The organism is Salinimicrobium sp. CAU 1759 (genome assembly GCF_054482715.1).
Genome location: NZ_JBTLRK010000003.1, coordinates 115,343 through 230,685, shown reverse-complemented (window position 1 = coordinate 230,685; position 115,343 = coordinate 115,343). Strand labels below are relative to the sequence as shown.

92 protein-coding genes, 1 other RNA gene and 1 pseudogene (2 of these 94 running past the window's edge) are annotated in these 115,343 nt (G+C 40.4%); 49 read left to right on the top strand and 45 right to left on the bottom strand.

Annotated elements, in window-relative coordinates; all coding sequences use genetic code 11:
* Both ftsH and rsfS read right to left on the bottom strand, forming a co-directional pair.
* On the bottom strand, positions 1-1,723 hold the 5' portion of the coding sequence (gene ftsH / locus ACXYMT_RS14275) for an ATP-dependent zinc metalloprotease FtsH (RefSeq protein ID WP_459059775.1). It extends 332 nt beyond the left edge of the window; the window shows 1,723 of its 2,055 coding nt (coding positions 1-1,723); its start codon is at positions 1,721-1,723; its stop codon lies beyond the left edge, outside the window.
* Between the two features lie 17 nt (positions 1,724-1,740).
* Positions 1,741-2,112: a ribosome silencing factor gene (rsfS, locus tag ACXYMT_RS14270; protein WP_459059774.1), complete on the bottom strand. Its 372-nt coding sequence runs from the start codon at positions 2,110-2,112 to the stop codon at positions 1,741-1,743.
* A gap of 93 nt (positions 2,113-2,205) precedes the next feature.
* Here rsfS and ACXYMT_RS14265 point away from each other — a divergent pair, with 93 nt between their 5' ends.
* Complete coding sequence (locus ACXYMT_RS14265; protein WP_459059773.1) at positions 2,206-2,937, top strand: biotin--[acetyl-CoA-carboxylase] ligase; 732 nt, start codon at positions 2,206-2,208, stop codon at positions 2,935-2,937.
* Here ACXYMT_RS14265 and ACXYMT_RS14260 read toward each other — a convergent pair.
* Together ACXYMT_RS14260 and pyrE are read right to left on the bottom strand one after the other, a co-directional pair.
* Positions 2,934-3,326, bottom strand: coding sequence for an SRPBCC family protein (locus tag ACXYMT_RS14260; RefSeq protein ID WP_459059772.1), 393 nt, complete (start codon positions 3,324-3,326; stop codon positions 2,934-2,936). The genes ACXYMT_RS14265 and ACXYMT_RS14260 overlap by 4 nt on opposite strands.
* Positions 3,327-3,329: 3 nt before the next feature.
* Complete coding sequence (gene pyrE, locus ACXYMT_RS14255) at positions 3,330-3,971, bottom strand: orotate phosphoribosyltransferase (protein ID WP_459059771.1); 642 nt, start codon at positions 3,969-3,971, stop codon at positions 3,330-3,332.
* Between the two features lie 7 nt (positions 3,972-3,978).
* On the opposite strand from pyrE, the gene ACXYMT_RS14250 reads away from it, so the two are divergent.
* Complete coding sequence (locus ACXYMT_RS14250) at positions 3,979-4,608, top strand: NUDIX hydrolase (protein ID WP_459059770.1); 630 nt, start codon at positions 3,979-3,981, stop codon at positions 4,606-4,608.
* On the opposite strand, the gene ACXYMT_RS14245 is transcribed toward ACXYMT_RS14250, so the two are convergent.
* The gene (locus ACXYMT_RS14245; protein ID WP_459059769.1) at positions 4,570-6,321 is read right to left on the bottom strand and encodes a M14 family metallopeptidase; all 1,752 of its coding nucleotides are present in this window, start codon (positions 6,319-6,321) and stop codon (positions 4,570-4,572) included. The genes ACXYMT_RS14250 and ACXYMT_RS14245 overlap by 39 nt on opposite strands.
* Positions 6,322-6,508: 187 nt before the next feature.
* Here ACXYMT_RS14245 and ACXYMT_RS14240 point away from each other — a divergent pair, with 187 nt between their 5' ends.
* Entirely contained in the window at positions 6,509-8,818 is a 2,310-nt protein-coding gene (locus ACXYMT_RS14240) for a TonB-dependent receptor domain-containing protein (RefSeq protein WP_459059768.1), read from the top strand.
* Between the two features lie 102 nt (positions 8,819-8,920).
* Here ACXYMT_RS14240 and coaD read toward each other — a convergent pair whose 3' ends face one another.
* Positions 8,921-9,373 (bottom strand): pantetheine-phosphate adenylyltransferase, encoded by a 453-nt coding sequence (gene coaD, locus ACXYMT_RS14235; RefSeq protein WP_459059767.1) that lies wholly within the window; start codon positions 9,371-9,373, stop codon positions 8,921-8,923.
* A 38-nt stretch (positions 9,374-9,411) separates the two neighbouring features.
* Positions 9,412-10,389 (bottom strand): D-alanine--D-alanine ligase, encoded by a 978-nt coding sequence (locus ACXYMT_RS14230; RefSeq protein ID WP_459059766.1) that lies wholly within the window; start codon positions 10,387-10,389, stop codon positions 9,412-9,414.
* 102 nt (positions 10,390-10,491) lie between these two features.
* Between ACXYMT_RS14230 and ACXYMT_RS14225 the strand changes: the two genes are divergently transcribed.
* The 5 genes from ACXYMT_RS14225 (at position 10,492) to ACXYMT_RS14205 (ending at position 17,408) form a co-directional block, all read left to right on the top strand.
* On the top strand, positions 10,492-11,136 hold the full coding sequence (locus ACXYMT_RS14225; protein WP_459059765.1) for a PASTA domain-containing protein: 645 nt from the start codon (positions 10,492-10,494) through the stop codon (positions 11,134-11,136).
* Positions 11,126-12,181 carry an RluA family pseudouridine synthase gene (locus tag ACXYMT_RS14220; RefSeq protein ID WP_459059764.1) on the top strand — a complete coding sequence of 352 codons (1,056 nt, stop codon included), beginning with the start codon at positions 11,126-11,128 and terminating at the stop codon, positions 12,179-12,181. The genes ACXYMT_RS14225 and ACXYMT_RS14220 overlap by 11 nt, the downstream gene beginning before the upstream one ends.
* Before the next feature lie 104 nt (positions 12,182-12,285).
* Complete coding sequence (yaaA, locus tag ACXYMT_RS14215) at positions 12,286-13,047, top strand: peroxide stress protein YaaA (RefSeq protein WP_459059763.1); 762 nt, start codon at positions 12,286-12,288, stop codon at positions 13,045-13,047.
* 150 nt (positions 13,048-13,197) lie between these two features.
* Positions 13,198-16,644, top strand: a complete 3,447-nt coding sequence (locus ACXYMT_RS14210) for a pyruvate carboxylase (RefSeq protein WP_459059761.1) — start codon at positions 13,198-13,200, stop codon at positions 16,642-16,644.
* Positions 16,645-16,736: 92 nt separating this feature from the next.
* Complete coding sequence (locus ACXYMT_RS14205) at positions 16,737-17,408, top strand: uracil-DNA glycosylase family protein (RefSeq protein ID WP_459059760.1); 672 nt, start codon at positions 16,737-16,739, stop codon at positions 17,406-17,408.
* 130 nt (positions 17,409-17,538) lie between these two features.
* Here the strand turns inward: ACXYMT_RS14205 and ACXYMT_RS14200 are convergent, their stop codons facing one another.
* The 8 genes from ACXYMT_RS14200 to ACXYMT_RS14165 form a co-directional block, all read right to left on the bottom strand.
* On the bottom strand, positions 17,539-17,685 hold the full coding sequence (locus tag ACXYMT_RS14200; protein WP_459059759.1) for a hypothetical protein: 147 nt from the start codon (positions 17,683-17,685) through the stop codon (positions 17,539-17,541).
* Between the two features lie 80 nt (positions 17,686-17,765).
* Positions 17,766-18,533, bottom strand: a complete 768-nt coding sequence (gene trpA, locus ACXYMT_RS14195) for a tryptophan synthase subunit alpha (protein ID WP_459059758.1) — start codon at positions 18,531-18,533, stop codon at positions 17,766-17,768.
* A gap of 68 nt (positions 18,534-18,601) precedes the next feature.
* The gene (trpB, locus tag ACXYMT_RS14190) at positions 18,602-19,783 is read right to left on the bottom strand and encodes a tryptophan synthase subunit beta (protein ID WP_459059757.1); all 1,182 of its coding nucleotides are present in this window, start codon (positions 19,781-19,783) and stop codon (positions 18,602-18,604) included.
* Positions 19,722-20,435: a phosphoribosylanthranilate isomerase gene (locus tag ACXYMT_RS14185; protein ID WP_459059756.1), complete on the bottom strand. Its 714-nt coding sequence runs from the start codon at positions 20,433-20,435 to the stop codon at positions 19,722-19,724. The genes trpB and ACXYMT_RS14185 overlap by 62 nt, the downstream gene beginning before the upstream one ends.
* Positions 20,435-21,226, bottom strand: coding sequence for an indole-3-glycerol phosphate synthase TrpC (gene trpC, locus ACXYMT_RS14180; protein ID WP_459059754.1), 792 nt, complete (start codon positions 21,224-21,226; stop codon positions 20,435-20,437). Before trpC ends, ACXYMT_RS14185 begins: the two co-directional genes overlap by 1 nt.
* Before the next feature lie 10 nt (positions 21,227-21,236).
* Positions 21,237-22,226: an anthranilate phosphoribosyltransferase gene (trpD, locus tag ACXYMT_RS14175; protein WP_459059753.1), complete on the bottom strand. Its 990-nt coding sequence runs from the start codon at positions 22,224-22,226 to the stop codon at positions 21,237-21,239.
* A 4-nt stretch (positions 22,227-22,230) separates the two neighbouring features.
* Positions 22,231-22,848: an anthranilate synthase component II gene (locus ACXYMT_RS14170; protein WP_459059926.1), complete on the bottom strand. Its 618-nt coding sequence runs from the start codon at positions 22,846-22,848 to the stop codon at positions 22,231-22,233.
* A 120-nt stretch (positions 22,849-22,968) separates the two neighbouring features.
* On the bottom strand, positions 22,969-24,363 hold the full coding sequence (locus ACXYMT_RS14165) for an anthranilate synthase component I family protein (RefSeq protein ID WP_459059752.1): 1,395 nt from the start codon (positions 24,361-24,363) through the stop codon (positions 22,969-22,971).
* Positions 24,364-24,648: 285 nt separating this feature from the next.
* Here ACXYMT_RS14165 and ACXYMT_RS14160 point away from each other — a divergent pair, with 285 nt between their 5' ends.
* The 3 genes from ACXYMT_RS14160 (at position 24,649) to ACXYMT_RS14150 (ending at position 27,249) form a co-directional block, all read left to right on the top strand.
* Positions 24,649-24,960 carry a rhodanese-like domain-containing protein gene (locus ACXYMT_RS14160; RefSeq protein ID WP_459059751.1) on the top strand — a complete coding sequence of 104 codons (312 nt, stop codon included), beginning with the start codon at positions 24,649-24,651 and terminating at the stop codon, positions 24,958-24,960.
* A gap of 235 nt (positions 24,961-25,195) precedes the next feature.
* Positions 25,196-26,434 (top strand): S8 family serine peptidase, encoded by a 1,239-nt coding sequence (locus tag ACXYMT_RS14155; protein WP_459059750.1) that lies wholly within the window; start codon positions 25,196-25,198, stop codon positions 26,432-26,434.
* Positions 26,435-26,550: 116 nt separating this feature from the next.
* Entirely contained in the window at positions 26,551-27,249 is a 699-nt protein-coding gene (locus ACXYMT_RS14150) for an aspartate/glutamate racemase family protein (protein WP_459059749.1), read from the top strand.
* A gap of 149 nt (positions 27,250-27,398) precedes the next feature.
* Here ACXYMT_RS14150 and ACXYMT_RS14145 read toward each other — a convergent pair whose 3' ends face one another.
* From ACXYMT_RS14145 to ACXYMT_RS14120, 6 genes are all read right to left on the bottom strand, one after another.
* Positions 27,399-28,193, bottom strand: a complete 795-nt coding sequence (locus ACXYMT_RS14145; protein WP_459059748.1) for a DUF1206 domain-containing protein — start codon at positions 28,191-28,193, stop codon at positions 27,399-27,401.
* A gap of 138 nt (positions 28,194-28,331) precedes the next feature.
* On the bottom strand, positions 28,332-28,793 hold the full coding sequence (locus tag ACXYMT_RS14140) for an ankyrin repeat domain-containing protein (protein ID WP_459059747.1): 462 nt from the start codon (positions 28,791-28,793) through the stop codon (positions 28,332-28,334).
* 101 nt (positions 28,794-28,894) lie between these two features.
* A complete protein-coding gene (locus tag ACXYMT_RS14135) occupies positions 28,895-30,721 on the bottom strand; it encodes a mechanosensitive ion channel family protein (protein WP_459059746.1) in 1,827 nt (608 codons plus the stop codon).
* Positions 30,722-30,870: 149 nt separating this feature from the next.
* The gene (locus ACXYMT_RS14130) at positions 30,871-33,996 is read right to left on the bottom strand and encodes an efflux RND transporter permease subunit (RefSeq protein ID WP_459059745.1); all 3,126 of its coding nucleotides are present in this window, start codon (positions 33,994-33,996) and stop codon (positions 30,871-30,873) included.
* Positions 33,996-35,198, bottom strand: a complete 1,203-nt coding sequence (locus ACXYMT_RS14125) for an efflux RND transporter periplasmic adaptor subunit (RefSeq protein WP_459059744.1) — start codon at positions 35,196-35,198, stop codon at positions 33,996-33,998. The genes ACXYMT_RS14130 and ACXYMT_RS14125 overlap by 1 nt, the downstream gene beginning before the upstream one ends.
* A gap of 10 nt (positions 35,199-35,208) precedes the next feature.
* Positions 35,209-36,558, bottom strand: coding sequence for an efflux transporter outer membrane subunit (locus tag ACXYMT_RS14120; protein ID WP_459059925.1), 1,350 nt, complete (start codon positions 36,556-36,558; stop codon positions 35,209-35,211).
* Positions 36,559-36,832: 274 nt separating this feature from the next.
* Between ACXYMT_RS14120 and ACXYMT_RS14115 the strand changes: the two genes are divergently transcribed.
* Positions 36,833-37,660 (top strand): patatin-like phospholipase family protein, encoded by an 828-nt coding sequence (locus ACXYMT_RS14115; RefSeq protein WP_459059743.1) that lies wholly within the window; start codon positions 36,833-36,835, stop codon positions 37,658-37,660.
* A 180-nt stretch (positions 37,661-37,840) separates the two neighbouring features.
* Here ACXYMT_RS14115 and ACXYMT_RS14110 read toward each other — a convergent pair whose 3' ends face one another.
* Positions 37,841-38,386, bottom strand: coding sequence for a lipid-binding SYLF domain-containing protein (locus ACXYMT_RS14110; RefSeq protein ID WP_459059742.1), 546 nt, complete (start codon positions 38,384-38,386; stop codon positions 37,841-37,843).
* A gap of 343 nt (positions 38,387-38,729) precedes the next feature.
* Here ACXYMT_RS14110 and ACXYMT_RS14105 point away from each other — a divergent pair, with 343 nt between their 5' ends.
* From ACXYMT_RS14105 to ACXYMT_RS14095, 3 genes are all read left to right on the top strand, one after another.
* Positions 38,730-40,949: an APC family permease gene (locus ACXYMT_RS14105; RefSeq protein ID WP_459059741.1), complete on the top strand. Its 2,220-nt coding sequence runs from the start codon at positions 38,730-38,732 to the stop codon at positions 40,947-40,949.
* 127 nt (positions 40,950-41,076) lie between these two features.
* A complete protein-coding gene (locus ACXYMT_RS14100; protein ID WP_459059740.1) occupies positions 41,077-41,676 on the top strand; it encodes a hypothetical protein in 600 nt (199 codons plus the stop codon).
* Positions 41,677-42,324: 648 nt separating this feature from the next.
* Positions 42,325-42,870: a CHRD domain-containing protein gene (locus ACXYMT_RS14095; RefSeq protein WP_459059739.1), complete on the top strand. Its 546-nt coding sequence runs from the start codon at positions 42,325-42,327 to the stop codon at positions 42,868-42,870.
* A gap of 85 nt (positions 42,871-42,955) precedes the next feature.
* Here the strand turns inward: ACXYMT_RS14095 and ACXYMT_RS14090 are convergent, their stop codons facing one another.
* The 3 genes from ACXYMT_RS14090 to ACXYMT_RS14080 are packed head-to-tail and all read right to left on the bottom strand — an operon-like array spanning position 42,956 to position 45,176.
* Positions 42,956-44,170 carry a hypothetical protein gene (locus ACXYMT_RS14090; protein WP_459059738.1) on the bottom strand — a complete coding sequence of 405 codons (1,215 nt, stop codon included), beginning with the start codon at positions 44,168-44,170 and terminating at the stop codon, positions 42,956-42,958.
* Entirely contained in the window at positions 44,167-44,709 is a 543-nt protein-coding gene (locus ACXYMT_RS14085; RefSeq protein WP_459059737.1) for an RNA polymerase sigma factor, read from the bottom strand. The genes ACXYMT_RS14090 and ACXYMT_RS14085 overlap by 4 nt, the downstream gene beginning before the upstream one ends.
* A gap of 20 nt (positions 44,710-44,729) precedes the next feature.
* Positions 44,730-45,176 (bottom strand): hypothetical protein, encoded by a 447-nt coding sequence (locus tag ACXYMT_RS14080; protein ID WP_459059736.1) that lies wholly within the window; start codon positions 45,174-45,176, stop codon positions 44,730-44,732.
* Positions 45,177-45,404: 228 nt separating this feature from the next.
* Between ACXYMT_RS14080 and ACXYMT_RS14075 the strand changes: the two genes are divergently transcribed.
* Together ACXYMT_RS14075 and katG are read left to right on the top strand one after the other, a co-directional pair.
* A complete protein-coding gene (locus tag ACXYMT_RS14075) occupies positions 45,405-45,602 on the top strand; it encodes a hypothetical protein (RefSeq protein WP_459059735.1) in 198 nt (65 codons plus the stop codon).
* 242 nt (positions 45,603-45,844) lie between these two features.
* A complete protein-coding gene (gene katG / locus ACXYMT_RS14070; protein WP_459059734.1) occupies positions 45,845-48,106 on the top strand; it encodes a catalase/peroxidase HPI in 2,262 nt (753 codons plus the stop codon).
* A gap of 145 nt (positions 48,107-48,251) precedes the next feature.
* On the opposite strand, the gene ACXYMT_RS14065 is transcribed toward katG, so the two are convergent.
* From ACXYMT_RS14065 to ACXYMT_RS14040, 6 genes are all read right to left on the bottom strand, one after another.
* Positions 48,252-52,265, bottom strand: a complete 4,014-nt coding sequence (locus tag ACXYMT_RS14065; RefSeq protein WP_459059733.1) for a sensor histidine kinase — start codon at positions 52,263-52,265, stop codon at positions 48,252-48,254.
* A gap of 308 nt (positions 52,266-52,573) precedes the next feature.
* Positions 52,574-53,314, bottom strand: coding sequence for a ThuA domain-containing protein (locus ACXYMT_RS14060; RefSeq protein ID WP_459059732.1), 741 nt, complete (start codon positions 53,312-53,314; stop codon positions 52,574-52,576).
* Positions 53,315-53,379: 65 nt separating this feature from the next.
* Positions 53,380-55,179 (bottom strand): glycoside hydrolase family 2 protein, encoded by a 1,800-nt coding sequence (locus ACXYMT_RS14055; RefSeq protein ID WP_459059731.1) that lies wholly within the window; start codon positions 55,177-55,179, stop codon positions 53,380-53,382.
* 293 nt (positions 55,180-55,472) lie between these two features.
* Positions 55,473-57,461, bottom strand: coding sequence for a S9 family peptidase (locus tag ACXYMT_RS14050; RefSeq protein WP_459059730.1), 1,989 nt, complete (start codon positions 57,459-57,461; stop codon positions 55,473-55,475).
* 252 nt (positions 57,462-57,713) lie between these two features.
* Positions 57,714-59,093: a vanadium-dependent haloperoxidase gene (locus tag ACXYMT_RS14045; RefSeq protein WP_459059729.1), complete on the bottom strand. Its 1,380-nt coding sequence runs from the start codon at positions 59,091-59,093 to the stop codon at positions 57,714-57,716.
* The gene (locus ACXYMT_RS14040; protein ID WP_459059728.1) at positions 59,083-62,340 is read right to left on the bottom strand and encodes a VCBS repeat-containing protein; all 3,258 of its coding nucleotides are present in this window, start codon (positions 62,338-62,340) and stop codon (positions 59,083-59,085) included. The genes ACXYMT_RS14045 and ACXYMT_RS14040 overlap by 11 nt, the downstream gene beginning before the upstream one ends.
* Positions 62,341-62,714: 374 nt before the next feature.
* Here ACXYMT_RS14040 and ACXYMT_RS14035 point away from each other — a divergent pair, with 374 nt between their 5' ends.
* Positions 62,715-62,936 (top strand): hypothetical protein, encoded by a 222-nt coding sequence (locus tag ACXYMT_RS14035; RefSeq protein WP_459059727.1) that lies wholly within the window; start codon positions 62,715-62,717, stop codon positions 62,934-62,936.
* 278 nt (positions 62,937-63,214) lie between these two features.
* Here ACXYMT_RS14035 and ACXYMT_RS14030 read toward each other — a convergent pair whose 3' ends face one another.
* Complete coding sequence (locus tag ACXYMT_RS14030; RefSeq protein ID WP_459059726.1) at positions 63,215-63,532, bottom strand: GIY-YIG nuclease family protein; 318 nt, start codon at positions 63,530-63,532, stop codon at positions 63,215-63,217.
* A 1,333-nt stretch (positions 63,533-64,865) separates the two neighbouring features.
* Between ACXYMT_RS14030 and ACXYMT_RS14025 the strand changes: the two genes are divergently transcribed.
* The 16 genes from ACXYMT_RS14025 (at position 64,866) to ACXYMT_RS13950 (ending at position 82,517) form a co-directional block, all read left to right on the top strand.
* On the top strand, positions 64,866-65,714 hold the full coding sequence (locus ACXYMT_RS14025) for a GLPGLI family protein (RefSeq protein WP_459059725.1): 849 nt from the start codon (positions 64,866-64,868) through the stop codon (positions 65,712-65,714).
* Position 65,715: 1 nt separating this feature from the next.
* Positions 65,716-68,343: a carboxypeptidase-like regulatory domain-containing protein gene (locus tag ACXYMT_RS14020; RefSeq protein ID WP_459059724.1), complete on the top strand. Its 2,628-nt coding sequence runs from the start codon at positions 65,716-65,718 to the stop codon at positions 68,341-68,343.
* Between the two features lie 85 nt (positions 68,344-68,428).
* Positions 68,429-69,565, top strand: a complete 1,137-nt coding sequence (locus ACXYMT_RS14015; RefSeq protein WP_459059723.1) for an N-acetylmuramoyl-L-alanine amidase family protein — start codon at positions 68,429-68,431, stop codon at positions 69,563-69,565.
* Positions 69,566-69,980: 415 nt separating this feature from the next.
* Positions 69,981-70,706, top strand: coding sequence for a LytR/AlgR family response regulator transcription factor (locus tag ACXYMT_RS14010; protein ID WP_459059722.1), 726 nt, complete (start codon positions 69,981-69,983; stop codon positions 70,704-70,706).
* 251 nt (positions 70,707-70,957) lie between these two features.
* Positions 70,958-71,125 carry a hypothetical protein gene (locus tag ACXYMT_RS14005; RefSeq protein ID WP_459059721.1) on the top strand — a complete coding sequence of 56 codons (168 nt, stop codon included), beginning with the start codon at positions 70,958-70,960 and terminating at the stop codon, positions 71,123-71,125.
* 333 nt (positions 71,126-71,458) lie between these two features.
* Positions 71,459-73,204, top strand: coding sequence for a sensor histidine kinase (locus ACXYMT_RS14000; RefSeq protein WP_459059720.1), 1,746 nt, complete (start codon positions 71,459-71,461; stop codon positions 73,202-73,204).
* Between the two features lies 1 nt (position 73,205).
* The gene (locus tag ACXYMT_RS13995) at positions 73,206-73,877 is read left to right on the top strand and encodes a response regulator (protein ID WP_459059719.1); all 672 of its coding nucleotides are present in this window, start codon (positions 73,206-73,208) and stop codon (positions 73,875-73,877) included.
* A 284-nt stretch (positions 73,878-74,161) separates the two neighbouring features.
* Positions 74,162-74,413, top strand: coding sequence for a multiubiquitin domain-containing protein (locus tag ACXYMT_RS13990; protein WP_459059718.1), 252 nt, complete (start codon positions 74,162-74,164; stop codon positions 74,411-74,413).
* A complete protein-coding gene (locus ACXYMT_RS13985) occupies positions 74,397-74,801 on the top strand; it encodes an E2/UBC family protein (RefSeq protein ID WP_459059717.1) in 405 nt (134 codons plus the stop codon). The genes ACXYMT_RS13990 and ACXYMT_RS13985 overlap by 17 nt, the downstream gene beginning before the upstream one ends.
* Before the next feature lie 2 nt (positions 74,802-74,803).
* The gene (locus tag ACXYMT_RS13980; protein WP_459059716.1) at positions 74,804-76,252 is read left to right on the top strand and encodes a HesA/MoeB/ThiF family protein; all 1,449 of its coding nucleotides are present in this window, start codon (positions 74,804-74,806) and stop codon (positions 76,250-76,252) included.
* Complete coding sequence (locus ACXYMT_RS13975; RefSeq protein WP_459059715.1) at positions 76,245-76,685, top strand: DUF6527 family protein; 441 nt, start codon at positions 76,245-76,247, stop codon at positions 76,683-76,685. The genes ACXYMT_RS13980 and ACXYMT_RS13975 overlap by 8 nt, the downstream gene beginning before the upstream one ends.
* Before the next feature lie 91 nt (positions 76,686-76,776).
* Positions 76,777-77,031 carry a hypothetical protein gene (locus tag ACXYMT_RS13970; protein ID WP_459059714.1) on the top strand — a complete coding sequence of 85 codons (255 nt, stop codon included), beginning with the start codon at positions 76,777-76,779 and terminating at the stop codon, positions 77,029-77,031.
* A gap of 60 nt (positions 77,032-77,091) precedes the next feature.
* The gene (locus ACXYMT_RS13965) at positions 77,092-77,793 is read left to right on the top strand and encodes a hypothetical protein (RefSeq protein WP_459059713.1); all 702 of its coding nucleotides are present in this window, start codon (positions 77,092-77,094) and stop codon (positions 77,791-77,793) included.
* Between the two features lie 138 nt (positions 77,794-77,931).
* On the top strand, positions 77,932-79,398 hold the full coding sequence (locus ACXYMT_RS13960; RefSeq protein ID WP_459059712.1) for a P-loop NTPase fold protein: 1,467 nt from the start codon (positions 77,932-77,934) through the stop codon (positions 79,396-79,398).
* A gap of 152 nt (positions 79,399-79,550) precedes the next feature.
* A complete protein-coding gene (locus ACXYMT_RS13955; protein ID WP_459059711.1) occupies positions 79,551-81,260 on the top strand; it encodes a hypothetical protein in 1,710 nt (569 codons plus the stop codon).
* 378 nt (positions 81,261-81,638) lie between these two features.
* Positions 81,639-82,517, top strand: a complete 879-nt coding sequence (locus ACXYMT_RS13950) for a type IV toxin-antitoxin system AbiEi family antitoxin domain-containing protein (protein WP_459059710.1) — start codon at positions 81,639-81,641, stop codon at positions 82,515-82,517.
* Here the strand turns inward: ACXYMT_RS13950 and ACXYMT_RS13945 are convergent.
* Complete coding sequence (locus tag ACXYMT_RS13945) at positions 82,504-83,343, bottom strand: nucleotidyl transferase AbiEii/AbiGii toxin family protein (protein WP_459059709.1); 840 nt, start codon at positions 83,341-83,343, stop codon at positions 82,504-82,506. The genes ACXYMT_RS13950 and ACXYMT_RS13945 overlap by 14 nt on opposite strands.
* A gap of 633 nt (positions 83,344-83,976) precedes the next feature.
* Here ACXYMT_RS13945 and ACXYMT_RS13940 point away from each other — a divergent pair.
* From ACXYMT_RS13940 to ACXYMT_RS13930, 3 genes and pseudogenes are all read left to right on the top strand, one after another.
* Entirely contained in the window at positions 83,977-84,774 is a 798-nt protein-coding gene (locus ACXYMT_RS13940) for a GLPGLI family protein (protein WP_459059708.1), read from the top strand.
* 7 nt (positions 84,775-84,781) lie between these two features.
* Positions 84,782-87,421, top strand: a complete 2,640-nt coding sequence (locus tag ACXYMT_RS13935) for a carboxypeptidase-like regulatory domain-containing protein (protein ID WP_459059707.1) — start codon at positions 84,782-84,784, stop codon at positions 87,419-87,421.
* A 177-nt stretch (positions 87,422-87,598) separates the two neighbouring features.
* Positions 87,599-88,318, top strand: a pseudogene (locus tag ACXYMT_RS13930) (IS256 family transposase); the annotation flags it as partial.
* A 223-nt stretch (positions 88,319-88,541) separates the two neighbouring features.
* On the opposite strand, the gene ACXYMT_RS13925 reads toward ACXYMT_RS13930, so the two are convergent.
* The 8 genes from ACXYMT_RS13925 to ssrA all read right to left on the bottom strand — a co-directional run bounded on the left by ACXYMT_RS13925 (position 88,542) and on the right by ssrA (position 95,875).
* Positions 88,542-88,763, bottom strand: coding sequence for a hypothetical protein (locus ACXYMT_RS13925; RefSeq protein WP_459059706.1), 222 nt, complete (start codon positions 88,761-88,763; stop codon positions 88,542-88,544).
* A 273-nt stretch (positions 88,764-89,036) separates the two neighbouring features.
* Positions 89,037-89,474 carry a DUF6730 family protein gene (locus ACXYMT_RS13920; protein ID WP_459059705.1) on the bottom strand — a complete coding sequence of 146 codons (438 nt, stop codon included), beginning with the start codon at positions 89,472-89,474 and terminating at the stop codon, positions 89,037-89,039.
* A gap of 12 nt (positions 89,475-89,486) precedes the next feature.
* A complete protein-coding gene (locus ACXYMT_RS13915; RefSeq protein ID WP_459059704.1) occupies positions 89,487-90,353 on the bottom strand; it encodes a relaxase/mobilization nuclease domain-containing protein in 867 nt (288 codons plus the stop codon).
* On the bottom strand, positions 90,350-90,646 hold the full coding sequence (gene mbpA / locus ACXYMT_RS13910) for a mobilization protein MbpA (protein ID WP_459059703.1): 297 nt from the start codon (positions 90,644-90,646) through the stop codon (positions 90,350-90,352). The genes ACXYMT_RS13915 and mbpA overlap by 4 nt, the downstream gene beginning before the upstream one ends.
* A 115-nt stretch (positions 90,647-90,761) precedes the next feature.
* Complete coding sequence (locus ACXYMT_RS13905; protein ID WP_459059702.1) at positions 90,762-91,640, bottom strand: toprim domain-containing protein; 879 nt, start codon at positions 91,638-91,640, stop codon at positions 90,762-90,764.
* Between the two features lie 309 nt (positions 91,641-91,949).
* The gene (locus ACXYMT_RS13900) at positions 91,950-93,191 is read right to left on the bottom strand and encodes a primase-helicase family protein (protein ID WP_459059701.1); all 1,242 of its coding nucleotides are present in this window, start codon (positions 93,189-93,191) and stop codon (positions 91,950-91,952) included.
* A gap of 775 nt (positions 93,192-93,966) precedes the next feature.
* A complete protein-coding gene (locus ACXYMT_RS13895) occupies positions 93,967-95,217 on the bottom strand; it encodes a site-specific integrase (protein ID WP_459059700.1) in 1,251 nt (416 codons plus the stop codon).
* A gap of 258 nt (positions 95,218-95,475) precedes the next feature.
* Positions 95,476-95,875: a transfer-messenger RNA gene (gene ssrA, locus ACXYMT_RS13890) on the bottom strand.
* Between the two features lie 219 nt (positions 95,876-96,094).
* Here ssrA and ACXYMT_RS13885 point away from each other — a divergent pair.
* Positions 96,095-97,312 (top strand): NAD(P)-dependent oxidoreductase, encoded by a 1,218-nt coding sequence (locus ACXYMT_RS13885; RefSeq protein ID WP_459059699.1) that lies wholly within the window; start codon positions 96,095-96,097, stop codon positions 97,310-97,312.
* A 35-nt stretch (positions 97,313-97,347) separates the two neighbouring features.
* Positions 97,348-98,139, top strand: coding sequence for an endonuclease/exonuclease/phosphatase family protein (locus ACXYMT_RS13880; RefSeq protein ID WP_459059698.1), 792 nt, complete (start codon positions 97,348-97,350; stop codon positions 98,137-98,139).
* Positions 98,140-98,201: 62 nt separating this feature from the next.
* Here ACXYMT_RS13880 and ACXYMT_RS13875 read toward each other — a convergent pair whose 3' ends face one another.
* Positions 98,202-99,584, bottom strand: coding sequence for a mechanosensitive ion channel (locus tag ACXYMT_RS13875; RefSeq protein WP_459059697.1), 1,383 nt, complete (start codon positions 99,582-99,584; stop codon positions 98,202-98,204).
* A 307-nt stretch (positions 99,585-99,891) separates the two neighbouring features.
* Here ACXYMT_RS13875 and ACXYMT_RS13870 point away from each other — a divergent pair, with 307 nt between their 5' ends.
* The 3 genes from ACXYMT_RS13870 (at position 99,892) to ACXYMT_RS13860 (ending at position 103,350) form a co-directional block, all read left to right on the top strand.
* Entirely contained in the window at positions 99,892-102,447 is a 2,556-nt protein-coding gene (locus tag ACXYMT_RS13870; RefSeq protein WP_459059696.1) for an adenosylcobalamin-dependent ribonucleoside-diphosphate reductase, read from the top strand.
* A 331-nt stretch (positions 102,448-102,778) separates the two neighbouring features.
* On the top strand, positions 102,779-103,021 hold the full coding sequence (locus ACXYMT_RS13865; RefSeq protein ID WP_459059695.1) for a ribbon-helix-helix domain-containing protein: 243 nt from the start codon (positions 102,779-102,781) through the stop codon (positions 103,019-103,021).
* A complete protein-coding gene (locus tag ACXYMT_RS13860; RefSeq protein ID WP_459059694.1) occupies positions 103,018-103,350 on the top strand; it encodes a type II toxin-antitoxin system PemK/MazF family toxin in 333 nt (110 codons plus the stop codon). Before ACXYMT_RS13865 ends, ACXYMT_RS13860 begins: the two co-directional genes overlap by 4 nt.
* 88 nt (positions 103,351-103,438) lie before the next feature.
* On the opposite strand, the gene kdsA is transcribed toward ACXYMT_RS13860, so the two are convergent.
* Both kdsA and ACXYMT_RS13850 read right to left on the bottom strand, forming a co-directional pair.
* Positions 103,439-104,257, bottom strand: coding sequence for a 3-deoxy-8-phosphooctulonate synthase (kdsA, locus tag ACXYMT_RS13855; protein WP_459059693.1), 819 nt, complete (start codon positions 104,255-104,257; stop codon positions 103,439-103,441).
* Between the two features lie 62 nt (positions 104,258-104,319).
* On the bottom strand, positions 104,320-104,904 hold the full coding sequence (locus ACXYMT_RS13850; RefSeq protein ID WP_459059692.1) for a nuclear transport factor 2-like protein: 585 nt from the start codon (positions 104,902-104,904) through the stop codon (positions 104,320-104,322).
* A gap of 304 nt (positions 104,905-105,208) precedes the next feature.
* Here ACXYMT_RS13850 and typA point away from each other — a divergent pair, with 304 nt between their 5' ends.
* From typA to ACXYMT_RS13830, 4 genes are all read left to right on the top strand, one after another.
* Positions 105,209-107,008 carry a translational GTPase TypA gene (gene typA / locus ACXYMT_RS13845; protein WP_459059691.1) on the top strand — a complete coding sequence of 600 codons (1,800 nt, stop codon included), beginning with the start codon at positions 105,209-105,211 and terminating at the stop codon, positions 107,006-107,008.
* Positions 107,009-107,188: 180 nt separating this feature from the next.
* Positions 107,189-107,350, top strand: coding sequence for a uroporphyrinogen decarboxylase (locus ACXYMT_RS13840; RefSeq protein ID WP_459059690.1), 162 nt, complete (start codon positions 107,189-107,191; stop codon positions 107,348-107,350).
* A 272-nt stretch (positions 107,351-107,622) separates the two neighbouring features.
* Positions 107,623-107,856 carry an addiction module protein gene (locus ACXYMT_RS13835; RefSeq protein WP_459059689.1) on the top strand — a complete coding sequence of 78 codons (234 nt, stop codon included), beginning with the start codon at positions 107,623-107,625 and terminating at the stop codon, positions 107,854-107,856.
* Positions 107,857-107,862: 6 nt separating this feature from the next.
* The gene (locus tag ACXYMT_RS13830) at positions 107,863-108,153 is read left to right on the top strand and encodes a type II toxin-antitoxin system RelE/ParE family toxin (RefSeq protein WP_459059688.1); all 291 of its coding nucleotides are present in this window, start codon (positions 107,863-107,865) and stop codon (positions 108,151-108,153) included.
* A 260-nt stretch (positions 108,154-108,413) separates the two neighbouring features.
* Here the strand turns inward: ACXYMT_RS13830 and ACXYMT_RS13825 are convergent, their stop codons facing one another.
* Complete coding sequence (locus ACXYMT_RS13825) at positions 108,414-109,100, bottom strand: cell division ATP-binding protein FtsE (RefSeq protein WP_459059687.1); 687 nt, start codon at positions 109,098-109,100, stop codon at positions 108,414-108,416.
* Between the two features lie 199 nt (positions 109,101-109,299).
* On the opposite strand from ACXYMT_RS13825, the gene ACXYMT_RS13820 reads away from it, so the two are divergent.
* The 3 genes from ACXYMT_RS13820 to ACXYMT_RS13810 all read left to right on the top strand — a co-directional run.
* Entirely contained in the window at positions 109,300-112,320 is a 3,021-nt protein-coding gene (locus tag ACXYMT_RS13820) for a tetratricopeptide repeat protein (protein ID WP_459059686.1), read from the top strand.
* Positions 112,321-112,339: 19 nt separating this feature from the next.
* Positions 112,340-114,067, top strand: coding sequence for a TonB-dependent receptor (locus ACXYMT_RS13815; RefSeq protein ID WP_459059685.1), 1,728 nt, complete (start codon positions 112,340-112,342; stop codon positions 114,065-114,067).
* Positions 114,068-114,277: 210 nt separating this feature from the next.
* Positions 114,278-115,343, top strand: the 5' portion of a protein-coding gene (locus ACXYMT_RS13810) for a hypothetical protein (protein WP_459059684.1). It continues 68 nt past the right edge of the window; 1,066 of the gene's 1,134 nt are visible here — the first part of the coding sequence; the start codon lies at positions 114,278-114,280; its stop codon lies off the right edge, out of view.

Genomic DNA, 115,343 nt, shown 5'->3' with positions numbered 1-115,343 from the left:
TGGTGAAGTTATACTCGCTTTGACCTGAAGAATCATGATAAGTTAAGTTCCCAACTTTCTCGTTAAGACCATAGACTGTCACCATTGCCCGAGCCTGCTTGGTTACTTTTTCAAGGTCACTAAGGGCGCCGGTGGAGATCTTGTTAAAGATCACCTTTTCGGCAGCTCGACCTCCCAAAGCAGCACACATCTCATCCAGCATCTGCTCCGGTCTTACAATAAGTCTTTCTTCTGGAAGATACCATGCAGCTCCAAGAGACTGTCCTCGCGGTACAATGGTTACTTTTACCAAGGGCGCAGCATGCTCCAGGATCCAACTAACGGTTGCATGTCCTGCTTCGTGAAAAGCAATGGCTTGTTTTTCTTCCGGAGTGATTATTTTATTCTTCTTTTCAAGTCCTCCCACGATACGATCTACCGCATCAAGGAAATCCTGCTTTCCAACTGCTGTTTTGCCTTTTCTTGCAGCAATAAGAGCAGCTTCGTTACATACGTTGGCAATATCGGCCCCCGAAAATCCAGGGGTTTGCTTAGCCATGAATTCAGTATCAAGTTCATCAGCCACTTTTTTAAGTGGGCGCAGGTGTACTTCAAATATTTCTTTTCTTTCTCTAACATCGGGTAGATCCACATAGATCTGTCTGTCAAATCTTCCCGCACGCATAAGAGCTTTATCTAAGACATCGGCCCTGTTCGTGGCAGCGAGTACAATAACATTGGTGTTAGTTCCAAAACCATCCATTTCTGTCAACAGCTGGTTCAGGGTATTTTCACGCTCGTCATTCGAACCTGAAAAATTACTCTTCCCGCGAGCTCTACCAATAGCGTCGATCTCATCAATGAAAATAATGGCAGGAGATTTCTCTTTTGCCTGCTTGAAAAGATCACGTACTCTCGAAGCACCAACTCCAACAAACATCTCCACAAAGTCAGAACCTGACAGAGAGAAGAAGGGAACTTTTGCTTCTCCGGCTACCGCCTTTGCAAGAAGGGTTTTACCTGTTCCAGGAGGTCCTACAAGAAGCGCTCCTTTTGGGATCTTACCACCTAAGGAGGTGTATTTATCTGGATTCTTTAGAAAATCCACGATCTCCTGTACTTCTTCCTTTGCACCTTCGAGACCCGCTACATCTTTAAAAGAAACTTTTACATCTGTATTTTGATCAAACAGCTTGGCTTTTGATTTTCCAATATTGAAGATCTGACCACCTGCACCGCCACCGGCTCCACCGCTCATGCGACGCATGATGAAGATCCAGATCCCAATGATAAGGATGAAAGGCAACAGGGTCAATAAAATATCCCCCCAAACATTTTGATGGGTTTCAAATACCACAGGGGTGTTGATATCAGTCTCTGCCTTTACTTCCCTTATATCATCCTCAAGATTTTGAAGATCCCCAAATTCAAATGTATAAGCAGGAGACTCTCCACCGGGAAATAATTCATCCTGGACAGCCTGCTGGTGTATTTCTTTTGCTTTTGCTTCTTCAGTCAGGAAAACCTTTGCCTGACTTCGATTGACAATCACCACCTTCTTCACATCTCCCTGTTCGAGATAATTCAAAAATTCAGCAGGATTGGTCTTGGCAGGCTCATTGAACCCGCTTCCGCTAAAGAAATTTATTCCGAGGAAGACCAGTATAATAGCAGCGTAGATCCAGTATGCACTGAATTTAGGCTTCTTGGGTTCTTTTTTATTTTTAGGTTGCTCTTTGGCCATGCGTTCTTTCTTAACTCTTAATAATTTGTTTCAATTGAGGTAGATTTTGCATCTCCCCAAAGACTTTCAATATCGTAAAATTCTCTAATGTGTTTCTGGAAAACGTGTACTACAACATTTACATAATCCATTAATACCCATTCGGCATTGTCAGATCCTTCTATTTGCCAGGGTTTATCTTTAAGAGATTTACTAACAGTCTTTTGAATGGAATTTACAATAGCGTTTACCTGCGTATTAGAGGTACCGTTGCAGATAACGAAGTAGTCACAAACAGTATTTTCAATTTCCCGTAGGTCAAGGATATCAATGTCATTACCTTTAACTTCTTCGATCCCCTTGATTATATGTGCAATAAGTATATCGTTGTTAGCTTCTTTTTTTGTCATTAAATTTATTTTCTTTGCGCAAAGTTATTACTTTTTAAGGTTTTTGAACCTTGGTTTTCATAACATTTAACTCCTGCATTATCTATTCTTCTTATGCACCTTATCAAAGTTGATGCCATCAACTCCACCAATTCTTTCGCCAGGGAACTTATAAAGGAGAACCCGAAATTGCCACTGACTTGTGTTGTGGCCAAAAAACAACTACAGGGCAGGGGACAGCGTGGGACCGTCTGGGAAGCCGAAGAGGGGAAAAATCTCACCTTTTCAGTCTTTTTGCCTAAACCGAAGATCGATCCTACCCATCAATTTCTGCTGAGTGCAACCGTAGCAACCTCACTTATTTCGGCTCTTGAAAAATTCGATTTACCCCGTCTCCGGGTAAAATGGCCTAACGACATCTTGTCAGCCAATCACAAAATAGCCGGAATCCTTATTGAGAACATACTGTCTGAGGGTAAAGTAATGGGATCTATAATAGGGGTGGGCCTTAACGTGAATCAGGAGGATTTTAAAGGTCTGCCACAGGCAGGCTCAATGAGAACTGCCAACAATTCTGAATTTAAAACAGATGAAGTGCTGCAAGTTGTACTGGAGCAAATGGAAGAAGGGTTCAGAGAACTTACAGAAGAAAATGCTGAAGTTATTCTAAACAATTACAAAAACCGTCTTTTTCGCAGGTTAGTACCATCCACTTTTAAAAAGCCGGACGGGAAGCTCTTTACAGGAATTATCATCGGGGTCACTCCCACGGGAAAACTTCTCGTGCAGACAGAAGAAGAAGTGACCGCCGAATTTGATCTTAAGGAGGTCAGTCTCTGCTATTAGATCCTTGAGAGATTTTCTGAAAGTGTATTGATAAATTTTTTCAACGGCCCTTTTACCATCATAGCCATCATGGTATTGAACTTGCCATGGAAAAAAAGTTGGGCCTCACTCTGGTTCTCTCCTAAAGAAGCTATTTCTACATCAAGTGAAAAATCAAATTTGTCTGATGTTGATCCAAGCTTAATATATTCAGGTTCTCTGGTTTCCTGTATTTGCAGTGCAATCTCGGGCATTCCCTTTAGCGCAAAAGCAAAAGTGTCCTCAGACTTTACTTCAAATTTCTCTTTGCTTTCAGGCATGATCTGCTCATAGTTGCCCACGTTGGTAAGAAAATCGAACAGCTCCTGCTGATTCTTTTGTACTGTTACTTTGTCACTCTGTAATTCCATAGCTTATTTTTTCCAGTTGGCCGGATCTTTACGCCAGCTTTTCAGGAGCTCGCTTTCGGCTTGATTTATATAATTTGTCTTTAGAGCCACCTCAAGGAGATATTCATAATTGCTCAAGGTGTGTAGCTCGATATTTGATTTCTTGAAATTGTCATTGGCAGTTTCAAATCCATAGGAGAAAATGGCAAGCATTCCTTTGATCTGGAGATTGGCCTCCTGTAGTGCTTTAACAGCATTCAAGCTGCTGTTCCCGGTGCTTATCAAATCTTCGATGACTACTACTGTTTGTCCTTCTTCGACTTTACCTTCAATTTGATTTTTTCGGCCGTGGGATTTTGCTTCAGGTCTCACATAAGCAAAAGGAAGACTCAGATATTCTGCTACCAACATTCCAATACCAATGGCTCCTGTCGCTACTCCGGCAATAACATCGGCTTTACCATAGAGCTGCTCAATTTGACGGGCCATATGCTCTCTTACAAAGTTGCGAATAGGAGGATAGGAAAGTATGACTCTGTTGTCACAATAAATAGGAGAGTTCCAACCGCTCGCCCACTTAAACCCTTGTTGTGCATCTAATTTTATTGCCTTAATTTGCAATAATAACTCAGCAGTTTTGCGAGCTGTTTCCTTGTCTAAAATCATACTGCAAATGTATAAAGTTTTTGTAAATGATGTTCCTATTATTCTCTCAACGAAAAAGGATTTAGGTGAAAAATATGTATCTATTCCGTTAAAAGAGGTTAAATTTAAGAGGATTATCAAAAAAATCAATAAAGGTAAACTGCTCTATGTAAACTTGTACCACGCTAAAAAAGAAAAGCTTTTAAAGCACCTTTTTAAGAAGTTACCTGTTGTTACTGCAGGCGGTGGATTAGTATTAAATCCTCACAATGAAGTCCTATTCATATATCGCAACGGCCGCTGGGACCTGCCCAAAGGAAAGGTTGAAAAGAATGAAAGTATTGAGACCGGTGCAATAAGGGAGGTCGAGGAAGAGACTGGTGTGAGGAATTTAAAGATCACAAAATTTCTTCAAACTACTTATCACGTATTTCAAAGAAAAGGCCGGTATAAGCTGAAGGTTACCTACTGGTACGAAATGACTACAGATTATAATGGTGAGCTTGTTCCTGAAGAAAGTGAAGGTATAATGAAAGTGAAATGGAAGGATATGGCTAAGGCGCAAAAGGCTCTGAAAAAATCCTATGCAAATATAAAGCTGCTGTTCCCGGAAGAGATCTTACCGGTTCACTCTAAAAATGGGATATCTCAAATGTGACCTCTCATAGTGTTCACTTTTTTTATGGATCCAATCAAGTTGAGCATACCAGTTGGCTGCAAAATCGGGTTCATTCTGCTTTTTCAAAAGAAATTCCTCTTCAATCTCGGGATGATCGTCGAGAAATTCTCTCGCGACATCTTCAAATACATAAGGTGAAAACCCCTCTTTTTGCTGAAGAATGCTGTCAAAGAAGTTCCAGCTGAAGAACGAATCTGGAGCCTGGGGCTCTAAGGTTGCCATGAGATATTTTGCCGCTTTCTGCTTTATGGGTACGAAGAAATCCCCTTTGCGAATACTCACTTTTTGCCTGCTGCTTTCTACTTCAATGTCATAATGAGGATAATGACCTTCATAGGAATTGCTTCTGGTCTTATAGTCCTTGATTCTGTACACTTCTAAGGTAAGACTGGTATCTTTTTCAAAAGGGATCATTTTCACATTGTTGAGCTCAAGCAGGTTTATTACCTGCCACCATGCCTGCGGTACAATGTAACCTTGAGGCGTCTTTACCTTCCGCGTTGGCAAAAAGTTATCATAGTAATCTACCGTTTTGATGAAGGGCCGGGTGGTATCATATGCTATTCTTTCAAAACCGGTCACCTCACTGGGAATTCTTTCGGCTTCATAACCTTTGAATTCGAGTGCAGAAATATTGCTGCTGTCAATTTTAAAATCCAAAGCATATTCATTCCTTGACTGGATTTCTTTAAAATCACGACTTCGCAGCTTCTTTATAACTTCTGCATCCTCGTCGGCAATGTCAATCATTGATCTCAAAAATTCATAGGTGCCTCTAACTCGCTTATCGTATGGCTTGAGCATGTGCGTTTCGATCATTACACCGAGTGTATTCCAGAGAGAAGTATACCCCGTAGAATAGCGGGGCGTGTCCAGGAATTGTGAAAAACCTTTTTCAGGCACATCTCCAAAAACGTTAACATAAGGAGTTATATCCCGGTCCTTTTTACGAAGAGCCTTTTCCAGGGCCGGTCGTAGATCTGTTTTGATATAGTTTCCAAGAGCACCGCCCATTTGATCATGCTGAGTAAATAAGTGAGTTAGCGTATACTGATAATCTGCACCATTACTAACATGGGTGTCTATAAAAACATCTGGATCTACAAGGTGAAAGATTTCATAGAAACTGCGGGTGTTTTTCGTGTCGGCTTTTATGAAATCCCTGTTGAGGTCATAATTTCTTGCATTTCCGCGGAAGCCATAGGATTTCGGTCCGTTTTGATTGGTGCGGGTGAAGGAATTGCGGTTCAAAGCTCCTCCAACATTATAAATGGGGATTGTGGCAATAACGGTATTTTCCGGAAGCACAATTGAATCCTGTGCAAGATCGCGAAGAAGCATCATGGTCGCATCAATTCCGTCGCTTTCCCCGGGGTGGATTCCGTTGTTGATCAAAACAATGCTGTGATCACTTCGCAGATCATCAAAGTCAAAATTTCTGTTACGGCTATATGTTACCAGGTGTAGTGGTTCTCCACTGTCAGTTTCTCCTATGCGCTTTAGGTTAATTGTAGAGTAGACTGCCGCCAAGTCTTCATAGAAGTCAATCACCTCGCGGTAAGTAGCAGTTTCCATTCCACCAGATTTTTCAAAGACAGTAGTGAAATCATATTCCTGCTCCAGTATATAATTCGAGAAATCACAGGAGCTAAGGCCAATTGTGAGTAATGCCAGAGCCAGTATCTTTTTCATGCAGGGATGTTTAGCAGCCGTAAACATAAAGAAAAACTTCAAAAGCATAAAGAAGTGCTAAGAAGAAAGCAGTTTTCCAAACCTTCAAAAAAAGCTTATTTTAGCTAAGGCTTCTGTTTCAGAAAAAAAACAGGTGCCAAAAATGTCATTTTTGAAACCTCCATTTAACCGAAAATTAAACTGCATCTTGAGAAATTACCTGTTTCTGCTATTTATATTTCTTTTCTTCGGAAATCTTTCTGCCCAAAATATTAATGGTGTCATTTTAGATGCCTTTACCAATAAACCATTGGAAGGGGTGAAGATAACTTCGGAAAACTCTAATGAAACGGCTTTTTCTGATCATTCAGGAGAATTTGCCATATTTGTAGAAGAACTTCCTGTAAAACTGGTTTTTGAATTCCCGAATTACACCCGCAAAAATTTACTGGTCGAGAACTACAACCAGGAGATAAGGCTGTTTCTTGCGCCTTCCGAAGGCTCTCTTTCCGAAGTTGTTCTTCGCAGTACGATCATTCCTCAGGAATTGCTGGAAACGCCGTCAGCTGTTTCTGTGTTGACTGGGGAGGAATTGGAAAGGTTTGATGAGACCAATATTATGCAGAACTTAAGCACAGTTGCCGGGGTGAATGTGCAACAGGGAGCACTTAATACAAATAAACTGAGCATTCGTGGGGTGGGTGCCCGTTCTCAATACAGTACTAATAGGGTAAAAGCTTATTTTATGGAAATTCCTATTAGCAGTGCTGAAGGCGAAACAACTCTCGATGATCTGGACCCGGCTGTTGTAGGGCGCGCCGAAATAATTAAAGGTCCCAGCTCGAGTGTCTATGGAGCAGGTTTGGGAGGGGTGATAACTTTATATCCGGCCAAAGCCCGGGAGCAGGGAACACGAACCGGGATAAAAGGCACCTATGGAAGCTATAACCTGATTCGTGGAACGGCCCAGGCTGGGCATGCTTCGGGAACTACTAATCTTGTAGCGACTTACAACCATGTGCAAACCGATGGTTGGCGTGATAATTCCAATTACAACCGGGATTCCTTTACTCTTTACGGGCAAATTGCCGGGGGAGAGAATCATGAAGTTTCTGTGTTAGGACATTTCGTGCGGCTTAAAGCTTTCATTCCGAGTTCCCTGGACAGGACAGATTTCTATACCAATCCTTCGGCAGCTGCTTTTACCTGGGCGGCGGCAAAAGGTTACGAATCCTATGATAAAGGATTACTGGGTTTTTCCTATAAATATATTTTTTCTGAGACACTTACTAATATTATAAGTCTTTATGGCACTTTTCGAGATGCTTATGAGCCAAGGCCTTTTGATATTCTCAATGAAGGCCAAACAGCTCTAGGAGCCAGAACGAAATTCAATCTGGAAGGAACATTTCTTGACCGTCCTTCCCAGCTTAGTTTCGGGATGGAGTATTATAATGAGTGGTACGACATTTCGACCTATGAAAATCTCTACCAACAATTTGGTAATGTAGGAAGTGTGCCCGGGTTCTACCTTAGTCATAACGAGCAGGACAGGTCTTACTATAACATATTTCTGCAATGGAACCTGCAGCTCCTCGAACGCTTAAAGTTGGAAGCCGGATTGAACCTGAATTCCACCTCGTATGAACTTACCGATCTATATGATGATGACAATATTGATCAATCGGGAAATTACCGATTTGATCAGGTCATCTCTCCCCGCATAGGGGCAGTATATTCTATAGTGCCCGGGAAGAATTTTTATGCTTCTGTTAGCCATGGATTTTCAACACCAACTGTTGCTGAAACTCTTACTCCTGAAGGCTTGATCAACACCGATCTTCAGCCGGAGACCGGCATCAACTATGAAGTTGGCTTTAAAGGAAACTTCCTGAACAACCGGCTCTACGCCGAAGTTGCTGCTTTTTCGATACAGGTCGATAATTTATTAGTAGCCGAGCGCGTAGCCGAAGATCAGTACATTGGCCGCAACGTAGGTAAAACAGATCACAATGGTTTGGAGCTTCTAGTGAACTACAATTTTCTGGTGTTTTCTGCTCTTCGTGCGCGCACTTTTATAAATGCAGCATACAACTCTTTTAAGTTTTATGAGTTCATTGATGCAGAAGAAGATTTTTCAGGAAATGATCTTCCGGCTGTTCCAAGGGAAACTGTGAATGCAGGCCTGGATCTTATAACCGACTTTGGCTTTACCTTGCGCTCTATCTACCAATTTGAAGGAGAAATGCCGCTGAATGATGCCAACACAGAATTTCGGGACTTTTATAATCTTGTTCACCTTAAAGCATCGTTGGAACCACTGGATATCTGGAGACCAAGGTTTATGAATTGCTGGGAAATTGAGCTTTTTGGAGGGGTGAATAATGTGCTCGATGAACATTACGCAGCTTCGGTCATTCCAAATGCAGTAGGTTTTGGAGGTTCAGATCCACGATATTTTTATCCGGGAATGCCACGGAATTTTTACGGAGGCTTGGGAGTGGGATATAATTTCTAAACTTTAAATTCCAAATTTCAAGCACCAAAATCCAGGCTCCGTCATATTAACTTTTGATTCCTATCTCCAATCCCAATTAACCAATCCCGAATTAACTCATCCCTATTTCCTAACAACATCCGGCACCATGAAGTAATAATCTCCACCATTGCGGATGACATCCCGAACAACAGTCGAGGAAATATGGCTTTTTCCTGAGGAAGTGATGAAGAATACCGTTTCTACTCCCGATAGTTTAAAATTTGTTTGCCCAATGGTTTTTTCAAATTCAAGATCGATTCCGTTACGAAGTCCGCGCAAGATGAATCGGGCATTTTGCTGCTTGCAAAAATCCACGGTCATACCTTTATAGGTTTCCACTTTGACCTTCGGTTCGTCTTTAAAGGTTTCTTTCAGGAAACGCACGCGATCTTCAAGGGAGAACATATATTTCTTATCAGAATTAACGCCAATAGCGAGTATGATCTCATCAAAAAGAAGGAGTCCGCGGTTGATGATGTCTACATGTCCCAAGGTAATTGGATCAAAGGAACCGGGGAAAACAGCTTTCTTCATTACAGAAAATTTATTCTAAAATAGGCATTTTTGACAACCTATTGTGCAAGGGCAGTCTCTATGGCACTTCCGAAAAGTTCTTCAAGAGAGATACCCGCAGCTTGTGCCTGTTGAGGTAATATACTTGCCTCGCTTAATCCCGGGTTTGTGTTCATCTCAATGAAATGCGGCTCGTTGTTATGAAAAATAAATTCAGAGCGAGAGAATCCTTTCATTTTCAGCTTCCGGTAGATCAGTTTTGCTATTTCCTGCACCTCTTTCGTTTGTTCTTCAGAAATTCTTGCAGGTGTGATCTCCTGAGATTTCCCCAGATATTTGGCTTCATAGTCAAAAAACTCATTTTCAGAAACTATTTCAGTAACAGGTAAAGCCAGTACCTCGCCTTTATGCATTATGACGCCGACAGAAACTTCTGTTCCGTCAAGGAAAGATTCGACGATAATTTCATCATCCTCCTTAAAAGCATGTCTTGTAGCCGGAATTATCCCTTCCCGGGTTTTTACTTTGGTGATCCCAAAGCTACTTCCTGCCTTATTAGCTTTGACAAAACAGGGTAATCCAACTTTCTTGATAATGTCATCGGGATCAATATCGTCATTTTTGTCTACAAAATAATTCACAGCAGTTTTGACGCCGTAGGGTTTGAGGACACTAATAAGGTCACGTTTGTTAAAAGTCAAAGCCGATTGGTAAAAGTCGCAGGAGGTCTGTGGGATATCCAGCAGCTCCAGGTAGGCCTGTAATAAACCATTTTCTCCGGGTGTACCGTGGATGGTATTGAATACGCAGTCAAAAGTTATAAGCTGCCCGTCTATAGTGACGGTAAAATCACTTCTGTTTATAGGATATGGCGTATCATTTTCTCCAATTACAAACCACTCTTTTTGCAGGATATGAACCCTGTAAGGGTTATATTTGCTGCGGTCAAGGTTTTTGTAAACTACGTTACCGCTGTTAATAGAAATACGGTATTCACTTGAGAAGCCGCCCATGGCTATGGCTACATTTTTCTTCATAATTAAATATGGCTCGGTTTTTTACGTTAACAAAAGTAGCGACTATTAAATGAATGTCTGCAAGACCACCTGTTTTTATATCTTTGTTTTTTAATTTAAACTATGAGTTTTTTCCGATTTCTCTTTAGCAAAACCTTTTTACTTCAATTGGTTTTGGCTGTTGTTGCGCTCGTTTTGATCGCATTTATTATTCTTACATGGCTGGATTTTTCCACCAATCAGGATCAAAGGATCACGGTGCCGAACCTTGCCCGCTTATCACTGGACAGGGTAGATGAGCAACTGAATGAGCTTGACCTGCGAAGGGAGATCCTGGATTCAGCTAATTATAATCCCGATTATCCGCCGTATTCTGTGATAGACCAGGTGCCGCTTCCGGGGAAACAGGTCAAAGAGAACAGGAAGATCTACTTAACGCTGAACCCGTCTGGGTTCACTAAAGTGGAAATTCCGGAGAACCTTATCCGCAGAACCCGCAGGCAGGTGGAGCCAACCCTGAGATCCCTGGGCTTTGAAATTGGAACTATCAGCTATAAGCCCGATGTGGCTAAGGATGTAGTACTTGAAATGCGACATAAAGGAGAGCTCTTAGAACCTGGAATGAAGCTCATGAAGACCTCTAAGATCGATCTTGTACTGGGAGATGGCTCCGGACGATATGGAATGGAAGAGGAACAGGAAGAAGGTGAAGCCACCGCCGAAGAACAAATTTTGAACGATCTGGAAGAGGAAGAATATGATTTCTGAAAATAACAGCCCCGAGCCCGAAGACAATGATGATGAGCTGTATGAACACCACCGGTTTGTAGCCGATAAAGGACAGCAGCCTTTACGGGTCGATAAATTTCTCATGAACTACATTGAGAAAGCAACCCGCAACAAGATACAGACTGCCGCCAAAGAAGGTAATATTCATGTAAATGAAGTGCCGGTAAAATCCAATTATAAGGTAAAACCCGGAGATGTGGTGCAGGTGCTGTTTGAGCATCCACCCTATGAATTTCTACTCACGCCCGAAGACATTCCGCTGGATATAGTATATGAAGATGATGCAGTGTTGATCGTTAATAAACCGGCGGGAATGGTAGTGCATCCGGGACATGGTAATTACAGTGGAACTTTGATCAATGCACTTGTTTACCACTTTGAAAATCTGCCAAAAAACAGTGACGAACGTCCGGGATTGGTCCACAGGATCGATAAAGACACGAGCGGACTCTTAGTCATCGCCAAGACTGAAAGAGCTATGACAAAACTTGCCAAGCAGTTCTTTGATAAGAGCAGCGAACGTGAGTATGTCGCTTTGGTATGGGGTAATGTGGAAGAGGATGAAGGGACCGTTGAAGGGAATATTGGTCGTCACCCAAAGAACAGGTTACAGAACACAGTGTACATGGGAGATGATGAGGACAAAGGTAAACCCGCTGTTACTCATTTTAAGGTCCTTGAACGACTTGGCTATGTGACCCTTGTCGCCTGCCGACTTGAAACAGGTCGTACTCACCAGATAAGGGTACATATGAAGCACATTGGCCATACACTTTTCAATGATGAGCGTTACGGTGGCGACAAGATCCTGAAAGGTACTACTTTCACAAAATACAAGCAGTTCGTTGAAAATTGCTTCAAGGTGCTTCCCAGACAGGCTCTGCATGCAAAAACATTAGGATTTAAGCATCCCGAAACCGGGGAATGGCTGAGTTTTGATTCCCCCATTCCACAGGATATGCAGGATTGCATTGAGAGATGGAGAAATTATGCTAAAAATCAAAAAGAATTCATAGACGAATAAGCTTTTTTGATAAGCCTATCAGTACTAATAAACGATCCCGGCAGGAAATCTTGTCGGGATTTGATATTTTTGAGGAGTAACAGAAAAATTTCTAAGCGAATTCCATGAAAATAGTAGTATCCCCCGCTAAAACTCTCGACTACAATTCCAAATTACCCACAACTAGAGGCACCCAGCCTTCTTTTTTAGAAACTACAGCTGCGGTTAACCGTAAACTTGCCCGCATGTCTAAAAAGGAGATCGCCGGGCTTATGGATATCAGCGATAAGCTGGCCGATCTTAATCACACCCGCTATCAGGAATTTTCTGAAGAACATACAAAGAAGAATTCCCGTCCTGCAGTTTATGCTTTTGCTGGGGATGTTTATACCGGTCTTGATGCTTATACTATTCCTTCTGAAAAGATCGATTTCATGCAGGATTCTTTGCGGATCCTTTCCGGCTACTACGGAATTTTACGGCCACTGGACCTAATCCAACCTTACCGTTTGGAAATGGGAACTTCATTATCTGTCGGGCGAAAAAAGAACCTATATGAACTATGGCAGGAAAAGGTGACAGAATTTTTGAATAAGGAATTAAAAGAGGGCGAGCTTTTTGTAAATCTTGCAAGTCAGGAATATTTTAAGGCTATTGATACTGCTAAACTCAATACACGTATCATTTCTCCGGTATTCAAGGATTTCAAGAACGGAAAATTGAAGATCATCAGCTTTTTTGCAAAGAAAGCGAGGGGTTCCATGGCAAGATATATTATAGAGAATGAGGCTGAGACCCTCGAAGCAGTTAAGGCTTTTGATTACGATGGTTATCGCTATTCGGCTGAAGAAACTTCTAAAGAGGACGAACCCGTTTTTACCAGGTAGCTTCAGCAGTAGTTTATTGTTAAAGTATTTCAAAAAGCGGTGCCTCACCGCTTTTTTCTTTTTAATTTCTGAAAAAAGCTAAGGTGTCAAAAATGTCATTTTTGGGATGCCTTCCGCAGCAGCATTAACCAATAAAAGCAACTTCAGAAAATGAAAATTAAAAAGGTTTTAGTAGCGAACAGAGGAGAAATTGCCATAAGGATCTTTAGAGCCTGTACCGAAATTGGATTGAGAACTGTGGGCATCTACACCTACGAAGACCGCTACTCCCTTCACCGCTATAAAGCCGATGAATCTTACCAGATTGGAGCAGACAAAGACCCTCTAAAACCTTACCTGGATATACAAGCCATTATTAAAGTGGCCAAAGAAAATGGAGTGGATGCTATTCATCCCGGTTATGGTTTCCTTTCTGAAAATGCCGAATTCGCTCAGCAATGTAAAGAAAACGAGATCATTTTCATAGGTCCTAAAGTGTCGGTGTTAAAGTCGCTGGGAGATAAAGTAAAGGCCAAGGAGGTTGCAGTAGCCAATGATATTCCTGTCATTCAAAGTAATGAGAAGGACCTCACTACAGTAGAGGTGGCTCTTGAAGAAGCCGAAAGGATAGGATATCCTGTTATGCTGAAGGCTGCTTCGGGAGGCGGGGGGCGAGGAATGCGAGTCATTAGATCCCAGGAAGACCTGAAGAATGGTTTTAATGAGTCCAGAAGGGAGGCAAAAAATGCTTTTGGGGATGACACTGTTTTTCTTGAAAAATTCGTTGAAGATCCAAAACATATAGAAGTCCAGATCGTAGGTGACCATCATGGAAACCTGGTACACCTTTTTGAACGGGATTGTTCTGTGCAGCGTCGATATCAAAAGGTGATAGAATTCGCTCCTTCCATGGGGCTGGACGAAAAGGTAAAAAAGAATCTATATGATTACGCGGTAAAGCTTTGTAAGGCTGTAGATTACAATAACATTGGTACGGTAGAGTTCCTGGTTGACAGGAGTGGGGAGATCTTCTTTATTGAAGTTAACCCGCGTATCCAGGTGGAGCATACAGTTACGGAGATCATTACAAATATTGATCTTGTCAAGGCCCAGATCTTTATTGCCGGTGGCTACAAATTAAGCGATAAGCAGATCAAGATTGAAAGTCAGGAATCCATGCAGATCAATGGGTTTGCACTACAATGCCGAATCACTACCGAGGATCCCACTAATGATTTCAAACCCGACTACGGCACGATCACCACCTATAGAAGTGCATCAGGATTCGGAATTCGGCTGGATGCCGGCAGTATTTACCAGGGAGTAAAAGTGTCTCCTTTTTTTGATTCCATGCTTGTAAAGGTTTCTGCCAGCAGCCGTACACTTGACGGGGCCTGCAGGAAAATGCGCCGGGCTTTGGCTGAATTCAGGATCAGGGGAGTAATGACCAACATCGGGTTTCTTGACAACATCCTCTCTCATCCAACATTTAGACAGGGAGACGTGACAGTTAATTTTATAAAAGAACACCCGGAGCTCTTCCAGATCAAGAAAACCAGGAACCGGGCAACTAAAATGGTGAAATTCCTTGGGGATGTGATCGTCAATGGAAATGAAGATGTCAAGAACCCGGAAAAAAAGAAATTCATTAAACCTGTTGTTCCTTCCTTTGATAAAAACGGTTATCCAAAAGGTACCAAGGACCTCCTGAATGAATATGGGCCCGAGAAATTTTCCCGTTGGCTTTTACATGAAGGAAAAGTGCATTACACCGATACTACCATGCGCGATGCGCATCAAAGTCTGCTGGCCACCCGTATGCGTACTTATGATATGGAAAAAGTAGCTGAGGGATTTGCACGAAATCTCCCCGAGGTCTTCAGCATGGAAATTTGGGGAGGCGCAACTTTTGATGTCTGTATGCGATTCCTAAAGGAAGATCCCTGGGAAAGATTGAGAAGATTTCGTGCCGCCATGCCTAATGTACTAATGCAAATGTTGTTGCGAGGTTCCAATGGTGTAGGTTATACGGCCTATCCCGATAACTTAATAGAAAAGTTTGTAGAACAGGCCTGGGAGAATGGGATAGATGTGTTCAGGATCTTTGATAGCTTGAACTGGATGGAATCTATTGCTCCATGCATAGAGCATGTGAGAAAAAGAACTAACGGACTGGCCGAAGGAACTATTTGTTATACGGGAGATCTTATGAACCCAAAAGAATCCAAGTATAATTTGGATTACTATGTGCAGTTGGGAAAAGACATTGAAAATGCCGGTGCCCACTTAATAGGGATCAAGGACATGGCAGGAATTCTAAAACCCGATGCTGCTTACGAGTTGGTATCGGCGTTGAAGTCGAGGATCAATATTCCACTTCATCTTCATACCCATGACACTTCTTCCATACAGGCGGCTACTTATCTCAAAGCAGTAGAGGCGGGAGTAGATGTGATCGACGTTGCCATTGGCGGTCTCTCTGGATTAACCTCTCAGCCTAACTTTAATTCTATTGTTGAAATGCTGAGGTTTCATGACCGCGGCAGAGCTATAAATGCAGATAAACTCAATGAATACTCCCACTATTGGGAGGCAGTGAGACATTATTATTATCCTTTTGAATCAGGTTTAAAAGCTGGATCGGGAGAAGTGTATAAACACGAGATCCCGGGAGGGCAATACTCCAATCTCAAGCCACAGGCGGAGAGCCTTGGTTTGGCTGATAGGTTCCACGAGATCACCGAAATGTACAGCAAGGTAAATGAACTTTTTGGGGATATTATTAAAGTAACCCCCAGCTCAAAGGTGGTGGGAGATATGGCGCAGTACCTGGTGAGCAATAATCTAACTATAGAAGATGTGCTTGAGAAGGGAGATGAAATTTCCTTTCCGCAATCGGTGAAGAGTTTCTTTAAAGGAGATCTGGGACAGCCTCACGGTGGTTTTCCCGAAAAGATACAGAAGATCGTACTTAAAGATGAAAAACCCTATACCGAAAGACCCAATGCACATTTAGAACCTATTGATTTTGAAAAAGAGTTTGAAGAATTCAAATCCACCTTTGGAGAAGGAATGGGCAGGGATGTCGAAATAACAGATTTTCTTTCCTACAAACTTTATCCTAAAGTATTTACAGATTTCTACAATCATCATGTGGAGTTTGGCAGCGTGATGAACGTTCCGACCAAGAATTTCTTCTATGGAATGGAGCCGGGAGAAGAAATTATAGTAGAACTGGACCGTGGAAAAACCCTGTTGATTGAATTCCTTTCTGTAGGTGAAACCAATGATGACGGAATGTCGAAAATATTCTTTAAGGTTAATGGTCAAACCCGAGCCGTAGATGTTAAAGATAACTCTGTAAAAGTAGAGAAAGTAGTACATCAAAAAGTGGATAAAAACGACAAGAAACAAGTGGGTGCACCATTGCAGGGAGCCTTATCTAATATTCAGGTGGAGCCGGGTCAAAAAGTGGAAAAGAATCAACCGCTCTTTGTCATTGAAGCCATGAAAATGGAAACTACTATTACAGCCAACGCTTCGGGAGAAGTAGATAAGATCGTACTCAAGGAAGGAGATATGGTTTACGCAGATGATCTCGTTGTTGTACTAAAATAGTATTGAGATATGAGATATAAGATGTGAGAAAATATTTTGTAGTCCTATTAAGCCCCCTTCAGGGGGTTGGGGGTAATTTTAAATCTTGAATTTTGAATCCGGAATTATTTCATCATAAACATCCTTACAAACCTTTTATTCCTGAAAATGCCACAAAACTGATTGTCGGTACGCTGCCCCCGCCGCGGTTTACTACAAGGGAACTGAAGGAAGGGGACGTGGATTTTTGCTACGGAAGCCGCGATGGAATGCTGTGGCAGATCATTGACCGGATCTTCAACCTCGACCTGAAATTCGAGAACACTCCCGAAGCTGTGAAGCAACGTCAGGAATTTTTAGCGAGTAAGGGTATCGGGATCTGTGATACTGTGGAAAGTTGCAGGAGGGACAAAGTTGATGCGTCCGATCTGGGAATGCTTCACGTTGAGCTCCGGGATCTTATAGGGATTTTGAGAAAGCACCAAAAGATAGATACGCTGCTGTTCACCGGTGGCAACAGTAAGAATGGGCCGGAATTCTTCTTCAGGAAAATGTTGAAAGAGCAGAATATAAAAATCAAGGTGATCTCCAATGATGTGCCGCGGGTACATCAATTCCTGCTGGATGGACGTTCTATTAATACGGTCTCACTTACAGCGCCATCGGGTTCTGCAAACCGGGCTATTGGCAGTATGGAACTTTATAAACACTTAAAAAAACAAGACCCTGAATTCAATACAATTGATTTCAGGGTCTTGCAATACCGTCAATTCCTTGAGGATTAGACGGACTCTTTTTCAAGCAAATCTTTTATTTGTTGAGGCTTAGTGGTAAATCTTTTTCGTGGAGGTCGCAGCTTACCAAAAGTACTAAGCGGCAATTTTCCGCTTTTAGTCCTCTTTTCTCCTTTTTCCATTACTTTTTGTTCTGTTGGTCCTTAATGGTTCTTTCCTCAATATCAAAATCATTAGTATTGATATCGCGGTTTCCAATTTCACCTTTTAAAGGATCATTATCACTCTGCCTTTTTCTCTTATCATGTTTATCTGAAATTCGTCCCATAACGTTCGTTTTTAAGTTCATTTCAAGATAAGGAAAATGAGAGGTTTTCTCTATTAAAGCATTGTTAATAAGGAGGGTAATTATCTTATGGAGATTATAAAATCACCTATTTTCGAGGTGCCGCTATCAGTGAGGTTCTTGATAAAAGCACTTCCAATTATGGCTCCGTTTGTCACTTCCGTAGCCTGTTTAAAGGTCACTTCATCTTTGATCCCGAAGCCCACAATAAGAGGGTTCTTTAATCCCATTTTTGACACCCTTGCAAAATATTCCTTTTGCTCGTCGCCAAAGCCTTTTGTGCCTCCTGTAACTGCGGCCGTGCTCACCATATAAATAAATCCTTCGGAAGCATTATCGATCTCTCTAATTCTTGCTTCGGAAGTCTGGGGAGTGATAAGGAACACCGGAAGCAGATCATACTGCTGAAAGATCTTTTTATACTGAAGTTCATACTCTTCCAGCGGAAGATCGGGAATGATAAGTCCGTCAATACCGATCTCGCTACATTTGCGGCAGAATTTCTCCACTCCGTACTGAAGGATTGGATTAAAATAGCCCATGATCAACAACGGAATCTCAATACTTTCCCTGATGTTCTCCAGCTGTGAAAAGAGTTTATTTGTGGTCATGCCACCTTTTAAAGCAGCCTCCGAACTTCTTTGAATCACCGGGCCATCTGCCAAAGGATCGCTAAAAGGCAGCCCAATCTCCACCATATCCACTCCGCTGTTTTGCAGTTCCTGTAAGATTTCCACTGTATCTTCAGGTTGAGGATATCCTGCTGTAAAATAGATGGAAAGCAGCTTTTTAGAAGAGTTTTCCTGTAGTTTTTGTTTTATTCTATTCATGTTTAGTCTGTCAAGATATTTCAATCAGATCTCACAGGTTTCAAAAACCTGTGAGGTCTCAAATTTTATTACAAATTGAAATGTTCAATGTAAGTATTGAGGTCCTTATCCCCACGGCCCGAAAGATTGATCACAACCACTTCATCTTTCTCAAATCTACGCTTCTCAAAAATGGCTAAAGCATGGGCTGTTTCTATGGCCGGAATTATTCCCTCCAGCTTGCACAACTGCAAACCGGCCGCCATAGCTTCTTCATCGGTAACAGAAATAAATTCTCCGCGTCCCGTCCTGAATAAATTTGCATGCATAGGTCCCACACCGGGATAATCGAGCCCGGCCGAAATAGAATAAGGTTCGGTGATCTGTCCGTCGTCGGTTTGCATCAGTAATGTTTTGCTTCCGTGGATGATCCCTTCCTTTCCAAGAGCAGAAGTAGCGGCACTTTTTCCGGTAAGAATTCCTTCTCCGGCAGCCTCTACAGCTATGATATTCACCTTTTCATTATCGAGATAGTGGTAGTAAATCCCTGCAGCATTACTGCCTCCGCCCACACAGGCCACAACATGATCTGGCGCTTCACGGCCTTCTTTCTCCTGAAGCTGTTTTTTCACCTCTTCAGAAATTACGCTCTGGAACCTGGCTACCATATCTGGATAAGGATGAGGTCCAACGACCGATCCAATGATGTAATGAGTATCCACCGGATTATTGATCCAGTCACGGATAGCTTCGTTTGTGGCGTCTTTTAAAGTTCGGCTTCCCGATGTTGCCGGCACCACAGTAGCTCCCAGCATCTTCATTCTGGCCACGTTTGGAGCTTGTCTTTTAAGATCGATCTCTCCCATATACACGATGCACTCAAGGCCCATAAGTGCGCAGACAGTGGCAGTAGCAACACCGTGTTGACCTGCACCGGTTTCGGCAATAATTCTGTTTTTCCCCAGGCGTTTAGCCATGAGGATCTGTCCAATGGTGTTGTTGACCTTGTGAGCGCCCGTGTGGCAAAGGTCCTCCCTTTTTAAATAGACTTTTGTGCCAAACTTCTCGCTGAATCTTTTTGCAAAATACAGCGGAGTAGGTCGCCCCACATAATCCTTCAGCAGCTGACGAAATTCCTTTTGAAAATCTTCTTCCTGCATGATCTGCAGATAGCGGGAACGCAGTTCCTCCACATTCGGGTATAACATTTCAGGAATAAAGGCGCCGCCAAAATCCCCGTAATATCCTTTTTCGTTTACTTGATAACTCATATTTTTTCTTGTAAAGCTGATCTTTAAATAACTTTAAAGCTTCAGCGTCTTTAACTGCCGGGGCAGTTTCAAATTTACTGTTCACATCTATCGCGTATAACAGGTGTTCCTTTTGCCTTTTTTGGAAAGTATTGTACAATTCTGTCACGGCAGCTGCATCGCCGGGTCCAATCCCGCCACTCAGAAAAAATGGGGTAGTGGAAGGATAGTTTTTTAATACTTCCCAATTGAACATGATCCCGTTTCCACCTTTGCTTTTTCCTTTGGTGTCGAAGAGAAAAAAATCTACCACGCCTTCGTAGGGCTTGAGATTATCGAAGTCAAACTCTTCTTTGATCCCAAACACTTTGATCAATTCAATTTCTTCTGAAAGTTTCTTCTTAAGATTTTTACAGAATTCGGGACTTTCCTCTCCATGCAGCTGAATGGCGGAAAGTTCATATTTATCGACTTTTTTCAGGATCTCTTTTTCGGAAGCATTTACAAAAACACCTGTTCGTTTGATCTTTTGATCCACCTTAAATATTTCACCTGCAACATTCCGCGGGGAACCTTCAAAAAAAATGAGTCCCAGGTAATCGGGCTGTAAAGCTTGGATGCTGCTCATATTTTCCGGCTCCCGCATGCCGCAGATCTTTAATTTCAGGTCCATCAGGCTTTAATTTTTAGTTCCTCAATAAATTCTGAAGCGTTTTTCCCCGGATCTTCTGTCTTCATAAAATTTCCTCCGATAAGAAAACCCTTAAAACCGCTTTTTTGAAGCTCTACAATTGCAGCAGTATCACTTATCCCGCTTTCAGAGATCTTGACGTAGTTGTTCGGGATCTTTTCTGCCAGATCTTTGCTGGTTTGAAGGTCAACCTCAAAATTTTTCAAATTCCTGTTGTTGACCCCTATCATATCTACAGTGTCAAAAAGGGCATTTTTGAGCTCCTCTTCATTGTGTACTTCCAATAATACTTCAAGACCTAGTTCTTTTGCCTTTTTTGAAAGCTTTTTGATCTCATCCGGCTTCAGGATGGCCGCGATCAACAAGATCACATCTGCACCCATGGCTTTTGCTTCAATGATCTGGTATTCGTCGATCATAAAATCCTTCCGAAGCAAAGGTAACTTTACAGTTTCTCTTGCTATTGCAAGATCATCCAGGCTGCCACCAAAGAATTCCTCATCTGTAAGCACAGATAAACCCGAAGCACCCGCAGTTTCGTAGCCTTTCGTCACAATGGCAACATCGGCTTCAAGATTGATCTCTGGATGAGATGGAGAGCGGCGTTTGAATTCGGCTATAATACCTGTAGAAGATTTCTGAAGATTTTCCTTCAGGGAAAGGCATTTTCGATGAAAGTGTGGCAGGAGTTGTAGAGATTCGGCAGGAACTTCTTCTTTTAAAAAGGCTACTTCTTCTCTTTTTCTTGCTGCTATTTTGTCCAGTATATTCATTTGGTTCTTCCTAATTTAATTGCTGTAGTTTCTTAAGAGCATTCAATGCGCGACCAGATCGCAGACTTTCCTTAGCTTCAAAAAAGGCATTTTCGAGTCCTGTGTTTTTTGCTGTGTTTATGGCTACCGCAGCATTTGCACAAACTACATTCTCCTGTGCTGCAGTTCCTTTATTGCTCAGCACGTTCATGAAAATTTCTGCCGCCGATCCTATAGAGTCGCCACCCGAAATTTGAGATGCTTTTATTGTGTCAAGATCAAAATCGGCCGGGCGCAGCATAGCTTCAGCGTTATTAGTGATCATTTTAGTATTCCCGGTAAGGGAAATTTCGTCATAACCGTCTAAGGCGTGTAGAATTGTAAAATTCTTATCGGTTTTCTGGTAAAGATAAGCATACATTCTCGCAAGCTCCAGGCTGTAAACTCCGACCACCTGATTCTTTGGAAAGGCCGGATTTACCATTGGTCCCAACATATTGAAAAAAGTCTTCACTCCCAGGTTTTTCCTGATTGGTGCTACATTTTTCATGGCCGGATGAAAGAGAGCGGCATGCAGGAAGCAAATTCCGGCTTCCTCCATACTTCGTTCAAGAAAATCCTGCTCATTGCTGAATTTAATTCCCAGGTGCTCCATGACATTCGAACTTCCGCAGCTGGAAGAAACACCGTAATTTCCGTGTTTGGCGACCTTTACCCCGGCCCCTGCCGTAACAAAAGAAGCGAGGGTAGAAATGTTGAAAGTGTCCTTTCCATCGCCGCCTGTTCCGCAAAGATCGATGGGGTCGAATTGCGCAAGATCTGTAGCCAGACACATTTCCAGAAGCGCATCTCTAAACCCTTCCAATTCCTGAAGCGTAATGCTGCGCATCATGTAAACGGTCAAAAAAGCGGCAATCTGACTTTCGTTGAACTTCCCGGCCGAGATATCGACCAGAACACCTCTGGCTTCTTCTTTGGAAATCGTTTCGTGGTTGATCAACCTGTTCAAAATTTCTTTCATCCTGCTATATTATTTCTGGTTGTTGATCATTTTCATCCCGTTTTGGCGCTTTCACCGGACTATTAATCCAGTTGGCGACCATCTTTTTTCCCTGCGGAGTTAAAACCGATTCCGGGTGAAATTGAACTCCCCGTACATCATAATCTCTGTGGCGCAGAGACATGATCTGCCCGTTCTCATCATAAGAAGTAGCCTCCAGGCAGTCTGGTAAAGCGGGATCTACAACCCAGGAGTGGTAGCGGCCCACCTCAATTTCACCGTCGAGTTGATCATAAAGGAATTCATCGGTGACACACAGCTTAATCTTGGAAGCGACACCATGATGCACTTCCTGCAGATTGATAAGTTTTCCACCAAAAACCTCTCCAATCGCCTGCTGTCCTAAACAGACTCCAAAAATGCTTTTTTTCGAAGCATAATTAGAGATCACTTGTTTTAGAAGTCCGGCTTCATCGGGTATCCCCGGTCCCGGAGAAAGCAGGATCTTATCGTATTTCCCGATTTCTTCAAGGTCTATTTCATCATTCCGGCGAACAGTTACTTTACAATTTAATTCTTCAAGATAGTGAACCAGGTTGTACACGAACGAATCGTAATTATCTATTACAAGGACAGATGGCATTTTTCTTTCTTTTGCCTCGCTCTCATTAATAGGATGAGCGTTTTCTTTATTTTTATTGTTTTTCATTCTCAAGTTTTTATTCCCCTTCTTTTAAAGAAAGGTGCTGGTAGTGCAGGGAGGTTATATCTCTTCCGCCAGTTCCAATGCCTTTCTTAATGCTCCAATTTTGTTGTAAACTTCCTGCAGTTCTCCTTCGGGGGTGGATCCCGAGACTATCCCGGCCCCAGCCTGGTAATATAGTCGATGGTTTTTACTCAGGAAGGATCTTATAATAATAGCATGATTGAAGTTTCCATTGAAGTCCATAAATCCAATTGCGCCACCGTAGAAATCCCGGTTTACATTTTCATACTTTTCAATAAGCTGCATAGCACTATGCTTAGGGGCGCCGCTTAAGGTGCCTGCAGGAAAAGTGTCGGCTACCATTTTCATAGTGCTAACATCTCCATTTTTGATCCCGGTGACTTTGCTCACCAGGTGGATCACGTGAGAGAAATATTGGATCTCCTTATAATTTTCAACTTTCACCTCCTTGCTGCTGCGGCTCAAGTCGTTTCTTGCAAGATCTACAAGCATAACGTGTTCAGAATTCTCCTTTTCATCGGCTGCAAGTTCTTTGGCGCTGGCGGCATCCTGTTCATCATTTCCGGTACGCTTAAAGGTTCCGGCGATAGGATGAATTTCAGCTTTACCTTCTTTTACAACCAGCTGGGCTTCAGGTGAACTTCCAAAGATCTTAAAGCTTCCGTAGTCAAAATAGAAAAGATAAGGCGAGGGGTTTACATTGCGAAGTGCACGGTAAACATTGAATTCATCACCTTTGAATCCCTGGGAAAACCTTCGGGAAAGAACCAGTTGGAACACATCTCCACGGTGACAGTGTTCTTTGCCTTTAAGAACCATTTGCCTGTAACCTTCATCTGTCTCATTTGAAGCCGGTTCTCCTTCTGCAGAAAAAGAATAGGAAGCAAAATTCTTGACCTTTAGAAGCTGTTCTATCTGCTCAAGATTATTCTTTTGAGAATAACTATGATCGAAAATATACGCTTCATTGTTGAAATGATTTATAGCGATTATATTTTGATAAACAGCATAACTGATCTCCGGGATCTCCAGGTCCTCTTTTTTCTTGGTGAGGTTAAGCTTTTCAAAATATTGAACCCCATCATAAGCGATATAACCAAAAAGGCCTTCATTGATAAAATTGAAGTCGGGACCTGTAGTGCTAAATTTTTGAGAGAATTCATGAATGGCTGAAGGAACATCAAATTCCCCGGTAATGGCTGTCTTTGTGGAAGTGCCATCGGGGAAAGATTGGTGAAATTTTCCTTTTTCAACCTTAACTTCAGCTATAGGATTACAACAAATGTAGGAGAAGCTGTTTTCGTTGCCGTGATAATCACTACTTTCCAACAGGAGACTGTTGGGAAAGATATCCCGTAACCGAAGGTATAAGCTCACCGGGGTAAAGGTATCGGCGAGGAGTTTTTTATAGGTTGTGTTCAGTTTATACATGTTCTTCTTTGGTTTTTGAAATAAGGCCATAAAAAAAGGCTTGTCGTGATTGACAAGCCTTTGTATATGATACAGGAGGTGTTGCTCACGACAATTGACGTAAGTACTTCCACCACCAGTTTTTTAAATTTTTCAGGTTCATTTGAACAGCAAATATAAAAGGGAAAATATTCAAAAAAAATATTTTTTCTAATAAATGTTGCTTTTTCTCAATCTTAAATCAAGAATGTGCTGAAAAGAAGGCCTGATTCTTATATTTGTGTATGCAACTTAAACGCTAATAACATGAAAGAATTAACACAGGAAGAATGGAGAGAAAAAATTGCTAATGATGAAGATGCTGTCATCCTTGATGTACGTACAGAACAGGAAGTAGAGGAAGGTTATATACCCGGTGCCAAATTCATCGACATCTATAAGGGACAGGAATTTCTCGACCAAATCGATAACCTCGATAAAGATAAAAATTACTACATCTACTGTAGGAGCGGAAACAGGAGCAGGCAGGCCTGCACCATCATGGACCAGAAGGGATTTGACAACACCTACAACCTGATCGATGGATTTTCAAAGTGGGATGGCGAAAAGACAGAATAATCTTATTAAAGGAACGTTAAAGTTTGGAAGGCGAAAATTTTAGATTTTCGCCTTTTTCATTTTATGTAATGGTAGGAGCAGCAAAGGATTTCAGGATTTTAACACATTGTTTTGATTTGCATTTTTCATCCTAAAGAGGTTTAAAAACTGGGATTGTGCCTGTTAAAAAGTTTCATTTAATGATTTAATAATATAGATTCGGGGAATCTTTTAACATTAACCTAAATTATTTTTTATGAATCTAAAGAAGTACTATTCCGGTTTTGCGGCTGCATTTGCCCTAACTGCAATGGTTTCATGTTCGCAGGACGAAACCACTAATGTCCCAACTGTTGAAGAGCCTCAGGCGGCTCAGTCCTATTCTGAAGTTATTCCAGATCAGTATATTGTTGTATACCGGGAATCGGGTAAAATGAGTGGTGATCATCGTCTCAACAGCTTGGAGGTACAGCAAAAAACTCAGGATGTTCTTACTATGAATGCCGTAGAAGGAGCAGAAGTTGTACAGGTTTACAGTGCTGCTCTTAGTGCTGTCACCCTAAAGATGTCAAAGAGCGATGCTCTTAAATTAAGTAAGAGTAGCGAGGTAGCTTATGTAGAGCAGGATAGAATTGTTGCACTGGCACCTCCTTGTGGTACTCCAAACGGAGGTCCCTGTGACGAACCCGGAGGTGGTGATGGCGGAGACGGTGGAGACACTGGAAGCCAGGTTACTCCATACGGAATTACACGCGTAAACGGGGGCGTTGCTTACACAGGAAGCAATGTTGCCTGGATCATCGACAGCGGTATTGATATTGATCATGAAGATCTAAATGTGGATGCTTCAAGAGGATTTAATGCTTTTACTTCGGGTAGAGATTCTGGTTCGCCAGATGACAATAATGGTCACGGAACTCACGTAGCCGGTACTGTTGCTGCTCTTGACAATAGTGTTGGAGTTGTTGGAGTTGCACCCGGTGCAACGGTTATTCCTGTAAAGGTTCTTGACTCCCGTGGTAGCGGATCTTATTCTGGTGTTATTGCCGGTGTAGATCATGTTGCCAAATATGGATCATCAGGAGATGTTGCCAATATGAGTCTGGGAGGGCCAACTTCCGATGCTCTTGATGCTGCAGTTGTGGCTGCTGCTAATAAAGGGATAAAATTTGCTCTGGCTGCAGGTAATGATTCTGCTCATGCAGGTAATTCTTCTCCCGCAAGAGTGAATGGAAGTAATATTTATACAGTGTCTGCTCACGATTCATCTGACAGGTTTGCTTCATTCTCAAACTACGGGAATCCACCTGTTGATTATGCCGCACCTGGAGTTTCCATTAATTCAACGTGGAAAAACGGAGGTTATAACACCATTAGCGGAACATCTATGGCATCACCTCACGTAGCCGGAATTCTTTTGCTGGGTAACATTTCAAATGGAGGAACGGTAACCGGAGATAAGGATAACAATCCTGATACCATTGCAGTTCACTAATAAAATGTGACAATCACACTAAAAAGCACCCATTGGGGTGCTTTTTTTGCTTTTAATGACCTTGGTCAGCCCCACTCCAGGACCTTATTTTTATCTTTAAACAAACTTTACCTCCCATGCGCACTATCGGATTAATTGGTGGAACCTCCTGGCACTCCACAATAGTATACTACCGGCTCATCAATGAGATGGCCGGGAAAAGAACTGGTACTCATGCAAACCCTCCCCTTATCCTTTACAGCCTCAATGTGGAGCTAATGCGGGAGCATAATGTAGACAAGATAAAGACCGCTTATTTGCATATCGCCCGAAAGCTTGAGATAGCCGGCGCACGTGCCATAGTCATATGTGCAAATACTCCACACCTTGTATATGACTATATACATGATAAGATCTCTATTCCTGTTTTGCACATTGCCGATGGCATAGGGATAGAAGCACAAAAAAAAGGTTTTAAAAAACTGGGTTTGCTGGGAACCCGTCCTACTATGAGAGGCGACTTTTTACATAAAAGACTCCATGAAAAATTTGGAATTAAAACGATAGTTCCCGAAGAAGATTTTCAGGATGAGATCCATCAATATATTTCTTCTGAACTGACTCAGGGAAAATTTACTGAATCTGCCAAATCCTTTTTTCTGGACCACATACAGTTACTAAAGGAAAAAGGAGCCCAGGCTGTGATCATGGGATGCACCGAGCTGCCCATTTTGATCAACAATGATGATACCGATCTACCACTTTTGCAGACCACAAATCTCCATGCAAAAATGGCTGTAGATTTCATCTTCCACAATGAACATTTTGGTCAATAAAAAAAGAAGAGAGATCCCCCAATCTCTCTTCTTCTTTTCAAAACAAAAATTTACAAATTACCTTTAATTAAATCTCACGTGATGATTAAAAGGTATACGTAAAGATAAGCCTAAAGGTTTGAGGAGCCTATAGGTGAAATCCCCTATTTTTAGGCATGGAATCTTCTATACTTTGCCATGAGGAACATGTAGACTGCATAGGCTACAAGACCGGCAGCCACAATTCCCATCAACCAGGGACCATAAGATGAATCCTGAAGGAATGCAAATGCTTCCTGGGTTGTCTTTATTTCAGAAGGATTAGAGTTTACTGCTGCTTTTACTGCAAAGAATCCTATAATGACCAAAATTACGCCACGTGCACTAAGGCCAAACTCGGCAGTTTTCTTAACGCTCTCCCTTTTTTTCTGATCATTTAAAGCTGCAAGCCCCAATTTTTTATAATAATCATTTTTGTAAGCCTTGACAAACTGAAAGATCCCTGCTATAATAATTCCTACCCCTACGATCCCAATGATCCAGAGACCAGTCTCACTTGCGAGAAATGAAGATTTTTGAGCTGAGCCCGAAGAGCCCGAACTTCCTCCTGTTGAACCAAATGCTTTAATGGCTGCGAGAACTCCAAATCCTAAATAAAGAAGGCCACTGCAAAAAAAGCCAATTCGCTTTGCAGTACCTTTTTTATCATCTCCAATATTTTCCGGGTCCTTTATAGATTGAATAAACCTCCAGGCAGCGTAGCAGGCAAGGCCCAGAGCCATTAGAACAAGCAGGATGTTTCCAAAAGTTTGCTTTTCAAGGAATTCCAGAACCTGCATTTGTCCTGCCTTTTGACCTCCCATATCAAAAGCGGCTTTAAAGGTTAAAACTCCTATGATCCCGTATACTACCCCTTTTGCAATAAAGCCGGCGCGGGCCATAGTCTTGATTTTCTTATCTATCATAATTTTTGGTGTTGGTTTTCTTCTAAATTAGAAGAAAGTGCTGTGAACACCAATGAATTATGTAAATTTTAAGGGAATACCACTAAAAACATCAAAATTTTCATGGGAGGCTCCTTTTTCAATTTTTTAGTCCTGAAGCTAATCTTTCAACAAGTTTATGAGCTCCCGGTTTTCCTTTTTTTGAGCATAGTTAAAAGCCGTGTTTCCCTGTGCATCTCTCATAGTTTTATCTGCTCCCTTTAGTAGTAATAACTGCGCAATCCTTTTCTGACCAAACATAGCTGCAAAAATCAAAGGTGTCGCCCCTCCATAATTTCGGGCATTCACATCGGCTCCTTTATCAAGAAGCATTTCCGTAATTTCGGCATTGCCTTTAAAGCAAATTCCCATTAAAGCAGTATTTCCTGCAACGTCTCTTTCATCTATGTTGGCACCATTTTCAAGCAGGACTTGAGCTATTTCGGGTTGTTCATTGTAGGTTGCAAGAACAATAGGAGGAAATCCTTTTTCATCTTTCTTATGAGCTAAGGAAGGATCATGTGAAAGTTTGCGCTTAACTTCTTCAGTTTCTCCGTTTCTTATATTGTCGAAAATTTCCATGTTAAATATTAATGTGGCCCTAAAATGTCATTTTTGAGCCACTGGTTAGACGGTATGCATCAAATGATTTGATCTCAGCTTAAAAAACATTTCATTGGAAACTATTGTGGGTTTGGAGCGGGACCGGGACCTTTTTGTTTCTGCTCTGCAGAACCTTCAGGCGGATAAGGGATCTTGTCTTCAATTTCTTTAATGTGCTCCGGGTCGAATCTGGGTAATTGCAATTCACCTTTTTGTTTCCATTCCCGAACCTTTTCTTCTGCGGTTCTAGATTTCTCCTTTGAGAGTCCTATGTCTTTTCCGAAGTAAATGGTTTGAGAAGGGAAGGCGAATCCTGTACCGCTGTCTCCAACTACATCCATAATGCGCAGCAAGAGATCCTCCTTAACCTCCAAGAACTCATCAAATGTGCTGGCTTTAACATAGGTGAATATTTCCAGGTTAATAGAATCTGCTCCCAGGTTTATGAATCTTACCCGTGCAGGATCTGAGGTGACCATAGGATGCGCATATAGTATTGCCCTTAGTTCGACCAGCAGAAATCTTATTTGATCTGGAGTTGTTTCATAACGCAGGGCAATAATTGGATGAAACCAGAATCTGTCCCTGTGGGCATAATTTTCTATCCTGCTGGAAGAGAACTCGCCATTAGGAATTGTAACCAGGGTGCGATCAAGTGTCCTAATACGGGTAGACCTCATTCCAATCTTTTCTACTGTTCCCATGGTGTCTCCTACTTTACAAAAATCGCCTACTCTTATAGGTTGATCTGTAATTAAGGTAACACTTCCAACAAAATTCTCAATGGTCTTTTGTGCTCCTAAAGCAAGGGCCAAACCACCTATTCCCAGTGCGGCCAAACCGGTTGTAATGTCTACTCCAATGGCTCCTAAAATGGCAATAATGCCGAAGATCACAATAGCGATCTTTGCAGCCCTTTTCAAAAAAAGTGCAACAGATACTCCGGAAATATTTCCCCGGGAACTCATTCGGTTGGTGCTAAAGGTTCCCAAAAATTCCGATAAACGCCACAAAAGGATAAGAAAAGCAAGTAGTCCTATAACAACGGTGATCCCGCTAAACCGCTGGCGTAAAACAATAGATATTCCTATCTCCTTTGAAAGCACCACGAAAAGCCAGACTGCAAGATAAAGTTTAACAGGAAGGGCAAATGCCTTCAATACCCCGGCTGTGGGCTCTGTACGGGCTCTTCTCCACAACAACGGAATAAGAAATAAAAAGAACTGAATGATGAGCCATGCCACAGCATAGGAGAAAGCAGCTAGCAGCAGGATGGCCAGCCATTGCCCAACGGTTGCTCCCCACAATTGATATTGCTCGAGTACCGGAGGCATAATGCGGTGAAGCAGCAGGAGATTTTCTTCAAGTGCCGAAAGCTCTTTAATGTATTGTATGGTTTGATCTGAAAAAAGCCATAAGGGTCCACCTTCAGGACCTTCGACCTTTTCCAGTAAAAGGTCGAAATCTTCCCGGGAAGTTGATACCGTTCCTACTCTTTCCAGGTGGTTTGGGAGATCATCATCCAATCTACCTTCGGTATCATTACTCAGCCAGGAATAAGGCATCATTTGGCCACGTTGATTGAGCAGGATCTCCAGTTGTCTTGCCAGTTCTGCACTTCGGGTATCTTCAGCTCCCCCTTCAGCTACTTTAAAAAATTCTCCTGCTGTGGTGTAATCCTTTTCTGCAACTGCAGAGAAGAATCCGGCGACAGCACTTCTGGGAGTGCGTCTTCCCAATGCATCATCGGGCCATTCTGGTTCTGCAGGTTCCTCAGCTTCAGGTTGCGTTCCGGGGATCTGGGCCTGTAAATCTGTTACGGTCCCAAATTGTAGGATGATTGTTAAACTGAAGAGTAGGAGAAAAGGACTTTTAAAAATGGGATTTTTCTGAAGTATTCTATTCATGTTTTTCAACTGAAGTGTCTGTGAAAAGAGGTCTCAAAAATGACATTTTTGGACCTTCTTAAGTAAATAGGTCTGAGTAAAACTAAAGATAGTAAAAATAGGTAAGGCTGTTGTTGGTCTTTAGGAAGCTTTTAAAATTTGCACAAAGATCACCCCTTGTCTGAAGCGAATTTCCGCTGTACTGTCCGGCGATGTCTAAGGTATAATTTTGCATCTTCCAGGATGAGGTAGAGACATGGTACTATCAGCAGGATGATGGAGGTGGCGAAAACAATTCCGAAGCCTAAAGAAATAGCCATAGGAATGAGATAATAAGCCTGGCTCGATGTTTCCAGGATTATTGGTGTCAATCCGCCAAAAGTTGTGAGGGTGGTAAGTATTATTGGTCTGAAACGTCGTAGGCCTGCTTCGTGAATTGCTTCATAAACAGAACATTCCCTCCGCTTTTTATTGGCGTAATCGATCATTATGAGGCTGTCGTTCACCACTACTCCCGTGAGCGCTATCACTCCCATAAGGCTCACCAGGGAAAGGTCGTACCCCAGGAGGATATGACCAATAACGGCTCCTACAATTCCAAAGGGTATTGCTGTCATTACTATGAGCGGTTGCACATAACTGCTAAACGCTATTGCCAGCAAGACATAAATAATGAGCATAGCCATGGAGAAGGTGTTCCAGAGGGTATCTGTAGACTCACGCATATCGGCCTGGCTACCTTCGAAGGTCCAGGTGAGCCCGGGAAAATCACCACGCAGTTGGGGTAGAACCTCTGTCTGTATTGCAGCAAGCACCTGTCCCACTGTGTTGGCCGGTTCTACATCCATTCCCACATTCACAACACGGCGGCCGTCGCGCCTGTTGATGCTCGTAAAGGCTTCATCACGCTCGATCCTCACCACATCCAGTAAGGGAACTTCTACTCCTTGCTGGGTTCTAATAAGGAAATTCTCAAGGTTTTGAATATTGCGCCTTTCTTCCAGGGGCAATTTTACCCGTACCTCGATCTCGTTGATGGAACGCATTTGTCTCATAGCTAAAGCACCGTAAAAAGCATCTCTTACCTGTCTTCCCACTTCATTTGAGGTGAGGCCGAGATTCCTTCCTTCGGGCAGGAGCTTAAAATCAAACTGCTGTTTGCCTTTGTTATAGTTATCACTAATGTCACGGGTATTTTGGAACTCAGCCATTCTTTTAGAGAACGCCATGCTAGCCTTTTCCAGCACATTGATGTCGGTGTGGCTAAGATCAACGCTAATATCTTGCTGGTAACCGCCGGGACCACGTTCAGCTTCAAAGGTGATTTGATCCACTCCCTCTATTTCACCAATATTATCCCGCCACAGGGCAATGACCTCCCTTGCTGTCATTTTTCTTTCATCTGGCGGTTTCATCACGATCTCAACATCAATGAAGTTCTGGCCCCTCACATTTGTTTTGACTCCTTCTGCTACTTCAAAGAGATTGTGTTCCTCAAACATTTCGAAGGTGGAATTTGTGATCTCTTCAGCTACTTTGGCCGATTGTTGAGTGGTGGTGCCTTCAGGTAGCCGTACCCCTGCCTCAATCTCATCGGCAGCAACTTCCGGCATCATTATCATTCCCATATGATCACTATAGCCGTAACCCCCAACAATGATCAAAAGGGCCACAGCGGCAGTGAGGGTGATGTACCTGTACTTTAGGGATTTGTCCAGAAGCGGGCGGTAGTAATTCTGTACAAACCGGTCAAAGGCAGCGGCAAATTTCTGTTGCAATTTTTCAAGCTTAAGTGCCCAACCTTTGGCCTGTTTTTTCTTTAGATGACCCAGGTGGGAAGGAAGAATAAAAAGTGCTTCAAAAAGAGAAACAGCTAATATTACGATCACAACTACTGGTAGGGGCCACCAGAATTTTCCTGTTTCACCCGGCATAAGCAAAAGAGGTACGAAGGCAATTATAGTGGTGGCGATACTAAAGATCACCGGCCGGGAAACATCCTTGGTTCCTGCTATTGCTGCATCTATAGGACTTAATCCTTTTTTACGGTATTCATAAACGTTCTCCCCCACAACTATAGCGTCATCTACAACAATTCCCAGCACTACGAGAAAACCGAACATGGAGATCATATTAATGCTCACACCAACCAACGGAAGAAAAATGATCCCGCCAATAAAAGAAATGGTCATTCCCATCATGACCCAAAAAGCAAGACGGTACTCCAGGAATAAAGTCAAAATGATCAGAACAATTATTATGGCCATTAACCCGTTCTCTGTGAGCAGGGAAAGACGTTCGCTATAGTCTTCTGCACGGTTACTGTCAATGCGATATTTTACACCTGGTGGCAGCTGGAAATCGTCAAGAATCTTTTCAACCTCCTCTGCAATATCAAGAGGAGACTGGTCGCCAACTCTGTAAATGCTCAAACTTACAGCCGGTTCCCTGTTGAACTGCCCGTGAAAACCCGTTTCTTCGAATCCGTCTGTCACGGTAGCTATCTCCCCCAAAGTAACCTTGGCTCCTGAATCTGAATTGATGATCCCAATTTTCCTGAATTCATCTGCCCACTGTTTCCTTTCCTTCATCCTCAAAAGGATCTCGCCTGTGGCCGTCTCGACGGCTCCTGCCGGAACATCTTCGCTGGATTCCGCTACAATTCGGGCGACCTGGTCAAGAGTGAGATTGTACTTCCGAAGATTGTGTCTTGGTATTTCAATGTGAGTGAAGTAATCCGGAACATTCACTAATTCTACCTGGGTGATTTGCGGATTGCTCAACAGGATGTTCCTAAGTTGCTCTCCCAGTTGCCTCAAAGTCCAGATATCCACCTGTCCATAAAGGCTAATTTCCATCACGTCCTGCTGCTGTAATTGCAGGCTCACCTGGGGTTGTTCAATGTCATCGGGAAAGGTCCGGATCCTGCTTACTGCCTGGTCAATATCCTGAAAAGCTTTCATGCGATTAGTTCCGGCAATAAGTTCAATTACAACTTCCCCCGAACCTTCCCGGGCAGTTGACACAATTTCCTTTATCCCCTGAATCCCGCGAAGGGCTTCTTCTACGGGCAGTAAGATCCCCTGTTCTACTTCGGCAGGTGCAGCACCGGGATACTGCACATTCACGTTTACATAATCAAGCTGAAACTGAGGAAAAACTTCTTTCTGAATCTGCAGCATGGTCCAAATACCACCAGCTATGAGAAGAACCATGAGCAAGTTGGCCGCAATAGAATTTCGGGCCATATAAGCAATGATTCCTTCTTTCCTGATATTTGAATCTTTTTCTGCCATTATTCTATGCTGTCTTTAGCACTGTAGCTTCGGGCTGTTGAATCTGCTTCGGTTCGTACCGCAGCACCTTCGGCCACCGTACTTAAATTAGTTGTTATCACCTTTTCACCATGTTCAAGGCCATCGGTTATATAGGCATATTGGCTATCGGTGAGTAGAACATCTACTTCCTTTATAAAAAGCTTTCCGTCCTGCATTACCCATACTTTATCATTATCTCTCAGGTAGTCGCGATCGAGGCGCACAACATTTTCAATTTCATTTCCTTCAATGAGGCTTTCTACAAAAGTTCCAATGATCAATTCAGGCTTGCCGGCAGCGGTATCCTGTGCAAGAGGATCGGGTACTTCCACGAGAATTCGTGCTAATCTTGTTTGATTGTCCAATGCGCCTACCTGGCTGGTAACATAACCTGTTCTATAAGTGTCTGCAGGCCATGCAGCAGTATTCCGGATCCTTACCGAGGAGCCTTTCCCGTTTTCTGAATCTGGAAAGCGTAGGTACTGCAGTCGGGAAACCGGAAGACTTAGGATCACGCGATATTTTTCGGTGCCTACCAGTCTGCCCAAATCTTCCCCGGGAGCCACCTGTGAACCTGTAGTAACATTTTGGGTAAGGATGTGAGCGTTAAAAGGCGCTTTTATAGTAGTTCTTGCCAGCTCCAGCTGTGCCTGGTCTACCGCAGCCTGTGCCGCTTTGATCCGGGCTTTTACCGCGTTGAGTTGTGGCTGTCGTAACACCAAAGCCTGTTCCTGGGGAGTTAGACTTTGCCCGCCAACCAGCTCGAGGTCCTGCTCGGCTACTTCCTGTCGACCCATCTCCACATCAAGATCGGTTTGGGCTTGTAGTAATTCACTACGGCGTAATTCCAGATTGTTCCGGTAATCTGAAGGATCTATTTGTAAAAGAAGATCTCCTTTTTTTACAAAACCGCCGGGTACAAATGCAGGTGCCCGACGAATAACTTCTCCACCCACTCTGGCGCTAAGAATTACATCTTCTACCGGCTCCACTGTACCGGTAGCGATCAAGAGAGGGGAGAAATTACCCGCTTCTGCTTCTGTGACTTTTACCAGCATTGCCATCTCCCGGGTAGCCCCTTCTTTTTGTGCCGTCGGTTCGCTAAGAAAAATGAAGGAAGTGATCACTGCTGCCAGTATCAGTATCCCAATGCAAATTATTACTATTTTTTTTGTACTCATTCTTGTAATTTTAAAGACTGCCTTCTTTCGGAGCATCAAAGGCACCGGCCAATGCTCTGTACAGTCCAATGCGTATCTCCAACAGGTCCTGTCTTGCTTCCAGGATTTCCCTTTCCAGCTGCTGTTGCTCATCCAGGGCCAGCAGTACGTCGAGGTAAGGACTTAGACCGTTCAAAAACTCTATACGTAACTGTTTTGAAGTTTTGGTGGAAAGATCAAGCCTTCTCTCCAAAACTTCCAGCCTCTCAATTTGTTTATACTCCTGAAAAAGGGCATTTTCGACCTCCTCGAATGCAGTAAGTACTGCCTGCCCATATTCAAATAGCCGCTGATTCTTAACTGCCTCTGCACGATCTGCCTCAGCTGAAAGTCTTCCGCCATAGATAATGGGTGCTACTAAATTTCCTGCCAGGCTGTAAGTCCAATTCTCAAACAAGTTACCTATTTCAGCGGAAGTAAATCTTCCCTGAGCCTCAATTGAGATTACCGGAAATTTGCTCCTAATGGTAAAAGCCAGTTCCCTGTCGGCAGCCAGGACAAGATTATATGCCCGCTGAAGGTCGGGACGGCGACGAATTAGCTCCAGTGGTAGCCCGGTCTCCGGAAGTGGAGGTAGATTTGGAATTACTCCTGAAGTAAAATCATCAATGTTCTGTGGAGGCCGACCTAAAAGTACCGCCAGTCGATTTTCAAGTATCTCCAGCGTAGTCTCATAAAATATCTTTTGATCCCTGGTGCTTTCAAGTAACTGTTCCTGCCGCAAAATGTCTACAGCACGTATCTGTCCTCCCGCAAATCTTGCCCGAATAAGTTTTACGATGTCTTCATTGGTTTGGATCTGTCTATTTATAAGCTCAAGTTGCCTGCGAGCAGTGAGTAATTGGTACCAGGTGTTTGAGATCTCGGCCGTGATGGTCATCGCGGCTGCCTGATAGTCGTGTAAAACAGCTTGGGCATTGAATTTTTCAGCTTGTATTCCCGCTCGTATCCGTCCCCAAAGATCAATTTCATAAGAAGCAGCGAGGCCGGTTTGCAATTGAAAGTCCTGTGAAAAATTACCCTGGGGTGTGTTCTTATCTACACCTGTAAAAGCGTCGATCTGCGGAAAGAGAAAAGACCTTTCCCTCTTTACTACCGCAAGTGCTGCTTTATATTCCTGCCAGTTACCTGCCAAAAAGAGGTTTTCCTGTAGTCCTTGTTGAACCAGGGAATCCAAAACCGGGTCTTGAAAACTTTGCCACCAATTATCGGGTAATGATGCAGTTCCTGTAGCCGTAAATTTCCCCGGGTCCTGAATGGGAGCTTGTTGTGGGGCTAGACGAGGTGTGCACGAGGAGAGGATTAGAATAAGTACAAGCAATCCTGCCCTGCCAAAAAGCAGAACAAACAGGAAATGTTGGAAATAATATGAAATTCTCTTTGGCTTCAGTTCCGGTTTTTGTTTAGGTTGTAATCCTATTTTAAACCTGTTTTGCAAGGATAAAAAGTGATTGATTCTAAAGTTACAGATTTTTTATTTGCAGACAACAGCAAAGAAGAGGTGTCAAAAATGCCATTTTTAAATCCTCTTCCTGTCAAGCCGGGTCCAGTTACAAGCTTCAAAAATGTTATCTTGGCCTCATATTTTATACAATTTGAAATTTTCAGAATTTTTCTCTTTTAAACCAAAGCCTGAATATAAAGTAGGGATTTGCCTTAGTGGCGGAAGTGCCCGCGGTTATGCACATGTTGGGGTACTAAAGGCACTTCATGAATATGGAATTGAACCCCAGATCATTTCGGGGACCAGCATGGGTGCTGTTGTAGGAGCTCTTTATGCCGCAGGATATTCACCGGGCGGAATCAAAAAGATCCTTACTGAAGAAACTTTTTCGAAAATGACCGGTTTTTCCTGGCGACGCACAGGGATTTATAAGCTGGAAAAAATGAAGGTAGCCCTTCAAAGGTATATTAGCGAAGATGATTTTACAGCTCTTAAGAAGCCCTTCTATTTGGCTCTTTCAAACCTTAATGACGCGTGCGGCGAAATGCGCTGTAAGGGTCCTCTTTTTGATTATATCATGGCCAGTTGTTCTGTTCCCGGGTTTTTTGCACCTATCATCCTTGACCAGGTGAATTATGTTGACGGCGGACTCTTTTGCAACCTACCGGCTTCAGCCATTAGAGATAAGTGTAAATATCTCATTGGCTCCCATGTGAATTTTCCCGGGCAGAAGTCGAATTTCCCCGGCCCACGAAGTATAATGGAAAGGGCAGTGAATTTAGGAATTACCCAGAATTCTAAACCTGAAATGGAACTATGTGATTTTGTGATAGATCCACCACAAATGCAGAATTACACCTTGTTCGATTTCAGTAAAATAGAAGAGATCATTAATGTAGGCTATGAACATACTCTCCAAATGATCAAAAATGGAGAAATTCCTGTGAAAAAGCTCCGCACTTCAGCTCTTAAGAGCTAACAGGAAAACCACCCTTTGAAAAAAAAAGAGGCAATCCAAAGATCCAATTTCATCAACCTGAACCTGTATTAATTTCTAATCATTGTCTGATCTATTAGATCGACAAGATTTTGAAATAAACTCAGAAGGAAGTAAAAATAGCTTTTTAGACAGCCTCTTTAGTAAAGATAATATTAGTCCCTATTGGGCGGGGGTGAATTCAAACCTTTGTCCCCCAACAGAGATACCTGCCATTGCACCTGCCTTTGGCACAGTTACGATGGCCACACCATCCTGAAATTCCAGGTCTTCTGAGAATCCTTCATCCAGGATCACTGCAGATGCATTGGCCCTAAGTTCATAGCTTCCATCCTTAAATCTTTCCAGGGCTTCTTCGGTTTCAAAGAAAAGAACTTCTACAAAGGCCTTACCTCCTAATTGAAGTCCCACGTCAACCTGTTTTAGATCGGCGTAACCAATCATGCGTCCGTTTTCATAAACAACTCCGTTACCGGAAGCTCCTCCTATGATATATGCTCCTTTGCCAACATTTGGAAAGATGGCATATCCCGAGGCTCCGTTAAAATAATCGGCCATCATAGGATATTCTCTTTCTATCATAGCTTTTTCTTGCCTGGCATCAGAAATTAAGTCTTCACCGGTCTTTTTGGCTCCTCCACAACTCGAAAGGGAAAGTACCAGTAATATGAGAATGCTGCGGTAAAAATTGATCTTTGGCGTTTTCATCTTTTACTTTTTTAAAATTCCACATGAATTTATAGCACTTTTGGATCACTTAGTGTTAAGTGCTTGTTATTTTACTGATTTGTAGAACATTATGGTTTTTTCGTTCTCAGACTTTTCTTCCGAAGAAATAAAAGCAGATAAAAATGCCTTTTTAGAAGATCCTCGTTTCCCTGAGTTAGCATAACTAATCCTTAGGTATATTAAGCTTCTTGTATTTTATTGCTATCTTCAAAGACTTGAAAAACCTTCGGAATTCAGCCTCTGTGAAAAAGCCTGGCAGGTGTAAATCAGTAAAAATTAGCTAAACAGATCTTTAGAATCTCGATCGAATCCTGGATCATAGATGAAGAAATTTTTCAGAACCCGACCAAAAGATAAAGTCATTCCATCCAAAAGAGGCGGTCTGGGAACCTTTGGGGGAGTTTTTACACCTTCCATTCTCACTATCCTGGGTGTTATAATGTATTTGAGGTTTGGCTGGGTTGTTGGTAACGTAGGGCTGATTGGAACACTTCTTATCGTAACAATTTCCGTCTCTATAACTTTCCTCACAGCACTCTCTGTCGCTTCAATTGCAACAGATCAAAGGGTGAGGGGAGGAGGGGCATACTATATGATAAGTAGATCATTGGGTATTGAAGTGGGAGGAGCTGTTGGTATTCCATTGTTTATAGCCCTTGCTCTTTCTGTGGCTCTATATACTGTAGGGTTCGCAGAAAGTTTGGTAAGTGTATTCCCGTCACTGGATTTTAAGGCAGTTGGTCTATTGACCACTATTCTCATTGCTGCATTAGCACTGATCTCGGCAAAGATCGCAATAAGGGCACAGTACTTTATTATGTTTGGAATTGCTCTTTCATTGCTTTCACTCATTTTTGGAAGTCCAATTGAAGAGACTACTGTGGAATTATGGGGAGCGGCCGATAGACATTCCGAAGGCTTCTGGATTGTGTTTGCAGTATTTTTTCCTGCCGTCACCGGCATCATGGCGGGGGTCAATATGTCTGGAGATCTTAAAGATCCTGCCAGGTCTATTCCTAAAGGAACTTTTGCCGCTGTAGGTGTGGGTTATCTAATTTATATGACCTTACCAATAATTCTTGCAACTCGTGCAGATGCGCTGAGCCTCATAGAAGATCCTTTGATTATGCGGAAGATGTCCTATTGGGGAGATGCTATTTTGATAGGAGTGTGGGGAGCTACATTATCCAGTGCTGTGGGAAGTATCTTGGGTGCTCCACGGGTACTGCAGGCCTTGGCGAGGGATCAAGTTCTACCCGGCTGGCTCGGAAAAGGATCTGGAAAGGATGATTCCCCCCGTATAGCTACTTTTTTTACTCTTTGGATCGCTCTTGTCGCCGTGTTTTTTGGTAATCTCAATCTGATTGCTCCTGTACTTACTATGTTTTTTCTTACAACTTACGGAGTTTTAAATGCGGCTGCAGGTCTTGAAAAAATGCTCGATAGTCCGAGTTTTAGGCCGAAGTTCAAGGTGCATTGGATATTTTCCCTTTTTGGAACCCTTGGCTGTATTGCTGTAATGTTTCTCATCAATGCACTGGCGACAGCCCTTGCGCTCCTGGTGGTCATCATCATTTTTTTATGGCTACAAAAACGCAGAATGGAAACTGCATGGGGTGATGTTAGAATGGGGATATGGCTCACATTGGTGCGAATGGGACTGCTCAATCTTAGAAAAGAAAGTGAGGCTAAAACCTGGAGACCAAACCCTCTTGTTTTATCGGGAGCTCCTACCAGTCGCTGGCATCTTATCGACTTTGCAGCTTCTATAAGCCATGACCGGGGAATTCTTACTGTAGCGACTGTGCTTACAGGTAGCTCTATAACCTATGAACGCAGAAAAAAGATAGAGGAAAACATTCAGGATTTCCTGGAGAAAAACGACACCTCTGGCTTTGCCAGTGTAATTTCGGCATCAGATGCTTATGTGGGAGCAAGCGAATTCGTGAAGTATTATGGATTGGGAGCTTTATCACCCAATACCATAATTCTTGGGGATAGTGAGAATGAGATCAATCGGCAGAAGTATGCAGACATGATCACTCATTTTCATAAGCTGAACAGAAATGTGATCATTGTTGCCAATGATGATGAGAAGGGTTTTGGAGAACGGGACCAGATCGATATATGGTGGGGTGGAGTAAAGGGGAATGGTGGGTTACTGTTGATCCTTGGACATCTGTTAAAACGTAGTCGTTCATGGCGAGATGCAAAGGTCACTGTAAAAATGATGGTTCATAATTCGATGTCGGCCAGGGATGCAAAGCGCAACCTATCAGCTATCATTAAGAAAATGAGAATAGATGCCAAGCTGGAAATTATAATATCTCATGGCCGCTCATTTGATGAAGTGCTGCATCAATCATCTAAAGAGGCAGATATGGTTCTACTCGGTCTGGCTGTGCCCGATAAAAATTTCATCAATTATTATAGACGAATGCAGAACCTGGTTTCTCCTTTACCTACCACCATCTTTGTACTTGCAGCAGATGAAGTTTCTTTTAGGGAGGTACTTTTACAGGAAGAAACCTTTACCGGTTAGTAATTTGATTGTAAATAAAGAGATGTCTTCCAATTGAGCAATTTTAAAATTCTCAATGTTAAAAATTTATATTTTGTAAGGTACAACTATTTGAAAACCATAACTTAAGAGAATAATCTTGAAAGTTATGAGGAATAAGCTAGCCATTCAGATCTTTTCATTCGTGTTTTTTACAAGCTTTGCTGCTGTAATGTTCAATGAAGTCATTTTGCTTCCTCAGGCAGGGGAAGTGTCTGATAATAAAACTGCGAACCTGTTGCAAAATTCTTCAGGGGAGTTATCTACAAAATTTAGATCAGATTTTTCTGAAGATATTCGGCAGGATACTAATGTATTACTCACAGTAGACACAGAAAAAATTAATGAAGGTAATAAGGAAGAAATGGTGTTTATCTCTGATGATCGTTCAGATCCTTCAGAAAATAGTCGAAAACCCTCAGATCATATTGCCCTGGTAGATAAAAACATGAAGATTTACTGGAGAGCAGAACCCCTCGATCCTGATTTAGGAACAACGGTTGATGTGCTGGGTATATTTCGTAAAACGGATGGGGGAGCTGAAATTCTCGAAGGAGTATTTCGCGATCCCAATAGAGATGGAATAGTAATGGGGAAGATCAAGAACAAGAAAGTAGAAGGTCTGGAACATTACAATATTCTTATAAGGGTCAATGGGGAAACGCCTGAAACTTTTTTGATCGATCCAAAACTTAAAATGGTGAATTAAAAACAGTTGAATTCTTTTTTGATGTGAAGTTAACGGAAGATTTCCTCCTGTCTCTCTTCAGGAATTGGATTTCCTAATTTATCGCCCTGGCTTAAGATTTTATCCTTCCTCTCCAAAAATGTTAATTTTAAAAGAGATTTTTTTCATTTTATATGGCACCTCTTTTTTTATGAAGTAAATATTGGAGCTTTTTGGCAGCTATATCCAGGAATGAACTCCGGGCCGTAGAAAGATGTAAAACATGTAAATCACCTGGCTAGTTTTACAACTGAGGCTGATGGAAAGACCACAACTAATCCCATTCAGACTAAAGAAGAATTGCCTTAGAAGAGACTGTTGTCTTAATCTTGATACCTATTCTCAGTAATTTTTCAGATTCGAACCCGAAATTTTAAGAATTCAGGACCTGAAATAGGTGGGGGATTGACGTAGAAGGTGGTTTAAAGACAGCCACTTCTATTGATTTCTATGTGTGTCTTTTTTTAGTTGTCAACAGATCAAAATGGAGGAGAATCTCCGGCACATTCTCCCATACCTAAGTATAGTTTAAAATTTATGATTTTATTGGCGACAGCCGCACGCTAATATTAATTATCTAGGCGTATATTGACTTGATTATCAGTTATATAAACCAATAAAAATTATTATATGAAAAAATTTATTCTTCTTTTTTCGACAGCTCTTTTGTTTGTCTTCTCTTCTTGTGAGACAGAAGCTTTAGAGCAAGACATGCAGCAAAGTCAGCTTGAGGTCAATCTTCAGGCCAATAAAGCACATTCCAAAGCTGTTTTGAGTTTTAAAGCTCATCTAAGTGGAGATGAGGAAGTGCCTGCGGTAATGACAAATGCTACAGGACAGACCATCTTTAAACTGAGTAAAGATGGATCAGAACTACATTACAAGCTCATAGTTGCTAATATTGAAAATGTTGCGGCAGCCCATATTCACGCAGCTTCATCCGGACAAAACGGAGGTGTAGTTGCTTTTCTTTATGGCGATGGTCTTATTACAGGTAGAACCAACGGAATCCTCGCAGAGGGAGTTATTACAGCAGATGATCTTATTGGTTCCCTTTCAGGACAAAGCCTTGAAGATCTGGTTGATCTTATGAGCTCAGGAGGTACTTATGTCAATGTGCATACCAGCCAAAAACCCGGAGGGGAAATTAGGGGCCAGATCTCGGCCAATAATTAATATTGAAAAGTTTTATTTAAAAGCAGGTACATCGGCCAAGCCTTTTGCCTGCTTTTTATTTAGATCCATATTTATCTGCTAACGCCTAGAATCGATAAGTGAGACCGGAATATATTCCCAGGTAATACGGATTAAAATTTTCTTCCCTGCCCAGCCTTATCTTCAAAGTGGGCTCCAGATTGATCTCAATATTTTTCAGAAGATTGTAGCCAAGACCCAGTCCGATGTTTCCGGTGTAATGGAGTTTTTGTTGCTCAAAATGATTACCTGACTCTCCCGCTGTGATCCCGTTGTCCACGACAACACTGTTGTTGAAAAACAACAGGCTGCTTCCCCCCAGCAGGTGTAGCTGCAGTTTTTTGTCAATCAAGGTATATTCCATCTCCAGGGGCAGCTCAATAAAACTTGAATTTCTTTCCGCTACATCAATAGTAGGTGTTGCAAGGGTAGTATTAGAGCTTCCCACAAAACTTCTGGCCTCTACACCACCGGCATAAGTTACTGTGGGTGCGCTGCGGCTTATCTCCATTTTGTTGATCCCCGAGCGAATGGCGATCTTTTTCGAGATCTTATAGGAAACACTCAGGCCATATGCTATGGAATTCCCTGCGCTGCCCCGGTCTTCGCTTTTACTGCCGTTGGTAAAAAGAGGTGCAACTTTGGTGCTGAGGCTAAATCTACTTCCTTCCGGATTGTTTAACTCAACTTCTTCTTGCTCCATGTTTGCCGTGGATTCAACCTCCTGGGAAGCAATGGCGCCGGGTGTGATTTCCTCAAGAATTATTTCAACTTCTGAAGTTACAGGATTCTTATCTGTTTCTCCTGAAGGAAGATGGATATTGGATTTACCTTGAATGTCTTTCTCATCTTCTATTGTTTCTGAAGCTAAAGTCGTGGCAGCAGGAAAAGAGGTGATCTTTCTACCCTTTTTGACGTTTCTGTTTTCGCTGATGATACCTTCAGGCTGCTTTACATTTTCCGGAATCTGCTCCTCAAAAGATTCATAGGTTTCTTCTGTTTTTTCTACCCCCTGTGGGTCTTCAGAAGTTAATCCGGGGTTGGATCTGTCGAAATCTACGAGGCCGGGGGCAACAAAATAGTCGAGGGCGATGGTTGCTGTAATTAAAAGAGCAGCAGCGATTCCAGCTATCTTATACCAAAGTGGAAGTAAGGTTGATCTCTCCGGTTGCTTAGCAGGCAGGTGGCTCCTTATATTGCCCCAGGCATCATCTGGCGGTGGCACTTCCTTGCCCAGATGCCTTTCGCGGTATAGCTCATCCAGATTTTTTTTATTTTTCATAGAGTCTTTGCTGGAAGTAGGTGAAGATGGTTTTCTATTCGCTCTTTTAATTTTTGCCTGGCACGTGCTAGATTTGATTTAGAGGTTCCTTCAGAGATTTGAAGTAACTCAGCAATTTCTTTATGCGAATGTCCCTCAAGTACATACAGGTTGAACACGTGCCTGTAGGCGGGAGACAACTCCTGAATTATTTCGAACAGGAAATCAGAGTCGGGTAAATGTTCTTCATAATCCACATGAACTTCATCAGGATGATCTTCAGTAATAGCTAAAAAAAGATGCTGTTTTTTAGTTCTTGTAATGGCGGTATTAATAAATATCCGCGTCATCCAACCTTCAAAGGATCCCTTGTTCTTGAACTGGTGGATCCCGGTAAAGATCTTCACAAAGCCGTCCTGAAGAAGGTCCTGAGCTTCTTCATAACTGCCCGAGTATTTAAGGCACAGGGCGAAGAACCGCCCCGCATACAGATGGTATAATTCCTCCTGTGCCTTAAGATCCTGCTTTTTGCATTCTTTGATAAGCTTTTTTAAGCTCACCTGATTTTCTGAATTTGTTATTACTCGCTTGATGAATTTGCTGTTCCTAAGGGCACAACGATCTCGGTGAAAATGCTTTCATTATTCTCGTCCAGCCCCGTCCAAAGATAAAAGGTGTACGGTTGATTTTCATCAATGATGATCCTAAAAGTACCTTCTTTTTCAAGATCTCCACCCTCGGTGTCACACACAGTACCTTCTCTAATAGAAGCTACCCCGGTGACATAGATGTCTCTCCTTTCAGCTCCCTGTTCAGCTCCCCTTGTTACCTGTAGCCCGGCAGGTATATGACAAACGTCGGGTAGTAAATAAGTAACTTCAACAATAAAATTTTCTCCCGGGCTAAACATAGGTGGAAGATTTGTCTCCACAACTTCTGCAGGGACTAAAAGTACATTAGGCTCGTCATCTACACTGCAAGCGGTAAAGATTAAAATAGAAACAAATAATAAGATCAATTTTTTCATTTTGTTGTTTTTGGGTTTTGTTCTTTACTATTATGACCTGAGATAATTAAAAGGTTGCGTGAAATGAAGACCTTTTTTTTAATCTGGCGCCTAATAGTCTATTATTCACTTCTTCATGAAGAGATTGATTAAGTTACACCAGAAGGATTCAAATGTAAAATTCCGGTTAAATTTTGGTTTTAAAGCTTTGAGATAATTAACTTTTTGGGAGATCAAAAAAGTTTTACCATGGCACAAATAGATGTAGAAGAAAAACAGAGAAAAAGTCCAAAAGGAAATTCTAAATGGTATATAATAGCTGTAATTGTGATCATCTCTATTATAGTAGCCTGGATCGCTCTTTCTGAAGACAACCGGGCTAATGTTGAAATTCCACCGGAGCCGGTAGTGTTCAATACAAAAACCCTTCGCAGTTTAATTGTATAACCACATACAATCCTGAAAACAGAATTTTGGGAGGAGTAGAAAATTTTGAAGACACAGGTCGTTACCTTAGGCTTGGTTATTCATTACAGTCTGCTGTCAAATTTGTCAGGCTTTTGCTTCAGTGGCGTTTAACTATAAATTTCCTGCAGTTACAGCATTGATTTTTCCAATGATTAGCTAAAAACTATCAGTTTATATTATTATATTTTAGAAGGAATTAATTAACTAAAAATTTTACCACAATGGCACACAACGAACATCGTGATTCTCCCGGTACTCATAAAGCCTGGGAAGTAAACGAATCGAGCAGATGCCCTTTTTTAGGAGGGGCCCTGGACAAGACTGCCGGAAGCGGAACTTCTAACCGTGACTGGTGGCCCAACATGCTGAACCTCTCTATACTTCGGCAGCATTCCAGACTTTCCGATCCAATGGATGAGGATTTTGATTATGCCCAGGAATTTAAGAGTCTGGACTTGGAGGCAGTAAAAAAAGACCTTCATAATCTCATGACTGACTCCCAGGATTGGTGGCCGGCAGATTATGGGCACTATGGCGGACTTTTTATTCGTATGGCCTGGCACAGTGCCGGAACCTATAGGATAAGTGATGGGCGTGGAGGGGGAAGTTCAGGTTCACAGCGATTTGCCCCTCTCAACAGCTGGCCAGATAATGCCAATTTAGATAAGGCACGCCTGCTGCTGTGGCCCATCAAACAAAAATATGGCAGAAAGATCTCCTGGGCCGATCTTATGATCCTTACCGGGAATGTCGCTCTTGAATCTATGGGCTTTAAAACCTTTGGATTTGGTGGTGGACGTGAGGATATTTGGGAATCGGAAGAAGATATCTACTGGGGTTCTGAAGGAGAATGGGTAGGTAATAAAGAGCGCTATGCCAGGGAGAACAAGCTGGAGCAACCGCTTGCAGCATCCCATATGGGACTTATATACGTAAATCCTGAAGGACCAAATGGAAATCCCGATCCTCTCGGTGCGGCTAAAGATATTCGGGAAACCTTTGGACGTATGGCAATGAACGATTACGAGACCGTAGCGCTTATTGCGGGTGGGCATACCTTTGGGAAAACTCATGGTGCGGCAGATCCTGTTGAACATGTAGGTGTAGAGCCGGCAGGTGCCGATATTACAGAGATGGGAATGGGCTGGAAGAATAAATTCGGTACAGGAAACGCCGGGAGTACTATTACCAGCGGAATCGAAGGAACCTGGACCGATACACCCACAAAATGGAGCAACAAATTCTTTGAAAACCTTTTTAAGTATGAGTGGGAGTGTCATAAAGGTCCCGGGGGAGCATGGCAGTGGAAGCCAAAGGATGGAGCAGGTGAGGGCACCGTGCCCGATGCTCATGACCCCAATAGACGTCATGCTCCATTTATGCTCACCACAGATATTGCTCTTCGGGAAGACCCGGAATACTACAAGATCTCCAAGAACTTTATGGAAAATCCAGATGAGTTTGCCGATGCCTTTGCAAAGGCATGGTATAAATTGACTCACCGCGATATGGGGCCCATTGATCGATATCTCGGTCCAGAAGTTCCCAAGCAGGAATTGATCTGGCAGGATCCTATCCCAAAGGTGGATCACGATCTTATTGAAAAAGACGATATTGCAAAACTTGAAGAAAAGATATTTGCTTCAGGATTGACAGTACCTCAACTTGTAACTACAGCCTGGGCTTCGGCATCGACCTTCAGAAATTCAGACAAGAGGGGAGGAGCAAATGGAGCAAGAATAAGATTTGAACCACAAAGGCATTGGGAGGTGAATAATCCACCTCAACTTCAGGAGGTATTGACAAAACTGGAGAAAATTCAGAAGGATTTTAATGATTCGCAAAGCGGAAACAAAAAAGTTTCCCTGGCCGATCTTATTGTTCTTGCAGGATCTTTGGCTGTGAAAAAAGCTGCTAAAGAGGCAGGATATGATATTGGAGTTCCTTTTGCCCCAGGAAGAATGGATGCTCTTGAGGAGCAGACAGATGTTGAGGCCTTTGAAGCTCTTGAACCAATTGGAGATGGCTTTCGGAATTATGTCAAAAAAGGGGAGCATTATGGTGCTTCGGCAGAGGAGATGCTGGTAGATAAGGCACAGCTGTTATCCCTGACTCCGCCTGAAATGACTGTTCTTGTTGGGGGAATGAGGGCCCTTGGTGCCAACTTCGATGGCTCAAACCATGGGATCTTTACTTACAATCGGGGACAGCTCACTAATGATTTTTTTGTGAACCTCATGGATATGAACACTACCTGGAAAGCAAAGACTGATGCTCAGGAAGTATTCGAAGGTCGTGATCGCAATACCGGAGAAGTGAAATGGACAGGAACCAGAGTGGATCTTATTTTTGGTTCTAACGCTGAACTTCGTGCACTTGCAGAAGTCTATGCACAAAATGACTCTAAGGAGAAATTTGTAAAAGACTTTGTGAGAACATGGGATAAGGTAATGAACCTTGACCGTTTCGATCTGAAGAAGTGATTTCCCGAAATTTTAAAAAAAAAGGTGTTTTGGAAACAGAATGCCTTTTTTTTGAGGTTCACCAAATTAGGGAGTTTTAAAGAACATGCGTACATCCGTGGCTTTTTACCCGTAACAACTTGTAGACAATGCTAAACCTGTTCAATTATTCTGCTGCAACCTCTATTCTGCTACCTACGGGTAGCTCTACCTTAAAACAGGAGCCGGTGCCTTGTGAAGATTTTATTGATAAAGTGCCGCCGTGAGAGTGCACTATATCATGGGTAATGCTAAGCCCTAATCCTGTTCCTGCAGTTCCTCTTTTTGTAGTAAAAAATGGTTGCAGGATCTTGTCATGAAGATCTACCGGTATTCCCGGGCCGTTATCTTCAAATTCTAAAGTAACCCTATTCTTTTCTTTGGAAGACCTTACGGTTAGTTTCGGTTTATATACCTGATGTGATTGGGGGCTAAGACTCTTTTCCCGCATTGCTTCAAAGGCATTCGTACATAGGTTTACAATCACGCGGCTAAAATCTTCTTCGATCAGCGACACCTGTCCTACCTGTTCATCTAGTTGTAGATCCAATTCTACGTCAATTACATTTTTACCTGCCCGCATTCCATGGAACGACAGATTTACGTATTCCCGAATTAGTTCATTCAATTCTGTCAGTTCCTTTTTACCTGTGCCGCCCCTGCTATGCTGAAGCATAGATCTCACAATACCATCGGCTCTGGTACCATGCTTGCAGATCTTTATCAGGTTGGTTCTCACATCCTCCAACAGGTGAGAAATTTCCTTTAAAATTACCTCATCATTACCAGTACTATTTTGTGCCTTTAGTAATTCTTCTCTGGCCTCATCTATTAGTTCTACAGAGAGATCGGAAAAATTATTGACGAAGTTTAGCGGATTTTTGATCTCGTGAGCTATACCTGCAGTAAGCTGACCCAGGGAAGCAAGTTTTTCCTGCTGTATCAATTGTTCCTGCATTACCTTCAGGTCTTCAATGGTTGCATCCAATTCTCTGTAAGCCGAAGCATTGTCCAGGGCAATGGCAGCATAAGTGGCAAGATTTCTCAGCAAATGTACGTGATAGGGTGAATAAGCATTTTTATTGAAGCTTTGTGTTGTAATGACTCCTATAGTATGGTCCTGATGGATCAAGGGCAGGTAAATTAGAGATTTCGAATCATCCCCTTTAATAGGGGGAAGAGATTTACTAACATATTTAGAGCTTTCCCGGGAAGTATCATTAATAATAATTTTTTTACCATGATTAAAGCACCAAACGGCCAGACGGTTTTCTTCATTTATCTTGTGAGAGTAAGGTGACAACATCTGTCCTTTCTCTTTAGTAGCAGGAAATTCCAGTCTCTTTTTTTCGGAGTTATAGATACCGATACCAAAAATCGCAGCATCCATGAGTTCATTGACATGTTCATAGACAGTTTCAATAATGGTGGAAATGGAAAGAGAAGAGGTGATGGCTCTTCCTATTTTGCTTAGCTGCTCTGTGTCTGCACGTCTCTTATTTTCTGCTTCAGCCCTAAGTTCAGCTTCCCTCAAGACGGCTCTTTCGTCCTCCTTCTTTTTCAGGCGATAACGTTGAAACCTGTCCACCCCGAAGATCAGGAGTATAAGAAGTATAGCAAAAAGCAAATAGGCCCACCAGGTTTGATACCATGGAGGTAAAATAGTAAGATCTAAAGTAGCCTCTTCTGTTGACCAGACTCCATCGGCATTTGCTGCCTTTACTTTAAATGTATATTTGCCCGGTGACAAATTAGTGTAAGTTGCAGACCTTTTGTTTCCGGCTTCTACCCATTCTTCTTCAAAACCTTCAAGCATGTATGCATAACTGTTCCTTGCCGGGTTACCGTAGTGAAGAGCAACAAAATCAAATGTGATCTCTTTCTGATCATACTCCAGACTGAGCTGTTGAGTTTCGGAAAGAGGCCTTTCTAGTAGTGAACCAGGTCCGGGATCGACGGGTTTATTGAAAAGTTTCAAGCCTGAAAGAACAACTTGGGGAGGTGTTTCATTAGTGGCTAGTTTTTCGGGCATAAAAGCTGTAACCCCCTCCATGCTCCCAAAATACATCATCCCGTCTTCCCCTTTAGTATATGCGAATTGGTCATACTCCAAAGCAATTAGTCCGTCATCCAGACCGTAATTCCTGAATGTCTTATTTTCGGGATCAAAGTTGCTAATGCCGCGATTAGTACTCATCCATAAAGTACCATTACTATCCTCCAGGATACCGTAAATAATATTATTGGGTAGACCGTCTTTGTCTGTAAAATGCGTGGCCTTGCCTGTTTTGCTGTCAAAGCGATTAAGCCCTCCATTTGTTCCCAGCCATATGATACCAGGCTCTTTTTCTCTTTCAAGTAGAGAAAATATCCTGTCACTACTAATAGAAGTTGTATCCTTAGGATCGTATTTTGATGCCAGTGAAGCCTTTCCTGCTTTGTTAATTTTATACAGACCCTCGAGTGTTCCTATCCAGAGTACATTATCTTTTGATTGAAGAAGGTCTTGAATAGAAGGTTGTTCTTCAGGATCTTTAGATGGAAGTTTAATAGTCCTAAATTCCTCTTTTTCTACGTTAAATGACTCTAATCCCGCTTGTGTTCCTAACCAAAGAATGTTTTTGTTATTGTTGGCGGGTATAAGAGCTCTAATATTATTTCGTTGTGCATTTTCCGGAAAGGGTAGGTGAGTATATCTTTTTACCAGTCCGGTTTTCCGGTCCATAAGATTAAGACCTCCACCTCCACCTATCCATAATTGTCCCTGGCTATCCTCTGCAAAAGCTGTAATACTTCCCGGTGATAAGCTCTCGATGAGAGGTATTTGACCTTGATAACGTGTTATTTCACCAGTTGGATCAATGCGGGTGAGAAAAGCTCCCTTTGAAGGTGTATGGGTTCCAACCCAAAGAATTTGCTGACTATCTTCATATAGCCCCCAAACAGGACCAAAAGCAAGACTCTTTTCTTCTTCAGGATCATGCTGTAGGTGGTAAAAATTTATAGACCCCGGATTGAATTTACTTAGCCCCTCAACAAAATGGCCGGCCCACATGGTCCCAGATCTATCTGCAAGTAAGGAAAAGGTTTCATCATCACCCAGGCTGTTAGGATTGCGTGGGTCATGCCGGTATGAGGTAAAATTGCTGGTAGTTATGTCGAAACGGGCAATTCCTGTACCGGGTCCTGCTACCCATAAAATATGAGGTTCGGAAGGATCGGATATTACCTGGTATAGAACGTTTTTCCTATTGTCATCTTCATCAATTTTAAAAATTTCATGCTTGCCTGTAGAAGTATCGAGGCTTACCAGACCCCAGTTCGTTGCAAGCCACAGAACCTCTTCATCTCCTTCGGGAATGTAAACATCTGATACAGGGATGGAGTCATCAGATTCGTTACTTCCGCTTGGGTCAAATAAATAGCGGGTTACTTTTTTTGTGTCTGCATCAATCCTATTCAGGCCTTTAGAAGATCCTACCCAGATGTTGCCCCGGGGATCTTCTCTAATTATGTAAAGATTATCTGAAGTCAGACTATTTTCATCTTCAGGGTCATGACGGAAATGCTGAAATTTGCCATCCTCTCCTGCGGGCATATAATTCAATCCTCCGCCAAAGCTTGAAACCCAAAGATCCCCGTTTTCGCTTTCCGCTACATCAAAGACAGCATTCGTAGAGAGACTGGTGGAGTCATTGGGATCATGTTTATAATGGGTAAAGGTGCCGGTGGTTCTGTCCATTCTGTTGAGGCCGTTTCCGGCTGCAGTGACCCATATATCTCCATTAGCAGCTTCTTCCACTTGCCATACCGCGTTCGAGGAAAGGGATGTTGTGTCAAATGGTATAGAACTATAGGATTTAAATTCATAGCCGTCATATTTGTGAAGCCCATCCTGGGTGGTAAGCCATAAATATCCCTGACTATCCTGCATGATGTCGTGTACACTTCCCTGTTGAAGCCCTTCCTCCAGGCCAAGGTGTTCAAATCGAATGGTTGGGGCTTCCTTCGGTAATTTTTGAGACTTTGAGCTTAATTCCTCCTGACTCCAACACTCAATTGAAATAAATAGACAAATGACGGTCAAAAGGTATGAACTGGTTTTTCGAAAAAGCTGAAGAAAGAAATTCTCTGAGACCATAGTAACTGTTTAATTGATGAAAATGATCCTTGTTGAAAAGTATGCGTATGCTCTTATACCATGCAAGCATGCTGATGGCACTTGATCACAACAACAGCTCAATAAAAAGGGGGGATTTTATCAGTTCAACAGGAAAAAAGTCTACTGCTAATAGTAGGGGTGAAAAGACAGTATCAAATAAATTTAGGAAAAATTTTACAAAAATGAAGAGTAATTTCCTAATTGACACCAATTTAGGTGTGAAAATGATCTTCTAATGGGTTTTATTCAGTTGCCTTAATACTAAGACTTTTTAGGTTTTACAGCTTTCAATCTGATTCGGTTTTATTCCCGGTTGCCCAAATGATACCTTGAACTATGTGTTCCAAAAATGCAGGTTCTTTATAGCTTTCCGGAGTATGGCCACTTCCGGTGTAAAAAGCTCTACCCCCATCGTACTCATGATACCAGGCAATAGGGTGGTGATCTCCGTTTTCGCCTCCTTCATAGCTCTCCTCATCGAGAGTTGCAAGAACAATTACTTCAGGATTTAAATTTTTGTAATTGTACCATTCATCTTTACGCTCCCATTTTTCAGGCAGGTGTTGGGTAGAGGGATGATCCTTATCTACGACTTCAATTCTTGCTGTTTGTATTTCGGGATGGGATTGGAAGTAGCCACCCACCAGTTTCCCGTACCAGGGCCAATCATACTCTGTGTCGGCTGCGGAATGGATCCCCACATAGCCATTGCCTGCCCGGATAAATTTTTCAAAAACAGCCTGTTGATCAGTATTCAGCACATTTCCTGTGGTGTTGAGAAAAACCACGGCACTATACTGTTTCAGGTTTTCCTCCTGAAAAAATTTTGCATCGCTTGTAGTATCCACTACAAATCCGGCTTTTCTCCCAACCTCCAATAATGCTTCTTTTCCCGCAGGAATTGATTCATGAACAAATCCGTCCGTTTTTGTGAATACCAGGATCTGCGGTTTTTTCTGAGAATAACAGCTATAAGACATCAGGAACACTAGTGCTCCAAAAAGGTGAGTAATAAGTTCTTTTTTCACAGAAAATTCCATTTAGCAGTTAGTAGTCAATAGGCGCCCCAAAGTAAGGATCTACAGTTCAGAAATTAATCCTTATCCCTTAATCCTTCATAATATTCCTGAAGGATGTAAAAGGCTTTCTTTTTATTGCCTTCATTGTCAATAAGTCCTTTTCTGTTCCAGCCCTCCTGGTTAACCGGATGATTTCTTCTGGGAGATCTAAAATCGGTAAGGATCCAGGGGGAAAGTCCGCTGTAGTTGTCCGGCATTCGTTTCATCATATCCACCTGCTCCTGGTAATACCACTCCTGGTATTCTTCGCTCCATCTGGTCTCTTTGTCGGCATGGAATCCGGCTTTAGCACCGGCACCCGTTTCACTAAAGAAAAGAGGTTTGTCATAGATCACCTCCCATTTTGCCATTTTTGAATCCCCCGGTAGTCCGCCGTACCAACCTAAATATTCGTTGACCGAAACTATATCGGTGAATTCACCCAAAGGATCGTCAATTCTAAAGACTCCCTCATTATTTTTAACTTCGAGAGCTGCCGAGATAAGCCTGGTATTGTCGAGGAGCCTGGCTTCTGTAATTAAGCTCTTCATGAACTCGGTACGTACAGGAGAAACCGGCGTCTCATTTCCCACACTCCAGATAATTATTGAAGCGCGATTTCTGTCTCTGTAGATCATTTCCCTTAGCTGTGTTTTTGCCTTTTTAAGCACCTCTTCACTTTCAAAATTTATCGTCCAGTAAACCGGAATTTCCGACCATACGAGCAGGCCCAGGGAATCGGCCATTTTAGTCATGTTCGGGTTGTGGGGGTAATGCGCCAGGCGAACCATATTTGCATTGAGATCCTTTACATAATCAAAGAGCTGCTTTGCATCCTCCTTGCTGTGAGCTCTTCTCATTTGCTGCGGAATCTCCTCGTGAATACTAATCCCGCGTAAAAATATCTTCTCTCCATTAAGCAGAATTTCTTTTCCTGAAGTTTCAATTTTCCTGAAGCCTATTCGGTCCTTTATCTGCTCTCCGTTGAAGCTGAAGGTAACGTCATAAAGCTTTGGATTCTTTGGTGACCATAGTTCCAGGTTCTTTGCCCGCAGACTAAAGCTGACACTATCTCCTGTAGGCTTTAGGTTCTGCTTTATTTTCAGCTCGGGGATCTCAAGAGTAATTTCGGTATCATCTTTAGCCTTATTCAATTTAACAAAACCATCTATTGCCATTCGGTTTTGTTTTTTGGCCTTTGTGAGATCCAAATCCTCCTGAAGGTGTAAACCATATTGCTGAATGAAGGTTTGGGGCACCCTGATCAAGTTGACGTCACGGGTAATTCCGCCGAAATTCCACCAATCGGTATTGACTGTTGGAATTTCTTCCGGATGTCTCTTGTTGTCAACTTTGACCACAAGAAAATTGTTCTCCTTTTTCAGAAGAGATTGAGGAACTTCAAAATTGAACGGCGTAAAACCACCTTTATGGCTGCCGAGTTTCTTTCCGTTAAGGTAGACGTGAGCTTCATAATTCACTGCTCCAAAATGCAGAAAAACCTTCTCATTTTTGGAAAGCTCCTCCAGATCAAATTCGCGTTGATACCAAACAGTACCTTCATAGTATTTGAAGACCTCATCCTGGGAGTTCCAATCTCCCGGCACCTGCAGGATATATTTATCACCGTAACCATGCTCCACACGATCCCAACGGTTCTCTGTCACAGGCCGGTTCCAGTAAGCTTCAGGATCTTTCTCGTTTCTTTCCTTGTAGCGATAGTCATAAAAACCAGTTTCATAAGGATCGATGATGTAGCTCCAGGTGCCGTTAAGAGAAATAGTATTTCTTGCCTCGACGTTCATTATCAGGTTCTCTTGTCCTAATGTGCTCAAGGGTATTAAAAAAAGAAGTAAGAGGAGTGTAGTTAGATTTTTCATTTGTAAGAAGAATAGGAGATTGATAAAGGGAAATGGCTTTGGGAAAGCCCAATTATAAGAGGTGTCAAAAATGGCATTTTTGAGGAGTATTCAATATTTCCGAAGTTACTAAAACTTTCAGGTTTTATCCTGAGCGTTTTCTAGAACAAATAATTCAAAAATTGCATGGATTCGGGTATAACCTGATTTTCTAAAAACAGGAGGCGACCAAATGATCGCCTCCAAAAATTTTAATATTAATATTTAATTTAGTCCATGCTAATGTCAAGCTCCACTACCGGTACTTCGCCGTCACCCTCTTTTAAGTAGGTATTGAACCAGCGCATCATTCTTAAACTGAAGTCGTATCTGGCCGTGGATTTTCTGTTACCGTGGCCTTCACCCGGATATAATACAAGCCTCACAGGAGTATCTGTCCTGGTTTTGATATGCCGGTACAATTCGTATGACTGTCCCGGATCAACCCTGGTATCCTCTTTTCCATGGAGAATCAACAATGGAGTATCAGCCTGATCGGCGTAATAAATAGGGCTGCGTTCCAGGAAGAACTGGTAGTCATCCCAGATCCTTTTGCGGCTGTGAACAAGGAACATTTCTTCAGGAATGTCACTGGTTCCCCACTTTGAGATGTTGTTACTTATCCCCACAGACATCACCCCGGCTGCAAACCTGTCGGTGTGACGGGTAGACATCCATGCCGTGGCGTAACCACCATAAGAACCCCCTGTAACTCCAACTTTGTCCTTGTCAATTCCGTTGTTAGCAATTAAATAATCTATTCCATCAATGATGTCATCAAACTCTTTCCCGCCGGGATCACCCTGACTCGATTTTGCAAATTCAGCTCCGCGTCCGGTACTTCCGCGGTAATTTGGGTAGAAAACCGCATATCCGTCACCTGCTCCCATTTGTCCCGGCATACTGTAGCTGGTAAGCCAGCCGTTGTCATAATGTGCTTCGGGTCCTCCATGTACTACAGTGATAAGTGGAGTGTTGTTCTGTTGAACTACTGGATGGATCAGAATCCCTTGTATCTCCAATCCGTCTTTGGCCTTATATGTGATCACTTCCTGCTTACCCAGCTTTTCCTGATCCAGCCATGGATTGGAATTGGTAATGCGATTAGCTTTTGAACCTTTGGCATCCAAAGTGAATAATTCTCCCGGGTGTTTAGCCGTGCTGGCCACAAGAGCCATGGAACCTTTATCGGCTATAGATAGACCTGCAATACTAAGACTGTCCTCTCTGAACATTCTGTTCATTTTTCCATTACGCCCTATAGTTCCTATACTGCTGTAAACTCCCTCGCTGGCCAGGTAAATGATGGTATTATTGTCTTTCCAGGAAATATCTTCAAACTTACCTTCAAATGTAGGATTAAGATTTGAAGGTTTTCCGCCGGTTGCGTCGACAATGAAAATCCTACCGTCAATTGGATCGTGTTGATCTTCACCCGCTATAAATCCAATTTTCTTACTATCAGGACTCCATTTTAGAACTCCCAATTTCGCCTTATGATCTACCTGTGCAGTAACGTTACGGGAAGCAGCATCCAAAATGTAAATTTTTTGACCGGTATAAAAATCGTCCACCAAAGATGATGGTGCTGCGCTTACTGCCATTTTTTGCCCGTCAGGACTCCACCAGGCGCCTGTAACATGTCCTTCTATTTGTAAAGATTCGGGAGAAGGGCTGGAGAGATCGACCGTATAGAGCATTGATTGCCGCAGACCTTCTTCGTAGACTTCCGGTTGATATGGAAGCTGAAAGTCCCGACTTTCCTCGGGCTCATGGGACACAAACAACAATTTGCTGCCCTTTGGATGCCAGTCGTAAGATGAAATAGAACTCTTGAATTCATAGATTTTCTGGGCTTCACCACCGCCAAAACCTATTTCATATAGGGAAGTATTTTTATCATCCTGTTTCTTTGCAGTGAAGGTAATGCTGTTGTGACCCGGCCTGAAATCTACATTCGAAACGCTGTAATCTGTAACCAGGGGCTTGGTGCTGTTGGTTGTCATATCATAAACGTAGAGGTGAATATTGGCAGGTGCATTTTCTTCTTTTGGAGGCATAGGCTTCAAATGCTGGTACACTACCTTATCTCCCGACCCGGAAATGACGGCATTGGTAATGTATTCAATTTTTGCGACGTCCCCGGGAGTGAGAACATTCTCCTGCGCAAAAAAGGAATTGGCAACGAGAAATAATAATAACGTCAGAGTTCTTTTCATGATGGCTGTATTTATAGTTAAATCTAAATTTTAGCATCTTAAAATACAGCAAAATAAGGATTATTACAAGCCGAGATTTCCTGCTTAATTAAAAATTGAATGAGAGATCAACTGTCATTTTTCTAAAACACGTCAGTTAATATAGAAGAAGCATCCCACGATGTAACTAAGTTTAAATAGCAAAAGGCTTGAATAAGGAGAACCTAAAAAGATCCTAAGAAATCAGAATATCAACCTTTTCTTTAAAATTAATTAAGGGGTACTTGTAATAAGTTCTTCTGCTTCATCTGTTTTTCTCAAAAAATTTAAAGTAGAATTTATGTAGTCGCCAACATTTGCTCCCTGTACTGCTCCTTCCTCAATTGCAGCTCTATAATGAATGCCGCCATATAACCTACTCATAGCAGCCTCTTCAGCTGCGGCATTAAAGGATGGAAATTTTCTGGCCGGGAGACCATATGGAATTTCTGTGTTGTCTTCAAAACTGAAATCCTCTCCAAAAATGGAGGTTAAGACTTTGGCTGCAGAGGTTGATACGACAGAATGCCCACTGGAATATTCTGGAAACGGAGGAGTTTGTAATATTGGTTTCCAGTCTTTGTCAAGATGTTCTGCAATTAGAGTTTCAGGCCTTATGAGGTTTGATCGATACTTTTCGTCCCAGCAACTAATAAAGGCATCAAAAATAGCAATGGAAGTTTTAGTATAAGCGTATACAGTTAAATCAAAATCGGCTTTAGATTGCAAGGCTGCTATTTTACATATACCCATCCAGTGAGCTCCGGGAGTGATCTTTTTTTCAGCAAACATATAATGACCTTTGGTAATGGAGACATATGGGTTACAGTCCCAGAACCTGGCGATCTCTATTTCGGGAGAGTCATTCTCCTTTGCCCTTATTGATTCGCTTATTTCATATACTTCCACCAACTGCTGGTAAAATTTGCTGTCCTCATCTAATGAGAAGGCAGGTGGCGGGAGAGGCTTGAATTGCGAAGCAGAATCCAATACCATTGGTCTTATCTTATTCCAGTGTGGCTCTATGCCTTTCATGTATGCCGGTGGTGTTGGTTGCCAACGATAGGGCTCATCATCAAAAAAGTCATAGTCGGGCATGGTGCGGGTCTCTTTGTAGTTGTCGGCTTCCATCCATTGAATTACATTGGAAGCTACCGACTCGGCATAAGTCTGTGCTTTTTGAAGACTTTCCGGATTTTGCTGTGACCATCTACTATAAAGACTATCTCTGTAATCTCGAATCTTATCTTCTGAAAATACCAGCTTTTCTGCGACCTGCAGATATGCGATCACGGCGGAAAGCTTCAAGTTAGTTCCCGGTTCAGGTGTAACAGGTTGAGAGAACTTCTTAAAGTCGTTTAATTGTGGTGCAAGTGAGACATATTCAGTAGATGTTGAACTCAGTGCTTCATATGCTGCTATGTTTGGATAGACATAAACCCTGCTGGCTTGAGGAGGAGAGAAAATGTCATTTACCATTATTGCAGTCACCTTATCTACCACGGCATGATAATCATTCGGAGTTATTTCGATTTCGCGCTTTGGTTCGCAACTGGAAAAGATCAAAATTGAAAGACTCCAAAAAAGGAATTTTGAGCATGCTTTAATTTTCATGACGGTACAATTTTAAAGGTGCATCATTATTTATGATCAACAGGAGTTTTCGATCTTGAAGATTTACTTCTTCTATTGCTCTTACTTCGTGTTTAAATGAATCTAATCCCAGATCACTTACTGGAATTACGCTATCCAAACTTTTGATCATAAAACCCTGTAAGGCAGAATAAGTCCCCTGGTAGTTGTTACTTCTATAGGTGTTGCCGCCAGTCATCATCCCTACTTCTCCATCTAAACTGATCTCTTTGAAGCTGTTGATCGGAGCAAGTTGAAGTTGATAAGGGAATTTTTTAAAATTATCGAACTTTCCGTTGTTATTCTCCAGATATCCTGAAGACAGAACGTGTACTTCGTTCAGTTGTGCCTGATTAAGCGTATAAGGAGTGAAGATTTCCTCCATAGTTTTCATAGCATAATCGGCATGACGTACATAACGCTTCTTGATGATATTCAATTGAGATGCTAATTCATCCTTTGAGTGTACAGGATAATAATGCTTTCCTTTTTTATAGGCCAGTACCGTTTCAGTCTTTCTATTTTTATCAAAGTCGAGGTAGTACATTTTTAATGGAGCTTCGGGTGTGGGACTGAATTTTGAATTCTCTCCCCAATTCCCTAACAGGATATCCTCATCCCCATCTTTGTCAATATCAAATAGGCTCACACTTTGCCACAGGCCATTCAGGTTTGAAGGAGTGCTTTGTAAAGTAAATCCGATGTTGGTGTTGAGATATATTTTTGGGGCATCCCATTCCGTAGCCACAATTAGATCTGCCCTGCCGTCAGCATTAATATCTTTCCAGACGGCATCATTGACTTTAGACTGAAGTTGGAAATCTTTGAGCTTTGAAAACTTTCCGCGGCCATCATTTACAAGGATATAAGAATCGACTGAAGAACCGAAATGCTGAGCTGCTGTGAGGTTTCCTATGAAGAGGTCCATGTCTCCATCCAGGTCAAAGTCATTCGCTTTTACTACCGAAGTAACAAGATCATTCCCGGGAATTGCTTCCCTGGCATTTTTAAAGTCATCGTTCTCAAAGATGTAAAGTCTGTCGCCTATTTTATTTCTGCTGTTTTTGCAGATGCCGCTTCCTACATAGAGGTCAAGATCGCCGTCACCATCTGCATCAAAGAAGACTGCAGTATTATCCTCGTATATACTGTCTTTGGCGAAGGCAGCTATTGGCTTAGCCTTGAGTGCGTTTCCGGTATTGAGATAAAAGGTGGCCTCATTGCCTGAAGCACCTCCAATATAAATGTCGTTAAAGCCATTACCATCCACATCACCAACTGCAACAGCAGGGCCTACAGTGGAAACTTTGTAAGGAATAAGTTTTTCATTAAGGAAGTCGTTGTAACCATCTTCCTGATGTGAAAATACAATCTCCTCAGACCTGGTAAAAGGTGATTTTGTCTCTGCACCATTCTTGAATTCGTAATTTGGCAGGTTTTCCTGATAGACTATTTCATGCTTTTGATTCACTTCAATTCCCCTTATTACCTGTGTCTTTAGGTTTGGCCATATCACAACTGTGGAGTCAACCTCATCATCCTGTCCCAGGCCGAAATGAAGATCACCTGTTATGGCTGATAAAAATCCTCTGGATTTATAAAGACTTCTTGTCTGCACTTCGTTTCCTGTGTACACTTTTACAGTGGCACCAATGCCTTCAAGGTTGGATGGGAGATAATTTAATTTAAGGGTGAGAAAATTGTTCTGACCCTTGTTCTTGTTTCTGTAAATAGATGCAGGTGCATTGAGATTATTTACCACCAGATCCAGGCTGCCATCTTGATCGAGATCGACATAAATGCCACCATTGGAAAGTCCGGGTTCATCGGTGATCCATTGGCCTGTTCTATTGCTGAAAGAGACGGAATTACCTTCAAAAAGTTTATTGGCTACCTTTCCTTCCGGCATGCTGTCAATTGACTTGTAAAGCCAGGAGAGTCCTTCGTCTTTACTTCTTCCTTTAAAAGCATTAGCCACATATTTTCTGAAATCCAGATTGTTTGGGCGACGCAGGATTCCGTTGGTAATGAAAAGATCCTGGTGTGAATCATTATTAAAATCAGCAAACAAGGCAGCCCAACTCCAGTCGGAAGCTGCAACTCCATCCAAAAGTGCTTTTTCTGTAAAGTGTTTACCGTTGTTGTTATTTATCTGAAGCATATTTCTGGCAAACTGATCTTTATATCCCAGTTTTCTAAGCCTTTGCTGGATGTAATACATGGCATCATCACCTTCAGTTTCTTTAAGAACACGCTCATCTTCGGGAAGCATGTCGAGGGTAATTAGATCGGGTAATCCGTCAGCATTAATATCGGCAACATCACTACCCATGGAAAAGTTGCTGATTATGCTAAAAGCTTCATCAATTTTTTCCGAAAAGGTTCCATCCTGATTATTAATGTAGTAATAGTCATTCTCATGAAAATCATTACACACATAAATATCTGTCCAGCCATCATTGTTGAAGTCGGCTAAACTCGCACTGAGGCCATAATTGTTGGCTCCTCCATAAATGTTTGCAAATTCACTTACGTCTTCAAATTTGCCTCCGTTGTTCTTTAAAAGCAAGTCTCCTACAAGAGGTTGTCTTTTATTCCTGGTCTCGGCAGGCCCATAAGAGTAGGTGGTGTGAACGGAGTGGTTGACAATATATACATCAAGATCGTCATCTTTATCGTAGTCAAAGAAATAGGCCTGGGTTGCGTAAGATTTGATATCCAGACCATAATCTTTAGATGCTTCAGTAAAGGTCCCATCTTGATTATTGATATATAACTCATTATGTCCCGTAAAATCAAGAAGACCTGAAACGGCAGAAACGTAAATATCAAGCCATCCATCCTGATTAATGTCCACCATGGTTGCACCCGTTTGCCAACTGGCTTTCCCGTTTATGTTTGCTTTTGCTGAGACATCTTCAAATTTGAAGTTGCCTTTATTGAGGTATAGCTTATTGGGAGTGGAATTTCCCACAAAATAAAGATCAGGTAGGCCGTCATTGTTTACATCACCTGCAGCTACTCCTGCACCATTGTAATAGTAGATATAGTTTATAATAGAATGTTCGGCATCTTCATAAATGTGGTTGGCGAAATTGACCTTTGAAGAATCTGGAGTAATTTCCTCAAATAGGTAATTATTTGGTTTTGGATCTAATTCATCACTCTTACTATTTGTACAAGAAATACCGGCTAGGCAAAGGACGAAAACAGGGAAAAGATGTCTCATTAGGGCTTGAGTTACTGCAAATTTTTTCTGCTTTTACACAGGTAGGATTAAACTGACTTTACATGATCATTAACAAAAAGTTAACGCGAATCTATAAATTCCCATCAAATAAAACCACTCTCTTAAAAAATTAACATTAAACCTTTTTCTCAGAATGGAGTCTCCACAGACTAAAATGCCGGAAATAGGAAAAAATTATTTAACTTGAAGATGATCGGAAGGCCTGTGAGACGGAAGGATATAGGAGTATTTATCTTATATTTTAACTACAATTTTCCCGCCCATTCAGCTTCACACAAACCGAATGGTATTCTGGTATAAAAATTGCTGATGATAAACGAACGAATTATTAGATTTTACCAATACAGTTTAAAATGGGGCGACCTTCAACAAAACCAAAAGACCTGAGAGATGGTTATTATATCGAGGTGAAGAATAAAAATCAGAAATCCGGTATAAAAATCCGGAGAGACACCAGAACACAACTACTTATGGCCATTGATGAATACAAAGAAAATAAGGAGGTAGTCATTCTTGGAAAGCAGGAAAATGGAAAGATGAAAGAGCTTCCGGAGCTTTCCAATGGACTTAAGTAGTCTAGAAAATGTGGAGAAGCTCATTATCTTGACTGTATGTCTTTTTTAATTTTTCTCCGACCTTTATTTTTCTCATCAACTTGCACCAGGGGATAAACCGTAAATAGGGTGCAACTACTTTAATTAAATGATATGTTACAATACAGCAGAGTGAAAGAGTAATCCTGCAAACCTACCTGCCTACTGGTAGGTGCAGCTAACGTAATTTGTCTCTGCGGGCCACGCCTTTTAAAACGAAAAAAACCTGCTCGAGTGAAAATACCGGACAGATTTCTTTTTTATAGTAATCTCTTATTTCTAAAAGCTGCTCCAGATCCTGTTTTCAAGTATCTTTCGAAATCGCAGGCTTTCTTTTTGTTAGGAAATAGAGAAAGATGAATAAGTTCTACAGGTAATTTGTCTTTAGTGAAATGAACTTCTCCTTTTTGATGTGCTGCTATTCGTTTATTTATATTCTCTGTATATCCCGTGTAATATTGACCATTTGAACATTTTAGGATATAAACAGCAAAAGGTAATTCCATTAGTGAAGATTTCTTTAGTGCTGGACCTTCGTCCACCGAAGCCTGCCGAAGATTAAAGATAGAAACTTCCATTGGAAAAACATTTCAAATAAAAAGCCCTCCGTCGCTTTTGTATCCCAAAGCTTTGGAGGGCGTAGGTGGAGTCGGAGGGAACGACCCAAATTTAATTTTTAAAGCGTTTATGAGACCTCCAGGAGTAGCTGAGAATTTTGGTCACCGAATTGGTCTCGCGTTAACAGAATTTAACGTTTATTCTTCTCCCAAAATTTATTTGGAACTCATTGTTATCAATTGGCTAACATATAAAAGAACAATTATGGGAGGAATCAGACATGTTGATAATAAAGGTTAAACCATTCCAATAATTATATATTAATCTGTAAATCTCTTTTCTCAAGATCTTTTTCAAGAACGAACTTAACCTTACTTTTGGATTAGAACACCTTTTAGACCTGTCGGCTCATAGATTCCCTGCTGGATTTTTTCTCCTGTCTCTTTGTAAGGCTCTCTAGAAAAAATTTCCTTCATCACGAGGTCGTTATGCTGTCCACGTAAAGAGTTGCCGGAATTTTCCTACAGCACGTCATCCTCATTGTTTATAGATATTTTAAAGATAAGGAATTCACAATTATACTTATATCTCAATAGGTCCATTTGAAGCCAATACTTTTTCTTTCCCATAACCAGCTGTGCACTAAACCTTCAAAGTCTTTCATATTAGCTGGCTTTCTTATGAAAATATTTAGCCCAAGACAGTGTTATTTAAACTTCTTCAATCTCTATTTATCTAAGTAGGTTTAAGGGTTCCTAACCATAGAAACTGTTACTAACAATTTTAAAGGATTAGAGGTTTAAAACCAAAAATGGAATTTCAGTTATGAAGCAACGAAGACATATTTTCAAGTAACATTAAAATTGCTGTAAATCCCGTAATTAAATTACGGAGTTTAATTTTCGTTCCATCTCGAAAGTCAATTTCTTGGCCGTATAAATAATCGACGTTGGTTTTTTATCCTTTTTATTTATTATTAACCTGCCGATAAATATCAAATCTCGGCACAACACCATTTTTATGAAAAACATAAAATCCATCTTTTTAGGAATGATTTTCCTCTTTGGCTTTACAGCAATTGCTGATGAGAGTGAATTCTCTGCATGTACAACCTGATCTAAAGTTACAGCGCCTTGCGGAAGCCAGTATTATTTGTGCGTGGATAATTACACAACATCTGAAGGTACTATTGACACCGATCGATATTTATCGGACCGAGAGTATTTCAATGATGTTAAATGTTAAGAAGTACTATGTTTTAGGTTTAATTCCAAACCTTTAGACCTATTCATAAACTAGCTCAAGCCCACTGAAATCAGTGGGCTTCATTGAAATTTTAAACTTAATAATCAAATGCAAAAATCATTTATAAAAATTAATTTGTTAATTTGTGTCCTGCTTATTTCTATTGGAAATACATCTGCACAAATAACTACCGAAAAAACGTACAAACCCAGAGAATTTAAAAAAGTAGTTATTGATACTTCTGAGGTGAATTTTTACTATAAGTACTCTACTCTCAAGGAAAAAAAGGAAGACAAGGCATTAGAAACTGGATACACAACACTTTTAATTGGCGATAAATTCATCAAATTTACTGATTATTATACGGCCGAAATGGACTCCCTAGAAGAAAACTTAAGTCTTAAAAAAGCAATTAAATTAGAAGAGCTAGAAGATGGTGTAACCATTCTTTCAAAGATGAAATTTAAAATGACTTTAGTGAAAGATAAATTAAAGGATAATGCACTCTTTCAGAGGAGATTACGAGGAATTTATGAATATCAAACCAAACCGCCAAAACTTAAATGGAAGTTATCAAACGAGAAAAAACTAATTGCGAATTACAAAGTCCATAAGGCTACTGCAGAATATGGAGGCAGAAAATGGACTGCATGGTACTGTCCCAAACTTCCACTTCCTTATGGGCCCTATATTTTTGGCGGTCTACCAGGCCTGATCATAGAAGTGTACGATCAAGATAGAAATTTTCATTTTGTAGTGGAGGGGAACGATAATAGGAATAGAGAAATTTACATAAGAAATGAAGACTATATCGTAAGAACTACAAAAAGAAATTATTTAAAATATGAACGCGCCTATCACAACAGACCGGATTTATTTACAAATCCAAATGTGAAAGAGGTTAATACCCCTAATAAAGGAATTCCCTACAATCCCATAGAGCTATCTGGAGATTAATATGGGAAAATGGATTTTTCTGTGGTTATTAATTTTTCCCTATTGTGTTTTTGCTCAAACTTCTCTAAAAGGGAAGGTGACGGATTCTTTGAACCAACCTATAAAAGGTGCAAATATATTAATCACTACAGATAGAAATAATAATGCCGTCACCTTCGGTTTTACAGACAATACAGGAGCCTTCCACCTAACTTTCACAGACCCTTCCGATTCACTGAAATTAAATGTTAGAAGTATGGGCTTTCAAGAAGAATATCGAATTATTAAAAACAGTTCCCAAATTCAAAATTTTGTCCTCAGGGAAGAAAGTATTCTATTAAATGAGGTCTTACTAAAAGCCCCAAAACCGATTTTAAAAAGAGGAGACACTCTAGTTTACCAAGTTTCTTCTTTTTCTCAGGAACAGGATAGGAGTATTGGCGATGTCATTAGCCGAATGCCTGGAATTGAAATCCAAAGTAATGGACGTATTTTATATCAAGGAAAACCTATAAATAAATATTACATTGATAATTTAGACTTATTAGGTGGACAATATGACCTAGCTAACAAAAATCTTCCTAATAAAGCAGTGGCCCAAGTTCAGATTATACAAAATCATCAACCTATCAAGATGTTGGACAGCTTGGTGTTTTCTGATCAAGCAGCAATCAACATAAAACTAAAAGATAAGAACACATTTACAGGACAGGCAGAACTTGGAATGGGCATGTCTCCCTTACTGTGGGATCTAAATTTCACACCGATGCTTTTTTCCAACAACAGCCAAATGATTGGCACTTACCAAGCTAACAATACGGGAAATGATCTTTCCTCTCAACTGGCTGATCTCACTGGGGAAAACAATGCTCGAGGTGCTTTTATAGGCCAAGAATGGTTAAAAATTAAAAATATATCGAATCCTCCAATTTCTCCGAACCGATGGTTGGACAATAATAGTCATATGTTCTCCACTAATTTCCTTCACAAATTAAACAATGAATACTTTTTCCGTGGGAAAGTGTCGTATATCAATGAATACCAACAACAAAAGGGAATTATAGAAACTCTATTTTTTACCCCGAGCGACACATTTTCTATATTAGAATCCCAGCATAATGAATCTTCACTCAATTTATTTAACTCCAGTTTTACATTAGAAAAAAACACTAAAAAAAATTACCTAAAAAATGATCTCCGATTCACTGGTTCTTGGGATCTTAACAGTGGTAGTATAAAAATTAATAACGAGCCACTATTGCAAAAGTTGAACAACCGTTTATTTAGTTTTAGAAATAATTTACGTTCGGTCAAGGCTATTGGAGATAAGTTGCTTAATATCGATTCTGATTTCGAAATAAGTAAAACTCCGCAAAATTTAAGAGTGTTTCCCGGACAATTTGAAGATTTATTTAATGATAATACTCCTTATGGTTTTTTAACTCAAAAGCTGAATCTGAGCACCCTTTATACTAACAATTCCTTGGGATTTACCGAAGGGTCGGGAAATATTACATTTTCACCTAAAATAGGTTTTACGAGTCATTTACATAGGCTCGAAAGCGATATTTCTGTTGATGATGATCCGCCTATAAAGCAGGAATTTCGAAATAACCTCACGTGGTTTAGCAATGTACTTTACCTGCAATTGAAAACTCAATTCAGGAAAGCAGGATGGTTGACTACAATAAATACATCATTTAATTATTTTTCCTATCGAATAGATGATAAGCCGTTGCAACAGGGGGAGGATTTGGATCAATTTACTTTCGACCCAGGTTTATTTGTAGCCCGAAATTTAGGCCAACGCTGGAAAATTAAAGGATCTGCAATTCTGAGTCACAACTTTGGTACAATTAAACAACTGCATTATGCTTATATATTGAATGATTACAGAGATCTACAGCGAATAGACGCCCCCATTCCAAAGATTGTGGAAAATAATTTCAGCACGGAGATTTCCTATCAAGATCCTTTGAAAGCTCTCTTTGGAGTTATTGATTATTCTTATAGAAATATTAAAAACAATCTTATTTTTGAGAATACTATAATGGAAAATGGAAAGATAGAAATTAATGCTTTTGATCAGGAAAATTTTAGAACAATTCAAAATGTTTCAGGTAAGTTCACTAAGTATGTAGAGAAATATAAGACAAGTATCACTTTAAAAGTTGATTATTATAAGCAGAACTCCGAAGTTTTTTTGAATAGTGAGTTATCAACTTTAGAAAATTATACCCGAAGTTTGGGATTTAAATTGGAAACTGATATTGGTGATCGGTTTAATGCCACTTATATTCCTCAATTTCTCTCCTCTAGCAGTGTTATTGAAAAGCAGCCGCAAAGGAATACCAAACAACAATCTCATCAGCTTTTGCTTAATTTTTTTCCTTTTAAAAATCATTATTTGGGTGCAATGATCCAATACAGAAATACGGATCAAGATTTCGATCAAACTCATAAAACCTTTTCTGAACTTGTCTATCGATTTACCCCAAAAGGAAAAAATATTGACTTTGAAATAAACGTGAATAATGTGACTAATATTAAAAATTTTCACACAATAAGTATCAGCGACTATAGTTATACTGAAACAAATTACAGTTTACGACCACTCCAAATTCTATTAAAAGTCAAGTTTGTCTTATAAAACTTGTTAGCTATTAATTAATAAAGAGAAATCCATGAGTACAATAATGGAAAATTAAAATATACTCTTTAAATTTTGTTCATTTATGAAAGGAACCTTGATTCATTTTTTTTTAGTCTTTTTTACTGGCCTTTCTCTATCTCTTACTGCCTCTAATTATGAGCCTTCAGTACGGGAGTTTGTGATCGTTTTAGACGCGGGGCATGGAGGGCATGATCCGGGAAATTCCTGGAATGGGTTCAGTGAGAAAAAAATAGCTTTAGAGATCGTGTTGAAAGTCGGTGCAGAATTGGAAAAACTGCAGAATGTGAAGGTTCTATACACCAGAAAAAGTGACGTCTTTGTTACTTTGGCGGGAAGAGCCGAAATAGCAAACAAGGCAGATGCCGATCTTTTTGTTTCAGTACATATGAATGGCCATAAATCCCAGGCACAGGGAAATGAGACTTTTGTTCTTGGCTTGCATAGAAATCAGGACAATTTGGAAGTAGCGATGCGTGAGAACGAGGTAATTTATCTGGAGGAAGATTATAAAGCTACATATGACGGATTTGATCCACAATCTCCTGAGTCTTACATAGGACTTACTCTAATGCAGGAGGAATACCTTGAACAAAGTATTTTATTAGCAAATTTCATTCAGATGAATTTTGCGACCAATCTTAAGCGAGTTGATAGAGGCGTGAAGCAAGCAGGATTTCTTGTCCTGCGGGAAACATATATGCCGAGCGTACTCATCGAAGCAGGATTTTTAAGTAACAAGACTGAAGGAGCGTATTTGAATAGCGACAAAGGACAATCGGAAGTATCCAAATCCATTGTTGATGCAATTAAAAGTTATAGAAATAGTATCAATCTGGAAGTGCTTAACGGCCCATCTTATAACTTACCAATTGAATTAGCAACCGTACCTGCGGACAATGTCAGTGACACCTATGAGGGAATAACTTTTAAAGTTCAAATAGCCGCAACAGGGAAAAAAGTGGATGCGGCTCCAAAGAACTTTAATGGTCTTAAGAAAGTAGAAAGAATAAAAGAAGGGAAACTCTATAAGTATTATTTTGGGACCACTTCAAGTTATCTGCAAATTAAGGAGCTTCATGACTTGGCAAAAAAGAGAGGATATCAAACTAGCTACATTGTTGCATTCCGTGAGAATGTAAAGATCACACTTGACGAAGCATTAAAAACTCAGACTAAGGAAACAGTGGCCCAAAACTAAAAATAGGATAATAAACTTTGATTGACTCTTTAAAAGGTTTAAAAAAAAAGACCAGGTTATAGAATAAAGTTTCAAAATTTGAAATTAAAAAAAGATTGAGTTAAAAGTCAGTTTGACGCACTATATCTGTCGATGAGAGGCATATGTTTTAGGCTTCAGCTATTTCGTTTTGCTTGACCGTTTACTAGGTTATGAAGGAGGAGTGATGGCAGAATGTAGATATTGACCTTCAAAAAAATTAGGTTCTAAGGAAGAGGATCATATAATAATTTGGGCCTGTATACAAAAATTAAAACCCGCTAAAGAAGTAAGGCCTTTCTGAAAAGCTTTTTATTCAACTACTGTAATTTAGCTTTAGCGGGTTGACTGATTATCATGCATTTCTGGTTAAGGTCAGCCTTTAATCGAATCGGGAATGAACATTAGCGTCTGCATTATAAATTGCGACAAATCTGTAAGGCTTAAGATCAGAAAATTCTTGGGAGAATATGGAGAATTTTCTTGTTTAGGCAACTCAGAAACCTATGACGATTCTTTAGATTTTATTCTTAAAACTACTCCGGATGTCATCTTTATTGATCTTAATGAGCGAACGAATTTCTCTCAATCCCCTATTCAACTAATCCAGGAACTATATCAATATCTTGATTGCTATCCCCTATTAATTGCAATTTCCGGCTCCAAGGATCAAGCATACGAAGCAATTAAACTCGGATGTTCTGATTACCTTCTCACTCCTTTGACAGATTTGGAGCTGAGAAAAAGTTTATTCATGATTAAAAAGAAGGTGAAAAATAATGGTACGGGCAAAATTTGCCTAAGATCCTATTCGGATTATCAATTCTTGGACCTGAATGAAATATTATTTCTCAAGGCGGATGGTAACACCACTGATTTTGTAATGTTGGAGAGAAAAAAAATTCCGGCCTTCAAGCCAATTAAGAATTTCGAGTCCATTCTCCCCAGAAATTTCTTGAGAGTACATAAAAGTTACATCATAAATACAGATTTTCTTCTGCGCATAAATTTTGCAAAATCAAGATTAACCCTAATTGAAGAACATGTTATTCCTTTTTCCAGAGCTCATAAAAGTCAGCTGGCTATGTTAAAGGAAACCTTTTTCAATCTTGAGGCGGTTTAGATAAAACCGTACCATTCATCCTCAGAATCAAACCGTTCGAACCTGATTGGGAGCAGTTCAGGAGATAGCCCCTATTGCTGGGTGAGAAGACCTTATTAACACCATACATTTGACCTGTTAACAAAGCTTTAAGAGCTGATAAAATCCTCTTTCAGCTACTCGAATTCGGATTATTTCATTGTGCACGATGAACAAAAATGGTCAGGTCTACCTGATTATGAAATTTTTATTAATCGAAACCAAATGTAAAAATGAAAAAAATCAAATTCCTATTGTTCGGTCTTCCTATGTTAACTTTTCTTACTTCCTGTGAACCTGAAGAAATACCAACTGAAGCTTCTGCCCAAGAAGTTACACCCACTGAAATTTATGCTGATTCGGGTGAAGAAGGAACTCCTATTGATGACAAAAAGGATTAAAGATTAGATCCTTTAGAAAAGGCCCTATATGGGCCTTTTTCTTTTATATTTGTTTTTAAATTTTTTAAAATTAAAAGTTACACCCACCTTATTTTTGCTTTTCTTCTACTCTACCTCTCCAGCTGTACTGAGAGAAAGTCATCATTTAATTTGGAGATAAAACAGGAGTTGGCGAAATCTGAGGGTTTAAAGGAGGAAATTTTTTCTGATCCTTCCAAGAGTGATTCTGTACTGAACGAAATCTTTTCGTTTAGTCAAGATTCTATTAAATCCAAGGTTTTATTTGATATTTCCTATAATTTTTATTCTAAAAGGGATTCTCTGAATTTTCGGTTGTGGAATAAAATAACCCTCCACCATTCCCTAAACTCCAGAGACACTGCGCGTGTTGCAGAAAGTTTTTGGGATCTCGCAAATTTCTTTTATAAAGAAAAGATTCTGGACAGTTCATACTATTACTACAATGTTGCCTTTGATTTATATGAGCAGGAAAATGATGACTACCACGCTGCGAGGATGTTGATTAATCTGGCCACTATTCAAAAAGATATAAAGGATTACCAGACCAGTGAGATTACTGCGATTCGGGCGTTATCAAAATTACGCCGGTTAAATAAGAAATACCAGCTCTACTTGACCTATAATATCTTAGGAGTCACAAACAATCATCTTGAGCAATTCAATGAGGCCTTAAACTTTCACGAAAACGCTTTAGAAGTAGCTGAGGATTTGGGTGATAGAATGCTACAAGCGCTGACTTTGAACAACATCGGGGTTGTCTATAAAAACCTGGAGCAATATCCTGAAGCAATTAGAAGCTATAAAGCAGCACAAGGAGTAGATAGTTTACAAATAAAATATCCGGAACTTCATGCAATGTTAGTAGATAATCTGGCATATGCTCGATTTATGAGCAAGGACTCTATAAATGTCGAACAGGACCTTCTTAGGTCTCTGGCCTTAAGAAAAGAAATTGATCATTTTTCCGGTATTGCCACGAGTTATCTTCATTTGGGAGATTATTATTTAAGTTCTTCGGATACTTCCAAGGCGCTTCATAACTATATGGAGAGCAGGGAAATTGCTATTGACAAAAAATTGAATGAAGAATTTCTTGAGTCAACTTTAGCTTTAGCCAAATTAGGGGGAGGAAGGTCCCAGGAGTTTTATAATGATTACATTGAGAAATCAACCGAATTTTTGCAGGAAGAAAGAGCGGTAAAGAACCGATTTGCTAAGATTCGCTTTCAGACCGATGAGCTGATTGCGGAAACCAAGCGTCTTACAGAACAAAGGGTTTGGATTACAGTGGTTTCTGTACTGGTAATTATGTTCTTGTTGCTACTCTATTATTTGAGGGTACAACAGACTAAGAATAGGGCATTAGTTTATGAGCGGGAACAAAGGATTGCCAATGAAGAAATATATAAGTTAATGCTAAAGCAGCAGTCGAGGTTAGAAGAAGGCAGGCAACAGGAAAGGGAAAGAATTTCTTCTGACTTGCATGATGGTGTGCTGGGCAGATTATATGGTACGCGTTTAAGTTTAGAATTTCTCAATATAGAAATGTCACAGGAAGAATTGAATAAATTCAGCGCTCTTACAACTGAACTTCAAAAAATTGAGAAAGAGGTCCGGGAAATTTCACACGATTTAGTTTCAGAAAATTTTTTCAAGGATTCAAGTTTTGTGAGAATAATGGAAAACCTCCTGGAGGAAAGAAATAAGCTGGGGATTACGACTTTTAATTTTCAAAATTCTCCTGACATCAGATGGGAGGCCATAAATGAAGAGGTGAAGTTGGACTTATACCGGATTGTCCAGGAAGCTACGCAGAACATCGTAAAGCATTCCGGCGCAAAAGAATCCTGGATTGCCTTTTGGGAAGAAGACTGCAAAATAATATTAATCATTAGAGACAATGGAAGTGGATTTTCTATGGGTGAGGAGAAAAAAGGCATAGGTTTAAAAAATACGGAGTCAAGAATTAAAAAATGGAATGGAGATTTTTTTATAACTTCTTCGCCAGGACAAGGAACAGAGATAAGAATCGAGTTACCGATTGAAAATGGAGTATAAAATGAACACTTTTAATGTAGTTATTGTCGACGATCACCCTTTAATAACTGATTCCTATAAGACAGCTATAGAAAAGATATTTTCTTCCAGAAATATTATAAGTAAAGTCACCATTCATAACAACCTGGATTCTGCTTTAGACGATTTCAAAAACTCCACTGTCTTTTCTGAAGCAGATCTTATTTTTCTGGATATTCAATTACCCCCCTCTAAAGATGACGAAGTACTTTCAGGTGAAGATTTAGGCATTAAGATCAGGAAGAACAAGCTTTCTGCCAAAATAGTAATTTCTACCTCTTTAAATGATAATTTCCGAATCCATGGATTATTAAAGAGCATAAACCCCGAAGGTTTCCTGATAAAGAACGACATCAATAAAAGTGAGTTGTTAATTGCCATTGACAAGGTTATACATACGCCTCCTTACTACAGCCATACGGTTCTTCAGTTAATGCGTGATCAAGTGAGTTCGGATATTGTTTTGGATGCCAATGACAGGAAGATATTATTCGAGCTTTCCATAGGGACAAAACTTAAGGATTTGCAAAAGGTAATTCCATTGTCCTTAAGCGGAATCGAAAAGAAGCGTCGCAATCTTAAAATTCTTTTCGGCGTTGAAGAAGAAGGGGATCGTTCCCTTGTACTTAAGGCAAGAGAAAAGGGTTTTCTGTAAGAATTTTGAGACTTGTTTTACTTTTATTTTTCAAATTTTGAGGCTAAAGATGAGTCTCTTAATTAAAATATAATCTTCTATATCATATGCAACCGCAAGTCATTCGCAGCAGTCTTCAACGTGCATTTGTATTGCATTTAGACTGCTTAACCTATGATCTTTTATACCTGGGTATAATTTTTTTTAATGAAAACCCTTACTATAAGTAAGGGTTTTTCATTAGCTCCGCAACTATTCTGATATACTTTTGGGCTCAAATATCATATGCTAAAATCCATAAGAAGATGAATAAAAAATGGAAGTTTAAAATAGAAGAAGAAACCCACGACTGGGATAAACAAATAATAACAGGAGCAGAAGTCAGACAGATTGGGCCGGGAATTCCTGATAACATGGATCTTTTTTTGAAGCGGCAGGGAAGGCCGGGCCAGCTTGTAAAGAAGGATGATAAAATTGACTTGGACGAAAAGGGAATAGAAAAATTTTATTCTCAGGAATCAAGTTCGGAAGCTGGAATTTATGGCTCTATTATTTGAAGATGATTACGAACTACTGAAGAGTTCGGGTTTGGTCATAGAAGAGGATGAAGCTAAAAGGTTTTTAGTAATCAAGAATTATCCTGTTCAGCCGGATTTGTACTTTGTCGGGGGGCAGCCAATCACTGAACTTGAGGTTCTAGTAGTTATCCCTTCGAATTACAATACGAGTGGAGGAGATATGTTTTGGACTTATCCCCGTATTTCAAGAGCTAATGGAATGATCATTCCAAATTATGGAGGTGATCCACGAATTCACGCCGGAAAATCTTTTGACAGATGGTCGAGACATTTCAAACCCGGATCCTGGATGCCGAAAATTGACAATGTTCAGAAGATTCTCAGTAGAGTAGAATGGGCTCTGGGGAACCCTCAGGTAACCGGATAAACATGGATCGAATAACTTTATTAGGATCTCATCAAAACCAGCTTACTTCATGGCTATCATCCCATCCGGAGGGTCACGAACGCGGAGCAATCATTTTTTTTAGGAGGTTCGGGCGGAAGGTAGCCGGACTTCCGCATTCCGAGAGGTTCGTTTCTTTTGATATAGAACTTATGGATGACGATTGGATCCTGGATAGTTCGGAAGTTCACTTGCGCATTAACATGCGCAAACTACCTGAAGTGTACTTCAGATGTGAAACAGAAAACTTAGTATTAGGGTTTGTTCATAGTCACCCGAGTGGGGTACTGCATTTTTCTCGAAAGGACGACATTAATGAAGATAATCTTATCCATGGACTGGCCGGGTGTAACGGGATTAATTCGATTCTGGTTTCAATCATTTTCTGTGATGGTACCTGGAGAGGGAGAATAAGGACAGGGAAAGAACCGAATGAGGCTAAGCCGGTGCGACATATTTCTGTTCTCAACGATAAGCTCGAACTGCACCACGTTATTGATTCAAAAGATTCTCCAAAATCTTTATTACGTCAGGAAACAGCCTTTGGGAAGCCTTTCAACGCAAAACTGGGTTCGCTTAGGGCTGCTGTTGTGGGTCTTGGAGGTACGGGTTCCCCGGTAGCTACTATGCTGGCGAGATGTGGTATAGGAGAGTTAATCATTATAGACGGTGATGCTTTTGAGGAAACGAATATGAATCGCGTACGGGGCTATAAATCTTCGGATGTTGGACATAAGAAAGCTAAGTCATTGAAGAAATTCATTGATGATCTTGGATTGGGAGTAAAAGTGATTGCTTTTCCGGAATTTGTAGGGGATTCTGGGGAAGCGATCGATTCCCTTTCCAGTGCTGACGTGGTTTTCGGGTGCACAGATGATGTTGCAGGAAGGGATTTGCTGAATCATTGTATATATTATTACGGGCTTATCCTAATAGATTCCGGGCTTACCGGGTTTATACAGGAGGGAGAAGATGGATCGCCTCACTTACGGGATCATAGGGGGAGGGTAAGCTGTATTTTGCCTGAAATGGGCGCCTGTTTAAGGTGTCAGGGGGTTGTAACAGATATGAAGCTAAAATATGAACAGGCAATAAAAGACCGGCCGGAATTGGCAGACCTTGATCCGGAAACATTGAAAAGAGAGCACTACCTGGTTGGAGGTGGGAATTCTGCTCCGGGAGTCGGTCCATTTACTTCCATGACTGCTGATAATGCCTTGGCTACTCTTATGAATTTAATAAAACCTTATCGAAGGCTTCCGAGCGATCTAAGACAGGACAACATTTGGGTAGATTTTGTTCATATGACTATTCATAGTAATGAGCCTGTTGAAAATCCTGATTGTTTATACTGCAGGAAAAATTTCTTAACCTTAAAAGAGGAAAACTACCGATTAGATATGGCAAAACTGGGAAAAATCTCAAATGTTTAAAGGTTTATTTAAAAAATTGAGATGTGTATTTGGAAGAAGCTCTTCGAGGGGAAATGATGCAAAAGCTCCTCATTTTGACGGCGTAGTGGTAAGCACCAAAGCTCCCTCGAATGATGAGATTCAAGAACGAGTTTTTATTAAGGTAGTATACAAGGGTAAACCATACTGGTGTCTTTTTAAATGTCCCTGTGGCTGCAGAAGAGTAATTAGTCTTTCCTTACAGGAAAATCATGAACCTCACTGGGAATTAAAAGTTACGGAATCCGGCCGGCCCAGTTTATTTCCTTCTGTTTGGCAAAACACGGGGTGCTTAAGTCATTTTTGGATTGATGGGGGAAGTGTTCTTTGGTGCGGAAATTCCGGAATGAAACCATGGTTGGCAGAGCCGGATTTTTACTCTGATCCCAAAGATAAAACAAGGGGAAGGGGATAAACTCAAAATTTCCGCCAGTTCCGGGGAAAGAGTTTATTTTAAACCGGAAGCGAAAAATAAAAAAAAGACTAAAATTTAAAATTAAATAAAAATGGAGAGAACTTTATATTTTCTCAGTTATGATCTTATCAAAGCTAAAGATTATCAAAAACTCTATGATGAGTTATCGATATTTGGTGCGAGTAGGGTTTTAGAATCTGTCTGGTGTTTTAGATATAATAGGGACAGCTCCCGGGTGCTTAGGGATCACTTTATGCTGTTTATTGATAATGATGATCGTCTTTTGGTCATAGAATCTGCCGATTGGGGCGGTGTTAATTTACAGTCCGACCCGAATGAGGTATAGGATAAATCTGGAAGCCTGGAGAGGATTTCCCTGACAGTGGTCTTTTGCTTTTTTGAAGTTATGAAACAAAACCTTGAATGGGAACAAGTAATTGAAGTGGTTACCCCACTTACCTCAATTGTTGCTGTAATAATCTATTCCATTGCACTTTTTACAGCAACTCGGCAGAACCGGATGATCCTGAGTCAAAACCTCCGACCTCATTTTGAAGAGCTTATAAAAGAATATGTAGAAATGGGTAAGGCAATGGAAGCAACGCCATTAATACCGGGTGCTAAGGGAATTAATGTTTTTAATTATCGAGAGGAGCTTAAAGATGCATTCTACAAACTTCTAACTCACCCCGATTACAATGTGGATTTGCAAATGGTGAGAATAGGAAAAGTTATTACCCTCGAAGATCTTTGGGGGCGTGACTACTATCCTGATCTTGAATTAATAATTAATCTTCTGGATGAGCCTGTAGGCCTTAATTTTTTTCATACCGACGTGGCCTTTCTAATTAGGACTGTTAATGATTCTAAGATGATTACAGAAGATAAGGAAATTATCAAGCAGAAAATCCGAAACAAGCTTCTGATGGAATATTTCAAACAGCTCAACCATTTTGAAACGGATTCAAGACATGCTATTCACCTTCTAAGGCTTAGTAATGGCAAAGTAGTACCCAAGAAATTGGAAGAAACCGATTTTTTCAAGTATAGACATCTATTTGTAAAGGAGCTAACTAACAGCAGGGAATTGTTTGTGAGTAAAAGGTGAGAATAACAAAGAATGCTTCTATACTAAATTATTCCATCTCATTTATTTATAACTTGTTTTAGAATCTGTCCGGTATTTGATTAAATAGAGGAAGTGGAATTGTCTTTATAAACCGACTATAATTTTAAATTAAAGCCTTTGGAAGAATTTGACATTAGTACTGAAATAAAGAGATTTGCCAATCACATAGAACCTGATTTCAACAAGTACATTTTATTCTCCGGAATTTTTGGAATTGGGAAGACCTATTTTTTAAGACGATTTTTCCAACAAAAACCTGGATACCTTTCAATTAGGATTAGTCCTGTGAATTATGCAGTTGCTCAAAATGAAGATATATTCGAATATATTAAATATGATATTGTTTATGAGCTACTTAAGAAGTATCCAAAACAAGAAGATCTGCCCGATGTAAACACCAATATGTATTGGCAGGTTTATCTCCTGAATCACTATAAAGAGATTTTCTGGGATATAGCCCAAAATTCTTCCAAAATAGACAAGCGTTTTGAGGCTATTTTTAATGCTGTCAAAACTTTAAGGAATCATTTGAAGCAGGCGAAAAAATTGACTGAACAAAATGATCAAAAGCAGTTAGAAGATTTTTTCAGCGAAATTGAAAAGAAGCCTGGAACCATTTTTGAAAACAACTACGTCACACAAATAATTCGAGGTATAGTTGAGGATTTTAGGATTTCCGATAATGAAAAGAAAGTCGTATTAATTATTGATGACTTGGACAGGATAGATCCGGAACACATTTTTAGAATTCTCAACGTATTTTCTGTACACAATGACTATGACCAAGGTGAAAGCCACAAATTTGGATTTGATAAGGTTATTATAGTTTGCGATGTGCAAAATGTTAGAAACATATTTCACTCTAAATACGGAGGGGACACAGATTTTAATGGGTACCTTGACAAATTTTATTCTTCGGAAATATTTCATTACAGTATTAAAAAAGTTGTAGCGAAATCTATTTATTCATTTCTACTTCAGATTAAATCCACAGATTCAGATATTCAGTCCTGGTTTTACACCAGATCAGAATTCGCCAGATTACTCTCAGAAATTCTAACAGCATTCTTTCTGGCGGATGCTATAAATATTAGGGCTCTGGTAAATTTTCTAGGTACGGAGTATGAGGTGGAAGAAAGATTTGTGGAAATTGGAAGGAAAACTTATAATAGCTCTGTTCCCTCATTGTTTTTGTTTGATTTATTAGAGAGACTCTGTGGGGGTGAGCTGCAGTTAAAAACAGCACTCAAAAAAACTAAAATTTGCTTCAACCTGGTCGTGATGGATGGATGGCAGTACGCTTACGGCCTTCTCGCTTTGATATTGGATGTGGATAACAATAAGCTCAATCCAAAGGATGAACTGTTCTACAGAAACAATGATTTAAATACCGATATTATCTATAAAGTAGAATCCCATGGATATGGGGTAATAGGAACGGCGGCAATTGTCAAGGGAACAACTCAAAATTTTGAGAGAACAAATCCGGACTTCCAAAATTATGGTCGGTTGCTGATGAGAGAGTACAATCCTTTTTTTGAATTACTTCAACAAGCTTACTACAAAAAGCTTTCTTTAAAATAACTACGGGAAGAAAGCAATAAGATGAAAAATTTCCTTATTGGAAGTGGCCAATTGTCTATTATCCCGGTTTTATGCGAATTTCCGCCTTGGCAACAGTAATTTTCAATTAAGGTAATAAGCAACACTTGCCAAAATCTCCTCAAAATAAATTAATGGAAGACGAAACTTCATATTCAGTTCTAACCAACGGACTGGTCCATACTAACAAAAAATTTGTTAAAAGGATATACGAAAAGAATTTGGAGAAAAAGGGTAATATCGTTTTTAGAGGATGCCAGTTCGATAAAAATATAATATTTGACAATTTAAAAGCAGGAGAAATATTTTTTGAGAACTGCATTTTTAATGATTTGGTACATTTTTTTGATGCTCAATTAAACTTTCTCACATTTTCAGAATGCAAATTCAATGTAGATATTACACTCTCCTCAAATCGTATTCGAGTGCTGAAGGTTGCTGATTCAGCAGGAAAAAGAATCCATATCAATGGAGAATATCGGTTGCTTCAGATAGTCAATAGTGAATTTGATAATGCAACTCTTAAGGATGTAAATACAGAATATTCGCATCAGGAAAGTACCATACAGTTCTTAAAGAAGAATTCAATTAATAAGGTAAGGATAAATTCCAGTTCAAATTATTCAAATTTATCCATTAAAGGAAATAGCAAATACAAATGGTTCTTTTTGGAGGGGACATTTTACAGCAAAATTAATTTTGACAAGCAAGTAGAAGTTAAACATTTATTTTTTTCCTCAGGGATTTTTAAAAACAGGATAGATTTCCAGGAAGGGATTTATGCTGATATTAATTTTGCAAGAAGTTCATTTCACGAAGTAATAAATTTCCATGGATTTAATGTTTTAGACAATTGGATCAAAGACTTATCAATCGGGGATTTAAATATTTATTCATGTGAGTTTTTAAATACTATAAACGTCAATACACCCAGAATAAAATCTTTGAATTTATCAAACAATAATTTTCAACAACAATTTCATTTTAATAATTATCTGGAAAGTATGTCCGGAAAAGAATATGTAGCCATAAGCGTCAGTGGCTCTAATCAGGGAAATATTATACTGGAAAATGCTCAAGCCGATATTAGCCTTTCAGATGTAAATATGGGAAATATTTATTTTAAAAATATCAAGATTTCCTTTCTTACAATTACAGATTTTCAAAATGAAGGGAATATTTCATTTGCCAATATTCGATCAGGAAATTACTTTGTTATTGAAAATTCAATAGTGGGGAATTTAAATTTTTTAAATGAAAACTTAAATCTCTTTAAGGAAATAGTTATTGCAAATAGTAATCTAAAAGGAATGGTGTTAAGTATATATCCAAAAAAGATATATTCATCCAGTACCAATCCTAAAATAGGTTTTGGTTTAAAAGATAACAGATTGAATCATTTTAATTTAAAAAATGTTTATAATCAATTAAAGTTCAATGCGCAGAGCAATGGAGATATTGATGTTCGAAACAAATATGAAGCCCTGGAGTATCGCCAGCTCATAGAAGTAAAAGGTTTAAGTTGGGACGCTCTACTTTTGACATTGAACTGGTTATCCAATGATTTTGGTAACAGCTGGTTAAGAGGTATTGTATTTACCCTTACGGTGGGATTCTTCTTTTTCTTGATTTATTTAGGCCAAATCGGGGTGGATTTAGATTTGGAGAACATTATAAAGGAGTATTTTTTATTTATAAGTTCCTTTCCAAAATTGAGCCTGGAACAATATGAGGAATTTTATGAAAAGTGGGATGTAAGTATAATAATTTTGTTATCGCGCATTTTTATAAGTTATGGCATTTACCAAACCATAACAGCATTTAGAAAATTTGGTAAACATTAACCTCCAGTCAGGAGTATCGGCCAGGAAGATTTTTTCGGAAAGTTTAATTGAAAATTAAACAGAAAAGGATAAAGTAGATTAGCCTAGCGCTGCGTTTTGTAAAAAGGTTTGCTTACAATAAAGCAAATTAGTGGGAGTCTGGGAAAGATTTCAGATGTTCCTTGCATTTAGTCCGAGCACAATGATATCCTGCCAAAAGTTGCGAAACTTGTTTTTCTCCTCAATTTCTTATACCTTTGCTGCGTGCTATCGAATTCGATAGCACGCTTAACTTATTTATATTTTTTTACTCTCCAAAGATCATCTTGATTTTAACTGAAATTTTCAATACCTTTGCATACTATAATCGTATACGATTATAGTAAAGCTTCTTTTTGAATGAGAAAGGAATCGTTTGATGCTGCGCTACCTCAAATAGAGAAATATTTCTCTCGTTTAGATGCAGAAGCATTTACCACCAATGATCTGGCGACCATATTTGAAGGCAATCGACTTCAGTGGAAAATTGCAGCCTATCGCTCTGCAAAAGATTTTATAAAGTTCCTGGCGGAAAAAGATATCTTACAATTAAAGAGGTTAAAGCATTTAACCACTGGTTCTGTAAAGACGGTCCTGGCTAAAAGAGATGCTACTTATTATGATGTCGGGCTTACAATCAAGAAGGATGGCTACCTGAGTAATTATACAGCTATGGCCTTGCATGAACTGACACTTCAAATTCCCAAAACGGTTTATGTTAGCTATATGAAAAATGAAACTGCTGTTTCTTACGGCGAGATCAATTTGACCCAGGACTCCATAGACAGTGCTTTTTCAAAACCTCAAAGACTTACCTCTGAAATTTACAAATCAGAAGTAGATGGCTACCGATTGTATTTTGTTCAAAAGAACTATTCTCCAACGAACATCGGAGTTAAATCGAGAAACAACTTGCGATTTACTGATCTGGAAAGGACTATACTAGACATTACAGTGAGACCTGCATATTCTGGAGGTGTATTTGAGGTTTTAGAGGCGTATATTTTGGCAAAGAAGAAAATTAATCCTGCCAGGCTTTTTGATTACCTCAATGAACTAAACTATATCTATCCTTATCATCAACTGGTGGGCTTTTACCTGGACAAGGCCGGCTATGGAAAAAATGCCTTAGATTTATTTTCAGCTAAAATTTCCAAGTACGATTTTTATCTTACTTATAATATTTCAAATAAGGAGTACGATAAAAAGTGGAGGATTTTTTATCCTAAGGGTTTTTGATTGTATTGACCAGTTGCAAGACGTAATCGAAGTAGAATTCAAATCCCTTGTGCTCAGAAATTAAAGTATCTTCCACACTCTTCCAGTTTTCCTTTTGCAAGTCCTTGTTTTGGGGTAACAGGTCCAAAAAGTCTAGTGGTACTCTTTTGGCAGCAAAAATTTCGGTTATTAATCTCTGGTTGCTTTTTGAAGAGAGGTCCATGGGATATTGGTTACATATATTCCAGATATCATAAAAATCCCGGGCTCTTCCTTTTACCCTGGCGGTGGGAACGATATTTTGATATTCCGGTATGGATTGGCAAAGCGCTCTTAATTTTTCAATCACGATCATTTCAGGGGTATAAACGCGTAGGACGGTACCGTCCAGATCATGCTTTTTAGCGCTTGCTATGTGTTCAAAACTACTTATATCAATGGAGAACTTTGTAGACTGGCCAATAATTTTTATTGCTCTACGTCGTGTTTTATCCAAATCATCGTCGATCCAGTTTTCTTTTTCTATGACCTTAAATTCGATGTTATAACCTTTCCATTCCGGGACTGTACTACTTTTTGGTTTTTCTTTAAAACGGGTATCAAAAACAATGAGACCTTCTTTTTGAAACTCATCATTTAACAGCGCATTGAGAGTACTGCTGATCCTTTGATAATCCAGTTCAGAAAAATCACCTTCAATTGAGAAGTCAATATCCATTGAGGCTCTATCGGTAATATGGTAAACTAACTGCAGTGCATTACCTCCCTTTAGCACTAAACCATACATCAACTTTTCATCATGCATCAAGGCTTTAATAGTGAGGATTTTAATTTTATCTAAGATCATTGCCGGATTTTGAGCTGCACAAAGATATTAGAAATTTCCCTTTTCCCTGGGGAGGGAAGGTTCTGACGGCAGCAGGATATTCTTTTTAAGTCAATCCTTTCACGGCCATTATCTCATAAATTCATTTTAAACAAAATTCCAGGAAATATAGAAGAACAAATAACCTCTTAGTACTAGTAGTAAAATGAATGTAACGTTGTTTTCTTGGAGTAATATTTATAAAAAATTATCCCCGGATCATCAAATAATTCTCCGTACAACTTGTGCGGCTTTTCATTCGATATCAAAAATTCGAGATTATATATTTGAGAATATTAATCTATAATTCTTTTATTATGAACAAATTATTTTTATTTTCAACCACCTTATTGTTATCCGGTTTTACTTCCTTCGGATCCGCAGAATCTTTAGAAGAATTCTCCGCTGAAGAGCAATTTTTAGATTCAAATTGTACAGTCAGGTATGATTGCGACGGTGATGGTCGTACAGATTATGAAGGGACAGTAAATTGCGAATATGCCTCCGATCTCGTACAACAGTATCAAGATTCATGCGACTAAATTTTCTAACAAAGGAAAAGAAGGGGTAGGAAGTCTACCTCTTCTTTCTTTAAAAACTGATTTTAATTTATATATGAAGATTTTAATTATACTGACCACGGTTTTTGCAACGCTATCAGGTTATGCTCAATCTCATACCGGGGTTGTAAGGTATGGAGAATTGCAAAGTATGGGAATGGGAGGGCCGGTAGGTGCAGATTACAACGCAATTTTATTATTCAATTCCAGAAATTCCCTTTATATCACTCGTCAAGATTCCTTAGAAGGGGGAGCTCAGAATAGAATGGAAATGTATGATCACGGAAACGGGGCAAAAACTTATGGAAATTTTGTCACCAATAAGGAAGGGTTTCGTTATTACCATGATCTGGAAAAAAACAAGCTACTTTCCAGGGATATCGGGTTTACTTATGTAAGGGAAGATATTCCAAATATTGACTGGACTATCCATGAGGACACAAAATTAATTGGAAGCCATACGGCAAAAAAAGCTACAGGTTCGTTTAGAGGTAGGGAGTATACCGCCTGGTTTAGTACGGAAATTCCTCTGCCATTTGGCCCCTGGAAGTTACAGGGGTTACCGGGTTTAATACTTGAAGCATATGATGCGCAAAAAGAAATTTACTGGTATTTTAAATCGTTGAATTACCCGAGTAACTATGGTCATTTACTGACTCCTATCGACAAGCCTCAAGGTAAAAACTGGATGGATTTTATAACCTACAGAAATGCTACCATTGAAGCATACAAGGAAGCTATTATTGGAGGAAGAATGGTATCAGAAGGCGCGGGGTTAAAGGGAAATTCTTCCGGCCTGAAGCAGGATTTGTCTGACACGTATATTGAAGCTTTTATCATTCCAAAAGATTAGTAACTCTTTGGAAAAAAAAGAATTTCTTTTTTTGTGGTTGTTCAGTTTTGTTGCTTTTTCTCTCCAAGGACAATCTGTAACAATTTCCGGAAAAATTACTACAGAGGTAGAACAGGGACCAATAGCAGGAGCATCGGTTGTAGCTTCAGAAGCTGAAAAGATTCTTGGTTACGCCTACACCGATCAGGACGGAAAGTATGAGATTATAATACAAACAGAAAGTAGAGGAAATATTTCCTTAGAAGTGAACAGCCTGGGTTATAAACGGGAAACTATTGAAATACCACTTGAGGAGTCCCGATCGGTTTATAGGCAGGATTTTTTTCTGGACCAGAGCATAGAACAACTTTCCACTGTTGTCTTAGAAGCAGATGAAAAGATTGAAATCAACAGGGATACCATTTCCTTTAGAGTCTCTGCATTTCAAGACGGAAGTGAAAAAACGGTAGAAGACATGTTGAAAAAATTGCCGGGAATAGAGGTAGATCAAAATGGCAATATAAAAGCTATGGGTAAACCTATACAAAAAATACTGATTGAAGGTGATGATTTAGCTGATAATCGTTATAAAGTGATCTCCCAAAACCTTGATGTTTCTGTAATCGATAAAATCGAGATCTTGAATAATTATGACGAAAATGAAGTTTTAAAACAATTTCTGGACTCTGAAAAAGTCGCGTTAAATCTAAAGCTTAAAGACTCAAAGAAATCCATCCTTTTCGGAAGAGCAGAGTTGGGAGCCGGAATAGAAAACCGGTTCCGGGCCGATATTAATGCAGGCCTGATAAGTTCTAAAGTGAAGTTTCTCAACTTAGGTTTTGGAAATAACACAGGTAAAAATGCTAAAGGACAATTATCGGAAGAAGTGATCAACGTTAGTGAATTTAATGATTTTGATCGGGATTATCATATGGACATTTCGCCGGTTGTTTACCTGGAGGGGGCTATAATACCATTAGAAAAAGAGTACTACAACCTAAACACTTCTTTTGCGAACAGTTTATTGATTAATAGAAAATTTTCAGACTCGTTGACGGTCAAAAACGCTCTTTATTTCTATTCAGATAAATTAAAAAAGGAGTATTCCACCGTACATACTCTTTTTGTGGAACCAGAAAACCTGACTTTCACGGAAAAAAATAGGTTTACCATCGAGGACCGTAATTTCACGAATGATCTAGAAATTAATTTTACTCCTTCAACTAGTTCTAATATAAACTTTGAAGCTTCGGTTGCGAAAGTCCGAGGAGAAAATTTAAATAAACTGGTATATAACGATTTAAGCATCAATCAACTGGTAGAGAGTTCAAAGAAAAAACTGGAAGCTAAGGTTCAGTTTTCTCAAAAGATTAAAAATGGAGCGTTTCTCTTGGATATATATTTGGGAAGCAAAAATCTACAAGAGGATTTCCGTGTAAGGCCTATATCCATACCGTTGGAGACAATAGATGTTGAGAACACAAACGTAGTGACGGGAAACGACTCTTCCCTGGACTACCAGGGAATAAACGCATCATTAGTTTATAAAAAAAATAAAACCGCCTATTCGTTTGTAGGAGGAGTTGAACACTTGGCAGAAAATATCCAAAGTATAGGAAGAGCTGTTTTTCCTGAAGGAAATGACCGCCTGGATATCTTATCGGGAGATAATATGGCCGAATATACAATGTCCTATTTCCAATTGAAATTTAAACACGAGCTGCTAAGGAATTTATTTTTTATTGCCGATGTTCATACAAAGCTCATGAAGTATGAGCAAGACAGCTTTTCGGAAACATTTATTCTGCCAAACCCGGAAGCCAGTTTACGTTGGACAAAGACAAAAACAGGTACTTACCGGCTAAGTTATTCATACACTACGGAAATTCCGAGATTAATATTCTTTAATGATAATTACTATTTAAAAAGCTATCGCAGCCTCAACTTAGGAGCAAAGGATGTAGAAATATTGAAGAATCACCGATTCTTTCTTTCCCACACGTTTTCCAATGTAAAGAAGCGAATTTTGTTCTCGAATAGATTTTCCTATATGCGATTTACAAATGAATTTTCATTTGCAGATATAGTTACTGAAGATTTTATATTTACGCAAAGAAAAATTGTACCGGGGCGTGAACTTTTTCTATTTCAGACGGGAATAACCACATATGTTGATCCTCTCAAAACTACCTTCAAACTGGGTTATGGGCTTCAATCAACAAAAAGCCCAACGGAAATTAATAATTCTGATGTTGTCACCACAAGCACAGTAAATACCTACGATGCAACGGGTACAACATATTTAACCAAAATCTTCAATTTAAATTTTTTAGCTCAATGGTCAACTTATAGAAGTGAAATTGGCACCGAGGAAGTAAGGAATTCCAGGTTTCATTTTGAGGTAACCACCCTGTTCAATTTTAATAAAAAATGGAAAACGTCCTTTACTCAAACGGGAGATTTCGTTGATTCAAAGTTCTTCAATACCAACAAAATTCAAATTGAGTACCAACCTTCAAATAAAAACTGGATGTTCGGGGGAGAATTCCAAAATATTTTCAATAACCAAAATTTCATTTTTGAGAATGTCAATGACTATTCAAGAACTTACTCAGTCTTTACTGCCGTACCGAGGTATTTACTTTTTTATACCAGATTGCGCTTTTAAATGAGAAGGTTCTCCTTCCTTTTTTCAGGAGATTTAAAATTCCGTCGTGATATCTGAGGCAAATCCTGCCAATTAAATTTAAGAATTATGAAAAAATCTAAAATTGAAAACTTACTTGACGAGTTAAGTACAAATGACCAACTTCAAAAATGAATATTTGAGAATTTTGAAGAAGAAAGTTCTCGAGCAGTTTGTCAGATCACTGACAGGATCATTCCAGATGTAAAAGCCTGGCAGACCCGTCCTTTAGATCCCTTGTACTGCATTTTATGGCTCGATGCGATGCATTATAAAGTGAAGGTAGATGGAAAGATACAACACAAGGCCCTCTACAACATTTTAGGCATCAACAAGGAAGGATACAAGGAAGTCCTCGGAATGTATATTTCTGAAAGCGAAGGTGCTAATTTCTGGCTCCAGCTTCTGACAGATCTTCAAAATCGAGGATTAGAAGATATATTAATTGCCTTCAAAGGTTTTACCAATGCTTTCAGCGTATTTCCTAAGACTCAGGTACACCTGTGTATTGTTCATCAAATAAGGAACTCCCTAAAGTACATTGCCTCAAAGGATCATAAGGAATTTATGAGAGACCTTAAAAAAGTGTACCGGGCAGTAAACAAAGAAGTGGCTGAAGATAAGCTGCTTCACCTGGAGGAGAAGTGGGGACAGAAGTATCCAGTAGTCATTGAAAGCTGGCAACGCAACTGGGAAGAGCTCTCACAGTATTTTCAGTTCACTGAACCTATTAGAAAGATCATCTATACAACAAATGCCGTTGATGTCTTCCATCGCCAGGTTCGCAAGGTTACTAAGACAAAAGGAGCCTTTACCAACGGCATGTCCCTTCTGAAGTTGGTTTATCTGGCTACCAAGAACATCGAAAAGAAATGGACAGCTCATACAGACCCTTCACCTCTAATGGATTCAAAATTTTTATTCTTTAAACTTCCTCAAGATCCCACAACTCATCTAATAAATCTCCTTCCTCAATAGAGATCATTCGGTATACCGATTCCAGAACCTCTTGGAAATTGTTCTTTGGATTTGGGTCTGGAGAATAGTATTTAAATTCTCCATGTTCTAGGATAGAGGCTTCAAAGATATCAAAAACTTTCTGTCATTCCCTAATTATCTCATGTCGAACACTGATGGCTTCACCTCCTAATAAAACAGAGTTGCCTATGTCTCTTACATTTTTTTTAACTTGCGAAATATAGTCCATATCAAAGGTTCGGTTATCAGGTATGTGTACTGTTACATCTACTAATTTTCTATTACCGTCTCCTTCTAAGACTTCAAACGGTTCTTGGTTTGTTACCTTCATTTGCAGTTTCTGCAATGAAATTAATTTTGACTGACATTTTAAAACTTTTTTTACAATTTAAATTTTTTACTTTAATACCGGAAAATTTGAAGGGCGGAATTTGATAACTGTTGCAGGTTGAATCGGGAAAAATCATTAACCTTTATGTTTACCGAAAAGATAAGAGAAGGACTGAGTTCAGGCACTGCCCATTTACAATACATTTTGTCATAACTAATTGTCATACGATCCGATGCTGTTTTACTAGCCTATTGAAATTAAACGATATTAATAACATCATTAGGCATATTATTGAGTTTTCTGGTTCGACAGCCAGTTCTCATAAGCCTTTTGTTGTATAGGATTTTCTTGGAGGTAAATGTTATAGGATCTCGCCAGCTTCTCCTCAATTTCTTCAGCTTTTAATAATCTTATTTCAAAACTGAGATATCCAATCAAGCTGATAAGTAGGATCAGAAGACTTCCGAAGATCATGCCTAAATTCTTGGGGAGTATGTAGGCATTTTTTATTTTATTATCTATGGATTGTAACCTTTCTGCCGCCAGTGCTTCTTTTTCCTGTTGCTGCTGAAAGAAAAATCTCAACTGTTTTTCCATTAACTCAGTCGAAATAGGAATGCTCCGGGTATTGAGTTCATCAGTCATTTTTTTCATCTGCAAGAGACCATTTTGAAAATCTTGCATTTCATCAGCCATGAGCTCCATGATTTCATCCAGCTTCTTCATCTTGTTTTGTTTTTAAAATCCTATACCTGTTTCCAGTGCCTTTTTTATGGTTTGCTTCACCAAATCCTTTACAATTTTGTTTATAAAGCAGGTACTAAGTTGAATTGTATTACTGGCCAACTGCAAAGACTTTGGTGCATCTTTTAATTTAGTGAAGCTATTATTCTGGCTTATTCCAAGGACAATTTTACTGCCACTCATAGACCGGTGTATCTCGCTTCCCTTTAGGTTTATGCCTTTAAATTCGAACCGAAAACCCTGCAGCTGATTCGATTTGTTGATTGTTGGGATCACCGTCACCCGGTGCTCCTGCATTCTTTTTATGTATTCATTGAGAGATTTCGGTTTAGAGAGCAAAACCTTTTCATGAATATTCTGAATCTCCCTTCGATGTTGTTTTAGCTCCAGAAGCCTATCTTGTTGTACCTCCCTCACCCTCGTAAGGCCCATCAGTCTGGCCACGGTATCTGCAGCATTTTGACTTCGCTTTCCAATAAAATTATCCTTATATATCTCTCCAGTCATACTTATGCGATTCACATAGATATGAATATGGGTGTGTTCTTTATCTCTATGTACAAAGGAAATTGCCTGGTGGTTTTTTAGGTTCATCTCTTTCAAGAATTGCTTGGCTATTTCTCCCAGATCTTTTTGAGTCATTTTTTTTCCATCTTCTATGGTGGGACTTACTACAAAGCTTAAGGTGTTATTGATGCATCTGTTATTTTGTGACTGGATGATCTTAAATTCTTCGGCAATTTCCTTGGGTGAATCTCCTGCCAAAAATTCTTTAAGTACTACTTCGGCATCTTTCTCCTGGTTCCAGCCATATGCTATAGATTCCCTTGTACGGGATATCGAATGTCCTTTCCCAATCATTTTCTAAAGTTTTTCAAGTGAGTTCTTATATCTTCAGCTAGATTTTTTACAGTCGCAGCTAACTGAGGATCTCGATTTTTAAACATGCTGCTGATTCTGGAAAAGTTTGTTTTGTACTGAACGAGTAAACGGTAAAACTCTAGTTGTTCTGGTGTAATTCTTTCAACAATATTTCTTTCAAAAGCGGTGGAACGGAGGTACTCTGAAAGAGAAATTCCTGCCCTGGCCGCTCTTTTTTTGAGTAGCTTCTTCTCGTAAATCGAGCAGCGGATTTGGATGAATTCTCGTTTCATTATTTCGTTTTCAGTCTTTGCAACCTCCGGGCGCAAAGCAAGATTGTCATGACAATGACACATCTTGCTTTGCTACTCAAAAAAGTAGAAGAAAGTCTTTAGCTTGATGTGGTATTTAAGTTTGATATTTTCTCTCATGAATGGAATCAACAAGTTTTTCATTCAAATCTTTATAGCCTTTATACAACCAACTTCCATCCTTACAATGAGAAAATGTTCGGAGAATATTTTCTGTTGCCGTAATTCCGGAGGAGTCGCGGTCCAGGTATAAAGTCACAGCGGAATATTGGATGAAAATTTCTTGAACCTCAGGTAAAAAAGACAGAGAATTCAGAATCAATAAATCAGCATTTTCAACTTCTTCGGGGTTGATAACTGCTAAAGACAGAAGATCAAACATTCCTTCCAGTACAATGATCTGGTCATTTCCTCTATTCAGATAGGAATAACTTTTAGGAGGCGTGGAGGTTTTAAAGTAAAGGTTGCGAAGCTCCCAACCTCCTAAATGATTCTGCAGCCCGAGGGCAAAGAATCTTTTACCTTTCGAAGTATACCAGATTTCCTTACAGTAGATTTTTGCTACTTCGCTGGGGATATAGCGAGTTTTAAGATATTTCTTGAGCATTTTATGTTCTATAGGTAAGATCTTCCAGACTTTATTTGTAGGTTCTATTTTCTTACTCCTGATTTCGCTATTCAGAGAAGAATTAGATACAGGTAGCCCATCTGACAAATAAACTAGTGCTTCAGCTACCGAACAATTCAAGATGAGGCAGACCAGGTCGATCACGTTTCCTCCTTTCCCGATACCGAAGTCGTACCACCTGTTCAATCTAAAAGAAACTTTGAAAGAAGCTTCTGTTTCTGATCGCAGGGGACTCAGGAACCAGGCTTCTTTTTTTGTTTTGCGAGTGGGATGATGGCCCATCTTTATCAGCGCTCCGCAGATGTCTATGCTTCGTGCTTCCTCACAATTCATCTTTTTTGTTTTCATCAGCATATTATTTACGTCAAATTGTAGCTCTTTATGGAAAGAAGCTTGTTGTGTCCTTTTTTGTCATCATTTTTATTTTTGATGACAGTTTGATGACAAAATGATGACAGCCGGAACCCTTGCTATTACTGGTCTTATCTTATTCTGTCATCAATTCATCAAAAAAATAGATAGTTTCAAAGTTTTTCTTTGAAAAGCAGTCTCCATTTTGATGAAACGATGACAGCAGCTGAAACCTCCCGCAAACACTGGAGTTTCCCTGTCATCGTTTTGTCATCATTTCATCATTTTTCCCCCAGAAGCAGGAATTCAGGTATTTTTTAGATCCTCAAAATTCTCCAGCAGGAAATTTTTATTTACAGTGAAATAGCGCCCTTTAGCTTCTCTGAAGGTAGTAGTGCCGTCCCCCCACAGCAGGAACTTTTGATAGCGGTTCGAGTTGCTTTGATTCTCGAGTTTCCACTCCTTCTTTAGAATATTTCGAATTTGAGTAAGATCGAAGCAGAGCCTTGATTTACTTATGGCGTTATAGGCATCCATTGGACAAAGATCCAAGGTTTCCAGATCATGGTCTTCCATGATCATAAGAAGAATACCGGATAGTTCCCTTTCCACCCGGTTCCGGTTATTCTGCACCAGTCTTTTTAAGGCAGGAGTTTCTATTTGATCAGCTGTAAACCACATCCTTGTTTGATGTTTCGAATAGAGCTTTCTGTTTTTTAGGAAGTACAGAAAAGCCGGAATTTCTTTGGCCAGGGCTTCCAAAAACTCTGTTTGCTCTTTTTTTATCACCGGCACCTGCAGAACCCAGAAGCGGGTTTCGTGGTGATCTATTTTGATAAAATTTTCTTCATTGTTACTACAGAGGATAAATTTGCCGAAGAATTCCACTTCCCGCTTGTCTTTCCCCTTTGCCTCAAGTTTATTGATGTTGGTGGTACTGAGGTATTTAATCCTTTCTGTGAGTTCCTCTTTGTTGAACAATACTTCATCGATACAGATCAGGAGCTTGTTTGCCCAATCAGAATTGAATTGACTGGTGAAGCTGTCATTAGTAAGATAGGTGAGATTGTTTTCAAATATGAGCTTGAGCCATTTTAAAAATGTACTCTTACCGGTGGAACGTTCCCGGGATACCAGGCAGAGAATAGGGAGGATTTGGGTAGGTCTGGTAAATAATAACTGAAGATAATCCAGGCCAAGCTCATATTGAGTTCCAAAAATGTGCTTAACAAATTTGAAAGACACCCCACAATCTCCCTCTTTTAAGATGTGGCTTAGCGGCGCATAGGTATTGTAAAAATCATGGAAGGAGGTTTTAAAATTCAGATGATCCGGGATACAGGTGAAACCATCATATTTCGGAATGACTGCAAGAAATGTTTTTCCATGGTCCTGCCGGATCGTCTCAATATTCCATGGCACCAGGGCTTCATTTTCCACACCGGAAATACTTGGAACATTTACCAATTTGTAGTACTGGGTGCCGACCCGGATGTATGACTTTCTTTTCTCCACCTTTGAATTGTTGGACTCTTTTTGTAGTGACATTATTTACTTAAATATAAGTACAACCTCTTATTCTTGAACTATTATTACAAAAAATAAGATTTGAGTAGGAATAATTTAAAATGACATCATTTTAAAGTAATCTCATTCAGAAAATGGTCAGATGAGGGCAGGTAAGACTTCTGGAAAAAAAGATACAATCTGGATTTTTTAAAGATTTAGGAAGAAAAAAGGAGAAGAGGAGAAATTTGTATTGAAAAAGGGATTTATTGAAGTAGAGATTTTTCATGATTTACTTTTTGTATCTCGAGCGTTTTCCATTTTCCAATAATAGATCTTTTGCTTCTGAACAAATTTATCTTTTCTTTAGACTTACTTCCCGTAGAGCCGTCGCTGTTACCATTTTCTGTTGCTCCTTTAGGGAATTTAGAATTAGGATAGGCCGTATTGAAAATTCTATAATAAGAGCTGGAGTTTAATTCAGGCCGGCTAACTTCAAAATTCCGTTGTTTTGCATTAGTATAAATGGTAACAGCGATGGGGGGGTGAAAAAATAGGTGAAGAGGCATCTATCATTCACTTATATTAATTGCTTGCAGGATTTAGCGGACTCTTGACTAACGGATGATATACAAAAATCTATTTTTAAAAACATCCTCATTAATCCGTTAGTCATGTGTCCAAGACCTCCACCAAAGCTCTTTTCTTGGAACGCAGTGGAAGGGAATGTGCTTTGGGTGTAGAGATTACAACTATTACAATGGTTCCTGAATTTTGCGTGAAAAACTAAGGCACGAGAATCAGGTTATTTTGTGCCTCAGTCATTCTTTTTACTTTTTATATAATTCTTCTTTGTTTCTAATTTTTGCTTCAAAATTGCCATATCATTGCTTATTTTTCTATCCACTATTTTTGCATAATGCTGCGTGGTGCGCAGATCTTTGTGGCCAAGCATTTTGCTCACAGATTCTATAGGGACTCCATTTGTAAGGGTGATGGTGGTGGCAAAAGTGTGCCGGGCGAGGTGAGTTGTGAGTGGTTTTTTAATCCCACACATCAGAGCGATCTCTTTTAAAAAGGCATTCGACTTTTGGTTGCTAAGCACCGGAAGAATACTCTTTCCGGATTGTACTTCAGGATGATCCTGGTAACGTTCAATAATTCTTTCTGCTACAGGTAAGAGAGGAATGCTGCTTAAAGACTTCGTTTTGGTCCTTTTTATCCTAATCCATTTTCCGCCGTCGATCCCGGTGGTGATATCGTCCTGGTTTAACTTCTTGACGTCTGAATAGGCTAGTCCTGTATAGCAGCTAAAAACGAACATGTCCCGGACAAGTTTTAATCGGTCAAAGTGCAGGTCCTTTTCTATCAAGCTATTTACTTCTTCTTCATTAAGAAATTCCCGCTCTACAGACTCGAACTGTACCTTGTAATTGTAAAACGGATCCCGGTCCATCCACTGGTTGGCCAAAGCTATTCGAATGATCTTTTTAAAGTTGTTAACATATTTAAGGGCAGAATTATGATTACATTCTCTTTTTGTTTTCAAAAAATACTCAAACTTCGCAATGAACTGATGGTTAATATCATTCATAGGATAATCAGGGGTTTTATATTCCTCTTTAATGAATTGTTCAACATGATTAAAACAGGTCCAATATCTCTTAGCAGTGCTTTTAGAAATACTCTTTCCTGAAAGCCTGTCCATCTGTTCATTATGCTCTTTGAACACTTTAAGAGTCATTTTAGGCTTTGGTTTGTTGTCGCCTTTTAATTCCGCGATCATCATTTCAGTCGTAATAGGTTGATCGTTATCTGATAAGACCTGGTGAATTTTGTTCAGCTTATGGCGAATGTTATTGATGTGGGTATTAATCTCTTTCTCATAGGGATTGTTACCCATTACTTTTTGCAATTTGACATTCCAGAATTCCGGTTGTATCCTGCGAGAAATGCTGTATTCTTTTCTTTTTCTGTCAACAGTGAGTCTTAAATAAATAGGGGCCAGTCCGCGTTTATTTTTCTTCTTGGTTAAGAGGTGAAAGTGGGTGTGAAAATCGGTTCTCATGAGCTTTTGAAATTTTAGGTCTTAATTGGTCTCTCAAAGTACCTAAAAAGAGCGTGCGATTTAAAACTTTAACTTTACGTAATGATTTGTAAAACAATGGTTTGGGAGCTTAGCGAGACCCCTTTTTTGGTCTCGCAATAGGTCACCGTATTGGTCTCGCTCAGTATGCAATTATTTGATATTAAATGACATTCTTAAAAATAAAAAACCCCGTAAACACTAGGATTACGGGGTTTTTGTTATTGGAACTCGTCCAAAAAGTGGAGTCGGAGGGGTTCGAACCCTCGTCCAAACAAGCAATTCAGAAGCTTTCTACACGTTTAGTTTTCGCTTGTTTTTCGATGTACAGCCGGCCGAAAACCACCAACTGCACACTTATCCTCAATTAAGTTTCAGAACTGCATCAAGGCCCTGCAGTCCCTATATTTACTTTATCGGTGCCTCTGTTGCGGGCGCCGTAAATCAAGGCTCCCGCGAGACATCTCGGCTCCCTACCTTGTAGGGACTAAGCATATCCTACTATGATTCGGATTATGCAGCCAAGGCGTAGTTATTCTCGCCGTTTAAAAAGTATGAAAAATGAGATTTACGAGCTATTTCCCAGCGCTCGACGTGCTTACAACTCAATTAGACTCGCTGTCAAAACCAAGTCGACCCCAATATGTAAAGAACTTCTACAAGAGTATTGCATTTTCCGTGCCAATAATCTTAGCGACAAAGCTAATAATTTATGTCAGCTTTAGGGTTTAAAGATAATTTATTTTACATAATCCAGTCCTGGTCCCGGTTCTTCAAACGAAGCCATTTTAAGTCTTTTTTCGCACCTCTTTTAATTCTTATCTTTGAGAAAATTCAAACAAAAAACAGCTTTGCTACTATGATAAAATTTGCCCTGATCAAAGAGCGTAAAACCCCACCCGATCGCCGCGTAGTCTTTTCTCCTCAAAAGCTTAAAGAGGCGAAGAAGCAGTTTCCCGAAGCTCAATTTAAGGTTGAAAGCTCAAACATCCGCATCTTTAAAGATGAGGATTACCGAATGGCAGGTTTTGAAGTTTCTAAGGATGTTTCAGATTGTGATGTGATGCTGGGCGTTAAGGAAGTGCCGCTGCCGTATCTTATTCCCAACAAGAAATATTTTTTCTTTTCTCATACGATAAAAAAACAGCCCTATAACCGCGATCTGTTACGGGAGATCCTTAAGAACAATATTGAGTTGTATGATCATGAGGTGATCATCAACGAAACCGGCGGCCGGCTCATTGGCTTCGGAAGATATGCAGGGCTGGTAGGAGCCTATAATGGCTTCCGCGGAATAGGTCTTAAAAATGGCACTTTTGAGCTCCCTAAAGCTGAAAGTCTTTCAGACCTTAATGCCATGTTGGCAGAACTGGATAAAATAGAGCTTCAACCTTTAAAGATCCTGCTTACCGGAAGCGGGAAAGTTGCCCACGGTGCCCGGGAAATTCTGGATCACCTGAAAATAAAGAAGGTGAGCGTTGAGGAATATTTAGAATCCAAATACGATGAACCTGTGTATTGCCATGTAGATGTGCTGGACTATAACAAACGAATAGATGGCACTTTAGGAAGTAATGCAGATTTTTATCAACACCCCCACCATTATGAATCTGATTTCAGGAAATTCACAGGTGTCACAGATTTCTTTATTGCAGGCCATTTTTACGGGCAGGGAGCCCCTGTCTTTTTTACTGCCGAAGATGCGAAATTACCTGATTTTAAAATCAAATATATAGCAGATATTTCCTGTGATATTGCCGGGCCTATAGCCAGTACCATTCGCCCATCTACCATTGCAGAACCTCTCTACGGCTATGACCCGCAGGAGGAAAGAGAAGTGGATTTTCGAGAAGAAACCGCAATTATGGTAATGGCTGTAGACAATCTTCCCTGCGAGTTGCCAAAGGATGCCAGCCATGGATTTGGTGAAATGTTTTTAAAGCATGTCCTGCCGGCCTTCTTTAATGGAGATAAAGACGGTGTGCTCGAACGGGCGAGAATGACAAGGAATGGAAGGTTGACCGAAAGGTTTAGTTACTTGGAAGATTATATTCGGGGAGGAGTAACAGAGTTATGAAAGCAATAAGGATTTTTGTGATAACCTGCTTATTTATGAATTTTTCTGCACAGGCACAGCTGGAGGTAATGACCTATAATATCAAGTATGCCAATGAGACCGACGGCGGAAACAGTTGGTCACAGCGCAAAGATGATTTGGCTGCGCAGTTACAATTCTATGAGCCTGATATTTTTGGAGTGCAGGAAGCTTTGTTATCGCAACTTGATTTTCTAAAGGATGAGCTGGAAAGCTACAGTTACTTTGGAAAAGGTCGTGATGATGGGGCTCAAAAAGGGGAATTTTCTGCCATTTTTTTCAAACCTGAAAAGTTTAATCTGCTGAAGCAGGGAACCTTTTGGCTTTCTTCGACACCCGAAGTTCCGGGTAAAGGTTGGGATGCTTCTTATCCACGGGTCTGTACTTACGGGAAATTTGAAGTAAAAGCTTCCGGTAAGGAATTCTGGGTGTTTAATACTCATTTTGATCATCGGGGTGAGGAGGCAAGGCGCCAAAGTGTACATCTCATCCATAAAAAGATTGAAGAACTCAATAAAGAAGATCTTCCGGTACTCCTAATGGGAGACCTCAACCTTGAACCTGAAACTAAAGAAATAAAGTTTCTCAAATCGTATTATAAAGACACAAAGGAAACTGCAAAGTATGTTTTTGGACCGTCGGGCACTTTTAATGCTTATGAATTTCATGAGCCGGTGACCAGCCGTATCGATTATATTTTTACAAAAGGTAATATTAAGGTAAATAAATATGCTGTTTTGAGTGACTCACGAAACTTGCGATATCCGTCAGATCACCTTCCGGTACTGGTGCAGCTGGAGTTTCAATAAATTCTGAATAAAAGAAAAAGCCACGCATTGCGTGGCTTTGTTCGTTCTATAAATAGCACTGCCTAGGTAGGATTAAGAGGGTCATTTGGACCTGCTCCGGCTGGTCCGTTCTTATCCCGGTCCCTTGGTGTATTAGGTTTTGTAGGATCCTGTCCGGTAGCCCCGCCAGGGGTTTTTGGGGTGCTCGCCTTCCCGGCACCGGTTCCTTCAGGAGGGAAAGTTCTTTCGGTGTTGCGAACGTCAGGACTGTCTTTACTTGGGTCCCTGGCTTCCGAAGCCTCTTTTCTAAACTTTTGAATGATATCTCTAAAGTGCTCTCCGGCTGCCTCGCGGCCACCCAATCCATAACTTAGAGCCACAGCAACTGCAATTGCTCCCAAAATTAATCCGAAGGCAAGTTCAACGATCTCATTGGCAATTCCCATTGTCCTTAGAGCTATAGCTATAAAAAGTGCAAGAGAAGCCCAGCGAATAACACTGGCTATGAAATGATTTTTGCTGGACCTGGTCATTGTATTGTAGATCAACAGCGAAATGTAATTACCAATAGCAAGAATAATTAGGCCAAAGATGATTTGTCCTGTAACCTCTAGAATTTGATGCAGGATCTCTGTCAATCTTGATAGCCCCAGGATCTCTACGGCTGTAATTATACCAAAAAAGACCAGGAAGAAATAGATAAGATTGGCAACCAGCTTAGAAAGCGACTGGCCTGAGCCAATCATATTATGGATCTGAATCTTTTCTGCAGTACGATCTAAACCCATACTTTTGAAGAGATCTTCAAGAAAATTGGCCAGGTATCTTCCTCCCCAAACGAAGACCAGAAGGATAAGAGCTGCAATAATGATTTCCCCAATCAATTCTGTAAAGCCATAAAGTATATCATTGGCAGGCTCAGAGATGGCGTCTAGCCTAAGAGTGTTAAAGGCCTGAATAAGGAAGGGGATGAAAATTATGATGAAGACAAGTTTTCTAAGCACGGTTACGAGGCGGTCTGTGTCTTTAAATCCCGTTTTATCAACCAGTCTGTCTAATAAACCGCCTCCTATATTGACAAGGTTGGCAACAAATTTTGCCAGCACATAACCAATGAAAGCGATGAGAAGAGCTCCAATAAGATTGGGAATGAACATTAGGAATTCATTCAGCATATTTTCCAGTGGAGTAAGAACTTCACTTATCCCCAGGACTTCCAGTGCGATCAATAACACAATGATCATAATAAGATAATAGAAGATATTACCCACAAACTCATTTGTGTCACCCACGTTTCCTCCTCCAAAAATGCGTTCATCCCAGGAGGTTCTCCGCATTAGTTTTACCACTACTGCTTTGATGCCTTTAGCAATGAGCCATCCAATTAAAAGGACCAGTAAGGCACCGAGTAATTCGGGTAAAAAATTGGCGATACTCTCGCCGATATTTTCCAGTTGAGTTTCCATAATTTATTGATTTTTTAAGAAAGTTAGCATTTGAAGTTATGACAAAAAGGACTTCTGCCACAGTCACTTAACAAGAGTTTAAAAAAATATTCAGGTTGTTGTTAATATTTTTTTAGTCGGAATTCAGAGTTCAAAATTAAACGGAATTAGGAGTAGCAAGGGCTGAACGAAAATGCCATTTTTCAGAAAAAAAATTGATTTTTTTTTCAACAGTCTTTAGTTAATAAGAAAGCCTTACCTCATCTTTCAGAACTCAGGAATTAAAATAACTTTACTCCTCTTTCAAGTTAAAACAAAAACAAACGCCATGGTTGAAGAATTATTTAGCACCCAGACTTATACCTATGATGAGGTACTGCAAGCATGTTTAAAATATTTTAAAAATGATGAGCTTGCAGCTACTACCTGGATAAATAAGTATGCAGTAAAAGACAAAAAAGGAAAATTTTTAGAATTAACCCCAGATGATATGCACAGGCGAATGGCTAAAGAATTCGCCCGCATGGAAGCAAAGTATGCCGATCGTGCCGCGGGGAAAGAAAATTTGTCTGAGTACGGTAAATCAAGAGAATTTCTGAGTGAGGAAAGAATTTTTCAACTGTTCAAGGATTTTAAATACAGCATTCCACAGGGTAGTGTCATGGCGGCCCTCGGGAATGACCAAATGATCGCTTCCCTGTCTAACTGTGTGGTAGTTCCCCCGGTCTATGATTCTTACGGCGGAATTCTACATACAGACCAGCAGTTAGTTCAGTTGTTCAAAAGACGTTGTGGGGTAGGAGTGGACCTTTCAGGTTTACGCCCTAAGAATGCACAGGTATCTAACGCAGCCGGGACAACTACCGGAGCTGTTTCTTTTATGGAGCGTTTCTCTAACACCACGCGTGAAGTTGCTCAAAATGGCCGTCGTGGGGCATTGATGCTTACAATTGATGTAGCTCACCCCGACGTTGAAGATTTCATCACGATTAAGCAGGACCTTAAAAAGGTAACCGGGGCGAACATTTCTCTCCGTCTTTCAGATGAATTCATGAAGGCCGTTACCGAGGACACCGATTTCACTTTACGCTGGCCAATCGACAGTCCGAATCCTAAATACACTAAAACAGTGCGTGCTAAAGAATTGTGGGATACCATAATTAAATGTGCACATAATACTGCTGAACCAGGTCTTATTTTCTGGGATAAGCAACATACTTATTCAACTTCATCTTTCTATCCTGGATTCAAGAACAGTTCTACAAACCCATGTTCTGAGATTGCCATGCAGGGAGGAGATTCATGCCGACTAATCGCCGTAAACCTGTACAACTTTGTTGATAACCCGTTTACCGATAATGCTTCTTTCAACCACGAGAAGTTCTACAAAGTGATCTATGAAACTCAGCGCTTGATGGATGACCTTGTTGATCTTGAACTCGAAGCTGTAGAAAAGATCCTTGCAAAGATCGATCAGGATGAGGAGCCCGATTTTATCAAGAAGAACGAGATTGACACCTGGAAATTACTTGCCGAAAATGGCAAAAACGGAAGACGTACCGGTCTTGGGTTTACCGCCCTTGCTGATGCTGTTGCTGCTCTTGGAGTAAAATTTGATACAGATGAAGCACTTGAAGTGGTTGATAAGATCATGCAGACAAAATTGAAAGGAGAATTTGACAGTAGTATTGACATGGCGATCACCCGTGAGCCTTTCAAAGTATTTGATCCTGCTATCGAAGAGCAATCAGATTTTGTTCAAATGATGAAGAACGAGTTTCCCGATGTTTACAGCCGAATGATGAAGCACGGTAGAAGGAACATCTCCATAAGTACTGTTGCTCCAACCGGAAGTTTAAGTATGCTTGCGCAGACTTCTTCAGGAATTGAGCCGGTCTTCATGCTTTCTTATAAGAGAAGAAGAAAAGTAAATGCTTCCGGATCTAACGCAAAGGTAGCTTTCGTTGATGATACAGGAGATGCTTTTGAAGAGTTCACCGTTTACCATCCAAAAGTGAAGACCTGGATGGATGCTTCAGGAAAAGAAGCCATTGAGCAGAGTCCATATGCAGGTGCAACTGCTTCCGAAATAAACTGGCAAAAGCGGGTTGAGATGCAGGCGCTGGTACAGAAATATACAACTCACTCCATTAGTTCTACTATTAATCTTGCTTCAGATGTGAGTCAGGAGAAAGTGAGTGACATTTATATTGAGTCATGGAAGAAAGGTCTTAAAGGAATCACCGTTTATCGTGACGGTTCAAGAAGCGGAATCCTTGTTTCTTCAGATGATAAAGGAAAAAAAGAAGGAAGTAAAGAGAGCGTTTTTGCTGAAACTTATGCACCAAAACGTCCAAAGAAACTAGAGTCCAAAATAATTAGATTCAACAACGAAAAAGAAAAATGGCTTGCAGTTGTTGGGATTCTGAACGATCGTCCCTATGAGATCTTCACGGGGAAAATGGAAGATGTTTTCAACCTGCCAACCTGGGTGGAAAAAGGTTATGTGATCAAGAATCGCGATGAAGACGGAAAATCCAGATACGACTTCCAGTTCTGTGACAAGCATGGATACAAAGTAACCATTGAAGGCCTATCAAGATCCTTTAACGAAGAATACTGGAACTACGCGAAATTGATCTCTGGAGTACTTCGCCACGGAATGCCAATTCCATATGTGGTTGACCTCATCAACAACCTGAACCTGCTTGACGAGAGCATCAACACCTGGAAGGCCGGTGTGGTTCGTGCCCTTAAGCAGTTCGTGCCCGACGGTACTCCTGCAGCCGATAAGGAATGCGGTGAATGTGGAGATCCGGAAGGAATAATTTTCTCTGAAGGCTGCCTGGTTTGCAAGAGCTGTGGTTATTCCAAATGTGGTTAAAAATTTAATTTTGTCCCCCGGTTGATTTAAAAACCCCGCTTCTGTATAGATGCGGGGTTTTTGTTTTCCTGCACTAGAATCCTCCCCTTTTCAAACTCTGAAAGGGTTGTATTTTACACTGTACATCTTCCGTACCTACGGCACGGCGATATTGTTTTACGCACCTTCGGTGCTACCGATCTTTAACTCCTACGGAGCTGGTATTTCGAATAAACCTGCAAGGTCTTTTTGACCTTGTAGGTTTTGCCTTACTTGCATAGACTAAAAATTCGGTCTGGTTTTTATTTATATTTCATATTTATGATTTATATTTATAAAAAAGAGAAAAACCATGGGAACTTTCACTTCGTCTCTGCCTCAGGATCTTCTGGATAAACTAAATTCTGAAGCAAAAAAGCGTGGTGTGGCAAAGAACAGGCTTATTGAAAAAGCGTTGCGAATCTACCTGGACCAATTAAACCGGGCCGAATATGCACGTTCTTATTCTAAAGCAGGTAAAGATCAAGAGATCATGGCCATAGCAGAAGAAGGAATGGAGGCTTATTTGCAGGATCTTAAAAACCTTGAGGAGTGAAGCAGGGCGAAATCTGGGAAGTCTATCTTGACCCTGTTTCTGGAAGTGAGCAGGGAGGAAGGAGACCATGTGTCTTAATAAGTGGCAACCTTCTTAATCAGCATCTTCAGGTTGTAATAGTTTGTCCTTTGACAACCAAGATCAAAAGATACAAAGGAAACCTGCTTCTTAATCCTGATTCGCAAAATGGTCTGGAGAAAGTATCTGAAGTTCTCACTTTCCATGTTCGCTCTATTTCGAAAAAACGTCTGGACAGGAGAATTGGGAATATAAGATCGGAACAGGTAGAATTAATAAAAGGTACTCTAAATGACATTTTAAGGTACTAAATAAAAAAGACCTCATAGGTTTTCAAAATCTATGAGGTCTAACTTCTTTTGATGAAGCGGATTTTACAATCCGTGCCGAACCATTAGATTAGAAAGAATTTATCGTCTTCCTGATAGCTGTTAAATTAGACAGCAGTCTTTCTAAGTACTGAATATCCAGCATATTTGCTCCATCACTTTTTGCATTGGCAGGATCAAAATGAGTTTCTATAAAAATCCCGTCGGCACCTGTGGCAATTCCGGCACGGGCTATGGTTTCGATCATATCGGGTCTGCCGCCAGTTACACCGCTACTTTGATTTGGCTGTTGTAGTGAGTGGGTCACATCAAGAACCGTTGGTGCAAATTGACGCATGGTCGGAATTCCGCGGAAATCAACGATCATATCCTGATATCCAAACATAGTTCCACGGTCTGTGACCATTACCTGTTCATTATTACAGTCGGTTACTTTAGTGACTGCATGCTTCATGCTTTCAGGGCTCATAAATTGACCTTTTTTCAGATTCACCACTTTCCCCGTTTCGGCTGCGGCAACCAGAAGGTCGGTCTGGCGAACGAGAAAGGCAGGGATCTGTAGAACATCTACATATTCGGCAGCCAATTGTGCGTCTTCTCTCTCATGAATATCAGTTACGGTAGGGATGTTGAAAGTTTCTGAAACTTTCCGTAGGATTTTTAGAGCTTTCTCATCACCTATTCCCGTAAAACTGTCGATCCGGCTGCGGTTGGCTTTTTTGAAGGAACCTTTGAAGATATAAGGAATTTGCAGTTTATCTGTAATTCCTAAAACGGTCTCGGCTATTCGTAGGGCCATGTCTTCGCCCTCAATGGCGCACGGGCCTGCAAGCAGAAAGAAATTACCAGAGTCGGCGTGTTTTATTTGTGGTATCTTATTGAGTTGCATAAAAAAAATTTACTGCAAAGATACCTTTTTTGGATCTTTATAAGGAATGCCATTTTTGACACCTACTGTTTGTCCTCATAATCTTCAAGAAAGTCTTTTTCTTCTTCCTCAAGAGGGGGTTGGATCTCATAACCAAGTGCCCTAATGATCCTGTTATTGTCATAGTAGAAATGATACTGCCCCACCTTATCCTCCTGGAACTTCAAAGCAACGTGATAAGGAAAACTTATGGTCTCCCCTGTAGGATAGCTTAAGGTATTGGTGCCCCAGTGAAGGATCCAATTGCCTTTTCTTGGACCTTCGGGCACTGTAACTCCCAGCCATACACCATCTTCCGAGAGAACAGGAGTAGCAGTTTCCCGACCTTTTTTCCAGTACTGCACCGTTTGGTCCACTGTCAAACTGTCGTAGCTACCCAGGTTATAAAACCTGGCATCTGCAGTAGAATTTCGTCTTAGAGACTCCCAATTTCCGGTCTCATAGGCTTTAACGGTCTCACGTGCGACTTCCATTAGTTTATCTTCTTCCGGAAAATCAAGGCTTATCTCACCGTCGACCTGTCCTAAAGCAGACTGCACAAAACTAACACCTGTAAGTAAACACAGGAATAATAAAACTGCCCCGGATATTTCTGTACGTTTTTTCATAGCCAATATTTTTAAAAGGGATGAGGTAATTTTCTGAAATAGAATAACTTAAAGTTACGAAAATAAAAGGGTAAAAGAAATTCATAAACACTAAATATGAGTAATATCAGGATTTATGCTTTTTCTGAAGATTATCATTCATCCCGAACTTTTTCTGAAAAGTCCTATGTATCCTATATTTATTGCAAGTTGTTGATCTTCAAAAAATTGTGAGGCAGAAAGGTGAAAATTTTATTCAAAGCCGATGTGTTTTTTATGGGAAAAATAAATGTACCTTTGCAGCCTTTAAAAATCAGGCGTTTATATGACAGCTATTAAGAATATTGCGATCATCGCACACGTTGACCACGGAAAGACTACCCTGGTGGACAAAATTATGTACCACTGCAGACTTTTCAGGGAAAACGAGAATACCGGGGATCTTATCCTTGACAACAATGATCTTGAAAGGGAGCGTGGGATCACCATTACTTCCAAAAACGTATCTGTAGTATACAAGGATACCAAGATCAACATCATCGACACACCGGGTCACGCCGACTTTGGGGGAGAGGTAGAAAGGGTTTTAAACATGGCCGATGGAGTGCTACTGCTAGTAGATGCTTTTGAAGGTCCCATGCCGCAAACGCGTTTCGTACTTCAAAAAGCAATCGATCTTGGATTGAAGCCATGTGTAGTAATTAACAAGGTTGACAAGGAAAACTGTACTCCCGAGGAAGTGCATGAGAAGGTATTCGACCTGATGTTTGAACTGGGCGCTGAAGAATGGCAGCTTGATTTTCCTTCAGTTTACGGTTCAGCAAAGAACAACTGGATGAGCGACGACTGGAGAAATGAAACAGATAGTATTGAACCGCTTCTTGATATGGTGATCGAGCATATTCCTTCTCCAAAGGTCGAGGCAGGTTCTCCACAGATGTTGATCACTTCTCTTGACTTTTCTTCTTTCACGGGAAGGATCGCTATTGGTCGTCTTCAACGCGGAACTTTAAAAGAAGGAATGCCTGTTGCTCTTGTAAAGAGAGACGGCACCATTAAGAAAACAAGAATTAAGGAATTACATACTTTTGAAGGTCTTGGCCGTAGAAAGATAGAAGAAGTGCAGGCAGGAGATATTTGTGCCATTGTAGGACTTGAAGGTTTTGAGATTGGAGACACTGTAGCCGATTTCGAAAATCCTGAAGGTCTTAAGACCATCGCAATTGATGAGCCTACAATGAGTATGCTTTTCACTATTAATGATTCTCCTTTCTTCGGAAAAGACGGGAAATTCGTAACCTCAAGACATATTAAAGAGCGCCTGATGAAGGAGCTCGAAAAGAACCTTGCTCTAAGAGTAGAGGAGACCGATAGCGCAGATAAGTTCATGGTCTTTGGCCGCGGAGTTCTTCACTTGTCGGTTCTTATTGAGACCATGCGTCGTGAAGGATATGAACTCCAGATAGGTCAGCCACAGGTGATCATCAAAGAAATTGACGGAGTTAAATGTGAGCCAATTGAAGAATTGACTATCGATCTTCCTGAAGAAGTTTCAGGAAAAGCGGTGGAAATGGTGACCATCAGAAAAGGAGAGATGTTGAGCATGGAAGGAAAAGGAGACAGGATGACCATCCAGTTCCAGATCCCTTCCCGTGGAATCATCGGACTTAGGAATCAATTGTTGACAGCAACTGCAGGAGAAGCTATTATGGCTCACCGTTACAAGGAATACCAGCCGCTTAAAGGAGGAATTCCGGAGAGACAGAATGGTTCTTTGGTGTCTATGGAAACAGGAAAAGCAATTCCTTATTCTATTGACAAACTTCAGGATAGAGGAAAATTCTTTGTGGATCCGGGAGAGGATATTTACGAAGGACAGGTGATTGGAGAAAATTCCCGTCAGGATGACCTGGTGGTGAACATCACCAAGACTAAAAAATTGTCTAACGTACGTTCTTCGGGAGCAGATGACAAGGCTAAGATCGTTCCTGCGATCAAGTTCTCATTGGAAGAGGCTTTGGAATATATTCAGAAAGATGAATATGTTGAAGTTACGCCGAAGCATTTACGTCTAAGAAAGATTTACCTAACCGAAAACGACCGTAAGAGAAATAAGATCGTTTAATTCGGAAAGAAATATATTACAAGAGCTGTCAAAAATCGTATTTTTGGCAGCTCTTATTTTTAGAAGAACCTTGAATTCTGAAGCTTAAATTTTGAATTAATAATTATGGAACTATTTGGAATATCATATATAGAGTGGATCGGATATCTTGCATCATTCTTTTTGCTTTTATCCTTTCTAATGAGAAACATTACCACCTTGAGGTACATCAACAGCCTTGGATGCCTTTTGTTTGTGGTTTACGGACTCCTGCTCGATTCCTGGCCAATCACGATCACTAACGGCGCTATTATCCTCATTAATATCTATTACCTCTTCATTAATAGGAAGAAAGGAAATTAGAAGTACGAGGTACGAAGTAAGAATTACGAATTTGCTAAAACACCTTCCAAAAATGCCATTTTTGGAAGGTGTTTTGTTATTGGAACATCTTTGTGAGGGAGGAGATTTCTTAACCGCGGCAATCTCGCCGCCTTTTCCCCGGCCATAAAGGGAGGGCGGAGTTTCTGGTTTTAACTGTAGTGAGCGCGGAGAAATTTCAATGTGAAGAAGCAGCGCAAAACGTGAACTAAAATATAATTATCGTATTTTTTAAAGAATAAAACTGTGGCAAAATGAATTCAACAGAGTTAAAGAATAAGGTGCAGGAATATGTTGATACTGCAGATGTGAAGCTACTTAGAATGATAAAGGCTTTGGTAGAAACTTACCAGAGTGAAGAGCAGGAATTTTCTTTGTCTGAAGAACAGTATCAAATGATTGATAAAAGAAGAGAAGCTCATTCTAATGGGTTTTCCAAGTCCCTTTCATGGGAAGAAGTGAAGGAGAAAGCAAGAAAGAAAGGCTAATTCATAATGGCATTTTATTTAGATGTAAAGGAAGAAGCAGCTCTTGAAATCATTAATACTTATCTCTATTACGAGAAGAAACGATCAGGATTAGGAGAAGAATTTCTGGAACAGCTGGATTTTTACTTTAAGAGAATTACCTCAAACCCAGAACATTTTCCGGAAAAAAGAAAACCATACAGAGAAGCTTTTCTGGGCCGTTTTCCCTATGTCGTCATTTATGAGTTTAGAAATGAAAAGGTGATTGTTTACTCCATTTTTAATACCTGGCAAAATCCGGAGAAAAAGAAAAAATAACTGGATCCTATCCACCTAAGGGGAATTTTCCGCTGAATCCTATTGGTAGGGAGGAGAAAACCCTACCGCGGAAATCCCGCCGCCTTTTCCGCGGCCCTAAAGGGAGGACGGAGATCTTTGTTTGAATAGCTGCGAGCGCACGCAGTAAGCGAAGCAATCTCAAGATAAGGAGCAGCGTTATCTTTTTACCTAAAAATAAAGAGTCGAAATTCAGACGCCTTTCGGCTTTTTTGGAATTTGGTGCTTGTAATTTGGTGCTTCTAGGTCACCGTCTTCTGTACCACTTCGAACACCTTCTGTCCGTCGCACTTGAGGGTTTTTGATGGATACTTCAGCAGTAGTGCGTAATCATGAGTGGCCATGAGAATTGTCTTTCCGTTTTTGGAGATCTGTTGCAGGACTTCCATGACTTCCACAGAGGTTTGCGGGTCGAGGTTTCCGGTAGGTTCGTCGGCAAGGATCAACTCGGGATCATTTAACAAAGCTCGGGCAATTGCAATACGCTGTTGCTCTCCACCCGAAAGCTGATACGGATTTTTAAATCCTTTTGTGCCCATTCCTACCTTCTTTAGTACTTCTTCGATCTTCGCATCCATGGCGGCTTTGTCTTTCCAGCCGGTTGCTTTTAGAACAAAGAGCAGATTTTCGTTGACATTACGATCATTCAGCAGTTTGAAATCCTGGAACACCACGCCCAGCTTTCGGCGTAAAAAAGGAATGTCTTTCTCTCTAAGGGTGCGTAAATCGTAATCTACAATTTGACCTTCTCCTTCAGTAAGAGGAAGATCGCCATACAGGGTTTTCATGAAGCTGCTTTTTCCTGTTCCGGTCTTCCCGATGAGGTAAACAAATTCCCCCTTTTCGATCTCTATGTTGACTTCAGAAAGTATGAGCGTCTCCCGTTGATAGATGGCAGCGTCTTTTAGGTACAGAACAGTATTCGACATGAAAAATCACATTTTAGAGAGGTAAAAGTAAGAAAGAGAACGTAATTATTGTGGCTTGTGTTGCTTTTCTTCTGCTGAAATTTTCCGCAGATAATTTTAGGTTTCATTTAACGGAAGCATATAATTTATCTTACAACAATGGCGTTATTACCTTAGAGTTTCTTATATCTTTGAATCATCAACAAAACAAGACCTACGAATGAAACATAGCAAAATCTGCCTTTTTGTTGCTTTCCTTTTCCTTTCGCTTACTGGTTTCTCACAACAATCTGCCATTCAAAGCAATGAGCTGGCCGATTATAACCGTGCGCTGGAATTATACAACAATCAGCAATACCTTGCCGCACAAACTTTATTTGATGAAGTGCAGGATGAAACAGATGATGAAAGGATCAAAGCTAATGCAGCATATTATATAGCCAATGCGGCAATTAGACTTAATCAACCGGGAGCCGATGAGCTCATGGAAGATTTCGTGCAGCGATATCCTACAAGTACAAAAACCAATGCAGCATACCTCGATGTGGCCGATTATTACTTTGAGACGGGGAAATATTCTCTCGCCCGCAAATGGTATGACACTGTTGATCAAAGGAATTTGAGCAAGGCAGAAAAGGAGCGTTTCAACTTCAATAACGGCTACGCTTACTTTCGGGCGAATCAATACGACGAGGCTAAAGAATATTTGAACAAAGTAAAGGACTCCAAAAAATACGGATCGCAGGCAAAATATTATCTCGGTTTCATGGCTTATGAAGGGGATGATTACGAGCAGGCCAATGAACTTTTTGAAGAGGTGCAGGATAATGAGAGGTATGAAGAAGATCTTTCCTACTTCCAGGCCGACATGAATTTTAAGCAGGGAAATTTTGAGAAAGCTATTCAGCTTGGATTGGAGCAATTGCCCAGAGCAGATAGACGTGACCGGTCAGAGCTCAACAAGATCATTGGAGAAAGCTACTTCAATTTGGGGCAGTATGAAAAAGCAATTCCTTATTTAAAGGAATACCAGGGAGAAAGAGGGAAATGGAACAACACAGATTATTACCAGTTAGGTTATGCCTATTTTCAACAGGGGGATTTTGAGTCGGCCATTTCAGAATTTAACAAGATCATAGATGGTAAGAATGCAGTGGCACAAAACGCTTACTACCACCTTGCGCAATCCTATTTAAAAACTGACAAAAAGCAGCAGGCATTGAATGCTTTCAAGAATGCCAGCGAGATGGATTTTAACCAGGAGATAAAAGCCGATGCTGCTCTTAACTATGCCAAGCTAAGCTATGAGATTGGAAATAGCTACGCCAGTACTCCGCAAGTGTTAATGAATTATTTGGAAGCTTATCCTAGTTCTCCTGCGAAAGAAGAGATCAATGAGCTGCTCATTAATTCTTTTATTACTTCTAAAAATTATGAAGAGGCGATGCGTCTCCTGAAGGGAAATAGAAATTTTCAAAACAATGTGGTTTATCAGCAGGTTGCTTTTTACCGCGGATTGGAATTGTTCAAAGAAGGTAATTACCGTGAAGCTGAAGAATATTTCGATCTGGCTTTGAGTGAAAGACGTGATCCCCGCTTCACAGCCCTCGCAACTTTTTGGAAAGCCGAAAGCGATTTCAATCTTCGCAACTTTCAGGATGCCCTTGTAGGATACCGCGAATTTGCAGGAATGAGTGGAGCGCAAGGAGCTTCAGAAAAGGAAAATCTGCACTATAATATTGGCTACGCGTATTTCAAGCAACGCGAATATGATCGTTCTGCCGAATATTTCAAGAGATATGCGAGCAATACTTCCAATGATCGCGCAAGGAGAAATGATGCCTTTTTGAGGTTAGGAGACAGTTATTTCGTGAACAGTAGCTACTGGCCTGCAATGGAAGCATACAATTCAGCCATTGCTCTTAATGGTTCAGAAAATGACTATGCAGCTTTTCAAAAAGCCATCAGCTACGGATTTGTTCAGCGAAATGATACAAAAATTCAGGAGTTGACAGAGTTCCTTAGGAAATATCCGCGGTCGTCTTATCGTGACGATGCAGCTTATGAGCTGGGGAACACATACGTGGCCATGAATAACACCAGCCAGGGAATGGAAGCCTATAACAGGCTCATTAGAGATGTTCCCGGTAGTTCATTCGTTCCGCAGGCATTGCTGAAGCAGGGATTGATCTATTACAACAATGACCAGCCTAGCCAGGCGCTTGAGAAAATGAAAAGAGTAGTGGCCGATTTTCCTAACTCGGCTGAAGCTGTTCAGGCTGTAAGTACCGCCAGATTGATCTACGTCGATATGGGCAGGACAGATGAATATGCCAACTGGGTAAAAGATCTTGATTTTGTTGAGGTGACAGATGTTGATCTTGACAACACCAGTTTTGAGGCGGCCGAGAAGCAATATCAGAATAATAATACTTCAGCTGCTATCACTGCGCTTGAGAAGTATCTGAATTCATTCCCTAACGGAATTCACTCGGTACAGGCTAATTTTTATCTTGGGCAGCTCTACTTCCGCGAGGGGAACAAAGAAAAGAGCATTCCGCATTATAAATACGTGATAGGAAGATCGGCGTCAGAATACCTTGAGCAATCATTGGCAAGACTTTCTGAAGTTTACCTGGAGAAGAGGAACTACGCCGAAGCAATTCCGCTGTTAAAGCGTTTGGAAAATGAAGCATCCTTTGCTCAAAACACCATTTTTGCGCAGTCTAACCTTATGAAGTCTTACCTGGAAGCCGGCAACTTTACCGAGGCTGTGGCTTATGCCGAAAAAGTACTGGCAAACCCAAATGCCGAAACAAGTGCCAAAAATGATGCGCAGGTGATCATTGCCCGTGCCGCCATGAGAACCGGAAACGAAGATCGTGCAAAACGTGCTTATGCCGAAGTTCAGAAATCGGCGACCGGGGAGTTGGCAGCCGAAGCTCTTTATTATGATGCTTACTTCAAGAACAAAGCAGGTAACCATCAGGCTTCCAATGATGTGGTGCAGCGTTTAGCAAGAGATTATTCAGGTTATAAATTATATGGAGCAAAAGGCCTCGTTTTAATGGCTAAGAACTTCTATGCTTTGGGAGATGCTTACCAGGCAACTTACATCCTGGATAACGTGATCAACAATTTCAAGCAATTCCCTGAAGTTGTTACTGAAGCCAAACAGGAACTTGCCCGAATCAAAGCACAGGAAGCCAGGACCAATGCTTCTGTCGAAACCAACAATTAAGATACATAAAAGCCTTCCCATGAAAATCAAATCGTTTAGTGTATTTATCATGCTTTTATTTTTCACCGGCTTCTCTTACGCCCAGGACCTTGGGAGCGAGACAGTAGAAGTGGTGAAACCATATACTCCCACAGTAAGTGATGCCAACAAAATTCGGGAGACACCAAAGATCTCCGATTCTGTGAACCTGGAGAAAAGACCGGTGCAGTACAGTATTTTCTCTGTGCCTGTGGCTTCCACTTTTACCCCGGCAAAAGGTAGGGCTACAACCGTGGAGCGACAAAGACCGCCAAAGTTGTATGACAATTATATCACCCTCGGCTTTGGAACTTATACCAGTGCTCTTGCCGAATTTTACAGCAACATGGAAGTGAATCGAACCGATAACTTCGGAATTTTTCTCACCCATAACTCGGCCCAGGGAGGAATTGATGGGGTGGAAATTGACGATAGCTTTTACGATACCGAGCTCAACCTGAATTATTCTTCGCGCAACAGAAATCTTCGGTGGAATACAGATTTTGGAGTGGAGCACAGATTGTTTAACTGGTATGGAGTAACGCCTACACTAACCAATGAAGAAAGAGATCAAATTGATCCACAGCACAATTATTACAGTGTGTATGCCGGTGGGGAAATCAATTGGAATAAGTCATTTTTTGATAATGCCGAGGTCAAATACAGGTATTTTGGTGACGACTTTGATTCTGCCGAACATCGCTTCATCTTTAAACCCACTTTGGAAATTCCTATCGCTGGGGAATTGTTTAGAACAAATGTCATTTTTGACTACGTGAATGGCAATTTCACTTCATATTATCCGGGGAATGAGGATATCACCTATAGCTTTATGAATGTGGGGCTGGCATCGAGCCTGCTCGTGCTTCGAGACGACCTCACTCTAAACCTGGGGGCGGCGATCTACTATAGTCTCAATACAGAAAACAGTGATGGAGGCGTATATGTTTATCCACGGGTTACCGCCAGCTACCGTGCTGCCGGAGATTACTTTATCGCATATGCCGGACTCGAAGGAGAACTGCGTCAAAACTCCTATTACGAGTTCACTAAAGAAAATCCTTTTCTTGCCCCGGCAATTGGAGTAACCCCTACAGATCAACAATACAAAGCCTATATTGGCGCTAAAGGAAAGTTGTCCAGCAGCATTGGCTATAATACACGACTTAAATACATGGCCGAAGATTTCAAGCCTCTGTTCCGATCCAATCCTTTGGATGTGTCGGAGCCGTTAAATAAGCCGTCTTATACCTATGGCAATTCATTTAACGTGATTTATGATCTGGTCAATACTATTTCGGCTTTTGGAGAACTGGATTTTGATGTAAACAGAAAATTGAATCTCCGCATCAACGGGGAGTACTTTCTGTATGACACAGATGAACAGGATGAGGCATGGAACCTTCCTAATATTAAGGCTAATCTTCTTGCCGACTATCAAATCACCGAAAAATGGTTTGCGGGAGCAAATATTTTTGTTGTAGGTGAGAGAAAGGATTATGGAGCATTTACCATTGGGGAAGGAATTCCAACCAATATTGAGGAAGTGACTTTAGATCCATACGTTGATATTAACGCCAACCTGGGATATAGATTCAATGACAAATTATCAATTTTTGCTAAAGGAAATAATCTTCTGGGAGAGAATTATGAACGATGGACAGACTATCCTGTCCTGGGGCTTCAGGTCCTGGCAGGAGCCACTTATAAATTTGACTTTGGAAGATAACTTTTATTATACCTCCCAAAAAGCCGGTTTTTACCGGCTTTTTTTGTTTGTTTGTAGTTGTTCCCAAAACCCTAAAGCATTCTTAACAATTACATAACATTGGAACAAAATCAGGTTCCTGCGGAAGTGCATAATTTTGCAGCGCGAAAATGTGGAAATGAAATTTTTATCCTATTTTTTCTCTAATTTTTGAAAACTTATTATTAGAAAATGGCAAAAACTAAATTTAACCGCACGAAAAGGAACAGGCCTTACTTAAACGTGCTCGACTTCATGGTACAGGAAAGGACCTTCCTCGCCATCGTGATCATTGGATTGGTATTGGCTGGGATCCTTACAGGTTATGGACAGGCCGGTATGTGGCTTGGATTCTTTTTCGCTGCTTATGCCACTGTGGCCAATGATAGTATCCAGTCCCTTGGAACTTTTATTGAGAGTAATAAAAACCGGAAATGGTGGGTCATGTGGATCTTTATCGGGACCATATTCCTGGCAGTAGTCACCTTCAGCTGGATCTATTTTGACGGAGATGTAACCTATCAACGATTGCTAAATCCCGACGGGACCACCAAATATCCGCATCCTGAGAACTTTAGTTTTTTCCAGATCATTGCTCCATTGGTGCTTCTCATCCTTACCAGGTTAAGAATGCCGGTATCTACTACTTTCCTTATATTAAGTGTATTTAGTGCGGATACCTCAGGGATTACCTCCGTAGTATTTAAGTCCTGGACAGGGTATATTATGGCTTTTGTTTTGTCATTCCTGGTATGGTACTTATCCTATAACACCATTAAAAAATATTTTAAAAGTAGACAGTTCAATAAGAGCTGGAATGTTGTACAGTGGGTTGTGAGTGGAACCTTATGGGGAGTTTGGGTGATGCAGGATGGTGCAAACATCGCAGTTTTCCTTCCAAGGCAACTAGACTTCGTTCAATTTTTGATCTTTGCCGTGACCATTTTTGCAGGGCTTGGTCTTTTATTTTATTTGAGGGGAGACAAGATCCAGGAAGTTGTTAGTGAAAAAGCGAGAATCTCTGATGTTCGGGCGGCAACTTTAGTTGATGCTACTTATGTGATCCTCCTTATATACAAACTTTTCATTAGTACAGTGCCAATGAGTACCACCTGGGTTTTCCTTGGGGTAATTGGAGGTAGAGAGATCGCTGTGAGTCTTGCCCGTACCAAAAAAGGTAAAAAACACCGTAAGAAAGCCGGTAAGATGATCTTTAGGGACTTCTCTTATGCCATGATCGGATTATTCGTTTCCATTG

Coding starts and splice junctions, on each gene's coding strand:
- rsfS (WP_459059774.1), bottom strand. CDS start 2,112: ATGACAAAAAAAGAAGCTAACAACGATATACTTATTGCACATATAATC.
- ACXYMT_RS14265 (WP_459059773.1), top strand. CDS start 2,206: ATGCACCTTATCAAAGTTGATGCCATCAACTCCACCAATTCTTTCGCC.
- ACXYMT_RS14260 (WP_459059772.1), bottom strand. CDS start 3,326: ATGGAATTACAGAGTGACAAAGTAACAGTACAAAAGAATCAGCAGGAG.
- pyrE (WP_459059771.1), bottom strand. CDS start 3,971: ATGATTTTAGACAAGGAAACAGCTCGCAAAACTGCTGAGTTATTATTG.
- ACXYMT_RS14250 (WP_459059770.1), top strand. CDS start 3,979: ATGTATAAAGTTTTTGTAAATGATGTTCCTATTATTCTCTCAACGAAA.
- ACXYMT_RS14245 (WP_459059769.1), bottom strand. CDS start 6,321: ATGAAAAAGATACTGGCTCTGGCATTACTCACAATTGGCCTTAGCTCC.
- coaD (WP_459059767.1), bottom strand. CDS start 9,373: ATGAAGAAAGCTGTTTTCCCCGGTTCCTTTGATCCAATTACCTTGGGA.
- ACXYMT_RS14230 (WP_459059766.1), bottom strand. CDS start 10,389: ATGAAGAAAAATGTAGCCATAGCCATGGGCGGCTTCTCAAGTGAATAC.
- ACXYMT_RS14225 (WP_459059765.1), top strand. CDS start 10,492: ATGAGTTTTTTCCGATTTCTCTTTAGCAAAACCTTTTTACTTCAATTG.
- ACXYMT_RS14220 (WP_459059764.1), top strand. CDS start 11,126: ATGATTTCTGAAAATAACAGCCCCGAGCCCGAAGACAATGATGATGAG.
- yaaA (WP_459059763.1), top strand. CDS start 12,286: ATGAAAATAGTAGTATCCCCCGCTAAAACTCTCGACTACAATTCCAAA.
- ACXYMT_RS14210 (WP_459059761.1), top strand. CDS start 13,198: ATGAAAATTAAAAAGGTTTTAGTAGCGAACAGAGGAGAAATTGCCATA.
- ACXYMT_RS14200 (WP_459059759.1), bottom strand. CDS start 17,685: ATGGGACGAATTTCAGATAAACATGATAAGAGAAAAAGGCAGAGTGAT.
- trpA (WP_459059758.1), bottom strand. CDS start 18,533: ATGAATAGAATAAAACAAAAACTACAGGAAAACTCTTCTAAAAAGCTG.
- trpB (WP_459059757.1), bottom strand. CDS start 19,783: ATGAGTTATCAAGTAAACGAAAAAGGATATTACGGGGATTTTGGCGGC.
- ACXYMT_RS14185 (WP_459059756.1), bottom strand. CDS start 20,435: ATGGACCTGAAATTAAAGATCTGCGGCATGCGGGAGCCGGAAAATATG.
- trpC (WP_459059754.1), bottom strand. CDS start 21,226: ATGAATATACTGGACAAAATAGCAGCAAGAAAAAGAGAAGAAGTAGCC.
- trpD (WP_459059753.1), bottom strand. CDS start 22,226: ATGAAAGAAATTTTGAACAGGTTGATCAACCACGAAACGATTTCCAAA.
- ACXYMT_RS14170 (WP_459059926.1), bottom strand. CDS start 22,848: ATGCCATCTGTCCTTGTAATAGATAATTACGATTCGTTCGTGTACAAC.
- ACXYMT_RS14165 (WP_459059752.1), bottom strand. CDS start 24,363: ATGTATAAACTGAACACAACCTATAAAAAACTCCTCGCCGATACCTTT.
- ACXYMT_RS14160 (WP_459059751.1), top strand. CDS start 24,649: ATGAAAGAATTAACACAGGAAGAATGGAGAGAAAAAATTGCTAATGAT.
- ACXYMT_RS14155 (WP_459059750.1), top strand. CDS start 25,196: ATGAATCTAAAGAAGTACTATTCCGGTTTTGCGGCTGCATTTGCCCTA.
- ACXYMT_RS14150 (WP_459059749.1), top strand. CDS start 26,551: ATGCGCACTATCGGATTAATTGGTGGAACCTCCTGGCACTCCACAATA.
- ACXYMT_RS14145 (WP_459059748.1), bottom strand. CDS start 28,193: ATGATAGATAAGAAAATCAAGACTATGGCCCGCGCCGGCTTTATTGCA.
- ACXYMT_RS14140 (WP_459059747.1), bottom strand. CDS start 28,793: ATGGAAATTTTCGACAATATAAGAAACGGAGAAACTGAAGAAGTTAAG.
- ACXYMT_RS14135 (WP_459059746.1), bottom strand. CDS start 30,721: ATGAATAGAATACTTCAGAAAAATCCCATTTTTAAAAGTCCTTTTCTC.
- ACXYMT_RS14130 (WP_459059745.1), bottom strand. CDS start 33,996: ATGGCAGAAAAAGATTCAAATATCAGGAAAGAAGGAATCATTGCTTAT.
- ACXYMT_RS14125 (WP_459059744.1), bottom strand. CDS start 35,198: ATGAGTACAAAAAAAATAGTAATAATTTGCATTGGGATACTGATACTG.
- ACXYMT_RS14110 (WP_459059742.1), bottom strand. CDS start 38,386: ATGAAAACGCCAAAGATCAATTTTTACCGCAGCATTCTCATATTACTG.
- ACXYMT_RS14105 (WP_459059741.1), top strand. CDS start 38,730: ATGAAGAAATTTTTCAGAACCCGACCAAAAGATAAAGTCATTCCATCC.
- ACXYMT_RS14100 (WP_459059740.1), top strand. CDS start 41,077: ATGAGGAATAAGCTAGCCATTCAGATCTTTTCATTCGTGTTTTTTACA.
- ACXYMT_RS14095 (WP_459059739.1), top strand. CDS start 42,325: ATGAAAAAATTTATTCTTCTTTTTTCGACAGCTCTTTTGTTTGTCTTC.
- ACXYMT_RS14090 (WP_459059738.1), bottom strand. CDS start 44,170: ATGAAAAATAAAAAAAATCTGGATGAGCTATACCGCGAAAGGCATCTG.
- ACXYMT_RS14080 (WP_459059736.1), bottom strand. CDS start 45,176: ATGAAAAAATTGATCTTATTATTTGTTTCTATTTTAATCTTTACCGCT.
- ACXYMT_RS14075 (WP_459059735.1), top strand. CDS start 45,405: ATGGCACAAATAGATGTAGAAGAAAAACAGAGAAAAAGTCCAAAAGGA.
- katG (WP_459059734.1), top strand. CDS start 45,845: ATGGCACACAACGAACATCGTGATTCTCCCGGTACTCATAAAGCCTGG.
- ACXYMT_RS14065 (WP_459059733.1), bottom strand. CDS start 52,265: ATGGTCTCAGAGAATTTCTTTCTTCAGCTTTTTCGAAAAACCAGTTCA.
- ACXYMT_RS14050 (WP_459059730.1), bottom strand. CDS start 57,461: ATGAAAAGAACTCTGACGTTATTATTATTTCTCGTTGCCAATTCCTTT.
- ACXYMT_RS14045 (WP_459059729.1), bottom strand. CDS start 59,093: ATGAAAATTAAAGCATGCTCAAAATTCCTTTTTTGGAGTCTTTCAATT.
- ACXYMT_RS14040 (WP_459059728.1), bottom strand. CDS start 62,340: ATGAGACATCTTTTCCCTGTTTTCGTCCTTTGCCTAGCCGGTATTTCT.
- ACXYMT_RS14035 (WP_459059727.1), top strand. CDS start 62,715: ATGGGGCGACCTTCAACAAAACCAAAAGACCTGAGAGATGGTTATTAT.
- ACXYMT_RS14030 (WP_459059726.1), bottom strand. CDS start 63,532: ATGGAAGTTTCTATCTTTAATCTTCGGCAGGCTTCGGTGGACGAAGGT.
- ACXYMT_RS14025 (WP_459059725.1), top strand. CDS start 64,866: ATGCAAAAATCATTTATAAAAATTAATTTGTTAATTTGTGTCCTGCTT.
- ACXYMT_RS14020 (WP_459059724.1), top strand. CDS start 65,716: ATGGGAAAATGGATTTTTCTGTGGTTATTAATTTTTCCCTATTGTGTT.
- ACXYMT_RS14015 (WP_459059723.1), top strand. CDS start 68,429: ATGAAAGGAACCTTGATTCATTTTTTTTTAGTCTTTTTTACTGGCCTT.
- ACXYMT_RS14010 (WP_459059722.1), top strand. CDS start 69,981: ATGAACATTAGCGTCTGCATTATAAATTGCGACAAATCTGTAAGGCTT.
- ACXYMT_RS14005 (WP_459059721.1), top strand. CDS start 70,958: ATGAAAAAAATCAAATTCCTATTGTTCGGTCTTCCTATGTTAACTTTT.
- ACXYMT_RS13995 (WP_459059719.1), top strand. CDS start 73,206: ATGAACACTTTTAATGTAGTTATTGTCGACGATCACCCTTTAATAACT.
- ACXYMT_RS13990 (WP_459059718.1), top strand. CDS start 74,162: ATGAATAAAAAATGGAAGTTTAAAATAGAAGAAGAAACCCACGACTGG.
- ACXYMT_RS13985 (WP_459059717.1), top strand. CDS start 74,397: ATGGCTCTATTATTTGAAGATGATTACGAACTACTGAAGAGTTCGGGT.
- ACXYMT_RS13980 (WP_459059716.1), top strand. CDS start 74,804: ATGGATCGAATAACTTTATTAGGATCTCATCAAAACCAGCTTACTTCA.
- ACXYMT_RS13975 (WP_459059715.1), top strand. CDS start 76,245: ATGTTTAAAGGTTTATTTAAAAAATTGAGATGTGTATTTGGAAGAAGC.
- ACXYMT_RS13970 (WP_459059714.1), top strand. CDS start 76,777: ATGGAGAGAACTTTATATTTTCTCAGTTATGATCTTATCAAAGCTAAA.
- ACXYMT_RS13965 (WP_459059713.1), top strand. CDS start 77,092: ATGAAACAAAACCTTGAATGGGAACAAGTAATTGAAGTGGTTACCCCA.
- ACXYMT_RS13955 (WP_459059711.1), top strand. CDS start 79,551: ATGGAAGACGAAACTTCATATTCAGTTCTAACCAACGGACTGGTCCAT.
- ACXYMT_RS13950 (WP_459059710.1), top strand. CDS start 81,639: ATGAGAAAGGAATCGTTTGATGCTGCGCTACCTCAAATAGAGAAATAT.
- ACXYMT_RS13945 (WP_459059709.1), bottom strand. CDS start 83,343: ATGATCTTAGATAAAATTAAAATCCTCACTATTAAAGCCTTGATGCAT.
- ACXYMT_RS13940 (WP_459059708.1), top strand. CDS start 83,977: ATGAAGATTTTAATTATACTGACCACGGTTTTTGCAACGCTATCAGGT.
- ACXYMT_RS13920 (WP_459059705.1), bottom strand. CDS start 89,474: ATGAAGAAGCTGGATGAAATCATGGAGCTCATGGCTGATGAAATGCAA.
- ACXYMT_RS13915 (WP_459059704.1), bottom strand. CDS start 90,353: ATGATTGGGAAAGGACATTCGATATCCCGTACAAGGGAATCTATAGCA.
- mbpA (WP_459059703.1), bottom strand. CDS start 90,646: ATGAAACGAGAATTCATCCAAATCCGCTGCTCGATTTACGAGAAGAAG.
- ACXYMT_RS13905 (WP_459059702.1), bottom strand. CDS start 91,640: ATGAAAACAAAAAAGATGAATTGTGAGGAAGCACGAAGCATAGACATC.
- ACXYMT_RS13900 (WP_459059701.1), bottom strand. CDS start 93,191: ATGTCACTACAAAAAGAGTCCAACAATTCAAAGGTGGAGAAAAGAAAG.
- ACXYMT_RS13895 (WP_459059700.1), bottom strand. CDS start 95,217: ATGAGAACCGATTTTCACACCCACTTTCACCTCTTAACCAAGAAGAAA.
- ACXYMT_RS13885 (WP_459059699.1), top strand. CDS start 96,095: ATGATAAAATTTGCCCTGATCAAAGAGCGTAAAACCCCACCCGATCGC.
- ACXYMT_RS13880 (WP_459059698.1), top strand. CDS start 97,348: ATGAATTTTTCTGCACAGGCACAGCTGGAGGTAATGACCTATAATATC.
- ACXYMT_RS13875 (WP_459059697.1), bottom strand. CDS start 99,584: ATGGAAACTCAACTGGAAAATATCGGCGAGAGTATCGCCAATTTTTTA.
- ACXYMT_RS13870 (WP_459059696.1), top strand. CDS start 99,892: ATGGTTGAAGAATTATTTAGCACCCAGACTTATACCTATGATGAGGTA.
- ACXYMT_RS13865 (WP_459059695.1), top strand. CDS start 102,779: ATGGGAACTTTCACTTCGTCTCTGCCTCAGGATCTTCTGGATAAACTA.
- kdsA (WP_459059693.1), bottom strand. CDS start 104,257: ATGCAACTCAATAAGATACCACAAATAAAACACGCCGACTCTGGTAAT.
- ACXYMT_RS13850 (WP_459059692.1), bottom strand. CDS start 104,904: ATGAAAAAACGTACAGAAATATCCGGGGCAGTTTTATTATTCCTGTGT.
- typA (WP_459059691.1), top strand. CDS start 105,209: ATGACAGCTATTAAGAATATTGCGATCATCGCACACGTTGACCACGGA.
- ACXYMT_RS13840 (WP_459059690.1), top strand. CDS start 107,189: ATGAGAAACATTACCACCTTGAGGTACATCAACAGCCTTGGATGCCTT.
- ACXYMT_RS13835 (WP_459059689.1), top strand. CDS start 107,623: ATGAATTCAACAGAGTTAAAGAATAAGGTGCAGGAATATGTTGATACT.
- ACXYMT_RS13830 (WP_459059688.1), top strand. CDS start 107,863: ATGGCATTTTATTTAGATGTAAAGGAAGAAGCAGCTCTTGAAATCATT.
- ACXYMT_RS13825 (WP_459059687.1), bottom strand. CDS start 109,100: ATGTCGAATACTGTTCTGTACCTAAAAGACGCTGCCATCTATCAACGG.
- ACXYMT_RS13820 (WP_459059686.1), top strand. CDS start 109,300: ATGAAACATAGCAAAATCTGCCTTTTTGTTGCTTTCCTTTTCCTTTCG.
- ACXYMT_RS13815 (WP_459059685.1), top strand. CDS start 112,340: ATGAAAATCAAATCGTTTAGTGTATTTATCATGCTTTTATTTTTCACC.